The sequence below is a fragment of the Polaribacter ponticola genome (assembly GCF_026191475.2).
Classification (GTDB): Bacteria; Bacteroidota; Bacteroidia; order Flavobacteriales; family Flavobacteriaceae; genus Polaribacter; species Polaribacter ponticola.
Map to the genome: position 1 here is coordinate 890,344 of NZ_JAOSLC020000003.1, position 115,343 is coordinate 1,005,686.

The following is a 115,343-nucleotide window of genomic DNA, read 5'->3' on the forward strand; positions in this document are numbered from 1 at the left end:
TAAAAGTGTAAATATTATTTGTAGAGATTATCAATATCCAGATGGAGATCGAGTAACAATTTTCATAAACAATATACCTGTTGTACATAATATTACTTTAAGAAGTAGTTTTCAAAAATTTAATATTCCGTTAGAAATTGGTCTAAATACAATTTCAATAAAAGCATTAAATCAAGGGACATCTGGCCCAAATACTGCTGCCTTTAAAGTGTATAGTGCCAATGGTAAGTTAATTTCTTCTAACGAATGGAATCTTGCAACTGGCGCCAAAGCCACCTTAGTCATAGCAAAAGACAAATAAAGTTCTCTTCGAAATCGTTTTCGCTAAATTTAAAAAATCAAGTTTTTTTATTCTTTAAAAAACAGTTATTTTTGTAGTTATAGATTATTATAAGCTAAGCTTAAACGTTTAAACAAACAACAACATATAAGAATGAAAGAAATCACTAAACAAACCTATTTAGATTGGTACAAAGACATGCTCTTCTGGCGTAAATTTGAAGACAAATTAGCATCAGTTTATATTCAACAAAAAGTAAGAGGTTTCTTACACTTGTATAATGGACAAGAAGCTATTTTAGCAGGAGCTTTACATGCAATGGACTTATCTAAAGACAAGATGATTACTGCATATAGAAATCATGTTCAGCCAATTGGTATGGGAGAAGATCCTAAAAAAGTAATGGCAGAATTGTATGGTAAAGTAACTGGTACTTCTAAAGGTATGGGTGGTTCTATGCATATATTTTCTAAAGAATTCGGTTTTTATGGTGGTCATGGTATTGTTGGTGGCCAAATACCTTTAGGTGCTGGTATTGCTTTTGGAGATAAGTATAAAGGAAGTGATGCTGTTACTTTAACGTGTTTTGGTGATGGTGCTGCAAGGCAAGGTTCTTTACACGAAGCTTTTAATATGGCTATGTTATGGAAACTTCCTGTAATTTTTATTGTTGAAAACAATGGTTATGCAATGGGAACTTCTGTAGATAGAACTGCTAATCATACAGATATTTGGAAACTTGGATTAGGATATGAAATGCCTTGTGGACCAGTAGATGCAATGAACCCAATTAAAGTAGCCGAAGCTGTAGATGAAGCTATACAAAGAGCAAGGCGTGGTGATGGCCCTACTTTCTTAGAAATGAAAACATACAGATATAGAGGTCACTCAATGTCTGATGCTCAGCACTACAGAACAAAAGACGAAGTAGAAGAATATAAGAAAATTGACCCAATAACTCAAATTTTAGACATTATTAAAGAGAAAAAGTATGCTACGGATGAAGAAATAGCTGCTATAGACAAAGATGTTAAAGATAGAGTAAAAGAATGTGAACAATTTGCAGAAGACTCTCCATACCCAGAGACACAGCAATTATATGACATGGTGTATGAACAAGAAGATTATCCTTTTATAAGTTAAGATATATGGCTACAATTATAAATATGCCGCGTTTAAGCGATACCATGGAAGAAGGTGTTGTGGCAAAATGGTTAAAGAATGTTGGTGATAAAATTGAAGAAGGCGATATTTTAGCTGAAATTGAAACTGATAAAGCTACTATGGAGTTCGAATCTTTTCATGAAGGAACTTTATTACATATTGGTATTCAAGAAGGCGAAACATCTCCTGTAGATGTTTTACTAGCTATTATTGGTGAAGAAGGTGAAGATATTTCTACAATTTTAAATTCAAGTGCTGCTTCTGAAAAAACAGAAACTATTAAAGAAGAAGAAAAAGAAGTAGAAGTTACTACTACAGCCAATGCTGTTGCTATTCCAGAAGGAGTTCAAGTAATTATGATGCCTCGTTTGAGTGATACTATGACTGATGGAACTGTGGCTACATGGTTAAAGAAAGTTGGAGATAAAGTTGAAGAGGGTGATATGCTTGCAGAAATTGAAACTGACAAAGCTACAATGGAGTTTGAGTGTTTCTATGAAGGAACATTATTACACATTGGGGTGCAAGAAGGAGAAACAGCTCCAGTAGATAGTTTATTAACTATTATTGGACCTGCAGGAACAGATGTTTCTGCAATTGTTGCTAACGGCGGTTCTGCATCATCTGCTGAAAAAGAAACTACTTCTATTAAGAAAGAAGAGGAAAAAGAAGAAAAAGCTGTAGAAACTAAGACTACAACTAATTCAACTAATACTTCTGGAGGTAGAATATTTGCTTCGCCATTAGCTAAAAAAATTGCTTCTGATAAAGGGTTTAATTTAGCTGATATTAAAGGTTCTGGAGAAAACGGAAGAATCATTAAAAAAGATGTTGAAAACTTTACACCAATAGTAAAGATTGAAGCTTCGGCACCTAACGCAACTAATAATAACATTGCTGTTGGTATAGAAAATTCGGAAGAAGTAAAGAATTCTCAAATGCGTAAAGCAATTGCAAAATCTTTAGGTAATTCTAAATTTACATCACCAGACTTTAGTTTAAATATTGAAGTTGACATGGATAATGCAATGACTTCTAGAAAAACTATAAATGCAATTCCAGATGTTAAAGTATCTTTTAACGATATGGTTGTTAAAGCTTGTGCAATGGCATTAAAAAAGCATCCACAAGTAAATACTTCTTGGACAGATACAAATACTATATACCATAGTCATATTCATGTTGGTGTTGCAGTAGCTGTAGATGATGGTTTATTAGTACCAGTAATTAAGCATACAGATCAATTAAGTTTAACACAAATTGGTGCTGGCGTTAGAGATTTAGCAGGTAAAGCAAGAAACAAAAAAATAGCTCCAGCAGAAATGCAAGGTAGTACTTTTACAGTTTCTAACTTAGGTATGTTTGGAATCGAAAATTTTACATCTATTATTAATCAACCAAACTCAGCAATTTTATCTGTTGGAGCAATTGTTGAAAAACCTGTTGTTAAAAACGGCCAAATTGTTGTTGGTAATACAATGAAATTAACTTTAACTTGCGATCACAGAACTGTTGATGGTGCGGTTGGAGCACAATTTTTACAAACATTAAAAACGTTTATTGAAAATCCTGTTACAATGTTAGCATAGATTTTTAAAACTATTTATATGAAAGCTCGCAATTTGCGAGCTTTTTTTATACATTTATTTAAGATGAAAAATTTAGAAGAAAAATTAAAAAACCCCGTTTGGCACTCTTTAAAAGAAACTCATAACAAACATCTTTTAGAATTTGATGGCGTTCAATTTTATCATCCAGATATTTGCATTTTTGGTTCTTTTTATGATGAAACAAAAACAGCAAAAGCTTTAAATGAATATGCTAAACTAACTGATAAGTTCTTTTTAGTTTCAGAAAATCAGACACCAATTATAGATACAAATTATGTAGTACTAAATAAAAAAATTGATGGTTGTCAAATGGTTTTAGAAAATTTTATAGAAATAGAAATTACTGAAAATATCGTTCATTTAACTAAAGAACATATAAATGAAGTCTTCGATTTAATATGGTTAGTTATGCCTAGTTTTTATAAAAGAAGAGGTTTTGAAATGGGTGAATATTATGGTATTTTTAAAGACAACAAACTAGTTTCTATTACAGGTCAAAGAATGCAAACTAACGATTTTATAGAAGTGAGTGGAGTTGTTACACATCCAGATTATACAAAGCGAGGTTACGCAAAACAATTAATTACGCATACAACCAAAGAAATTATAAAAGCTAAAAAACTACCTATTTTACATACAAATAAAGGAAACGCTGCCGTACCTCTTTATGAAAAATTAGGTTACAAGTTAACAAGAGATATGAATTGGTGGCTTTTTAATAGAAAGTAAAAGTTAAACATAAAAAAGCTCGCAATTTGCGAGCTTTTTTATGTTTAACTTTTTAAATATTACATTTTTGTAGTTACAAGTTTCATTGTGGTTGTTACACCTTGTGCTTCTATTTTTGTAATAACATCAGATTTTAAGGCAACTCCAGAAACTCTATCTAAAGTCATCGTTCCTTTAATATCAGCAGCACCTGTTGCGGCCATACTTAGTACAACATTTTTTTCTGAAATTGATTTTACAGTAAAAACTGTAGTTATTGTTACTCCAGCAGTAGCTTCTTTTACCTCAAAAGTATCTCCTACTTTAACAGCTCCTTCCGGAAAAACAACATTGCTTTTTCCTAAGTTTTCAGAACCTTGAAAAGCAACACTTGTCGATGACTCAAGAACTTTTCCTAAATTATTTGTTTTTGAAGAAATTACAGCCTTTAACATCGGGCTCATTTGCGATTTCATCATCATTCCCATTTCATCTAAATCCTCATCACTCTTACTTGAGTCATAACTAATAGCATTCATACCTTGCATGATATCTAAAACGACCTTTGTAATTTTTCTTTCACTATTATAAATCCCTTCGTTTACATCAACAATGTTTAGAGTAGAACTTATTTTCATATCCATAACCATTTGTGGTGAACTCACATTTTGAGACATTTCCATTTTATAAATATCTCCTTTATTATAATTTACTCTAAGTTTCACTGATTCTTGAGCTAGACCAATAGTTCCTATTGATAAAAATAAAATTGCTACTAATTTTTTCATTTGTTTGATTTTTGTTTAATTGAATTAATCTTTCGCGAATATAATATTTTTAGATATAAGAAACCCTCTAAAAAAGAGGGTCCTAAAATTTATTATATATCTCAAATTTTAAAAATCAAATCGATAATTCATTTTAAATGAAAATCCCCAATTTTGTCTTTTTATATGATCATTAAAATTATCCGTTAAAACTAAATAAATATATGAAAGTGGTCTATACTCCCATTGCAACCTAGTGTTTACATTAAAATTATCCCTTTGTGTGTTATGTTGTACATACGTAGTCCAATTTAATCGATTATTAAAAAAAACTTGACCTGTAAAACGTGTTAAATGAAACGTTTCTTTACCTAACTGATTTAAATCTATTTTATTAACATCATACGTAAGCTCTAAATTAGCAAAAGGTAACATTTGATAGTTTAAATATGCACCAGCAGTAGTTCTTTTTCCTCCATAATAAGTTCCTTTTTGAATATTGATTCTATACCTTAATTTTTGGTTATTAGCAGAATTATATCCTACTTTTAAAATACCAAAATTATACTTATCAGGAGTTAAAGCATTTCCATTACCTAAAGGATCAAAACCATATTTTAAATCGACTATATCATAATTTACAACATAATAAACAGCAGATAAATCTTTGAAAAATACCGCAGAGTTTAAAGAATGTTGAGACTGTGTTAGTTTCCCGTTTTCATCAAAATAATTATTTAAGCCATAATTAAAAAAGCGTACAGAGTTTATACTTTTAGATTTCTCATAAAACTTCTCATATTCTACTCCAGAAGAGGTTTGTAAATAACCTTCTCTAATAGTTACATTATTTATAGCATCATAATTATATAACCTAGGTGTAAAACCAACATCTGTTATATAATTTTTACCTAATTTTCTTACTGATGTATTAAAATTTAAACCTCTTTTATTAAAGTAAACACTTGCGTTGTAAAATGAATTATCTCCAGAAATTGCATCATTAAAACTTTTACCGTAATTAAGTAAACCTGTCCATTTATTATTGTTAGACTTGTAATTTACATTAACTCCTGCTACACGGTTAAAATCATTTTTAAAATCGAATTTATCCGTTTCCTGTCTGTTAATTATAAAACCTGTAGTTGCAAAATTATTAGTTAATTGATGTTCTGCAACCAAAACTCCAAAATTTTGAGCTACTACTCCACTCTCTTTACCTGTTTGAACATTTAAAACTCCTATTCTAGTTTTTGGCGATACATTGCCTGATAGTTTTAATCCAAATTTAATTGCTGAACTTGCTCCAATTCTTCTAGAGTAAAACGGATTAACTCCAAACACACCAAGGTTAGAAAACAAATCTGCATTTTCTAAAAAGAAGTTTCTTTGTTCAGGAAAATTTAAAGCAAAACGGGTTAAATTAGTTACTTGTTGATCTACATCAATTTGCGAAAAATCAGGATTTATAGTAGCATCTAATTTTAAGGAAGAAGTAACATTGTATTGAACATCTAAACTTGGTTTAAAAGAATTTAAATCAGTATTATTAGCAACATCTTTTTGAAAATTGGTTGTTACAGATGGTGTTACTGTAAACCTAGAATTAGATTTTTTAGGTAAATTTTCAATAGAGAATTTCTCTGTAAAACGTAAATCTAAATTCGCATAATTTCGTTTTACATTTTTAAAAATAGTCCAAGAATTATTTTTAATATCTCTAACATAAAATTGCACACCAAACACACCATTACTCGCATCAAAATTTAATGCTTTTAAAGGTATTGCTATTTCATATTGCTTTTTAGTTCCGTTTAAAATTGCCTTAGATTGCCAAATTGTGTTCCAACTAAAACTTAAATTATAATCACTATTACTTCTACCAACCAATCCGTCTGTTTGGTTTCCTAAAGAATTTACTGCAAAGAAATAACCATTCTGTTCTTGATTTTGGGTATCTAAAATTATAACAAAAGAATCGCTAAACGCAATTGAAACATCTCTTTTTAAAGTGCTAACTTGGGTTCTTTCTGTTGAATCGTTATAAATTGCTCTAACATATAAATATTCTTTATTATGGAATATTTTTACTGATGTTTGGTTTTCTGCCAAACCAATATCTGTAGGCAAATAATTGTAAAAGCCAGTATATTCCGGCAATTGTTGCCAAACCTGTTCGTTAAATTTACCATCTACTTTTATTTTAGTATCTATATATTTTATGGTTGATTTTTGTGCATAACCAACAATAAACATGAAAAGCATAATAAATATAGCAAAATACTTCTTGTTTCTATTTTCCATCATCTACACGAGTTGCAGTTTTACTAATTATCTTCCAACCATTTTCAAATTTCTTTAATAGAAATAAATCTATATAAATCCATTTTCTATCCGGACCAGCAATTTCAACTTTTGCAGTTGCAATATCTTTTACAACTTCTGTTGCCAAAATTGTTGCAACTCTACCATTAAATTTACCAATTTTAGCATTCTTGAAAAAACCAACGTATTCTTCTGGTGAATACAATTTAAAACCATCTCTACCTGTAAGATATAAGGTTGCATTTTTAGTAAATGTGCTTAATAACATCTCTGGTTTATTATATGAACTTCCATCCATATAATTTTGTAATGTTTTTTCAATTAATAATGTATCTGATTGAGCATTCGAAATTTGAACGCCTAAAAAAAGGCAAAAAAGAAAATATAATTCCTCATAATTATTTGTTTTAAAGATTTTGTCAAATCTCTAAAATCAATAAAAAAAAGTAGTGAATTATTATAATTGAGGTGTCCAGAATTATAAATCAGGACAAATAAACCTATTGATACTGCTTCTTAAATGCAGATGGCGTTTGCCCTACATTTTTCTTAAAAGTAGCGTAAAAACTTGATTTAGAAGAAAATCCAGCTTCAAATCCTATTGCTTCTAATGTAAATTGGTTGTTTTCTTTTAATAATTGTTTTGCTTCATCAACTCTATACTCATTTATAAAAAAAGCAAAACTTTTACCTAAATTATCGTTTAACAATTGTGATAATTGGTGTGTAGAAATCTGTAACTCTTTGGCAATGTCTATTAGTTTAACATTTGTGTTTTTATGAAACTGCTTTTCTAACATTACAGAATTTAAAGATACAACTAAAGCATTTGCCTCTTTCGTTTTTATTTTTTTAGATGCATATTTTTCTGGAATATCTTTAAAAACATTTTCTCTATTACTTCTAAATAACAGGAAAATTAACAGTCCATAAAACACAACTGAAAAAGTTATTGTACCAATTAAGTACAAATAAAAATAACCTATTATATAAGCAGAAAAAATTAAAACATTACCTACAAACACCCAGATTAACCAAGATTCTGAGGTAGTTAATTTTTCATTTTTGTTAAATAATTTTCTAAAAATACTCTTTAGAATAAAGGCAGAAAGTACTAAATAAATTCCCCAAACTGAATAAATGAAATGAATAAAATATTGATGCCAAAAATCTACATTTGTTCTATAGGGTTTTAATAAACCTATTAAAACTATAAATACAGAAAGAATACTAAAATGAATCTTCCAACTTTTAGCAATAGTCTTCTTATTCTCTACTGAAGATTTTAAATAATAGAACAAAGAAATTCCTATTAAAAAGCATGCTGATAATCCTATTTGAGAAAGCAACAAATCTCTACTTTCCCTTTCAGTAAAAATAATATAGACAGACTTTCCTATTCTTAAACTTAACATTAACAATAAAGCACCAAAAAATAAATTTTGTACTCTCTTTTCTTTACTAAAAAAAGAAAATAAAAACTTGCTAAAAAACCATTAAATACTCCAATGGAACAAAGAAAAAATAATATAGGATTACTGAATGCCATTAAATTAAAAAGTTATCGTTTTCAAAGAAACAAAAAAACATTTACAAATAAGAGTCTATAAATATTGATGTGAATAAAAACTTATATTTTAGAAAGAATAAGAAATGTATTTGTATCACTAAAAACCATTAATGCATCTAATAACTGTTGTAATTTTAATTGATTTTGAACCACAACTTTTAAGTGAATATTTTGACTACCAGTTATTCTATGAGCTTCCTTAACTTCTCTAAAGTTATTTATTTTTTTTAATATATGCTTCAATTGTCCTGGAAAAACTTTTAACAAAATGAAAGCTTCCAAATCATTTCCAAGTTTTTTGTTATCTAAATCTAATGTGTATTTTTTAATCACTTCAAATTCTTCTAACTTTTGAATTCTTTCTCTAACTGCTGATGGAGAAAGATTTATTTGCCTTCCTAAATCTGCAAAAGACATTCTAGAATTATCTTTTAAAATATCTAACAATTGCCTATCTATATCATCTACCATTGTATAAACTTAAATTTAAAACAAAAAACTTCTTTTCAATTGCAAATATAACCATTAACAACCAAATCAATTTTACGATTATTAAATTAGATTTTATCTTTGTACAAAACATGAAACGTATGAGTATTCTACTAATTTTCGAAAACAAAGATGTAAAACCCTGGTTAAAAGAACTAAAGATGAAAATACCTAATACTTTAATAGAAGTATATCCAAAGGTTAAAAAAAATGAATCTGTAGATTTTATAATCTGTTGGAGACCTAAAAAAGATGTTTTTGAAAATTTTTTAAATGTTAAAATTGTACAATCTGTAGGAGCATCAATAGACCACATTACAAACTCTCAAAAAATTAACAAGGAAACAATAGTTACCCGAATTATTGATAAAACACTATCCAATGATATGTGGGAGTTTTTAATTACAATAGTAATGGCAGAATTAAAAAACACAAACACTTATTTGACTCAACAAACTGACAAAGTATGGCAACAACACTCCTATAAAACTATTAATAAAACTACTATTTCCATTTTAGGTTTAGGAAAAATTGGAAGCTTAGTTGCAGAGAAATTTTCTCAAATTGGGTTTAATGTTAAAGGTTGGAGTAATTCAAAAAAAGACATACTAAATGTTGATAGTTATTATGAAGAAAATGAGTTCGATACCTTTTTAGCAGATTCAGATTTTTTAATCAATCTTTTGCCTTTAACAAAGAATACAGCTAACATATTAAATAAAAATGTTTTTGAAAAATTACCTAATAATGCATTTCTTATAAATGCAGGAAGAGGAGAGCATTTAGTAGAAAAAGATTTACTTAATGCCTTAGAAAAAGGTGATATTTCTGGAGCTTTGTTAGATGTTTTTAGAAAGGAGCCCTTACCTAAAAATCATCCGTTTTGGAATCATTCAAAAATTAAAATAACACCACATGTAGCTAGCTTAACTGATGTTGAGCAAGCATCAAACCAAATTTCAGAAAATTACAAACGATTTATAAATAGAGAAACACTTTTAAATACAGTTTCATTAAAAAAAGGTTATTAACTATGAATAATAAATTTCACCTTGCATTTAAAGTAAAAGACTTAGAAAGTACAATAATTTTTTACAACCTCATACTTGGCTGTAAATTAGGTAGACAAACTGAGCATTGGGTAGATTTTAATTTTTTTGGACATCAACTTTCTGTTCATGTATCTGATAAAATACCAAAATTAGATTACTGTGGAAATGTAGAAAACCTTAAAGTTCCAATTCCACATTTTGGTTGTCTAGTAGAAAATAAAGTCTTTAGTACGATACAGGAAAGCTTAGAAAAGCATAAAGTAGATTTTATTATCAAACCTCAAAAAAGATATAAAAACAAAATTGGAGAACAAAAAACAATGTTTTTTCTAGATTATAGTAATAACCCTTTAGAATTTAAATGTTTTAAAAACGAATTAGATATTTTCAAAGACTAATCGTGAGTAAAACAAAAAAACGCTTGGAATAACCAAGCGTTTAATAATTTAAATTAGAATAACTATTTTAGAAATCTTGGTTTACATCCCAAGCTTCTATAATCTCTTTTAAAGTTTTAATAAACATTCCGCCTAAAGCGCCGTTTACAACTCTATGATCGTATGAATGAGATACAAACATTTTTTGTCTGATTCCAATAAAATCTCCATCTGGAGTTTCAATTACAGCAGGTACTTTTCTAATAGCACCTAAAGCTAAAATTGCAACTTGTGGTTGATTGATAATTGGTGTTCCCATTACAGAACCAAAACTACCAACATTTGTTACAGTATAAGTTCCTCCTTGAATTTCATCTGGCTTTAATTGATTATTTCTTGCTCTTCCTGCTAAATCATTTACAGCTTTTGTCATTCCGACCAAGTTTAATTGATCTGCATTTTTAATAACAGGAACAATTAAATTTCCGTCTGGTAAAGCTGCAGCCATACCAAGGTTTATATTTTTCTTTTTGATAATTGTATCACCATTTAAAGCAATATTTATCAAAGGATATTTTTTAATTGTTGATGCAACTGCGTGCATTAAAATTGGTGTAAAAGTCAACTTCTCTCCTTCTCTTTTTAAGAAAGCATCTTTAACTTTATTTCTCCATTTTACAATATTAGTAACATCAATTTCTATGAATGACTGAACATGTGCAGAAGTTTGAACAGAATCAACCATATGTTTGGCGATTAGTTTCCCCATTCTACTCATCTCAATAACCTCGTCTTCACCATTTACAGAAACTGGCGCCGCTTTAGCAACAGGTTTATCTGACTTTGTTGGTGTTTCTGGTTGAGAAGCTACAATTTTAGGCTGAGGATTTTTTCCTCTATTTGCTATGTAAGTTAAAATATCATCTTTAGTTACTCTATTATCTTTTCCTGAACCAGAAATTGCACCTAATTCAATCATAGAAACGCCCTCTTTCTCAGCAATATTTCTTACTAAAGGTGAATAAAATTTACCTGAATCCGAAGTCTTAGATATTGGTGCAGAAACAACTTCTACAACTTTTTCTATCTTTTTTTCAACTTCTGCTACTTCTTTTGGCGCCTCAACTTTAACCTCTGTACTTGCAACAACATCTCCACCTTCAGTTTCAATAACTGCTATCGTATCTCCAACAGCTACTACATCGTCTTGGTTAAATAAAATTTCAACAAGAGTTCCTTCTACTTCAGAAGGTACTTCAGAATCTACTTTATCAGTAGCAATTTCTACAACAGCTTCATCTAATTCAATGGTATCACCTACTTCTTTTAACCAAGAAGTAATAGTTGCTTCAGCAACACTTTCTCCCATTTTTGGTAACTTTAATTCAAATCTTGCCATAATAAGTCTGTTTTAACGAGAGCAAAAGTACAAAATACTACCGATTTTTTCATATTTATATTAATGAAAATTTTTGTTAATATTTATGATATTCGTAAAAAAGAAAGCCAAAAATCAATTTTAAAATAAAAAATACTGTTTTATGGCTTTATAATTATGTTTTCAGCAAATTTAGGCCCAGTTTTTAGGTTTTGCTAAAACTTTTAGAAGTTTGTTTTCTTCGGAATTTTCTTCTGGATGATGATTGTAAATCCACTGAACCGTTGGTGGTAAAGACATTAAAATACTTTCTATTCTTCCGTTGGTTTTTAAACCGAAAAGTGTTCCACGGTCATGTACTAAATTAAACTCTACATAACGTCCTCTTCGTACTTCTTGCCAATCTTTATGCTGTTTTGTAAATGAAATTTCTTTTCGTTTTTCTACAATTGGCACATAACTTTCTAAGAAACTATCACCAACTTCTGTAACAAAATTATACCTGTCTTGCATTGTAAATTCTTCGGTTTCTTTTAAATAATCGAAGAATAAACCTCCAATTCCACGAGCTTCATTTCTATGTTTATTCCAAAAGTAATTATCGCAAGTTTCTTTAAACTTCGGATAAAATTCTGAATTATGCTTGTCGCAAGCCGATTTACAAACTGTATGAAAAAGCGTAGCATCTTCATCAAACAAATAATAAGGTGTTAAATCTTGACCACCACCAAACCATTGTGTTACAATATTTCCTTCGGAATCATACATTTCAAAATAACGCCAATTTGCATGTACAGTAGGTACAAAAGGATTTGTTGGATGCAAAACTAAACTTAAACCACATGCAAAGAAATTACCTTCTGTTACACCAAACTGTTTTCTTAAAGCTTCTGGTAATTCGCCAAAAACCTTAGAGATATTTACACCTCCTTTTTCAAAAACATTTCCGTTTTCTATAACTCGAGTTCTTCCTCCACCACCTTCATTTCTTGTCCAAAGGTCTTCTTTAAATTTTGCGCCAGCATCAACTTCTTCAATTTTAGAAGTAATAGTGTCTTGCAAATTTTCTATATAATTATAAAACTTATTTTTCATAAACGAGTTCTTGTTTCTTATGTAGTAAAGCCAATGTTTTAGTAGAAGCTGCTGTTACAGATAATGGTAAAACGATAATTATACCAATTACCGGAATTAACAAACACAACATAAAAACAACACCATTTCCTATTGCAAAACCTTTATGATTACCTACAAAATCTACACTTTTCTTATAATCTAAATGACGTTCTAAAGTGTAATCCATATTACCAAAACCTGCGTAATAAGACTGAACCATAAAGAGTAAAAATGTTGAAAATATATTTACTACTGGTATAAATTTAAGTACTAAAATAGGTAATGTTATTAAAAGTTCTTTTGATAAATTTCTAACATTTATTCTAACACCTCTAACTAATTGTTCTGTATTTGTAGTTTTTCTATGCAAATGTTTTACATTTCCATAAAAATGTGCTTCAATTTTTTCTGACACAAAACTCATAAAAGGCGCAGATAAAGCCATTATAATGTGTTTATAAAGAATTAAACCAATGATTACAACAACTAATCCACCAACAAAGTTACTAATAGCTATAAAAGCTTCTTTTCCAAATTCCCAAATCCATAATTTAGAAATAACCCCTCCAATATTATCAGATAAAACATACGCCTCTACACCAATTAAAACAGCTGTTACAATACTTATTAAAATAGGAACTACAAAATACTTCCAAAGTTTTAACTTTGAAATTAATGCAAAAGCACCAGCGTATTCTTTTATTCCTAGAACGATATTTTTTATCATATATAAAATGCTAAACCATTGTTTTATTGCAATAAGATTCTTTTTCAAAATCTCTTACATTCATAGAAACAATTGGCACTTGCGGAAATAAAGTATTTAATGTAGTTACAATTGCAAATGAAAGTTCTGCTTTCTGATCTGCAGTTCTTCCTTCCATTATATTACCAAATACATGTATAAAATCTGCTTTACCTCCTTGCACTAAAGAGTGTTTAAAGGGATTTAAACGTACTTTAATATCATTTCTTTCAAATAATCCTGTAGAAAAAGCTGTTTCTAAAACAGCTTCAAGAGTTTTTCTAGGATCTTGAAGCTCTAATATGTTTTCTGAGCAATCTAAAATAAAGTGAGGCATTTTTTAACTTGCTTTATATTCTTTTACCGCATCTACAAATGCCTTGGCATTTTCTAATGGAATGTTAGGTAAAATACCATGACCAAGGTTTACAATATATCTATCTTTACCAAACTCATTAATCATTTGGTGTACCATTTTCTTAATTTCTGCAGGTGGAGACAACAATCTAGAAGGATCAAAATTACCTTGTAAAGTAATTTTTCCGCCAGATAAATAACGTGCATTTCTTGCAGAACAAGTCCAATCTACTCCTAAAGCAGATGCTCCTGATTTCGACATATCATTTAATGCAAACCAACAACCTTTTCCAAAAGCAATTACTGGTGTAATATCTTTTAAAGCATCGATAATTTGCTGAATATATTGCCAAGAAAATTCTTGATAATCTACAGGAGATAACATTCCTCCCCAAGAATCAAAAACTTGTACAGCATTTACACCAGCTTCAACTTTAGCTTTTAAATATGCTATCGTTGTATCGGTAATTTTTTGTAGTAAACTATGCGCAACCACAGGGTTTGTAAAACATAATTCTTTTGCTTTATCAAAGTTTTTAGAACCTTGACCTTGCACACAATAACATAAAATTGTCCAAGGAGAACCAGCAAAACCAATTAATGGCACTTCATCATTCAGTTTTTCTTTAGTCGCTTTAATTGCATCCATAACATACCCTAAAGTATCTTGAATATCTGGAACAATTACTGAGTCTAAATCTTTTTGATTTCTAATAGGATTTGGTAAATATGGTCCAAAATCTGGCTTCATTTCCACATGAATATTCATTGCTTGCGGAATTACTAATATATCAGAAAATAAAATTGCTGCATCCATTCCATATCTACGAATTGGTTGCACTGTAATTTCCGATGCTAACTCAGGCGTTTGACAACGAGTAAAAAAATCGTATTTCTTTTTTATTTCCTGAAATTCTGGTAAATACCTTCCTGCTTGACGCATCATCCAAACTGGTGGTCTATCAACAGTTTCTCCTTTTAATGCTCTTAAAAATAAATCGTTTTTAATCATATTCTTTCTACGTCATTGCGAGTTTACGAAGCAATCTGTTTATTGAATAAGAGATTACTTCGTCATTCTTCCTCGTAATGACGATTTGTTTATTTACATTTTTGATACAGCTAACATTCCTGCATCAATTGCTTTACTTATTTTTTCTAAATCTTTTTTTGATAAAGCTGATGACAAAAACCATGCTTCAAATTGAGATGGTGGTAAAAACACACCGTTGTTAATCATTTCCCAAAAGAAAACTGCAAACTTTTTAGTATCAGACAATTGAGCTTCTACAAAATCTGTAACTTCACTATTTACAAAGAATGGATTTATCATTGAACCAAATCTATTCACTGTTAAAGATACATTGTATTTTTTAGCTGTTTCTAATAAAACCGTTTCTAAAGAACTCGCTATTTTCTCAAACTCTTTATATGGATTTTGTTTTTTCAACTCCGTTAAAGTTGCAATTCCGCCCGCCATAGCAATAGGGTTTCCACTTAACGTTCCTGCTTGATACATTCCTCCTAAAGGCGCAACTTCTTGCATAATTTCTTCTCTGGCTCCGTAAGCTCCAACGGGGAAACCACCACCAATTACTTTACCTAAACAAGTAATATCTGCTTCTACACCTAATAACTCTTGCGCTCCTCCAAATTTAGAACGGAATCCTGTCATAACCTCATCAGCAATTAATAAGGCTCCTTTTGTTTCTAAATAAGCTTTTAATTCTACCAAGAAATTATTTTCTGGTATTACAACTCCCATATTACCAGCAATTGGCTCAATAATAACACCTGCAATATTATCGTCGTTTTCAAAATGCTTTTTAACACTTTCTAAATCATTAAAATTAGCAATTAATGTGTTTTTTACTGCTCCATCTGGCACACCTTTAGAACCCGGTAAACTTAAAGTTGCTAATCCAGAACCTGCTGCAACCAATAACGCATCTTGATGCCCGTGATAACAACCTGCAAATTTTATAATTTTATCTTTTCCTGTAAAAGCTCTTGCTAAACGGATTCCGCTTAAAACTGCTTCTGTTCCAGAATTTACAAAACGTACTTTATCCATTCCAGGAAAAGCATCACAAACAATTTTTGCTAATTTTATTTCATTTTCTGTAGATGCTCCAAAAGAATAACCTTTTTTTAATGCCTTTTCAACTGCTTTTTGGACTTTTTTATGCCTATGACCTATAATCATAGGTCCGTAAGAAAGTACTAAATCTACATATTTATTACCATCAACATCGGTAATTTTAGTTCCTTTTGCTTTTTTTATAAACAACGGATTTCCTCCTACTGAAGAAAATGCTCTTACCGGAGAATTTACGGCTCCAACAAGGTTTTTTAATCCTTTTTTATATAGTTTTTCTGATTTTTTAAACTCCATACTATTCTTTCTGCTTTTCCATTTTTAACACAAGCGGAAGTCTTTCGTCTGCACTTAAATTAAAAAAGGTACCGTTTTTATTTTTTGAAACTTTTATTCTCATTATTGAGTACTTGTTCTTCTCATTGCCTACTAAAACTGTACTGTCGTTTACAATCCAACTCGCTTTTTTAACAGATTTTAAAATATAAGAAAATATGGCATTTGAAGAATCTGATTTTAAAACCATTGTACTATCTTTTTTTAACTGAAAAGTAGCTTTTCTATAACCATCAACCACACTTTTAAAATTAACTTTATTAGGTGATTTTTCTATTTTTACGACCTTCCAACTACCAATAATTGAATCTCTATCAATATTTTGAGCAACAATAATTGTTGATGACAAAAAGATAAGTAAAACGATAAATTTCTTCATAAAATGTAGTTTTCAATTTTCTCTTAGGATTAAACAACTATAATGTTTTTTCATTTAATTTATTTATTAAATCCTTTCCAAAATCTCGTGTATTTTTTTCAGAACTATTAGGATAATTTAAATCAACCATTAACCTATTTTCTGTATTAATTTCACGTAAAGTTGGAAGAACAGGGTCATACGAAACATTATCATTTTCATCATAAATTAAGATTGTTCTATCCAAGTGTTTTTTTATATGTAAAAGATTCCCATTTAATTTAACAGAAGATTCAGATATCACTTCAAGCAAAGAAGCTTTATCAACTCGCTCCATATTAGTTTGTTTAGTTTTACTAATCCTTTCCATTTTAAATACTTTTTAGTTTAACTTTTCAATAAAACTTTAGCAGCTTCTTTTGCAAAATAGGTAATAATTATGTCTGCTCCTGCTCTTTTCATAGATAACAAACTTTCCATCATTACTCTTTCTCCGTCAATCCAACCTTTTTCTGCAGCAGCTTTTACCATTGCATATTCTCCACTTACATTATAACAGGCAATTGGTCTATCAAAATTATTTTTTAAATCTCTAATAATATCTAAGTATGATAATGCAGGTTTTACCATTAAAACATCAGCTCCTTCTTGATCATCAAAAGTAGCCTCTCGCATACCTTCATCTCTATTTGATGGATCCATTTGATACGTTCTTCTATCTCCAAAAGTTGGCGCAGAATCTGCTGCATCTCTAAACGGACCATAAAATGCTGAAGCGTATTTTACTGAATATGTCATAATTGGTAAATTTACAAAACCAGAATTATCCAAAGATTGACGAACCATATCTATCGTTCCGTCCATCATACCAGATGGCGCAACCATATCTACACCCGCTTTAGCATGAGATATAACTTGTTTTGCAAGATTTACTAAAGTTGCATCATTATCTACATCATTATCATGTATAATTCCGCAATGACCATGAGAAGTATATTCGCAAAAACAAACATCTGTAATTACATATAAACTCGGGTAATTTTTCTTGATAAAACGAATTGCTTGTTGCATAATTCCGTTATCATTCCAAGTTTCTGTTCCTTCTTCATCTTTATTAGAAGGAATACCGAATAATAAAACTGCAGGTATATTTAATTCAACAACTTCTTCTAATTCTTTAGAAATTCTATCTAAAGAAAAACGTTTAATTCCTGGCATCGAAACAATTTCTGTTTCAATATTTTCTCCTTCTTCTATAAAAAGTGGATACACAAAATCGTCTACAGATAGTTTAGTTTCTTTAACTAATCTTCTAATTCCTTCTGATTTTCTTAATCTACGAGTTCTAAACATCAATTTTTACTATGTCAGGTCGAGCGCAGTCGAGACCTAATTTATAAAAACCTCTCGACTGCGCTCGAGGAGACCTTCTTTATTATTTTGAATAATACAAGTTCACCAATTCTAAAACACTATCTACACTTGGCATATTTGCTACTTCTACTTTATCAAAATGTTTTCTTGCCTCTACAGCTGTTGTTTCTCCAATACAAAAAGCAACTTTGTCTGGGTTGTTTTCTTCTAAATAACTTACAATACCAGAAGGACTGTAAAATATAAGTCCAGAAACTTCATCTCCAACTTCTGTTGGACTTAACATTGTTTTATAAGCTTCTACTTCGTTTACAACTATATCATTAGATTGCAAATAAGCAGGTAAAATATCTAATCTTACATTACTACAAAAATAAGTTACTTCCTTATTATCTAATTCTTTAATTAAATATTCAGATAGTTTTTTAGCATTTTTAGAAACATGAGCAACTTTACCTATTCTATTTTCAATTAGCTTTTTTGTTCTTCTACCAACGCAATAAATATTTTTAAAACTCATTTCATCTCTTGTGAAAGAATTTAAAAGTGCTTCTACTCCATTCTGACTAGTAATAATTACGTTTTCAATTTCATTTTTTACTGCCTTTGGCGGAATTCTATTAAAACGAATTTTAATAAAATCGCTATCTTTTACACCAATCGTTTCAGAAAGTGTTTCTTTCTGAAGTTCAGAAAGTTTTTTAGTAGAATAAATGTGTTGTAAAGGTGCTTCAGCTTCATCATTATCTTCTGCTATTAACTCTTTACCACCTCTGTTAATTACATAATCTGCACAATCTTTAGCTAGATACTTATGACTACCTAGCTTAACAGCTTTATTAACTGTAATTTTCTTTGAGCCATCTTTTTTAAGTAAAACACCTTTAAAGTTAACCTCTTCCGTTTTTGAGTTGATATACACTACGGCTCCAATTGGCGCTGTACAACCACCTTCTAAAAGATTTAAAAACTCACGTTCTATAGTAGTACAAATTTCTGTTTCTCTATGGTTTAATTGCTCACAAGCATCTAAACAATACTCATTATCTTCCAAACAAGTAACCATAATTGCACCTTGTGCTGGTGCAGGTATCATCCAAGAAAGACTAATAATTTCTTCAGGCTTTATATCTAAACGATACAAACCTGCAGCAGCAAAAATTGCTCCGTTCCAATCGTTATTTTCAAGTTTTTCTAAACGTGTATTTACATTACCCCTTAAGCCAACAACTTTATGTGTTGGGTAACGATCTAGCCATTGTGCTTTTCTACGCAAGCTACCTGTTGCAATTACTGCATTTGGTTGTCCAAAAAACTCTTCACTTTCCTTAAAAATTAAAACATCAGAATAATCATCACGTTTTAAAACTGCAGCTTGTATTATGTTTTTAGGTAAAACTGTTGGCACATCTTTTAAAGAATGAACAGCAATATCAATTTCTTTATTTAACATGGCAATATCTAGATTCTTTGTAAAGATTCCAGTTACTCCCATTTCATATAAAGGCTTGTCTAAAACAATATCTCCAATAGATTTAATAGGCACAATTTCTGCTTGATACCCTAATTCCTCTAATTCTTTACGTACTTTGTTCGCTTGAAAAAGAGCCAATTGACTATCGCGAGTTCCAATTCTTATAATTTTTTGCATGTACTTTTTAGTTAGTTTTGAAACACTTTATTGATAACTTGTAGACTTTGAGATACAGATGTATCTTCATCTTTTAAGTGCTTAACAAACTGTGTTGTAATTTTTTGAATGATGCGTGAAGTTAAGATTTCTGCTTGATTTTCATCAAAATTATTTATTTTCTTTTTCTGAAAATTAATCTCATCATTTTTTATATTCTCTAAAGATTCTTTTAAAGCCGCAATTGTTGGTGTAAATTTTCTATGATTTAACCAGCTATTAAACTCTGCTTTATGAATTTCTATAATATTTTCTGCTAAAGGAATTTCTTGTTGACGAACCGCTAAAGTTTCATCGGTAATTTTAGAAAGTTCATCTACATTTACCAAAGAAACACCTTTAAAATCGGTTACATTTTTAGCAACATTTTCTGGCATCGATAAATCTAAAATCAGTAATTCTTTATTATTAGCAATATGTTCTTTTAAAATTGTTGGTTTGTCTGCACCAGTAGAAACAATTAACACATCTGCTTTCTCTATTTCTTCAGACAAATTTTCTATTACAGACTTTCTAATAGAACTATGTTCTTTCACAAACTCCGCTGCCTTTTCTTCTGTTCTATTTATCAAACAAATTTGATTGTTCTGCGTATATTCTGCTAAGTTTTTACAGGTATGTTTCCCCATTTTACCCAACCCAAAAACTAAAATATTTTTAGAGTTGTAATCTGGTAAGTTTTTTATGATGTATTGCACAGCTGCGTAAGAAACAGAAGTTGTACCAGAACTTAATTTCGTTTCGTTTTTAACACGTTTACTAGCTTGTAAAACATTGTTTAATAAACGCTCTAAATACGCATTCGTTGTATTTAGTGATTTTGCTAACTTAAAAGACTGTTTTAATTGACCTACGATTTCGTAATCTCCTAAAATCTGACTTTCTAAACCTGTACCAATTCTAAATAATTGATAAATTGCTTCTTGATTTTTGTAAACGTTAGAAACTTTTGCAAATTCATGAATTGAACCTTCAGAAAATTCGCATAAAAGTTCTATTAACTGACAAGGTCGTTCTGCAAAACCAGAAATTTCTGTTCTATTACAAGTTGATAAAATAAAAATTCCTTTAAAATCTTTCTCTTTAGCAAGTTCTAGCAATGCTATTTGATTTTCTTTAGACAAAGAAAACTTCCCACGCGTTTTTGCGTCGGCTTTTTTATAACTTACTCCAATGTTGTAAAAGTGCTCTTGTTTGTTGGCCTGCATGTATTTGTAAAAGATGGTCAAAAGTAAAAACTTCAATTAGAAAAAAGTATCGCTAAAAGTACTTTTAATAACGATATCAGTTTTTTGACGAATTTTAGCATCAATAAATTACAAAAACCCTTATTTTTGCAATGGTGTTAAGGTTTTGCAATTATTTTATATAGAATCATTCTAAATAAAAACACGTCAAAAAACAAGAATATTTATGTTTAAAAATGTCGGAGAAAGTACTTTTGAAGAAATAAACTTAGAAAAAGGCTTTTATGTACTTCATTTTCAGAACGAAAGCAAAGAGGTTCAAAGTTTTGAAAGAGAAATAAGTAGTACATTTATTCAAATGCACTTTTGTTTGCGGGGTAATTCTAAATTTCTATTCAACAATAGTTCTTATTCTTTTGATGTATTAGACAATAGATCTATTTTATTATATAACCCACAACGAACCTTACCTATCAATTTAGAAATTCAGCCAAAAACAACGTTAATCTCTCTATTGATTTCTATTGAAAAATTCCATTCTTTATTTTCTAAAGAATCAGGATACATTCCTTTTTTAAGTGATGAAAACAGCAATCGAAAATTTTATGACGATACTGAGACAAAACCAACAGTTTCTATCGTTTTACAACAAATAATCAACTCTAACATTAACAGTTCTATTAGAGAATTATATGTGAAAGGAAAAGTTTATGAGTTATTAAGCTTGCATTTTCAGCAAGAAGAAAATACAAATGGCGAATACTGCCCTTTTTTAGTTGATGAACAGAACGTTATCAAAATTAGAAAAGCGAAAGAAATTATTATTGCTAGAATGTCTGAGCCACCAAGCCTACAGGAATTAGCGAACGAAATTGGCTTAAATCTTAAAAAATTAAAAGAAGGTTTTAAGCAAATTTATGGCGACTCTGTTTTTAGTTTTTTATTTGATTATAAAATGGAACACGCAAGAAGATTACTAGAAAGCAACCAATATAATGTTAACGAAGTTGGTTTAAAAGTTGGTTATAGTACTGCAAGTCATTTTATTGCTGCTTTTAAAAAGAAATTTGGCACAACACCAAAAAAATACGTAATGAGTTTAAATAAATAAACAATTAGCAATTAGCAATTAGCAATTAGCAATTAGCAATTAGCAATTAGCAATTAGCAAAAATGAAAACTTTGAAAATTTGAAACTAAAACATTTTGAAACAATTAACACATTACGACATCGAAAATAATCAAAAACAATTTCCAATAACCATTGTTTGTGATGCTATTAGAACTCCAGAAAATATTGGAATGTGCTTTAGAATATCCGAAAGTTTTGGTGTAGAAAAAATCTATTTCCATGAGAGCTCACCTTCTTTAGATAATAGAAAAGTAACAAAAACAGCTAGAAACACAATTAAACATATTCAACATAATTATTATACTGATTTCATATCTGTAGTTAGCAAATTAAAGGAAGAAGGAAACACAATTATAGGGATAGAAATTACTGATAAAAGTATAAATATTCAGGATATCAATTTTAAGAATCATGATAAAATCGTACTACTTTTAGGAAGCGAAAGAAACGGAATTGAAAATGTTGATTTAATAGATTATTCTATTGCAATACCAATGTTTGGCAAAAACTCTAGCATGAATGTTATACATAGTTTAGCAATTACTTTGTATGAAGTTACGAATCAGTTAGTAGTTAGTAGTTAGTAGTTAGTAGTTAGTAGTTAGTAAAACAAAAAAAATAAGATTCTGGATTAATTTCAGGATGATAAAAATAATTAAATAACAAAAGTTTTAATTTTTACTTTTAAAAACTTTGAAACTTTGAAACTTTTTTAAATGAAAGGAATATTAATAAACAATTTAGGATCACCAGACACAACAGAAACAAAAGACGTTAAAAAATACTTAGATGAGTTTTTAATGGACGAACGTGTAATTGACATTCCGTACTGGAAACGTTATTTACTTATTAAAGGTATTATTCTTAGAACAAGACCTAAAAAATCTGGTGCTGCATACAAGAAAATTTGGTGGAAAGAAGGTTCTCCATTAGTGGTCATTTCTGAAAGGTTTACAAAAAAACTGATTAAAAAAGTAGATACCCCTGTTGCATTAGCAATGCGTTATGGATCTATGACCATGGAAAACGGAATTAAAGAACTTGCAGACAAAGGTGTTACAGAAATATTTTTAGCACCAATGTATCCACACTACGCAATGTCTTCTTACGAAACTGTAGTAACCAAAGCAGAAGAAATTATTGCAGCTAATTATCCAAATATAAAACTAGATGTTTTACCTGCTTTTTACAACAAACCTGGTTACATAAAAGCGATGAGTAGCAATATTGCAAATCACTTAAAAGGATTCGATTACGATCATATTTTATTTTCTTATCATGGTATTCCAGAACGTCATATTTTAAAATCAGACGTTACAAAAAGTCATTGTAAAATAGATGGTTCTTGTTGTGAACGTAATTCTGTTGCGCATCATACATGCTATAGACATCAATGTTTTGAAACTACAAAAGAGATAGTAAAAACACTTGGTTTAAAAGAAGGTTCTTATAGCAACTCTTTTCAATCTCGTTTATTAAAAGATCCTTGGTTAAAACCGTATACAGATTTCGAGTTAGAGAAATTCCCTTCAGAAGGAAAGAAAAAATTAGCCGTTATTACTCCTGCGTTTGTTGCCGATTGCTTAGAAACTTTAGAAGAAATTGCAATGGAAGGAAAAGAAGAATTTTTAAAATTTGGAGGAACAGACTACAAACATATCCCGTGCATGAACGACAATGATGACTGGGTTGATGTAGTAGTTTCTTGGATTAACGACTGGAAAAATAAATAAACGTTTTGCAAACTGTCAGTTCGAGGGAATTTATGAAGAATGAATAAATTTGTATCGAGAACCTTATCAAAAAAAATCTCGATACAATTTCGAAAAAAAATCGAAATCACTCGAAATGACAAATTGTTTTAAAAAACTGAACTTTGAAACTAAATTAAAATAAGATGGATTTCCTATACGTAAAAGCATTGCATATTATATTTGTAGTAACCTGGTTTGCTGGTTTATTTTACATTGTTCGTTTGTTTATTTATCATGCAGAAGCAGAAAAAAAGAAGAACCAGCTAAAGAAATTTTACAAACTCAGTATAAATTAATGAGTAAAAGGTTATGGTACATTATCACTTGGCCTTCTGCTATTTTAGCTAGTTTTTTTGCTTTTTGGATGCTATATAAAAATCCTATTTATCTAGAAATGCCTTGGATGCATGTAAAACTAGCATTCGTTTTTGCATTGTATTTTTATCATTATTCTTGCCAAAGAATTTATAGTCAATTGCAGAAAAACATCATTAAATACTCTGCTTTAAAACTGAGAATGTTTAATGAAATTGCAACAATCATTTTATTTGCAGTTGTATTTTTAGTAACCTTAAAAAGTGCAATTAATTGGATTTGGGGTGTTGTAGGCATTATTCTTTTTGGAATAATTATGATGTTATGTATTAAACTCTACAAAAGAATTAGAGAGAAAAAATCTTGGGATAAAGCAGAGAAGGAAGTTTTGAAAAAGGAATAAAAATAACATAGAGTAACTGTTTGCATTCGCAGTTACTTACTATTGACTGAATACTGCAAACTAACTTTTAACTTCTAATACTCTGCTCAAACGGAATTCTATTAACAATAGACCTTCCTAAAGTAACTTCATCTGCGTATTCTAATTCATCGCCAACAGCTATTCCACGTGCAATTGTAGACGTTGTTATTTCAAATTTTTCTATCTGTTTAAAAATATAGAAATTTGTAGTATCACCTTCCATAGTAGAACTTAATGCAAAAATGAGTTCTTTAACTTCTCCGCTTTCCACTTTATGAACTAAAGAATCAATTTCTAAATTTTGAGGTCCAATACCTTCAATGGGAGATATTTTACCACCTAAAACATGGTACAAACCATTAAATTGCGATGTACTTTCAATAGCCATTACATCTCTAATATCTTCTACAACACAAACAATTTCTGCATTCCTTTTTGGGCTATTACAAATATCACATAAAACAGTATCAGAAATATTAAAACACTTTTCACAGTTTTTTACATCATTTCTTAAATGCAACAATGCTTCAGACAAATACTTTGTATTTTCTTTAGGTTGTTTTAAAAGATGTAAAACTAATCTTAAAGCTGTTCGCTTCCCTATTCCTGGTAAACGAGAAACTTCATTCACAGCATTTTCTAATATTTTCGATGAAAAATCCATAGTTGGCAAAATTATGAATTATCAATTATCAATAACGAATTAATCAATTAAAATTTTAAAAAAGTATATCTTCGTTATTACCAAATCGTAATTTGTACATATTTCATGCAACCACTTCATATAATTCTATTAATAGTAGCTTATTTTTCTGTATTAATCTTAATTTCTTACATCACAGGAAAATCTGCAAATAACAAAACCTTTTTTAAAGCTGATAATTCATCGCCATGGTATTTAGTTGCTTTTGGTATGGTTGGCGCTTCGCTTTCTGGTGTTACTTTTATTTCTGTTCCTGGCTGGGTAGAATCGCAAAGTATGAGTTACATGCAAATGGTTTTAGGCTACATTGTTGGTTATGCTGTTATTGGCATGGTTTTACTTCCACTCTATTACAAGTTAAATTTAACATCAATTTACAGTTATTTACAAGATCGTTTTGGAGATTACTCATACAAAACTGGTGCAAGTTTCTTTTTACTCTCTAGAACTATTGGTGCTGCTTTTAGGTTATTTCTTGTTGCAAATGTTTTACAATTGCTATTATTTGATGAATACGGAATTCCGTTTTGGGTAACCGTTACCATTACCATTCTACTTATTTGGCTGTATACATTTAAAGGCGGAATAAAAACAATCGTTTGGACAGATACTTTGCAAACACTTTTTATGTTAACTGCAGTTGGTGTTTGTATTTATACAATTTCTGACGAGTTACAAATTAGCAACCTATTTTCTTACGTTGCAGATAGCGAACTGTCTAAAACTTTCTTTTTTGATGATGTAAAAACCGGTGATTATTTCTGGAAACGATTTTTAGCTGGCGCTTTTGTAGCTATTGTAATGACTGGCTTAGACCAAGATATGATGCAAAAAAACCTTACTTGTAGAAACTTAAAAGACGCACAGAAAAACATGTTTTGGTTTACAATAGTTTTAGTAATTGTAAATTTCTTCTTTTTAGCATTAGGAGTACTTTTAACAGACTACGCTCAAAAAAACGGTATAGATGCTCACAAAGATCAATTGTTTCCTATAATAGCCACAAAAGGCACTTTAGACCTTGCAACAGCTATTTTCTTTTTACTTGGTTTAATTGCTGCCGCATATTCTAGTGCAGATTCTGCACTTACTTCTTTAACTACTTCATTTAGTATCGATATTTTAGAGATTGACAAAAAACAAAACGAAGTAGATCAAGAAAAAACTAGAAAGAAAATTCATATTTTATTTTCATTTATATTAATAGCTACTATTTTGGTTTTTAAATACTTTATTGCAGATGAGAGTGTGATTGCAAAAATATTTACTTTTGCGAACTATACATATGGTCCTCTTTTAGGTTTATACGCTTTTGGTTTATTTACTAAATTAAAAGTAAAAGACAGAGCAGTTCCGCTTATTTGTATAACCTCTCCAGTAATAACTTTCCTAATAAACTCAATTTGTATTGCATACTTTAATTTCGAATTTGGTTTTGCTTTACTTATATTAAATGGACTACTTACTTTCTTTGGTTTATTTCTTTTTAAGCGCAAAAAATAAGAAACTCTAAACGGTCAAATTTGCACTTTATTGCATAACATTTTAAAAATCAACCTAAAACATTAAAATAAATTAGGAAATTCATTTTTTTTATAATTTTATAGTATCATTTTAACCCCCATATTATGAGTACTACAAAAAAATTGCATTGTAGTAGGTATAATCCTACTTTTTATCAAATCTGCTTACAGTTTAACTCCTTCAATTACAGACAACGATTTTAATCTTTTTAAAGATATTACTTCGATTGTAAGTGATAAAATTAAAACCAGCTCTGAAGAGAATAATTCTTTTTGGAAGAATCATGAATCAAACTGGAAAAAAACAGAAAACTTTAACTCTAGTAACTACTGGAATCAAAAAGAATCTACTTTTATAGTAGTAAACTCTACAGGAAACACTGTTACTATAAGTAATAAAAAAATCAGCTCTAAAAAAGACGATTCTTATCAAACTTCAAATGGTAAAAATTATCCTAAAAGCTATGAATCTGGAGAAATTAGATACAAGGGTTTCCGCTTTACAAATTTAAACATACCTTCTAACGCAGTAATTACAGATGTAAAACTAAATTTAACAGGATACAAATATGGTAATACAACTGTTAATGTAAAAGCAGAAAAATTAAAAGCACCAACTCAATATAGTAGCTCAAATAATTATCTATCTTCTACTACTAGAACATCTAACTCTGTTAATTGGAATATCCCAAGCTTATATAACGGAATACAACTAACATCTCCAAACTTAAAAGATATTGTACAAGAGGTTGTCGATGCTAAAGGTGGAATAACAAATTTATCTTTAATCATTTCTTCTAGTACAAAATGGGAAGGTTGGAATTACGATGATGGGAGTTCTACCTACTATCCAAAAATAAACATTACTTATTCTACTGCAAGTATAGAACTTGAAGACGATTATAAAGAAACAGAAGTAAACATACCTGTTATTGTTGATGTTTTTAATAATGACAACAACTTACCTACTAACGGAACTGTAAAAATAAGCGTAGAACCAACTAACGGAACTGTTGTTATAGTTGATACAAACCTTACTCCAAACAATCCTGGTGATGATGTTGTTACCTACGTGCCTAATTTAAACTATGTTGGTTCTGACTCCTTTAAATATAAAGTATGTAACAGCAGTACAAACGAGTGCGAAACTGCATCAGTTAACATTGTTACCAACTCAACTATAGACAATTGTGATGCACTTGCTTCTGGAAACTTAGATACAGATGGAGATGGTGTTTCTGATATTTGTGACTTAGACGATGATAATGATGGTATCTTAGACACAGACGAATGCCCTGTTGTTACTCCTTTCTTATTTAAACTAAATGACAACAACAAAACATTTAAAAGTAGTGGTAGATCTGGAGATATTGGAGATACAATGCTTTATAAAAACGTGGGTACAAGTTTTGGTGTTATCATCGATTTAAAAATTACTGTTACAGCAAATTCGGATCCACAAAACATGACCATAGATATTAGTGGTTTTAAATACGGATCAGATTTATACCCAATTTTATTAGGCGGTACAAATACTAAGGAAATCCCTTCAGCAACTGTTAAATTCGAATTTTTTAAATCAAATACAGATCAATTAGTAAATGTAGCTCCTTCATTTTTATTTAAAGATATAGATCATTTAAGTGATGGTACTGGTGAGTCTTTAGAAATAGACAACAACCTCGTTAGTAGCTATTCTTTATCTAAAAACCCATCAACGGATTTATATATTGTAGACAATATTTCTACAAATTATACAGGTGCTTCTGGTAATTTCTTAAGAGTAAATTCTAAAAAAGAAGAAAGCAGCCTTAATAGCGAAAATTTATGGCTTGGACTTCAACTATTAGAAGTTAACTCATTTAACATAAACATATTAAAAAGAACAGGAAATACAGGTTATGTTTTTGAATCTGACACTTTTTCTAACAGCACAACTACATATCAGTTAGACGCAGATTGCTCTATAGATACAGATAATGATGGTATCCCAGATTATTTAGACACAGATTCAGATAATGATGGTTGCCCAGATGCAACAGAAGCAGAAAAAAACATGCAAACAACTGCAACTCTTAGCGGTGGTAGTAAAGGTGGTAGTTCTGCTAACTTAGGAACTGTTTCTAACAAAAACGGAATTCCGATACCATTTGGAACAGCTAATGGATCTGAAATTGAAGGTCAAAAAATAACTTCTGCTACAAAAACATTCGAAAAAATAATTATCAATACAACAGAATTTACCTTAACAAAAAACAAAGAAGAAAATGCAACTTTAACCATAGACGCATCAGCCGTAAAAACAAATACCTTTACAGATGGTGTTGCTAATTATGAAGACCCTAACGGAACTGACACTTCTAACCTCTTAACTTATAAATGGTACAAAAACTCAGATCCAAGTAAAACATTATCAACAGACGCCACATATTTAGCTAAAAAAGTAAACCTTTCTAACAAAGGAGATTATACAGTAGTTATAACGGGAGCAAATTCTTCTTGTTCTGAAGAAGTTACATTTACTTTAAACGTAAACGACACACCTACAGCCTCTAACGACAATCTAACTGTTAATGAAGATTCTACAAATAACTCTTTAAATATTTTAACCAATGATTCTTTTGGTGGTGATGGAGCAAATTCTGGAACAATTTCTATAACTTCAATTACAACTTCTGAAAACGGAACAGTTTCAGTAGATAATAACGCAACACCTTCTAATCCTTTAGACGATAAAATTACATATACTCCACTTGCAGATTTTAGTGGTTCAGATTCTTTTACTTATACAATTACAGACGCAGATGGAGATACTTCTACAGCAACAGTAACTGTTAATGTAACCTCTATAAACGACGTTCCTACTTCTGTTGCAGACACAGTAACCATAAATGAAGATTCAACCAACAACTCAATTAATGTTCTAGACAATGATTCTTTTGGTGGAGACGGAGCTAACTCTGGCGCTATTTCTATCGCTTCTACTACTTCTAACCAAGGAGGAACTGTATCTGTAGACAATAACGCTACACCTACAAATCCGTTAGACGATAAAATTATTTATACTCCTTTAACCAACTTTAATGGCGCAGATACTTTTTCTTATAACATTACAGATGCTGATGGAGATATTTCTTCTGCTGAAGTTACAATTACAGTAACTTCTATTAACGATTTACCAACAGCAACTGCAGACACAATTACTGTTAATGAAGACAGTGCTACAAATTACATTAATGTTTTAAATAATGATGACTTTGGTGGTGACGGAGCTAATTCTGGTGCTATTTCATTAGTTGCTGCAACATCTAATAATGGTGGTACTTTAACTATAAATAACAATAACACGCCTAACAACCCTAATGATGATGGAGTTTTATACACACCTGTAGCAAATTTTAATGGAACAGATACTTTTAGTTATTCTATTACTGATGCTAACGGAGATGTTTCTACAGCACAAGTTACAGTTACAGTTACTTCTGTAAACGACAAACCTAATGCAACTGAAGATGTTGTTTCTGTTGATGAAGATTCTACAAATAACTCTTTTAATGTATTAGCTAATGATTCTTTTGGTGGCGATGGAGCTAATAATAGTGCTATAACTATTAATTCTGCAACCTCTAATCAAGGAGGAACTGTAGCTGTAGACAACAACGAAACACCAAACGATCCTACTGATGACAAAATTACTTATTCTCCTTTAGCAAACTTTAACGGAACAGATGTTATTAAATACACAATAACAGATGCAAACGGAGATACATCAACAGTAAAAATTAAAATTACTGTTAATTCAATTAATGATACACCTTCTGCAATAGCAGACACCATTACTGTTAATGAAGATTCTACAAATAACACTATTAGCGTTTTAAGTAACGATTCTTTTGGTGGCGATGGCGCAAACACTGGAACAATAACTTTATCTGATGAAGTTTCTACAAACGGAGGAACAATTTCAGTAAATAATAACGGAACTTCGAGTGATCCTACGGATGATTCAATAACTTATACGCCAGCTAAAGATTTTAATGGAGCCGACACATTTAATTATACCATTACAGATAAAAATGGAGATATTTCTACAGCACAAGTAACAGTTACGGTAACTTCTGTAAACGACACTCCTGCATCTGTTGCAGATACTAAATCTGTTGATGAAGATTCCACAAACAACTCTTTTGATGTATTAGCTAATGATTCTTTTGGTGGCGACGGAGCTAATTCTGGAGCTATTACTATTGCTTCTTCAACATCTGCAGAAAACGGAACAGTTACTGTTGATAACAACTCAACTCCTTCAAATCCGTTAGACGACAAAATTACATATACTCCATTTGCTAATTTTAACGGTTCTGATTCTTTTACATACACAATTACAGATGCAGATGGCGATACTTCTACCGCAACTGTTACAGTTAATGTAAGTTCTACAAACGACACACCTAGCTCAGCAGCAGATACAGCAACTGTAAATGAAGACTCAACTAATAACTCAATTGATGTTTTAAATAATGATAATTTTGGTGGTGACGGAGCTAATTCTGGTGCTATTTCAATTACTTCTACAACAACAAGTAAAGGTGGAACTATTGAGGTAGATAAAAATGCTACTCCAACAAATCCATTAGATGATAAAATTATTTATACCCCTTTAGCAAATTTTAACGGTACAGATACTTTTAGCTATTCTATTACAGATGCTAACGGAGATATTTCTACCTCTGAAGTAACAGTAACAGTAACTTCTATTAACGATTTACCTACTGCAACCGCAGACACAATTACGGTTAATGAAGATACTACTTCAAATTACATTAATGTTTTAATTAATGATGATTTTAGTGGTGATGGAACTAACACCGGAGCAATATCATTGGTTACCACTACTTCTAATAATGCCGGTACTTTAACTATAAATAACAACAATACTCCTAACAACCCAAGTGATGATGGTGTTTTATATACACCAGCAGCTAACTTTAATGGAACTGATACTTTTAGTTACTCTATTACAGATGCAAACGGAGATATTTCTACAGCACAGGTTACAGTTACAGTTACACCTGTAAACGATTTACCAAGCGCAACAAAAGATACCTATACTGTTAATGAAGATTCTTCAAACAATAATTTCAGCATTTTAGATAATGATGATTTTGGTGGAGACGGACCTAATAACGGGTCAATTTCTGTTACTTCTACAACTTCTACTCAAGGCGGTACGGTTTTAATAAATGACAACGATACTTCTCAAGATCCAACGGATGATACCATAATTTATACTCCTATAGCTAATTTTAACGGAACTGATGTTATTGAATACTCAATAACAGATGCAAATGGAGATATTTCTACAGCAGAAATAACAATTACAGTAAACTCTGTAAACGATATGCCAAATGCAGTTTTAGATACAATTACTGTTAACGAAGACACTACAAATAACACAGTTTATGTTTTAAGTAACGATTCTTTTGGTGGCGACGGAGCCAACACCGGTACAATTACTTTATCTAATGAAACTTCTACTAAAAAAGGAATCATCACCATAAATAATAACGGAACTCCGAACGACCCAACAGATGACTCTATAACTTATATTCCTGCAAAAGATTTTAATGGTACAGATACTTTTAGCTATACAATTACAGATAAAAACGGAGATACATCTTCTGCAGAAGTTACAGTTACCGTAAACTCAGTAGACGATTTACCACTAGCATCAAATGACACTACTTCAGTTAACGAAGACTCAGCAAACAATACAATAAATGTAATTAATAATGATTCTTTTGGTGGTGATGGACCAAACACTGGAACAATAGCTATTATCTCTACAACTTCTGCAGAAAACGGAACAGTTGCTGTTGATGATAATGCGACTCCAACAAACCCATTAGATGATAAAATTACTTATACTCCATTTGAAAACTTTTTTGGAGTAGATACATTTACATACACAATTACAGATGCAGATGGAGATTCTTCTAATGCAACAGTTACTGTTAATGTAAACTCTGTAAATGACACGCCAACTTCTGTTGCTGATACCGCAACGGTAGACGAAGACACAACAAACAATACTATTAACGTAACTAGCAATGATAATTTTGGAGGTGATGGACCTAATTCTGGTACTATCTCAATTATTTTCGATACTACAAGTAAAGGCGGAACAATAGCAGTAGACAACAACGAGACACCTACTAATCCACAAGATGACAAGATTATTTATATACCTTTAGCTAATTTTAATGGTACAGATACTTTTAGTTATACTATTACAGATGCAAATGGAGATATTTCTTCTTCTCAAGTAACAGTAACCGTAACTTCTATTAACGATGTACCAACAGCTACTGCTGATACAGTTACAGTTGACGAAGACAGTACTACAAATTATATTAATGTTTTAGAAAATGATAATTTTGGTGGTGATGGAGCTAATTCTGGTACAATCTCATTAGTTACTACAGTTTCTAACAACAACGGTTCCTTAACTATAAACAATAACAATACTCCAAACAATCCTAGTGATGACGGTATTTTATATACACCAGCAACTAATTTTAATGGTTCTGATACTTTCAGTTACTCTATAACAGATGCTAATGGAGATGTTTCTACTGCAGAAGTTACTGTTACAGTTACATCTATAAACGATTTACCAAAAACCACTTATGATACTGTTACTATAAACGAAGATTCTACAAGTAATTCTTTTGATGTTTTAGTTAATGATTCTTTTGGTGGTGATGGACCAAATAATGGAAGTATAGTAATTGCCTCTAGCACAACAAATCAAGGAGGATCTGTTACAATTGATAATAATGGAACTGAAAATAACCCAACAGACGACAAAATAATTTACACACCAATAGCCGGAAGCACAGGTTCTGATTCTTTTGAATACACAATTACTGATGCAAACGGAGATACTTCATCAGCAACTGTAAATATTACAATAAATGCTTCTGGAGTAAAATACAATCCAACTGCAGCTGCAGATTGTTTTAATATTTTTGTACAAAATAACCTAACAGTTGCAAACGGAGATACTGCTGGAAGTATAGCAGCTGGTGGAAACTTAACTTATAACGAAAACTACTCAATCACTTCAGAAGATTGTGGTTGTTTTTCTGTGAACGATGTTAATATTGGTATGTTAATTGGTGGTAAAGTATCTTACCCAGAAACTGGAATCTTTACAATTACTAATGAAAATCAGTATATAAAAATTGGAGAAGAAAATAACACAACTGCTTGGTATCAAAACCCAGACAATACGTATTCTCCAATAAGAATTACACCACAAGATAACTACGAAGCTAACGCATACATTCAATTAGCAAGTAATTCTACATCTTTAGATGTTTCTAACAGTAAAAATCCTGTTTTTGAAAACAATATTATAGATTTTGATATGGCATTTCAACAATTACAAACGAATGCAATTAGCATGTCTAAAGAAACAAACAATGCTTCTGTTTTAAACACAGATTACGAAGCTATTTCTAACAATAACCTTCCTTCCGAAATTGTTATTGGTTTAAATAACGGAATTAACTACCTAAACATTACTGCAGAAGACTTAAATAACGTTACAAGTGTAGAATTTTATGATCAACCAAATTCTTCTAGAGTATTAATTATTAATGTAAATACTACAGAATCTTTTGATTGGAATGTTTGGGAGCAAAAAAACCTTGATGAAGAAAGTAATGCATACATCCTTTACAACTTCTATAATTCATCAACCTTAAATATTTTAAATAGCAATACTATTCAAGGTACAATTCTTGCACCATTTGCAGATATTAACAAAACAGTAAACAAAGCTAATATAGCAGGTCAAATAATTGGTAAATCATTAAATATTGACGGTGGAGAAGTTAATTGTGATGTTTTTGACGCACAAGTTTATAGTCCAAAAGACGCTAACACATCTCCAATTGCAGAATTTACATCAGATAAAGAAAATGATTGTTTAGTAGATAATAAATTTACATTTACTAATAATTCTAACACAGGCACAAATTCACAACCAACAGAACCAATATCTTATTCTTGGGATTTTGGAGATGGCTCTAGCAGCATATTTATGAATCCTTCAAAAACATATTCAAAGGCTGGTGTTTACGATGTAAAGTTAACTGCAACCAACAAGTACGGATCTACAGATAAGACAATTCAAATTGAAATAACTACTACAGCAGATATCGATGTTACAGAAAGTAATAGCACCGTAGATGAAGATGCAGGATCAGTTACAAAAGAATTCACTTTAAACAACGACACAGATTACACTAGTTATTCTTGGTCATTATCTAATGTTGGCGAAAACTTACATCTAAATGAAAAAGTAGTTTCATTTGAATTTACTGAAGAAGGTGAATATGATTTAACAGTAACAGTAATTAATAACAACTGTAGCAACACAAAAATAATTCCAATTACAATTACATCAGATGAAGTTAGCACAGGAAACGATGGTGGCTTAGAAAGTGAAAGTTTAGGAGACGCTATTTCAATTAGATATTTTAAAAGAAAAGTTAAAAGTGTACCTACTATTTTTAAGAAAACTAGAGACATTATATATAACAAGAAAAATCTTCAGAAAAATTAGTTAGAAAATCTAGCGATTTAGAAATGTTAGACATGTTCCCAGATCAATTAATTGTTGGTGATATTGCCCATGTAACTTCACCTACAGATATATTAGATTTTACAGTTGCAGATGAAGTTTTAAGTGTAGATTTTTCTATTGATGATAAAACAATAGGAGTTGTTTTAGGTGTAAAAACATTAGATCAAATTTACAACCACACCAAAGCAACTTGTGATCGTTTAAGAGGTGCAGAAATTTTAAATGTAAAAACTGTAGAAATTGATGGATACAACTTCTTAAAACAAGCCATTAAACAAAGAAGTGGTGTAATTGAACACGCAATTTCTTTTGCAGTTGGTAAAAACACAAGTGATGAGTTTTACTCTCTACAAACCAATTGGTATGTTTTCGATTATTCTGCTTCTAATGCCGTTTATAATTTTCAAGTTTGGGCTTCAGAACCAGAGAATACAGAAAAAATGGTAAAAGATATTCTTGCAAATCTAAACAACTACAAACCTTTAGATCAAACAGAAAAACAAAAATTACCAAAAACTTTTGCTACAAAAGTTTCTAGAGTTTCAGACAATTTAGTTGTTAATTTAAAAAGTGTTGAAAAAGCTCAGAATTTAGAAATTTCAATTGATGAAAAATTAAATGAAACTACTACAGAACTTAATTCTAGATACACACCAGTAAATACAGAACTAGAGCAAACACTTACATTAGATATTAATGATGGTTATGAGTATGATGGTGATGTTAAGTTTGATGGTGAAATTCAAGATGCATTTTACCATGCTGATGGAAATTGGGGATTAGATTATGATAAAAAGTATACCACAGTTAGTGAATATGAGGTAACTAATAATTTTGAGAGAGATTATAATGAAGGCGAATTACCAATTAACAGAAATATTCAAGTAAAAGCATATAGTGAATATGATTATTTATCGGTATACAAATCTTTACTTCCAGGTACAATTCCTGCAGACTACACTAATTATAAATATTTATCTTTTAAAGCAAAAGGAAATGGTATTACGCAATTAGTTTTAGTTAAATCATCTGTAGAAAACTGGGGAGAACAATATAGAACAACGGTTACATTAACAGAAGAAGAACAAACATTCTTTATTCCTTTTGATTCTTTTACATCAACTACTAATACAAATAACATTAATGCAGATGATTTAACTACTATTTCATTTACGTATATAGCAGTTGATGCTGGAACTAATGATTTAGATATGAAGATTAGCGATGTTAAATTCACTAAAGAAAATACAGCTCTTAATGTAGATGAATTTATTAAACCAATGAAAAATGAATTCTTAGCTTACCCTAACCCAACAGAAGGGAAAGTAAAATGCATTATTCAAAGTGACATATCTACTAGCGCTACAGCCACACTTTACGATATAACTGGTAAAACCATTTACAACGGGCCTATTAGTTTAACGGAAGGTAAAAATGAAATAGCCTTCAATTTTAAAGCAAAGGCAGGAATAATGTTTTTGAAAATAATGAGTTCTAAAGTTAATTATGGTACAACAAAAATTGTATTCAAGTAATAAATTATTATTCATCAATAAAAAGAAGCAAAAAAGATATTTTTGCTTCTTTTTTTATGCTTGTAAATTAAATATGTGACTTATTAAAATAATATGTGTCTTATATATAGTAGTAAAAATTATCTTTGAATTCTTTTTATAAAAAACATAAAAACGTTTAAATAATAATTATTACATTTGCTGCCCCCTTTAAAATTACAAAATACAGGCAATTTCTTGCCTTTAGAAATCCCCTCAATTATATAAAAAAAGTATTCATAGGTTCATTTAATAAATGATCCTAAAACAAAATGAATGAAGTAATTAAGAGAAAAAGTGAATTTATATATCTTAACTTTTAATGCATTCGTCGAGTTTAAAAAGTTGTTAGTCGAAGTTTAAATAATAAAACGAAGGAAAAAAATTAATTTTACCGAATATATCAAAACAATCTCCAAGAATGATAAATTTTACTAAAAACAATAAATATAACAATATAAGAACATTGTTATTTGCTTTACTTACCTTAATTGTAAGCATAGATTCTTTTTCACAGAATGATAAATTCAAAAATAAAGCAGAAATTATAGCAGCTAAGAATTCTATAATTGTTTCTAAATCTGAAACTAAAATAGAATTTGATTACAATTCAACATTTAATCAATTTTCTACATCGAGTAGATCTACTGTGTGTGAACCAGCTACTTCATCTATTATTATAGATGAATATACTAGTTTTGGTATTGCTAGAGCTACAGTAAACAATGGAGGAATACCAACTTTTTGTTTAGATCTAAATGCTAGTTCTCCAAGAATTGGAGACATTTATAATACTACTTTAAACCCGAGCACAGATTTAGGGTATAGTAATTCTAACTTAAATTCAGCTACTATAAGGTTAAAAATTCAAAAAACACTTTCTATTTTAACACATCCAATTTATGGTCCTGCTAGTTTACCTAGTGCTCTTAATGCAAATGTTTATGATAATAGTAATATTTATGAAATAGTTCAAGATGTAATTTGGAAATGGTCAAATAATGAAAATTTATTTGGTTATAAGTGGATTGCTGCAAACGGAAATGAATATGATGAACATGACCTAAAAAATTGGGTAAATGGTACTCTACCTAATGGAACACAATTAGATGCTGCAAATGTACATTGGTTAGTACCAAATAATACAAATAGGCAACCTGAGGTTACAATAAATACAAATACTGTTTTAGATTGTTGTCCTACACCACCAACTGTTACTACAAGTACAGTAGCTGCAACATCTGGTAATAATGGTCAAATAAAAATAAATTCAACTTCAGGTGCTCAATACTATGGTATTAGCTCGCTTAACGCTGGTAGTTATAATGGTCCTACAACAATAGCAACAGCTACAAAAATACCAAATTCTCTACCAACTACTATTCTTTCTAATGCTCCTGCAGGTGGAGGCACATACATTGTTAGAGTATTTACTTATATAGATGGTTGTTATACAGATTATACAATTACTACACCTGGAGGTATTGATCCTTGTGATGCAACTGCTTCTGGCAACTTAGATACAGATGGAGATAATGTTTCTGATATTTGTGATTTAGATGATGATAATGATGGTATTTTAGATACAGACGAATGTAATGACCCTAGTTTAAACGGAACACTTTCATTTGATGATGCAGGAGTTACTGGAACTGGATTCAATACAGATTACTTAAATATTGATGGCACAACAATGGATATCAATATTTCTTATACAAATACAAGTTATATTACTTCTCAATATGAAAGCTCTACTAGACCTAATAATGGTGATACAGGATTTTTTGCTATAGCAGGTAATAGTATAAATTCTGGAAATTCTAATATTAAAATTAACATTGAATATAATGAAGCTGTAGATGCAGGAAATATGATGATCTATCATATTAATGATTTAAACGGTGGTGGAGATAAAGTTACTATCAAAGGTTTTTTAGATGATGGTACAATAATTACTAATCCTATTCTTAATCAAGAAGGTGGTACACCTGGAAGTGTTTTCACTATTAATAATAATGTAGTTACAGCTAATAGTTCAAATTCTTTAGTTGAAGGACCTGCTGCTAATTTATTTGTAGAATTTAATAGTACAAATATTCCTTCTGGAAAAAAACTTAAAAAAATACAAATTGTTTGGAAAGATAGAGCTAATAACTCTGGAGGTCATGGTCTAGGAATTGGAGAAATTTATTTTTCAAAAATAGGTGATTGTGATACTGATAAAGATGGTATTCCAAATGATAAAGATACAGATTCAGATAATGATGGTTGTCCAGATGCTACAGAAGCTGCAAACAATTTAGATACAACTGCTATTTTAGCAGGTGGTTCTGTTGGAGGTAGTTCTGCAAATTTAGGAACTACTGTAAATGCAAAAGGAATTCCAACTTCAGCTGTAACTTCTGCAACTACTGGTCAAGACACAAATTCTAAAGTAGTAACTGCTGAGCAAATCACAATCAATACTGCTCCAAGTAATCAGTCTCTAACTGCTGGTAACAATGCTAGTTTTTCTATAAATGCAACAGCAAAAACTACAACGACTTTTAATGCTGGTACACCAGATTATAATTCAGGAACGAATTCTACAAATTCTTTAACTTATCAATGGTTTAAAAATTCAGCTCCTAATACTATTTTATCTACCTCAAGTACATTAAACATTAACAATGTAACTCAAGCAAATGCAGGAGATTACACAGTTGTTGTTAAAGGGTCACAAACAATGTGTCCTGAATTAAGATATTTTACATTAACTACATGTATTGTTGCTGATAATACTACAACTACTGCTTCAATCTCTGAAGATAGTACTAAAACATTATCTGGTTCGCCTGCTGGTGGTACTTGGTCAATCGTTTCTGGTGGAGGTTCTATTAATGGAAATATCTACACACCTGCTAATATTACCGACAACACAACAGTACAAATAAAATATACTATTGCATCCAATGGTAGTTGTTCTGAAACTAATGATATTGCTACTTTTACTGTAGAAGCTTTTCCTAAGGTAACTGTTTCGAAAATAGATGTTACTTGTAATGGTTTAGATGATGGAAGTATTACTTTTACTTTTCTTGACAATTCTGCAAGAACTCACATAATGTTTAGTTTAGATGGAGGTTCGACATACGAAACTAGTGTTGCTGACAATTCTGGAAGTGTAACTTATTCTAATTTAAGTCCAGGAATTTATAATGTTTGGACAAAATGGGGTGATGGTGATTTTCCACAAGATTTAGGAAATATAACAATTACAGAACCTACTGCAATTACTCCTATCGTAACAGATGTTACAATTTGTTCGGATGAAACATATGAGTGGGCTGCTAATAATGTTACTTATAACGGAACTGCTGGAACTCAAACTGTGTTTATATCTGGTGCTAATTGTGCTGCTGATCAAACACTAAACATTACTGTAACTCCAGAACCAACTCCGGTTGTAACTAATGTGACTATTTGTGCTGATGAAACGTATGAATGGACTGTAAATAATGTTACTTATAATGGTTCAGCTGGAACGCAAACTGTATTTATCGAAGGTGTTAATTGTGCTGCTGATCAAACTCTAAACATTACTGTAACTCCAGAACCAACTCCGGTTGTAACGGATGTGACTATTTGTTCAGATGAAACATATGAATGGACTGTAAACAATGTTACTTATAACGGAACTGCAGGAACGCAAACTGTATTTATCGAAGGTGCTAATTGTGCTGCTGATCAAACACTAAACATTACTGTTACTCCAGAACCAACTCCAATTGTGACTGATGTTACAATATGTGCTGATGAAACGTATGAATGGACTGTAAATAATGTTACTTATAACGGAACTGCAGGAACTCAAACTGTATTTATCGAAGGTGCTAATTGTGCTGCTGATCAAACACTAAACATTACTGTTACTCCAGAACCAACTCCGGTTGTAACGGATGTGACTATTTGTTCAGATGAAACATATGAATGGACTGTAAACAATGTTACTTATAACGGAACTGCAGGAACTCAAACTGTATTTATCGAAGGTGCTAATTGTGCTGCTGATCAAACACTAAACATTACTGTTACTCCAGAACCAACTCCAATTGTGACTGATGTTACAATATGTGCTGATGAAACGTATGAGTGGGCTTTCAATAGTGTTACTTATAATGGTTCAGCTGGAACGCAAACTGTATTTATCGAAGGTGTTAATTGTGCTGCTGATCAAACTCTAAACATTACTGTTACTCCAGAACCAACTCCGGTTGTAACGGATGTGACTATTTGTGCTGATGAAACATATGAATGGACTGTAAACAATGTTACTTATAACGGAACTGCAGGAACTCAAACTGTATTTATCGAAGGTGCTAATTGTGCTGCTGATCAAACACTAAACATTACTGTAACTTCAGAACCAACTCCGGTTGTAACGGATGTGACTATTTGTTCAGATGAAACATATGAATGGACTGTAAACAATGTTACTTATAACGGAACTGCAGGAACTCAAACTGTATTTATCGAAGGTGCTAATTGTGCTGCTGATCAAACACTAAACATTACTGTAACTTCAGAACCAACTCCGGTTGTAACGGATGTGACTATTTGTTCAGATGAAACATATGAATGGACTGTAAACAATGTTACTTATAACGGAACTGCAGGAACTCAAACTGTATTTATCGAAGGTGCTAATTGTGCTGCTGATCAAACACTAAACATTACTGTTACTCCAGAACCAACTCCAATTGTGACTGATGTTACAATATGTGCTGATGAAACGTATGAATGGGCTTTCAATAGTGTTACTTATAATGGTTCAGCTGGAACGCAAACTGTATTTATCGAAGGTGCTAATTGTGCTGCTGATCAAACTCTAAACATTACTGTTACTCCAGAACCAACTCCGGTTGTAACGGATGTGACTATTTGTGCTGATGAAACGTATGAATGGACTGTAAATAATGTTACTTATAATGGTAGCGCTGGCTCTCAAACTGTATTTATCGAAGGTGCTAATTGTGCTGCTGATCAAACACTAAACATTACTGTTACTCCAGAACCAACTCCAATTGTGACTGATGTTACAATATGTGCTGATGAAACATATGAGTGGGCTTTCAATAGTGTAACTTATAATGGTTCTGCTGGAACACAAACTGTATTTGTTGAAGGAGCAAATTGTGCTGCTGATCAAACTCTTAATATTACTGTTACTCCAGAACCAACTCCAGTTGTGACTGATGTGACTATTTGTGCTGATGAAACATATGAGTGGGCTTTCAATAGTGTAACTTATAATGGTTCTGCTGGAACTCAAACTGTATTTGTTGAAGGAGCAAATTGTGCTGCTGATCAAACACTAAACATTACTGTAACTCCAGAACCAACTCCAGTTGTGACTAATGTGACTATTTGTGCTGATGAAACGTATGAGTGGGCTTTCAATAGTGTAACTTATAATGGTTCAGCAGGAACACAAACTGTATTTGTGGAAGGTGCTAATTGTGCTGCTGATCAAACATTAAATATTACTGTTACTAGTGAACCAACTCCAGTTGTGACTGATGTGACTATTTGTGCTGATGAAACGTATGAGTGGGCTTTCAATAGTGTAACTTATAATGGTTCAGCAGGAACACAAACTGTATTTGTGGAAGGTGCTAATTGTGCTGCTGATCAAACATTAAATATTACTGTTACTAGTGAACCAACTCCAGTTGTGACTGATGTGACTATTTGTGCTGATGAAACATATGAGTGGGCTTTCAATAGTGTAACTTATAATGGTTCAGCTGGAACTCAAACTGTATTTGTGGAAGGTGCTAATTGTGCTGCTGATCAAACATTAAATATTACTGTTACTCCAGAACCAACTCCAGTTGTAACTGATGTGACTATTTGTGCTGATGAAACATATGAATGGAGTGTAAACAGTGTAACCTATAATGGTGCTGCAGGTGATCAATCTATAACTATAGAAGGAGCTAATTGTGCTGCTGATCAAACTTTAAATATTACTGTTACTCCAGAACCAACTCCAGTTGTGACTAATGTGACTATTTTCTCTAATGAAACTTATGAATGGGCTTTCAATAGTGTAACTTATAATGGTGCTGCTGGAACACAAACTGTATTTGTAGAAGGAGTTAATTGTACTGCTGATCAAACACTAAATATTACTGTTACTCCAGTTCCTGTATTTGGTTCAATAGGAGACACAGTTTGGTATGACACAGATGGTGATGGAATTTTAGATTCAGGAGAAAATGGATTAGAAGGAGCAACTGTAACTTTAGACCCAGGAACACCTGGTAATCCAAGTGATGATATTACAACTACAACTGATGCTAATGGAAATTATTTATTTGATAATTTATCTGCAGGAGATTACAAAGTTACTGTAGATATTAGTACTGTAACTGGTGGAATACCAGCTGGTAAAACTGTAGCTGATTTAGTTCAAACTTTCGATAATGATGGTTTAGGATCTCCTAGTAAAAGTTATGTTCAACTAGCTCAAGGTGAAGATAACTTAGATCAAGACTTTGCTTTTGTTGCTCCTTCTGGTAATACTACTGGTGGTAATGGTGGTGGTGTTGAGAGTGAATCTCTTGGGGATGCTATTTCTAAAATTTATGTAAAACGTAAAAAAGAAAATGTACCAACTATTTTTGTGAAATCTCAAAAGAACATTTATAACAAAACAAAGTTAAAAAACGCTCAACCATATCAAGGTAAAGGTCAAACATTATTAGACATGTTCCCTACTGAATTAGTAGCTGGAAATGTTGCTAACGTTACCTCTCCTACTGATATTCTTGATTATACTGTTGCTGATGAAGTATTAGCTGTAGATTTCTCTATCAATGGTAAAACCAAAGGAGTCGTTTTAGGTATTAAAACTTCTGATAAAGTTTATAATCATACTAAAGCTTCTTGTGATCGTTTAAGAGGTGCTGAAATTCTAAACATTCAAAGAATTGAAATTGAAGGATACAACTTCTTAATGCAAGGTATTAAACAAAGAAGTGGTGAAGTTGAGTATGCTGTTTCATTTGCTGCTTCTAAAAATAATAATGACAATTATTATAACATTCAAACTAATTGGTATGTTAATCATTATACTCAATTTAATGATATGTATAACTTCCAAGTTTGGTCTACTAGACCAGATGATACTAAGAAGTTGGTTGCAGATGTTTTAAATAATTTAAAAACTTTTATTTCTGTAAAACAAATTGAAAAACAAAAATTCCCAGAAACGTATGCTTCTAAAATTTACAGAGAAAAAGGTGAGTTAGTTGTAGAATTAAGAAGTACAAAAGAAGGTAATACCGCTGAGGTTTCTATGGTTGAACTATATTCTGAAACTGCTAATAACATTAAACACAGAAACAATACATTAACTACTGAAATTCAACAAGCTTTAAGATTAGATATTGCCGATGGATATGAATATGATAGTCTTATTAAAGTAGATGGAGATGTTGAAGATGCTTTTTATCATGCTGATGGTAACTGGGGATTAGACTATGACTCTCAATACACTGAAATTAAAAATTACTTTGTATGGAATGACTTTGATAGAGAATACCAAGATGATGAGTACACTATTAATAGAAATGTAGAAATTAAAGCAACTAGTGATTATGATTACTTAACAATATACAAATCTTTATTACCAGGTACTATATCTGCTGATTATTCTGAATATAAATATGTAGCTTTTACTGCTAAAGGTTCTGGTTTAATGGAATTAGGGTTAATTAAATCTTCTGTAGAAAACTGGAAAGAGCAATACAGAGTTATGGTAGACTTATCGGAAGAAGAACAAACTTATTATGTTCCATTTGATATTTTTGCTTCAACTGGATCTTTAAATAAAATTGTAGCGGATGATTTAACAACATTAACTTTTACTTTCTTACCTGTACAAGCAAATACTAAAAACTTAGATTTAACTATTTCTAATGTAAAATTTGCTAAATCTGCACCAGAAGATAAAACAGTTGGTGTAATTGAAGAGTTTGAAAACAACTTTATGGCATATCCAAATCCTTCTAAAGGGGATGTAAATGTGTTATTGTTTAGTAAAGTAGATACAAAAGCAACCGTTTCTCTATATGATGTAACAGGTAAAGAAATTTACACAGCTCCTAAGAACTTAACTGCAGGTAAAAATGAAATTAAATTTAACGTAAAAGTGAAGCCTGGTATTATGTTCTTAAAAGTAAATAGTAAAGAAATTAATTATGGTACTTCTAAAGTTATATTTAGATAAATCAAAATAAAATTGACAATATTAAAAGAGGAACTTTAAAAAAGTTCCTCTTTTTTGTTGTCAATAAATTTAAAAATAAATCAATACAAATCAACACTTTAAAATAAAATAAATATAAAATTATCTTAGTAAAGTTAGGTTTAATAATTTTTTTTATAAATTTATAGTGTCATTTTAACCCCCATATTATGAACTTCAATAAAAAAACAGTTAAAACTGTACAGTCACTTAGCAAATTTAGTATTCAAAATGGTTTTATTTTAAACCATAAACTTCATTTAGATTTTATTAAAAACCTAGTAAATAGCAGGTAAAACTTCAACTTATTATTTACAATAAAAAATTAAATATTATTTGTTGTTACTATAAACAATAAAGCACAAGTTTAAAATAATATTCTAATATCATAAGGAATAAATATTTATTTTTTTAACATTTAACAATCTTTAAAAATTGATTCAATCCCCATATTATGAATTTCAGTATAAAGAGTATAAACAAATATACATTGATAGTCTTAATATTATCAATAACACAATTTAGCTTATCAAACAATTTAAAAGATCTTGATAAAAAAAAGGTGTCTAATAATGAAAATGCGATTCCATCTAAATCTTTTTATGAAAAGCATGAATCTAATTGGAATAATAAAGAAAATTTTAATTCTAAAACTAGAAGAGCTCCTTTTTTAAGAAAACAACAATTAACTAAAATAGAACTTTCTTCTTTTAATAAAAGTAGTAAGAAGTTCATAAATAGTAAATCATCTAGTAATGGAACATTTGTAATCAATAAAACTCTAACTTCTGGTTCTGATGATTCTTTTCAATTAAGAGATAATTCAAATCACCCAAATTCTTATGAAGTTCCTAGTGACAATGTTAGATGGAAAGGGTTTCGTTTTAAGAATTTAAATATACCTTCTAACGCAGTAATTTCTAGTGCAGTATTAGAAATTCATGCGTATAAAACAAGAAACTATAATTTTGCTGGAAACATAGCTAGAGTAAAAGGTGAATATTTAAAATCTCCTTCTACCTTTGGTGGGAGTAATAATTATTTATCTAATTTATCTAAAACTAGTGAATTTAAAGATTGGACAATACCTAATATTTCAAGTAACGGACAAGCAATCTACTCGCCAAACTTAAAAGAAATAGTTCAAGAAGTTGTAGATAGTAAAAATGGAGTAACTCATTTATCACTTATTTTATCTACTTCAGAATCTTGGATTACATGGAACTACGAAGATGGAGACTCTAATTGTTATGCTACCGTAAGGGTTGAGTATACTTTACAGAATGTTGCAATTGATACAAATAACGATACTGCTGTTACTAATTCTGGATCTTCTGTTATCGTAGATATTTCAAATAATGATGCAAACATTCCAACGAATGGAAATTTAACGATTACCAACAATCCTAACAATGGAACCGCTACAATTGATACAAATGGAACTCCAAATGACATTACTGATGATACAATTATCTATACAGCAAATGCTAATTTTACTGGTACAGATTCTTTAAACTATAGAGTTTGTGATAGTAACAATAATAATTGTGATACCTCATCTATTACTATTAATGTTTCTGCTGTACCTTCTAACCCTTGTAGTGCAGCTTCAGGAAATTTAGACACAGATGGTGATGGTGTTTCTGATATATGTGATTTAGATGATGATAATGATGGAATATTAGATACTGATGAATGTACTGGTACTGGAACAAGTAAATTAGATTGGAGTACATTAGGTATTGCAGATCAAGCACCAATTCATGATGGTACTGTTTATACAATAGACGGTTTACCAATAACTATAAATTATTCAACAGAAATAAATGGAGGTACTTTTGTACCCGCAAATCAATATTTTTCTTCTTACGAAGCAGGACAACGAGGTGCTTTCTTTGGTTATGCCGAATTAGGTTTTAACAATTCTGCTGATGATTATAGAGACAGACTTATTTTTACTATGAGTTTTGGTAAAGCAACTTCTGGTATAAATTTTACAATAACAGATATAGACCAAGCAGTAGATGATAGTTGGGACGATGCTGTAGAAATTTTTTATACCACCGCTTCTGGTACTTATAATATAAAAACACAACCAACTTATTATACTTTAAATTCGGCTGTAGCTTTAGACAATGAATCTAATATTGATGGATTTGAAGGGACAGGAAATGCAGAGATAGAAGAAACTAAAGGAAATCTTATTCTTGATTTTAAAAATGAAGCAATTACCTCAATAAGAATAGAGTATTTTTCTACAAATGATGCAATTTCAAACCCTGAAGATCAATATATAGGTATTACCGATATTTTATTTAATAAATGTGGTGATACAGATAATGACGGAATACCTGATTATTTAGACACAGACTCAGACAATGATGGTTGTCCTGATGCTACTGAAGGAGCAAATAATTTAACTACTAAACTTGATTTAAACAACGGAAGTAATGGTGGAAGTTCTTCTAATTTAGGTACAACATCTAACAGTAACGGAATCCCTACAAATGCTGTTGTTAACGCAACAACTGGTCAAGCAAATACTTCTGCAACTACAATTGCTGAAGAAATAACTATCAATACTGCACCAATTAATCAAAATATAACTGCAAATAATACTGTTAACTTCTCTGTAAGTGCATCAGCAATAAAAACAACAATATTTAACAACTCTGGAACACCTAATTATGGTTCTGGTACAAATTCTACGAATACTTTAACTTATAAATGGTTTAAAGACACGGACCCTAATACAACTTTAGCCACAACAAGTACACTTGCAATACATAACGTTTCTGCATCAAATGCAGGAGATTATACAGTACAAATAAAAGGAGCCAACAATAGCTGTAGCTCAATAGCAACTGCAACATTAACTGTAGATGCAACAGACCCTTGTGATGCAGTAGCATCTGGAAATATCGATACAGATAATGATGGGATTTCTGATATGTGTGATTTAGATGATGATAATGATGGTATTTTAGATACCGAAGAAGGAGAAGGTTCTTGTGATCAATCAAATGTTGCGAATTCTTCTTCAGGAACTGGTAATTATCAAGATCAATTGTATTTTTTCAACTGGTCTGGGTCAGATTTTACAGATGGAGTTCATAATAATGATACGCAAACTTTTACTTTACCTGGTAATTTAATAATTACAGCAACTATTTCTAATGCAATGAATGCCAGTTCATATGTACCAACAGATATGAACACTTATTCTGGCGCAACACTTTATAAACTTTATAATACAACAGGTACTAAAGAAGCACTTTATGGAGCAAATGGTGAAGACGCTTCGTTTACAGTAAATTTTACAGCAACAAAAAATGGAAATCCGTATCCTTTAGATTTTTTAACCCTAGATCCAGAATCTACAGATAGTGGAGAACATGTTGAGTTTAGTACAAACGGTGAAAGTTGGAAAGTTTTAGAAACTGTTGGTAATGGAGGTTCTTGGACAGGTGTTGGTTCTAAAACTGTTAAAACTACTAATACCAATAAATCTCAAGGAAATACAATCTATTATTCTTACAATGCAACAAAAATTGATGTTGATTTAAATGCTGGAGGAAGACAAGCTGTTGCTTTTGGTATTTGGTTAAAATGTGATACAGATAATGATGGTATTCTAAATCATAGAGATACAGATTCTGATAATGATGGTTGCCCAGATACTACAGAAGCTTCTGCAAACTTAACTCCAAGCGGAACATTAAACGGAGGAAGTGTTAATGGTAGTTCTGCCAATCTTGGTACAGTTTCTAACAACAACGGAATACCTTTACCTTTAGGAACAGTTAACGGAAACGAAACTACAGGTCAAGCTTCAACAACTGCAGTTAATACTGCAGAAAAAATTACATTAATTACATCTCCAACAAATCAATCTATAAACGAAAACGGAAGTGTAACATTTTCTGTTCAAGTAAACGCTGAAACTACTACAACCTATAATGCGGGTTCTCCTGATTATAATTCAGGAACAGACACTACAAATTCTCTTAACTATAAATGGTTTAAAACCTCTGCTCCAAACACAATAATATCTACAAATAGATTTTTAACATTAAATAACCTTTCTGCTTCTGATGCAGGTGATTATTCTGTTCAGGTAATTGGAGTTAATAATACTTGTTTTATAACTGAAACCGCTACTCTTACTATTGAAAACAACAATATCTGTGATGCTGTTTCTTCTGGAAACATAGATACAGATAAAGATGGTGTTTCTGATGTTTGCGATTTAGATGATGATAATGATGGTGTTTTAGATAGTGATGAAAATTGTACTGGGTTTATTTCTCAAAATACAAACGGTGTTTGGAAAGGAAAAACCAATTCAAATGTAACTTATACGTATACAAATACAAACACACAATCTACACAAAGCTCTTTCGATGATAATCAAATAGAGTATTCTATCAATAAAAATGGTGGAGAACAAAGAGTTGAAAAACGTGGAAACACAAATTTTACTATAAGCTTTTCTCCTGCTGTACCAGCAAATGAAATAGCCTTCGCAATAATAGATGTTGATGTAAAAGAAAGCGAGCCAGTAAATAGTAACTTCACTCCTACTTATGCTACTTATAATCTTAAAATTAATGGAGGTAATAATCCTAATGGAGTTTTTCTAAGCGCAACTAATAAACTAAATAATTTACCTCAACTAAATTACAATACTAATTCTGGTTTAGTTACCATGAATGGTGATAAAGAAAATCAATATCTTATCCTGAAAGGAAAATCTAATAATTTAATTTCTTCAATAACAATAACCTCAACAAATATTTCAAATAATAGTGAAATTTCTGGTGATTTAATAGCATATTCAATTCTAGCAAAAGAAGAATGTGATACTGATAAAGATGGAATTTCTGACAGTTTAGACACAGATTCAGATAATGATGGTTGTGCAGATGCTAAAGAAGCTGCGAGTAACTTATATACAACTGCAACTTTATCTGGTGGTAGTAATGGAGGTAGTTCTGCTAATTTAGGTACTAATGTAAATGCAAATGGTATTCCTACAGTTGCTGCTACAAATGCAACAACAGGTCAAGCAATTACTACGGCAGTAACAACAGCAGAATTGATTACCATAGATACTGCACCTATTAATATTACTGCTAATGAAAATACAACTGCAAGCTTAACAATTACTGCTTCGGCTGTAAAAACATCAACTTTTAATTCTGGTTCTCCTGTTTATTCAAATCCAAATGGAGTTAGCACAACAGGGTCATTAACATATAAGTGGTTTAAAGATTCTGCTCCAAATACAATTTTATCTACAGCAAGTACTTTAAACATCAATAATTTAACAGCTGCAAAAACAGGAGATTATACTATTCAAATTTTTGGTTCTAATAACAAATGTTATCTAGAAGAAACTGCTACTATAAGTATCAACTACCTACCAACGGCAGAAGATGACACTATTACAGGTATTACTGAAGGCAGTATAAACAATCAAATAAATGTTTTAGCAAACAATGGTAACAATGCAGATTCATTTGGAACAGATGGACCTAACATAGGTTCAATTACCTTACCTTCGGCAACAACTACCGAAGGAGGAACAGTAATTATTGATGATAAAGGAAACAATGATCCTACAGATGACATTATTTTATATACTCCTGTAGATAATAATTTTTATGGTACAGATACTTTTGATTATACAATTACAGATAGTAATGGAGATACCTCAACTGCAACAGTTACCATATCTGTAAGCTCTGTAAATGATGCTCCTACTGCTGTAAATGATAATTATACAACCTTAGAAGATACACCTAAAGTATTAAAGCCGCTTACAAAAGGAACAAATGATAGTGATCCTGAAAATGATACTTTAACAATTACATCAATCAATAACGAACTTATTACTCTTGGTACTGCGAAAACAATAACGGTTCCAAATGGTTCGGTTACTTATAGTCAAACTGGTATTATTACTTTTATTCCAAATGCAAATTTTACAGGAACTGTTCAATTTCCTTATACAATTAGTGATGGAAATGGAGGAACTGATTCTGCTACAGAAATAATTGTTATTTCTCCAATTAAAGATGCTCCGATAGCAACTGATGATTCTTATACAACTAATGAAGATGTTGCTATAATTATTACACCGCTTACTCAAGGTTCTCCTGATAGTGATCCTGATAACGATACAATTACCATTATATCTATAAATAGTGTTAGCATTACTGGAGCTATACAATCTATTCCTGTAACAAATGGAACTGTTAATATAGATACTAATGGAGTAATTACTTTTACTCCAAACCTTAATTATAATGGAACTATAAGTTTCCCATATACGATTAGTGACGGAAATGGAGGAAATGACTCTGCAACTGAAACAATTGTTATTAATCCTATAAATGACGCTCCTTTAGCAACTGATGATTCATATACAACAGACGAGGATACTGCACTTACAATAACACCATTAACAACAGGAACTGCAGATAGCGATCCTGAAAATGATACGTTAACAATTACATCTATAAACAACGTAAATGTTACAGGCGGTATTCAGTCAATTACTGTGGATAATGGTACTGTTAACATAGATCTTTTTGCAGTAATAACTTTTACTCCTAATTCTGGTTATAACGGAACTGTAAGTTTTCCTTACACAATTAGCGATGGAAATGGTAAAAACGATTCAGCTACAGAAACAATTATTATCAATCCTATAAATGATGCTCCTACGGCAACTGATGATTCTTATACAACTGATGAGGATATAAGTATTACAATAACTCCTTTAACAACAGGAACTGCTGATAGTGATCCAGAAAATGATACTTTAACAGTTGCATCTATTAATGGTACATCAATTTTAATAGGAACTGATAAAACAATAGCTGTTACAAACGGATCTGTAACTTATAATGGAACTACTAATGTGATTACATTTACTCCGGAAACTAATTTTACAGGAACAGTGACTTTTCCTTATACAATTAGCGATGGAAATGGTGGTACTGATAATGCTATAGAAACCATTGTTATTAATCCGATAAATGATGCTCCAATAGCTACTGATGACTCATATACAACAGATGAAGATGTTAGCATTACTCTAAACCCTTTAACAACAGGAACTGCAGATAGCGATCCTGAAAATGATACTTTAACAATTACATCTATTAATAATGTAAATATAACTGGTAATTTTCAATCTATAACAGTTGATAACGGAACCGTTATTATCGACCTTTTTGCTGTAATTATTTTTACTCCAAGTACAGGTTATAACGGAACTGTAACTTTTCCTTATACAATTAGTGATGGAAATGGAGGTACTGATAATGCTATAGAAACTATTATTATCAACCCTGTTAATGACGTTCCTATTGCAACAGATGACACATATACTACAGATGAAGATGTAGCAATTATTCTAAACCCATTAAGTGCAGGAATTGCAGATAGCGACCCAGAAAATGATACTTTAACAATCACTTCTATCAATGGCGTAAACCTTTCAGGAGGTATACAAACAATTACTGTAACAAACGGAATCGTAGAAATTGATGCAGTTGGTGTAATTACGTTAACTCCTAATCCTAATTTTAATGGTACAATTACATTCCCTTACACAATTAGCGATGGAAATGGTGGCACAGATTCTGCTACAGAAACCATTATTGTAAACCCAATAAATGATGCTCCAATTGCAACGAATGATGATTTTTATATAGACGAAGATACATCACTTGTTATAAACCCATTAACTGATGGAATTGCAGATAGCGACCCTGATAATGACACACTAACAATTACTGCAATTAATGGCGTAAATATTACAGGAGGAGTTCAATCGATTCCTGTAGATAATGGAACTATTAATATTGATAATAATGGAATAATTACTTTTACTCCTAACACAGATTTTAATGGCACAATTACATTTCCATATGTGATAAGCGATAGTAATGGAGGTTCAGATAATGCCACCGAAACTATTGTTATAAATCCTGTAAATGATGTACCAGATGCTGTAGATATTACAGTGGTAGATCCTATGGATGAAAACAGTATTAATAATGTAATTGATGTTTTAATAAATGATACTTTTGGAGGAGACGGACCTAACAATGGCGCTATTACTCTTGTAAGTGGTAATACTGCTAATGGCGGAACAGTTACAGTAAATAATAACGGTACTCCAAACAACCCAACAGATGATACAATTTTGTATACTCCTGTTGCAGAATTTAATGGTCAAGATTCTTTTCAATATACAATTACAGATTCTAATGGAGACACAGATACCGCAACAGTTTCATTAACAATAAAACCAGACGGAACTCCTTACAATCCTACATCTGCTGCAGAATGTTTTAATGTTTTTGTAGAAAACAACATCACAGTTTCTAGCGGAAGTACATTTGGTAGTGTTGCTGCAGGTGGTGATTTAACTTTAAATGGAGATTATAGTATTGCCTCAGAAGAATGTGGTTGTTACACTGTAAATGGCAACGGAATAGGTCTTTTAGTTGGCGGTAAAGTTAATTATCCGGTTAATAATTCGGTACTTACAATTGCTAACCCAAATCAATATTTAAAAATAGGAGAAAGTAATGGTTCTAGTGCTTGGTATCAAGACCCAAATAACAATTATAATCCTATAAGAATTACATCAAATTCAGATTATAACGCGTCTTCTCATATTCAATTACAAGGAGCAGCAAATGCATTAAATGTTTCGGCAAATAACAATCCTGTTTTTGAAAACAATTTAATAGATTTTGCTAGCGCATTTCAACAACTAAAAACAAATTCAACAAGTCTGTCACAAGGAGCTCACAATGCCCAACTAACAGATTCTAATGGAAATACAATATCTAATACAAATTTACCTTCTAATGTAAGAATCGATTTACAAAACGGTATAAATTACCTTAATGTGTCTGGTACAGATTTAAATAACGTAAATACATTTACATTTAATCAACAACCAAATGCAAGTAATGTATTAATAATAAATATTGATGTTTCTGGTTTATTTAATTGGAATGTTTGGGAACAAGTGTCTGCCGGATTAACAGAAAGTCCTTATATATTATACAACTTTTTTAATGCTACAGAATTACATATTAATGGTAATGAGACAATAGCTGGTACAATTTTAGCGCCTTTTGCAGACATTACTAAAACTGTAAATACAGCAAATATTTTAGGCCAAATAATTGGTAAATCTCTTACACAAGATGGAGGTGATTTAGAATGTGCTCCTTTTGTTCCAAATGTAATTAGTCCGCCAACAACTGGTGTACCTCCAACAGCAGAATTTACTGTAAATGATGTTGAGCAATGTTTAGCTGGTAATGAGTTTGTATTTTATAATACTTCTAATACCGGAAATACACTACAACCAGCGAATCCTATTTCTTATTATTGGGATTTTAGCGATGGTACTTCTAGTTCATTAATGAATCCTTCTAAAACATTTGCAGGAGCAGGAACGTACGATGTAATTTTAACAGCAACTAATTCTTTTGGATCTAACACACAATTAACTCAAGTAACAGTTTCAAATACTATTAATCACCCAATAGTTACTAAAGCAACTTTAGCATCACCACCAGGAACTGTAACAAGAGAATTTACATTAGATAATGACACATATTTTGATAGTTACTCTTGGGCATTAGATGGTGTTGGTGCCAATTTATTCCCAAATCAAAAAGTTGTAACTTTTGATTTTACTACAGATGGTTCATATAATCTTACTATTACTGGTTTTAAAGATAGCTGTACACAAACATTAACATTACCAATTGTAATTTCATCTGGTGAAGTTTCTGGAGGAAACGGTGGTGGAGTTGAGAGCGAAAGTTTAGGTGATGCTATTTCTAAGATTTATGTAAAACGTAAAAAGAATAGTGTACCCACTAAATTTGTAAAATCTAATAAAAACATTTACAATAAAGCTAAATTACTAAAAGCACAAACTTACCAAGGGAAAACGCAAACAATGTTAGAAATGTTTCCTACTGAGTTAATTACAGGTAATGTAGCCAATGTAACTTCTCCTACAGATATTTTAGATTATACAGTAGCAGACGAGGTTCTTTCTGTAGATTTTTCTGTAAACGGACAAACAAAAGGTGTTGTTTTAGGTATTAAAACTACCGATAAAATTTACAACCATACAAAAGCTTCTTGCGATAGGTTAAGAGGTGCAGAAATATTAAATATTCAAACAGTAGAATTAGATGGCTATAATTTCTTAATGCAAGGAATTAAGCAAAGAAATGGTGTTACAGAATATGCAATCTCGTTTGTGGCCGCTAAAAATACAACAGACACAAATTATACCATTCAAACAAACTGGTATGTTAATGAGTATATTAAATTTAATGATGTTTACAATTTCCAAGTTTGGTCTTCTAATCATGAAGATACTCAGAAGTTAGTTAAAGACATTTTAGAAAACTTAAATGCTTACGCTCCTGTTATACAAGAAGAAAAGCAAAGAGTTCCAAGAACTTTCGCAGCAAAACTTACCAGAGAAAAATCAGATTTAATCATTAAATTAAAAAGTAATGAAATAGGATTGAATACAGAAATATCGATGGATGAAGTGTATACTGAAACTACTACAACTCTAAAACATAGATATAACTCTTTAAATACAACTCTAGAACAAACTTTAATTGTAGATATTAAAGATGGATATGAATATGATGGATTAATAAAAGTTGACGGAGCAATACAAGACGCTTTTTATCATGCAGATGGTAATTGGGGCTTAGATTATGACAAGCAATACACACAAGTTAATGAGTATGTTGTTTCTAACAACTTCGATAGAGAATATTTAGATGATGAACATGAAATTCATAGAGATGTAAAAATTAAAGCAGTTAGTGAACTAGATTACTTGGGTATTTATAAATCTTTATTACCTGGTAACTTATCTGCAGATTACTCAGAATACAAATATTTAACTTTTACTGCTAAAGGATCTGGTTTAATTGAATTAGGGTTGATAAAATCTTCTGTTCAAGAATGGAAAGAACAATATAGAGTAATGGTAAACTTATCAGAAGAAGAACAAACTTATTACATTCCTTTTGATGCGTTTACATCTACAGGTACAACAGATAAAATTATTGCAGATGATTTAACAACCATTACTTTTACATTTTTACCTGTTGAAGCAAATACAAAAGAATTAGACTTAACAATTTCTGATGTTAAATTTGCTAAAACTAATTCAGAAGCAGAAAACCCTGATGTAATTGAAGAGTTTGAAAACAACTTTATGTCATATCCAAACCCTACTAATGGTAAAGTAAATGTGTTATTATTTAGTAAAGTAGATACCGAAGCTACTATTTCTTTATACGATGTTACAGGTAAACAGATCTACTCTGCTCCTGCTCAACTTACTGTTGGTAAAAACGAACTAGATTTTAGTGTAAAAATAAAACCAGGAATTATGTTCTTAAAAGTAAATAGTAAAGAAATTAATTATGGTACATCTAAAATTATTTTCAGATAAATCATATTAAAAATTATTAATCTAAAAAAGAGGAGCCAATTTGGTTCCTCTTTTTTTATGCAAAATGAATACAATTAATTTATAAGCATTTGAAATAAATAAAAATCATAAACAGAACTAAGCTTACGCTATATAATAACATCCAAAGAAAACTATAATATAAACACTAGAATAGGTATTTCTACTTATCATTTCATTCTAAAAATATAGATTTTTTTGAAAGTTACTTTTTACCTATTAAATTGAAATAAGACCTTTTAAAGGAGTTAAAATTGGGGTTTTGTATTAGAAAGTAGTTATCACTTTTCTAATATAATTGATGCAGCAGGTATTAGAAATTCTATTGGAATTAGATATGTTTTTAATTAATTATTTATCTATAGTATGATTTGTTTCTAAACTAAAAAAAACTAGCTTCGCTATCATATTCTTGTTAAATGACTTCTGTCTAACTTTATTTTTAATTTCACGAGTATTCAATTAACAGAATTACACAATTAAAAAATAATATGAAACTAAAAACTATTAAATCATTAATTATATTACTTACAATTATTAGTTTAACATAGTACTGAATAGTTGTAAACAAATAGTAGAAAAACCTGTAGATTTAACAATAAAAAAACTATAGTTGGTGAAAGTACAAATCCTAATAAAAAATAATTTTTACAAATGTCTCAAGATTTAAGTAATCATAGAAAATCTTACGAAAAACAAGAACTTTTAGAAAGTAATTGTCCAGAGAATCCAATTGAATTATTTAGAACTTGGTTTCTAAATGCAGATAATTCAGATTTAGTTCATGAAAGTAATGCAATGACTATTTCATCTATTGGTTTAGATGGTTTTCCTAAAAGTAGAGTTGTATTGTTAAAAAAATATACTTGGGAAGGTTTTATTTTTTATACAAATTATAACTCAGAAAAAGGAAAAGCAATTTCTAAAAACGGTAATATCTGTTTATCCTTCTTTTGGGCAGGTTTAGAACAACAAATTATAATTAAAGGAGTTGCAGAAAAACTATCAGAAAATTTATCTGATGGCTATTTCAGTTCTAGACCAGACGGAAGTAAACTAGGTGCTTGGGCATCAAATCAAAGTAATGTAGTTTCTTCCAGAGAAGAGTTGGATAAAAATTTATCATCCTTTGAAAAAAAGTTTAAAGAAAAAGAGATTCCTAGACCTAAACATTGGGGTGGTTATATTGTAAAACCAGTATCTATAGAGTTTTGGCAAGGGAGACCAAACAGAATGCACGATAGAATACGATATTCTTTAGAAAAAGATTTTTCTTGGAATTTAGAGCGTTTAGCTCCTTAAATTTTTATATTTACATAATTAACTATTAAAAATTTAATGAAAACATTATATATAGTTCGTCACGCAAAATCTTCATGGGATTATAACGGAATTGAAGATATTGATAGACCTCTAAAAAAACGCGGAATTAAAGATTCTCATTTAATGTCTAAATTTTTGTCTAAAGAAATAGCTAAGCCAGATGTTTTTATTTCTAGTAGTGCAAATAGAGCTTTACACACATCAGTTATTTTTTGCGAAAACTTTGAGTACCCATTATCTAACTTAAAAATTAGAAGGCAATTATATAGTTTTAGTGATGGTTACTTAGTAAAAACTGTAAAAGCGTTAGATGACGGGTTTAGTAGCGCAATTATTTTTAGTCATGATCATGGTATTAATACTTTTGTAAATAAATTTGGAAATACTCCAATAGCACATGTTCCAACCTGTGGCATAATAGGTATTCAATTTGAAGAAAAACATTGGAAAAATATTAAAAAAGGTAAAACAATTATGACCGAATCACCAAAAAATCATAAATAAATTTGTTAGAAATAAAAAAATATGGAGCAATAGATATTGGTTCTAATGCAATTAGACTACTAATTTCTAATGTTATTGTTGAAAAAGATAAAGAACCTAGGTTTAAAAAATCATCTTTAGTTCGTGTTCCTATTCGTTTAGGAGCAGATGCTTTTGTTAATGGAGTCATTAGCGAAGAAAATACAAAGAGAATGGTAGAAGCTATTGAAGCTTTTAAACTACTTATGAATATACATAAAGTAGTTCGTTATAAAGCTTGTGCTACTTCTGCGATGAGAGAAGCAGAAAATGGAAACGAAATAGTTGATAAAATTTTTAAAGAAACAGGAGTTAAAATTGATGTAATTGGTGGTAAAGAAGAAGCGGCAATTATTTCATCTACAGATTTAAACGAACTAATTAAAGGAGATAATTCTTATCTATATGTAGATGTAGGTGGCGGTAGTACAGAGTTTACAGTTTTTTCTGGTGGAAAAATTATAAATTCTAAATCTTTTAAAATGGGAACGGTACGTTTATTAAACAATAAAAAATCTGTAAATAAAGAAATTTTTGCAAGTGTAGAAAAATGGATTAAGAAAAACACTAAAGATTTAAAACGTGTTTCATTAATTGGTTCTGGTGGAAATATTAATAAATTATTTAAAATGTCTGGTAGAACAGAAGGTAAACCTATTTCATTTATTTATTTAAATGCTCAATATCAATTTTTAAAACAGATGAGCTATCAAGAAAGAATTTCTGAATTGAGCTTAAATCCTGATAGAGCAGATGTTATAATACCAGCAACAAAAATATACCTTTCGGCAATGAAATGGAGTGGCTCTAGAAAAATATATGTACCTAAAATTGGACTTTCTGATGGAATTATAAAAAGTTTGTTTTATAACAAATTATAATTTCTGATTATAATTCTTTAATTTCTAAATGTTTTTAGTACATTTGGCGCTATATTTATGTATAAAATTAAGGTAATTATTAATGTTTACTAGTATGAAAAATATTTTACTTATTGTAGTTTTTTTGATGTTTACAACTGCAACTTTTGGTCAAGATCTCCCAGAAAATCCTGAACCAGGAAAATGTTATGTAAGATGTAAAACTCCAGATGTTTGGAAAAATGAAACTATAAATGTTGCTGTTGCACCCGAATATAAAAAGATTATTACTTTTCCTGCACAATATAAAACTATACAAGAAAAAGTTTTAGTTAAAGAAGCTGGACAAGAAATTTTAATTGTACCTGCAGTTTGGGGAACACAAGAGGTTACTTATTACGAAAAAGAAGATGGCACAAAATTAGAAGCTCAAAAAGCTGTGTTTAATCAAGGTTTTGAAACTGTAGAAACAAAAGCTGCTTCTGCAAGTTGGCAAATGAGTGAAAAAGCTCCTGATTGTGATTCTGATGATCCAGAAGATTGTAGATATTGGTGTTATAAGCCATTACCTGCAGAGTTTAAAACAATGCCAGTAGAAAAATTAATTTCAGATGCTAATGTTGTAAGTCTTACTATTCCTGGTATAACAAGAACTTATCAAAGAAAAGTGATGGTTAAAAAACCAGAAACAACTATTGTGCAAACTCAACCTGAATATAAAACAATTAAAAAAACTGTTCTTGTTAAAGATGCATATACAGAAGAAACTACTGTACCTGCAGTATTTAGATCTGTTACTAAACAAATTTTAGTAAAAAAAGGAGGTTTAACTTCTTGGAAACCGGTAAACTGCCAACTAGTTAACAATACACCTTTACCAATTAATTGGGATTTTTCTAGCGCAACTCTAAACGATGGAGCTAAAAAAATTATTGATGTAAGATTATTACCAATTTTAAACTCTGGTGTTGCTGTATTTATTGAATCTCACACAGATATGAGAGGAACTAGAAGAGATAATCAAGACTTATCTGATAGAAGAGCTAGAGCTGTTACAGATTATTTAATCTCTAAAGGAATTAATGCTAGTCAATTATACGCAAAAGGATTTGGAGAGTCTAGACTATTAAACAAATGTTCTGATGGCGTAGTTTGTTCAGAATCTGAACACTCAATAAACAGAAGAACAACATTTAGAGTTGTAAATCAGAAATAAAAAATACTTCTCATATAAATTAAAAAAAACAAAGCTAAGCGCTTTGTTTTTTTTACGTTTTATTTTGTGACGTTTTAATTTTTGTAGTGTCCCATAAATAACAAACAAAAATTAATCTAATATTAAATCAAAATTTAACATGAAAAAAATTTTACTAAGCGGAGCTTTTTTACTTTTAGGAGCTAGTACTTTTTCGCAAGCACTAACATTACCATCAAATCCAGAACCAGGAAAATGTTATGTTATGTGTAAAACACCAGAAGTTTGGAAAAACGAAGAAGTAACAATAGAAATTGCACCTGCTTATAAAACTATTAAAACTCATCCTGCAGAATATAAAACTATTACAGAAACTGTATTAATTAAAGAAGCTGTAAAAAAACTAGAAATTATACCAGCAGTTTGGGAAACAAAATCATTTTCTTATGTAGCTAAAGAAGATGCAAATAAATTAACTGCTATTAGAGCCACTTTTGCCAATGACTCTAAAACAATAGAAACAAAAGCTTCTTCTGCTGTTTGGCAAATGAGTGATAGAAAACCAGATTGTCAATCTGACGACCCTAATGACTGTAGATATTGGTGTTTTAAACCAGTAGCAGCAAAATTTGTTACTGTACCATTAACAGTACTATCAACAGATGCAACAACTAAGTCTACTACTGTTGCAGGTTATAATAAATCTTATACAAGAAGAGTTGTTGTACAGCCAGAAACGACTAGAAGTATTGAAATTCCTGCTGTTTACGGAACTATCAAAAAAATAGTATTAGTTAAAGATGCATGGCAAGAAGCTGTAACTGTAGCCGCTAAATACAAAACTGTAAGAAAAGAAGTTTTAGTAAATAAAGGTGGTTTAACTAGTTGGAAAGAAGTAGAATGTGAATTGGTAGACAATACACCTTTACCAATTAATTGGAACTTAAATAGTGCTACTTTAACTCCTGGAGCAAAAAGAATTATAGAACTCTAGATTACTTCCAATTCTACAAAGAGGTCTAGCAGTTGCCTTAGAATCTCATACAGATATGAGAGGTACAAAATCTTCTAATCAAGATTTATCAGAGAGAAGAGCTCAAGCTGTTACTAGATATTTAATATCTAAAGGGATTAATGCTAGTCAAATTTCTGCAAATGGATATGGTGAATCTAGATTATTAAATAGATGTGCAGATGGTGTTACTTGTTCAGAAGCTGAACATGCCCAAAATAGAAGAACTACTTTTAGAGTAATCAATCAAAACTAACATAGAAGTTTGTCATAAAAAAACCGAAGCAATTTGCTTCGGTTTTTTTTATGATTTCTAAATCTTTCCTTTTTTAATATTTACTTATTTGAGATTGGAGAAATGGATAATAATACTCAGTCATAATATATCCTTTCTTCTCTGCTATTTTTTTCCTCTGTGATTAACTATCATTAATGTAGGAAAAGCTTTTACTTTAAATTTTTTTGAATTATCTTATTCTCCTTCATCTTTTCTGGAGAAATAATATCTACTCGTCTTGGAATATCTACTTCTAAAAGTACAAGCTCTTTGTCTGCTAAATTTTTAAATTTTTCTGTATGAAAAAGATCTTTATCTAAAATTTTACAAGGTCCGCACCAATCTGAACCTGTAAAATAAATTAAAATTGGTTTTCTTTCTTTTTTAGATTTTTTTAAAGCCTTTTTATAATTTGGCATCCAATTTAGTTTAATTTCTAAACTCTCAGAAAATTCTGTATTTACAGAAACCATTTCTTGTGAAAAAGAAATTTGACATACTAATAAACAAAAAATAAAACTGTAAACTATTTTTCTCATATTAAAACATTGTTTTGTCAAAAGTATCAAAAATAATACCAATAGTAAAAATAATAACTGTGACTTAATAAACTTTATTGTGTCATAAAATTGTTAGGTAATCAGACAATGAGTGCTTCTAGCAAAAATCAAAAAAAGAAAACCGATGTACTCACACATCGGTTTTTATTTTAAATGAGAATTAATAATATTATCAAATTCATTTTTATCACTTAAAAAATTAGTCTCTATTTGTATATAGGATAGGTCTTTTATAAAATTTTCAAGCCTTGTATAATCTTTTTCTGTAGTTAAAATTAACTTTTTATCCGATTTCATTATCTTAAATTTATCATCTATTTCATTAATTTCTTTTTGAGAGAAATTATGATGGTCAGAAAATTTTAAGTGCTTAAATTTAATTCTTTTACTTTTTAAGAAATCTGTTAACGGTTGAGGATTTGCAATACCTGTAATTAGCAAAACCTCAAAATCTACAACTTCTTCTATAAGAATTTGTTTACTACCAGATATTTTGGAAGCATAAGAAATTGTTGAAAAGAAAATTTTCTTATTATATTTTTTCAACTTTCTTTCTATTATCTTTTTATCAGAGTCTTTTAAATTACAAGGGCATTTAGTAACTATAATAACATCTGCCCTATTTGCTCCTGCTCTACTTTCTCTTAAATTACCTGTTGGCAATAAAAAATCATCGGTAAAAATATCGTTATACTTTGTTAACAGAATATAAAAACTACCTTTTACTTTACGGTGCTGAAATGCATCGTCTAACAAAATTACTTCTGGAGAGTTATTTTGTATTAATTTATCTATGCCTTCTACTCTATTTTCATTAACAGCTACATTAATATTATTAAATTTTTTAAAGTATTGTAAAGGTTCATCTCCAACATCATCTGCTGTATGTATATTATCTACAAGTACAAAACCTTTGGTTTTTCTTTTATAACCTCTACTTAATACAGAAGTTTTAAATTGATCTTTTAATAATCTAACTAGATACTCTATTTGTGGTGTTTTACCAGTACCTCCAACACTTAAGTTCCCTACCACGATAATTGGTATTTTAAATGTGGTTTCTTTAAAAATACCAACACTAAAGAAGAAATTACGAATTGAAGTAATCAAATCGTATAAAACAGCAAACGGAAACAGTAAAAATCTAACTAACTTCATCAACGTAAAAATACATTAAAAATGTTAACTTTGGTTTTCAATACAATCTTAAAATGATCATAAAAGACATCACAAATTATATCGAAGAATTAGCTCCATTAAACTATGCTGAAGATTTTGATAATGTAGGTTTATTAGTGGGAAATTATAAAACAAAAGTATCTGGAGTATTAGTTACTTTAGACACTTTAGAAGAAACTGTAGATGAAGCCATTGCTAAAAATTGTAACTTAATCATCAGTTTTCATCCCATCATTTTTGGCGGATTAAAAAAATTAATGGAAATTCTTATGTAGAAAGAGTGGTTTTAAAAGCTATAAAAAATGATATAGCAATATATGCTACTCATACAGCTTTAGACAATTCTAAAAACGGAGTATCTGCTAAAATCTGTGAGGTTTTAGGTTTAGAAAATTCAAAAATTTTAATCCCTAAAAAGGGAATAATAAAAAAGTTAACAACTTATGTACCATACGCTAGTTCTAAATCCCTTAGAACAGCTCTTTTTGTAGCTGGAGCAGGAAATATAGGTAATTATGATAATTGTTCTTTTAACACTTTTGGGAATGGTACTTTTAAAGGTAATAAAGATTCAAACCCAGTTATTGGTAAAAAAGGAATATTTCATACTGAAGAGGAAACTAAAATTTCTGTAGTTTTTGAGAGTAAAAATGAAGCTGCCATTTTAAAAGCACTCCAAAATAATCATCCCTATGAAGAAATAGCTTATGAAATTGTAACTACAGAAAATATCCATCAGAATATTGGAATGGGAATGATTGGCGAATTCCCCGAAGAAATGAATGAAAAAGATTTTTTGCTCTATTTAAAGGATACAATGAAAACAAACTGTGTGAGACATTCTGCATTAATTAATAAAAAAATTAAAAAAGTTGCCGTTTTAGGTGGTTCTGGAAGTTTTGCTATCTCAAATGCAAAAAAAGCTGGAGCTGATGCTTATGTAAGTTCAGATTTTAAATATCATGAGTTTTTTAAGGCTGAAAACAGTATACTTTTAGCAGATATTGGCCATTATGAAAGCGAACAGTTTACAAAAAACCTTTTAGTAGATTATCTTACAAAAAAAATTAGTAATTTTGCAGTCATTTTATCAGAAAAAAGTACGAATCCTATTTATTATATATAACCATGGCAAAGAAGAAAGAAGTTTCGGTTGAAGAAAAGTTAAGAGCTTTATACGATTTACAATTAATAGACTCTAGAATTGACGAAATTAGAAATGTTAGAGGAGAATTACCTTTAGAGGTTGAAGATTTAGAAGACGAAGTTGCCGGTTTAAATACTAGAATTTCTAATTTAAACGAAGATGCTACTAATTTAGAAACTGACATCAATAACAAAAAATTAGCCATAGAGGAATCTAAAGGGTTAATGAAAAAATATGATGAGCAGCAACAGAAAGTTAGAAACAATAGAGAATTCGATTCTTTATCTAAAGAAATAGAATTTCAAGATTTAGAAATTCAATTAGCTGAAAAAAGGATAAACGAGTATAAAGCTAAAATTGCTCAGAAAAACGAAGTAATTGATGCAACTAAAGAAAAATTAGCAAAACAAGAAAAACATTTAAGTCATAAAAAGGCTGAGTTAGATGCTATCTTAAAAGAAACTGAAAAAGATGAAAAACTTTTAAGTGAAAAATCTGAAGAGTTTGGTCAGTCTATTGACGCACATTTATTAACGGCTTATAAAAGAATTAGAAATAAAGTTAAAAATGGTTTAGCAGTTGTTGCCATTGAGCGTGGAGCTTCTGGAGGATCTTATTTTACTATTCCACCACAAGTACAGTTAGAAATTGCAAATAGAAAAAAATAACGATCGACGAACATAGTGGTCGTATTTTAGTTGATGCTGCTTTAGCTGAAGAAGAAAAAATAAAAATTGATAAAATATTTTCTTAATATCAAGAAAGAAAATTATTCATAAAAAAACTCGAAGCAATTGCTTCGAGTTTTTTTATGAGTTAAATTAAACAAACTAATAATCTAACTTTTTAATATAACTTAATTTTTGTTTCCAAATAACTAAATCATTTTTAAATTCATTTACTCTATTTTTTACATTTATTACTAAAGGGTTATCGTCTTTAGCATTAGAAAAGAAACCTAAATTGTTTTCTAATTGTTGAATTTCTTTAACAACTTCATCAATTTTCTTTCTAACAAACATTTGTTCAGAATCTAATTTTCTTACATCATTATCAGCAAAATAGCTATCAACTACATTCGTAAATTTCAGCATCGATATCTCGTTTTTATCTAGCGATAAACTATCGAACATTCTATCTATTTGTTTGTAAAACTTACCCTCTAAATGACGAACATTTCTTGGTAAACTACCCAATCTTTTCCATTTATTTACAGCTTCTAAAATAGACTCTTTTGTAGAATCTTTCTCTTCTTTTACAGTATCTAAAAATTCTTTTTTAGCTTCTACTATTGCTTGTTGTTCTTTACTTACTGCATTTTTCTGTTGATGAAATCTATCAAAATAATGATTACAAGCTGCTTTAAAACGTTTCCAAATATCATCTGAAAACTTTCTAGGGACATGACCTATTTTTTTCCAATCTGATTGAACCTTTTTTAAAGCATTTGTAGCCGACTCCCAGTCTTCACTATCTTTTAGTGATTCTGCTAATTCAATTAAAGCAATTTTCTTTTTTAAATTTTCTTGCTGCTCACCTTTTTCTTCTTTATAAAAAACGTTTTTTGCAGAGTTAAATTTTTTGGTTGCGCTTTTAAATTTTTGCCAAACCTCTTCACTCTTAGAATATGGCAACTTACCAATGGTAAAATACTGCTGTCTTAAAGCTTCAATATCTTTAATACTTTTTTGCCAATCTCCATGAGATTCATTTTTAGAAGTATCATACACATCTATAGCAGCAATAACTTCTAATTTTTTATTGATAATTTCCTGGTATTTAGAACGCATTGCTCTAAAATAGTTATGCCTATTATCATGAATTTTCTTAGTTGCAGCACTAAATTTTTTCCAAACTTCTTCTCTTACGTCTTTTGCTACAGGGCCAATATCTTCTTTCCAAATTTTATGTAAATCTTGCAACTCTTTTGCTGCATAATTTACATCTTCTTCATTTGCTAAAGATTCTGCTTTTTCTATAACTTTAAGCTTTTTCTCTAAATTATGTTTAAAATCTAAATCTCTAAAATCGTTACTTAAATGTAGTAAATCGTAAAAACGTTCAACATGATGATGATACGTTTTCCAAGTATCATTATAATGATTTTTAGGAACAGGACCTATTGCACGCCAAGTATCTTGTATTTCTTTAAAACTTTTATACATTGTAGTAGCATCTGCTTCTTCAATAATGTTTTTTAAACTTTCTATAACTTGTATGCGTTTCTCTAAATTTTCTTTTAACTGTTTCTCTAAACTATTATAATAAGCATCTCTCTGCTTTTTATAATCTGATAATAATTTATTGTACTCAGATTTAATAGGACTTGAAAATTGAAAATCGATAGAATTACCTCCTTCTGCAAGAAAAGCTTCTTTTTTACTCGCTAATAAATCGCCAAACTTCTCGTTAAAAGCATTTTTAACTCCGTCTACTTGCGATTTTATTTTTTGAACAGGGTTTTCCGCTAAAATTTTGGTTAAACTAATAACTAATTCTTCTAAAGATTGAACAGAATAATCTACAACAGGTATATCTTCTTCTTTTGATTCTTCTATTTCAGCTTGTTCTGCAACAGATTTTTCTATTTCATTTACTGCTTCAATTGTATCATCTACCTCAGTAACTTCTTTTTCTGCTACAATTTCTTCTTCTACAGAAGTTACTTCTTTAGCTACTTCTTCTGCTTTTACTTCGTTTTTTTCAACGTTTTCTTCATTACTATCTAACATATCTACAATGTTTAAGGTCGTTAATATTACTTATATTATGGTTATAAAGATACAGACAACTATTATAATCTACAAGTTAACTTTACAAGTAAGATTATATGATAAATTAATCATTCCAAATTCTCCAAGATTCTTCTGCCTGTAACTCTAACATTTCATAACCGTTTTTAATAATTGCTCCTTTTTCTTTTCCTTTAGACAAAAAAGTAGTAATCTCTGGATTATAAATTAAATCATACAAAAGGTGTTTCTCTGTAATATATTGATAAGGAATATCTGGGCATTGATTTATATTTGGTGAAGTCCCTAGAGGTGTACTGTTTATAATAATAGTATACTTTTCTACAATTTCTTCTGTTAAGCTATCGTAAGAAATTTGTTTTTTACCCATTGGGTTTCTAGAAACAAATTTATATTTAATTTTATTTTTTTTAAGGCATATGCAATTGCTTTTGATGCACCTCCTGTTCCTAAAATTAAAGCTTTTTTATGATGATTTTTAAGAAATGGTTTTATTGAATTTTCAAATCCAACAACATCTGAATTATAGCCTTTCAAATTTCCTCTTTTAGTAAATTTTATTGTATTAACAGCACCAATTTCTTTTGCAGTTTCATCTAACTTATCTAGAAATTGTATTACTTGTTGCTTATAGGGTATGGTTACATTTATACCTGCTAAATGCTCTCTTTCTTTTATTATTTTTGAAAATTCTTGAATATCTTGAATGTCAAAATTTACATATTTGTTTTTATTTAGTTTTAATTTCGTAAACTTTTCAGAAAAATATCCTCTAGAAAATGAATAAGATATATCTTTCCCTAATAAACCAAAAACTTTATTTTTTCTTCTTCTATCATAATAATCTATGGCTAATATTAAGCCTATTCCTAAAAAAACAAAAAACACAGCGAACAATGTTTCTACATTTGTAATTTCTGGGATAAAACGTTCATAATTTTCTACAATTTTCCCTCCTTCTTGATCTAATAAAAACACATTATTTTCATCAGTAGCAAAAATGGTTCTTTTCCATGGCCAAACGATACCTAAAGAACCGGTAATAAATCCAATAATAATTGCGTTTACAATTTTGTTCCACCTTTTTAAGACAAAACCTAAAACATGTGATATAGAAACCAAACCAAAAGCAGAACCTCCAGTAAAAACAGCTATAATTTTTAAGTATTTAATTTTTATAGGATCTGATAGTACTTCAAAATTCCCAATTATAATATTACCAAAAACACTTAATAAAACGTTAACAGAATCTACAAGTAGTAACACATAATTACCTAAAAGTATTAAAATAAAAGAACCAGAAAGCCCAGGTAATGTCATACCAGACACACCAATAATACCACATAAAAACACAAACCAAAGATTATCATTTTCTACAGCAGGAGTTAAAAAACTAATACCTAAACCTATAGAAACTCCAATAGCTAATGAAACAAAATTTCTTTTATTCCAACTTCCAAAATCTTTAGCCATGTAATACACTGAACCTACAATCATTCCAAAAAACCAGCTCCAAACATAAAGTTCGTAGTATTTTAAAAAATAATCTAATACTAACGAAACACTGAAGTAACTAAACATACTACCTCCCATAATAAGCATTACAAACTGGGCATTGGTAAATTTAAAAAACTCTCTAAACTCACCTTTTATAAGTAGTTTAAATGCTCTGTAATTTATTTTTCTAAAAGAATAAATTAACTCTTCATAAAATCCTAAAACATAAGAAACGGTACCTCCAGAAACTCCTGGAACTTTATTTGCGGCCCCCATTGCTAAGCCTTTAATAAAAAGCAAAAGTTTATCTAAAAATGATCTTTCTTTTTGCATTTATTGCTTTTTAACTGCTAATCTTTCCATCAATAAAATTAATGCAAACCCAACAAGTGCTAAAACAATTGCAAAAGTTAATTCAGAATTTCCTTCAAAAGAAAAAGGAGAAACACTTTGCTGGTTAAATGGAACTTTTATGCCGTGAGAATTTAAACGCCAAGTTAAAGTTTCTTTCCAAGGCCAAATTTTATTTAGAGAACCAATGATAAAGCCTGTTAATGCTGCTAGTGTGAAATTTTTATAATTGGCAAATAACCACTTTAAAACTTTAGAGAAAGTTAATAAACCAACAATAGCTCCTGCCATAAATACAAGTATTGTTTTAATATCTTTATTATCTAAAGCTTCTAATACAGGTTTATACGCACCTAATAAAACCAAAATAAAAGAACCAGAAATTCCTGGTAAAATCATTGCACAAATTGCAACGGCTCCAGCAATTAAAATATATAAAGACGAAGCTCCTTCTGAAACTAATGGATTTAAAGTAGTAATATAATAAGCTAAAAAGGCACCAAAAATTAATACAATAATAGAACCTACACTCCATTTTGTAATTTGTTTAGCTATATATATAATACTAGCTAAAACAAGCCCAAAAAAGAAAGACCACAATAAAATTGGTTCATTTTCTAATAAATATTTAATGGCTTTAGCTAATGATAAGATACTAATAAAAATCCCTACAAAAAGTGATAATAAAAAATTACCGTTTAACTGTTTCCAAGCTTTTTTTAACCCTTCATTCTTTAAGGTTTTAAATAAACCAAGGTTAACATTACTGATAGAGCTTAAAAGCTCTTCGTAAATACCAGATATAAAAGCAATTGTTCCTCCAGAAACACCAGGTACAACATCTGCAGCGCCCATTGCCATTCCTTTTAAACCTATAACTATGTAATCTTTAATCTTTCTTTCCATTAATATTTTCGCTTTTTTTTAAAACGAAGATAACAGTTTTTGAATTGGTATGTTTCTAAAGTCAAAAAAAATATCTTTAACTATTTATTATTAGTAATTAAGTCTAGAAAGTCATTTATAGATTTTAATCAATAGTTTTCTATTTTTGTTCTTAAAAGAATATACTATAAAATCATTGAACCCTAATTAAGATGTCTCAAAAAAAGAACTAAAAGAAATTGCAAAACTATTCTTTAAATTAGGAAGCATTGCTTTTGGTGGCCCTGCAGCTCATATTGCCATGATGGAAGATGAAGTTGTTAAAAAAAGAAAATGGATGACACAAGAGCATTTTCTTGACCTTATTGGAGCAACTAATTTAATTCCGGGTCCGAATTCTACAGAAATGACTATGCATTGCGGTCATGAACGCGCAGGTTGGAAAGGTCTTATTATAGCTGGAATTTGTTTTATTTTTCCTGCAGTTATTTTAACAACTCTTTTAGGCTGGCTTTACCAAGAATATGGTAAACTGCCAGAAGTTGAGCCTTTTATTTATGGAATAAAACCTGCAGTAATCTCAATAATAGTAATGGCTGCTTTTCGGTTAGGCAAAAAAGCGTTAAAAAATATAAAACTTGCAATTTTAGGTTTTATAACTTTAGTAGCTTGCTTACTTGGTTTAAATGAAATAATTGCACTTTTTGGATGTGGTATTCTGGGATTATTACTTTATTATTTTAAAAAAAACAAGAATAATATAAATAGTTTCCTTCCTTTAATATTCTTACAAGTTTTTGAACCATCTAAAATTGGAACCTTAAAGATATTTATAGTATTCTTAAAAATAGGCGCAATACTTTATGGTAGTGGCTATGTTTTATTCGCCTTTTTAGATACTGAGTTAGTTGCAAATGGATGGTTAACAAAACAAGTTTTAATTGATGCAATTGCTGTAGGACAAATAACTCCTGGACCTGTTTTATCTACTGCTACATTTATTGGCTGGCAAATGAATGGGGTTTCAGGTGCAATTGTAGCAACCCTTGGAATTTTTCTCCCTTCATTTCTACTTGTGCTCTTATTAAATCCTTTTATTCCAAGAATGAGAAAATCTAAGGTAATAGGAGTAATTTTAGACGCCGTAAATGTTGCGTCTGTAGCATTAATAGCTGCAGTTTGTATAGGTATGATAAAAGACACATTAATAGACTGGAGATCAATTTTAATTGGTATTACCAGTTTAATTATTGTGTTTGCTTTCAAAAAAACAAATAGTGCTTTTATCGTTTTAGGAGGAGCTCTTTTTGGCTATTTACTCACTTTTATATAAATGTTTAACCACAATTAATTTCCAAAAAGGAAAGGGTAATTTTAATTAAAAAATCTTTATTTCTTTTTTAGAATGGGTATTTTTATAAGAGAAATAATTAAAAAAATAAGAGAAATAATCTCTAAAAAAACTCTACTCCAATGCCAATAACTCCAAACAATTAATTCTTTTTTTAATTCAACATCATTAAATGAAGCCAGATAAAACAACTCATTCGTTTCTTTAAAATACATATAAAAAGAAGAAACAAAAAGAATAGCAAATACAGAAGAAATTAGTGAATATTTAAAAGCTATAGATTTAATAATTTTAAGGTAAAAAGAAAATATTATTGGTATTAAAGCTGCAATAATTGTTAAAAATGTATAAAAACTACCTATAGAAGGTCCAAATTTACTGTAATAAGCATAAAAATCACTTGCGGATAAAGATTGCCAATACGGAACCAACAAAACTCCTTCTGTTATTTGGCTTCCTATAAAAATAGCGAAAACAGCAATTGACAAAGTCAGTAAAAACTGTTTTAAAAAAATCATCTATTCGTTCGCTTTTTTATAATCTACTAATATTTTTTGCACTTTTTGGCTATCCAAAACTGTTGGATAGATTTCTTTTAAGACTACATGGTAATTGTAATCTATTTTCATACCAGAAATTAAATGATTAAAACCGTATTTTTCTTTGTTTAAAATAAAAAACAAACCTGCCAATCTATACTCAATCTCAGCTAAGTTTTTATATGTTTTTTGGGCTTTATACAATATTTTAACTGCATCATTAAATTCCCCTAAAAAAGATAAAACATCTGTTAATCCAATATAAATTTCAAGAGAATCATCATTTAAAGCTAAACAATTTTCGAAACCCGAAACTGCTTCTTCAAAAAAATTAAGTTTTAATTTAATTTCGGAGTACCTTCTCCAATAAGCAGAATTATCTTCATCTATTTTTAAAGCTTTAGAAATATAGTAAGAAGCTTTTTCGTAATTCTCTTCGTTAAAAAATAAATTGGTTAATAAAATCCAACCTCTATCTAATAACGGATCTTCATGTACTGCTTTTTTATAATAAGAAACTGCTGCCTCATATTTCTCTATTCTTTCATAACATTCACCAATTCTTACATAAGCAAAAGCCGTAGGATCATCTAATTCTAGTGTAATTAAATAATTATCTATTGCTTCTTGATATCTTTCTAATGCTTCTAATGTTTTTGCTTTTTCTAAATAACCTCCAATAAAAGATTCATCAATTAAAACTGCATAATCAAAAGAGACTAAAGCTTCTTCATACATTTCTAGAATAAAATGCTGTCTTCCTAATTGATGCCAAGCAACTTCACAGTAAGGATTCCTATCTATATAATTGTTTAAATAAATTATTGCAGCTTCGTGTTTTTTTTCCATATCAAAGCAATACACAATATTATAGAGTGAAGAATAATCTTCGAAATCTACTTCTACACATTTTGCAAAATTTAAACGAGCATTTTCAAAATTGTCTAGATACAAAAATTCCATCCCCATAAAAGACCAAATATCTACTTTATCGTCTGTAAAAGTTAATGCTTTTTGTAAATGAATTATAGCTTCTTTATGGTTTCCTGTTTTAGAACTTATAGTAGCTTTTTGAATAAAAACCTCATCATTATTAGGTTCTAAACGCTCTACTCTTTTTAAAAGTGAAGATGCTTTATCTAATTCATTTTCAAAAATATAAAGTTCTACTCTAAGTAGTTTTAAATCTACCGATTGAGAATGTTGTTCTAAACCGAGTTTAACTGCTTTTTTTGCTAAAGAATGCTTCCCTGCATCTATATAATGAATAATAATTTCCTCAAACTCAACCAAATCGAAAAAATAGATACTATTGGTTTTAAGCATGGATTCAAACTTCGTTAAAGGCATAACATAGGTATTTGAGTTCTTATTATAAATGTACTACAAGTCTTTAAAGCCATTATAAAAATTGAGTTTTGTTTTCAACAATTTAATTAACAACTTCTTTTTTACTTTTTAAATCAGATCAAAACCGTATAAAAACAAGCTCCATAATAGCTTTTTATGATGTTATTTCTGGTCTTAAATTTTGCTTATACGTTTATTTATCCTAATTTTGATTTTAAATAACTATCAACTAAATTTGATAGGTTTCTTATGAGCAGAAAAACCTTACTTAACTCAAAAGATATTGAAATAATACTGCACAGATTAGCATGTCAGCTAATAGAAAACCACAATGATTTTTCTAATACCGTTTTAATTGGTTTACAACCAAGAGGAACTTTTTTAGCAAACAGATTGGCTGCTTTGTTAAAAAACGAATACAGCATAAAAGATTTAAAAACGGGCTTATTAGATATTACTTTTTATAGAGACGATTTTAGAAGAAGAAATGCTCCTTTAGCAGCAACAACCACAGAAATCGATTTTTTAATTGAAGGAAAAAAAGTAGTAATTATTGATGATGTTTTATTTTCTGGTAGAAGTATTAGAGCTGCATTAACAGCAATTCAATCTTATGGAAGACCAGAAAATATTGAGTTATTAGTTTTAATAGACAGAAGGTTTAGTAGACATTTACCAATACAACCCAATTATAGAGGCAGACAAGTAGATGCTATTAATGAAGAACGAGTTTTGGTTACTTGGAGAGAAACACATAAAAAAGACGCAGTTTATATAGAACAGAAGTAATATGGATCAATTAAGTGTAGAACATCTATTAGGCATAAAATATTTGAATGCAAATGATATAGATCTTATTTTTAAAACTGCAGATCATTTTAAAGAAGTAATTAATAGACCTATAAAAAAAGTACCTTCTCTTAGAGATATTACTATTGCTAATTTATTTTTTGAGAACAGCACTAGAACAAAATTATCTTTTGAACTTGCAGAAAAAAGACTTTCTGCAGATGTAATTAATTTTTCGGCAGGTCAATCTTCTGTAAAAAAAGGAGAAACTTTAATAGATACTGTAAACAATATTTTATCTATGAAAGTAGATATTGTTGTAATGAGACATGGTAGTGTTGGTGCAGGTGTTTTCTTATCTAACCATGTAGATGCTAAAATTATTAATGCTGGAGATGGAACTCACGAACATCCTACACAAGCGCTGTTAGATTCTTATTCTATAAGAGAAAAATTAGGATCAGTAAAAGGAAAGAAAATAGTTATTATAGGAGATATTTTACATTCTAGAGTTGCATTATCTAATATATACGCATTGCAATTACAAGGGGCTCAAGTTAAGGTTTGTGGACCAACAACTTTAATTCCTAAATACATTACAAGTTTAGGTGTAGAAGTTGAAACCAATCTAAAAAAAGCATTGGAATGGTGTGATGTTGCTAATGTTTTACGTGTTCAACATGAAAGAATGGATATAAAATACTTCCCTTCTACTAGAGAATACACACAGTTATTTGGAATTAATCAAGAAATTTTAAACAATCTTGGCAAGAAAATTGTAATAATGCATCCAGGACCAATAAATAGAGGTGTAGAAATTACAAGTGATGTTGCAGACTCAGATCAATCTATTATATTAAGTCAAGTAGAAAATGGAGTAGCAGTAAGAATGGCTGTTATCTATTTATTAGCACAACAAATTAAAAGGTAGATACATGCGTGTTGAGCAAAAAGAAAATTACACACTAATTGTTTCGGATGAAGATTCGTTTTTAAAATTTTACAATAATTATATAAAATCGAAAAAAACATTCGAAAAAGAGCACTTAATACTTCAAATTTCTGATGAAATAAATATTTCTAATGAAGATTTTTTATTATTTTTGAGTAATGCCGAACAAAAAAAGGAAAATGGCACATCATTTGTTATTATAAATAGTAACATTAATATTGATGATTTTCCTGATAATTTCAACATTGTTCCTACTTTAATTGAAGCAGTAGACATTTTAGAAATGGAAGCTATAGAGAGAGAATTAGGATTTTAATCCCTCAAAATAAATGATGAAAAAACTACTTTTATTGCTATTCTTTACAATTTCTACAATTGTTTTTTCGCAAGAAAAATCTATAGAAAATTTATCTGCAGCACCAAATCCTTTTACTAATTCAACTAAAATTTCATTTAACGCTATTAATAGTTCTACTATTATCTTAAATGTAAAAAATGTGTTAGGTAAAACTGTTTTTAAAAAAACTTATAAAACAAAGTTGGGAAAAAACGCTATCCCTTTTTATAAAAACGACTTATCTACGGGTATTTATATTTATAGTATTCAAGATAAAAATAAAATTACCTCAAAACGTTTTGTAATTAAATGAGTATACACCTAACTATTCTAGGTTGTCATTCTGCTACGCCTCGTGTAAACGCATTTCCTACTTCACAGTATTTAGAAATAAACAACCGTCATTTTTTAATTGATTGTGGAGAAGGTACTCAACGACAAATGCGTAAATACAAAGTTGGTTTTTCTAAAATTAATCATATTTTTATTTCTCATTTACATGGAGATCATTTTTATGGTTTAGTTGGCCTACTAGCAACTTATGGGATTTTAAGTAGAGAAAAAGAACTTCATATTTATGGCCCTAAAGGGATAAAAGAAGTAACCCTTTTACAATTAAAAATTTCTCAATCTCATGCTAAATATCCTATGATTTTTCATGAGTTACAATCAAAAGAAAGTGAGCTTATTTTTGAAGACGATAAAGTTTCTGTTAAAACAATCCCATTAAATCACAGAGTTTACACAAATGGTTATTTGTTTACAGAAAAAGAAAAAGCAAGAAAATTGCATATGGATAATATTAGCAACTACGAAGAAATTAGTAAAGCTGATTACCTAAACATAAAAGCTGGTAAAAACATTACGTTATCTACTGGAGAAGTTATACCAAATGAAGAACTTACCTTACCTCCAAAAAAAGCTTTAAGCTATGCATTTTGTAGCGATACCAAATACAAACCAAATATAGTTCCAATTATAAAAAACACCGATTTATTATATCATGAAGCTACTTTTTTAGCAGATAGAGAAGATTTAGCTATAAAAACGAAACATGCAACTTCTAAACAAGCCGCACAAATTGCTAAGGATGCAAATGTTAAGCAATTAATAATTGGTCATTATTCTGGTAGATATAAAGATATTACTTTGTTTCAAAAAGAAGCAAAAGAAATTTTTAAAAACACTTACTTAGCAGAACCTGGAAAAAACTTTAAAGTAGATGAATAGTAAAAAAATAAATTCTATTTACAATGAAATTTTTGAAACATATCCAAAAGTTGAAATTGAAGAACACATTAAAAAATTAATAGAATTAGATTACTATTATCCTTACAACTCTACTTTTTATTGCATTACAAACACAGTTCATAAAAACTTTGAATATATAAGTAAAAACTTTACGAGTTGCACTGGCTTATCTAGAGATAAATTAATGAACGGTGGTATGGATTATTATTGGTCTTTATTTCATCCTGATGATATTAATCTTTGGCTTAAAAGTTTAACAGATTTAATGACGTTTACTATGACCGAATTAAATGATGCACAGCGTAAGAGAATGAGTTATACTTGGAATTACAGAATTAAAGTAGCTAATAATTCTTATGTAAACATTATTCAAAATACAACTCCTTTACAGTTCGATGAAACAAACAAACCTATTATTGGTATGGCACATTATACTGTTTTAGATGGTAATATAAAAATGGATATTTGCGCTAGTGCAAAATACTTAAATGAAAAAAATGAATATGAAACATTATTTTATAAAAATGTTTCTAGTTCAAAATTATTAGACTTTATTACTAATAGAGAAAGAGATATTATACGTTTAATTATTACAAAAAATACTAGCGAATCAATTGCAGAAAAATTAAATATTAGTATTCACACAGTTAACACACATAGAAGAAATATTTTAAAAAAATAAATATAAATTCAACTTTCGAGTTAATCAGTTACTTTAAAAATAATCCAAAATTAATATAATTACTCATAATGAGTATTGACATGGAAAGAAAGTTACAGTAAATTTGTAATAGAATTGGATTGGTTTTATTAAAATATTTTGAAAAGGAAAATTTGCTAACTACTATTTAACCAATCCAATTTTCTTTTTTTAATACTGATTTGTAGACAACAACACTAAAGTACAAGCAATTTCTGCTTCTATATTGCTCTCTTGCAATAATTGCACAAACTCAATATTTTCTGTTCCTGGATTAAAAATTACTCTTCTTGGTTTTAAACCAATTATATAATTATAATAATTTTCTTGTCTTTTAGAGTTTAAATATAATGTAACAGTATCTATGTTTTCATAATCTAGTTTTTCATCATCCACAACTACATTACCAACCTTACCTTTTCTCAACCCTAAAGCTCTTACTGGTAGGTTTTTATCTATTAACCTTTTAATAGCAATATTAGAATACCTATTCGGGTTTGTTGATGCTCCAATAACTAAAGTTACATTTTTCATAGTGTTAATATTACGTTAAAGACTGTTAATTCTAGTAACAAAGATAAACATTTGGACGTCTATAAGACATCAATAAAAAATAAAATCAACCAAAATATGAAGAAATTAATACTACTTATTATGTTAGTAATTACCGGAAACTCCTTTGCTCAACTAGCAAAAAATGAGCTTCCAAAACCAGGGTCTGTAACTGGAAAAGTAATTGACAATAAAACAAATGAAACTTTACCTTATGTAAATATAGTTGTTAGAGATATGGCTAAAAAAATTATTACTGGAGGTATTACAGATGATAACGGTATGTTTACTGTTAAAGATTTACCTAAAGGAAATAGCTTAGTTGAAGTACAATTTATGGGTTATAAAATTTATTCTAAAAAAATTAATATCTCAAATAAATCTAAAAAAATAAACCTAGGAACTATAAGACTTATTGAAGATGCGGCTACTTTAGATGAAATTGTTGTGAGAGCAGAAACCTCTACAGTAGTACAAAAAGTAGATAGAAAAGTTATTAATGTTGGTAAAGATTTAACCGCTACCGGTACAACAGCTTCAGAGCTTTTAAACAATGTACAATCTGTAAGTGTCGATAGCCAAACAGGCGGTATAAGTTTACGTGGAAACGAAAACGTAAGAATTTTAGTTGATGGTAAACCAACAAATATTTCTGCTGCTCAATTGTTAAAGCAAATTCCATCTACTTCTATAAAAAGTATCGAATTAATTACAAATCCCTCAGCAAAATACAATCCAGAAGGAATGAGCGGAATTATAAATATAATTTTAAATAAGAATGCAAATATGGGCTTTAATGGGTCTATAGATTCTGGTGTAACTGCAGGGCATTATGTACGTTATAATGCATCTACAAACATGAACTATAAAACAGGAAAAGTAAACTTTTTGGAAACTATGGTTACAATGGTGGTGATAATTATAACTATGGATTTGTAAACAGACCTAATGCTAATAGATTGCAAGATTTTGTTTTTAAAAACAAAAATAATTCTCACTTAGCAAAATTAGGAGCCGATATTTATTTAGATGATAAAAACACTTTATCTTTTTATACTACACAAAACTGGTTTACTGGTGGCGGAGATGGAAGAACTATCATTTCGGAAAATGGAACTGTATTAGCAATATCTCCATCAATTCAAAATCAAGAAAATAAAACTGGAGCTTATAATATAAATTATAAAAAAGAATTTGAAAAAGAAGGACATAATATTGAGTTTGAAGCCACGTATTCTGACACAAAGTCTCCTGAAGATGCAGAAAACTTAAATACATTAAGCAATACTGCTGATGCAGATTATAAAGCATTAAATTACTCAAACGATATTACAAGAAAAAGTAACAATACATTATTAAACTTAGATTATACGAATCCGGTTTCTAAAGAAGGAAAATTAGAATTAGGTTTAGAATATAGAGCAGATAATACTACAAACATAAACGCCACAGATCAAGAAATTGAAACTTTTGATGTAAACGGAAATAGTCAAGGTTTTTCTTTATTAGGTAATTCTGACTTTGAATATGATAGAAAAATATTTTCTGCCTATGCTAATTATGGCCATAAATTCGGGAAATTAACAATGCAATTAGGTGCTAGATTAGAGCAATTTGAAGTTGATGGGACTTTTAATCAAGACGGGCAAGTAACACAAAGTGTAAACGATGAAATTTTTAGCATTTATCCTTCTGCATTTTTCACTTACGCACCTTCAGATAAAAACCAATTTCAATTAAGTTATAGTAGAAGAGTTGATAGACCAGGAATTGGACAAGTTAATCCAATTAGAGAATGGAGTACTCCGCTAATTACTTCTATTGGTAATGCAGCTTTAATGCCACAATTTACAAACTCATTTGAGGTTAATTATACTCGTCAAATAAAAAATGGATCATTTACAGTTGGTTCTTTTTATAGAGCTATAAATGATAACATTTCTCGTGTAACTTATAAAGATCCTGCAGATCCTACAAATGTAAGACAGATTTTATCTTTTACTAATTTTGAAGATACAAGCGCTTATGGTTTAGAATTCTCTTTAAATTATAAAGTGGCAAATTGGTGGAGAATTAATTCTAGTATGGATTTCTATTCTCAAAAACAATTTGGAACAGTAGATTTAACCACAGCAAATGCACAAAGAGTAGAAGTTACAAACGAGGTATTTAACGGTAGAATCAGTAATAGTTTTAAAGTTTCTAAGAGATTAAATTTACAATTATTTGCAATGTATAGAGGACCTCAAGAAGACATACAATGGAAAACAAAAAATATGTGGATGGTTAATACGGGTGCAAGTTTAAAAGTTTTAAACGGTAAAGGAAGTATTAATTTTAGAGTAAATGATATTTTTCAAGGCATGAAATTTGCCTTTAATTCATCTAGCCCATTTGTACAAAACGGACAATTTAATTGGGAAAGCAGAACAGCTTATTTAGGTTTCAACTATAGGTTTGGTAATGGAAAAAACAGAGCAAAACAACGTAGACAAAGAGACGATAACACAAAACAAAGTGGTGGTGGTTTTTAATAATCATGCTCTAAAATAAATTCCCCAAAAAGTAAAAAGGTTTTGCAACAATGTTGCAAAACCTTTTTTATGCTTAAAAAACTAAATTAGAAACTGATATATTACCAACGTATAATAACAGAACCCCAAGTAAAACCACTACCAAAAGCAGCTAAAACTACTAAATCATTATCCTTTATCTTTCCTTTTTCCCAAGCTTCCGTTAAAGCAATAATTACAGAAGCGGCAGTTGTGTTACCATACTTCATTATATTATTATATACTTTATCGTCTGATAATTGAAATTTCTTTTGGATAAACTGTGCGATACGTAAATTTGCTTGATGCGGAATTAACATATCTATATCTTCTTTTTGTAAGTTGTTCGCTTCTAAACCTTCTATAATAGCTTCAGAGAAACGACCTATTGCGTGTTTAAACACAAATTGTCCATTCATATACGGATAATAAGAAACATCTTCAGGATCATTTTTTTCTAAAATTTCTGGCACCCATCTTTGAGTTGAAGGACCTTCTAAAACCAATTCTTTAGCATGTTTTCCTTCAGAATGCAGATGAGAAGATAAAATTCCTCTTCCTTTTTCTTCACTTCTAGATAAAACAGCAGCTCCTGCTCCATCTCCAAAAATCACAGTAACTCCTCTACCTCTTGTAGATCTTTCTAAACCTCCAGAATGGTTTTCTGCACCAATAACTAAAATGTTTTTATACATTCCTGTTTTTATAAATTGATCAGCAACAGACATAGCGTAAATAAACCCAGAACACTGGTTACGTACATCTAAAGCACCAATTGTTGGCATATCTAACATTTCTTGAACTTGAACTCCTCCTCCAGGAAAATACATATCTGGACTTAAAGTAGCAAAAACTATAAAATCGATATCGTCCTTTGTTAAACCAGCTCTTTCTATTGCAATTCTAGAAGCCTTTGCTCCCATTACTGCAGTAGTATCTTCTGTTTTTGGATCTATCCATCTTCTTTCTTTTATACCTGTTCTCTCTTGTATCCATTCATCAGATGTATCCATAAACTCCTTTAAATCATTGTTAGTTACAACGTTTTCTGGAACATAATACCCTAAACCAGTAATTTTTGAATTATACATAATATTTTGTGTGATTTTTTATTCTATCAATAAATTGAGCTATCAAACATACTAATTTATTTATACCTTTACAATAACAAATAACCCAAAATTTTAAAAATCAATAAAATAATGAATAGAAAAGACTTTTTATCTCTTTCTTCTAAGGCTGCAGTTTTCTTAGGTTTATCTGCAACAGCGATCTCTTGTAAAGAAGAAACCATAGAAAAAACAAATAATTTACTAAATAAAACAGCTAAAGGAACAGCTTTTGGCTTAAAATCTCCAAAAATTGATAACGTAAGAGTTGGTATTATTGGAGCCGGAAATAGAGGGCAAACTTTAATACAAATGTTCGACTGGCTGGTAAAAAACAACAATGCTACTATTGTTGCTATTTCTGATTTAAAAAAAGAAAAGACAGATAAACTTAATGCTCATTTACAAAAAACTCATGGTAAAACTGCAGAAGCTTATTATGGTAACCCAGATGAATGGAAAAAAGTTGCAGATAGAGACGATATTGATTTACTAATTATTGCAACTCCTTGGGAAATGCATACACCAATGGCTTTGTATGGTATGGAAAAAGGAAAACATGTGGCATCTGAAGTACCTATTGGTACTACTTTAGAAGATTGTTGGAAATTAGTAGAAACTGCAGAAAGAACTCAAAAACATTGTATGATGATGGAAAACTGTTGTTTTAACAATGAAGAATTGTGGGTTTTAAATATGGTAAATCAAGGTGTTTTTGGAGACTTAACACATGCAGAAGGTGCTTACATTCATGATTTGCGTATCCATTTGTTGGATGAAAAATATTATGAAGATCAATGGAGAATAAAACATCATTTAAACAAAGACGGAAACTTCTATACAACACACGGTTTAGGACCAATTAGTCAGTATATGGATATTGGTCGTGGAGATACTTTTGATCATGTAGTTTCTATGAGTTCTAGAGAAAAGAGCTTAAGTGATGCTGCAAAAAGTGCCGGAATTGATAAATTCTCTAACGTAAAATGTGGTGATATGAATACCACAATGATTAAAACCAAATTAGGCAAAACAATAATGCTACAATTTGATGTTCATACAGGTAGGCCTTATGATCGTTTAAATACTGTTGTAGGTACAAAAGCTGTACATGAAGGTTATCCTTCGAAATTATATATTAATGATGATGAATTGGCTTGGTGGGGACATAATTGGTTAGAAAAAGAGAAATATAAAGAATACAGAGAAAAATACAATCATCCGCTTTGGAGTAAATTAAAATCGCAAATTTCTGACAATTCTGTTGGCCATGGAGGAATGGATTTTGTAATGATTTATAGACTTATAAAATGTTTAAATCAAGGTTTGCCTTTAGATATAAATGTGTACGATAGTGTTCTTTGGAGTGCAATTACTCCATTATCAGAAATGTCTGTTGCACAAAATAGTTCATCTATTAAAGTTCCTGATTTTACAGGAGGAACATGGAAAAACAAGAACAAAACTGAAATGTTGAGAAATATTTAAAATGAGAAAAATGTCAGTTCAAGTGATTTTGAAAAACAAAAAATTATATCGAGAACTTTTTTTAATACTTAACAAGTATAAAATCTAAACAAAAAGTCACGAATTAAAGAAATTCGTGGCTTTTCTTTTATTCTTTACTCGGTATTTTACTCATCGCATATTCAGAAATTGCAGTAATCGATAAAGACGGATTTACTCCTGGGTTTGCAGAAATCATAGAACCGTCACAAACCATCATATTTTTATATCCGTAGACCTTACATTCTTTATCTATAACACCAATAGAATTATCTTCTCCCATAACTGCGCCACCTAAAATATGTGCTGTTGTTGGGCTTCCTAATAATACATCTGTAAAGTTTGCATACGGAATGGCTTTTATCATCTTACCAAATTTTTTACCTAAAGTTAATGCTTCTGGTATAAAAGCATTTGGCTTCCTCCCTTCTTCTGTTACCGTTTTCATTCTAGTAAACGATCCTTTTTTTATACGTAAAGTGCTGTCTAAAGTTTGCATAAACAACAATACTGTAGTTCTTTTCGCATAGTTTTTAGCAAAAAGCGTTTTTAAAAATAACAAGGGTTGTTTTAATATAATTCCGAACATTCCTAAAAGTCTAAATAGTACAAATTTGTTATGAATGGTTGGTATGGTTAATGTTCTAAAAAAACTTGAACCCTCTCCATAACGAACAGGTTCTAAATGACTGTTTTCATCAGTATGTAAAACAGAACCAATTGCAATTCCTTTAGAATAATCTTTATGATTCTTTTCGGTAGAAGTCATCACCAATAAAGATTCGTTATTTGTACGAATATTACACCCAACTTTGTCGGATAAATTTGGTAAACTCTTCTCTTTCAATTCTAATAATAACGGAACAGTTCCCATAACTCCGCCAGAAAAAATTACACCTTTTGCAGTTACTTTTCCTTTTAACTTCTTCCCAAGTTTTGACTTATATTTAATTGTATAACCGTCTGAACCATCTTTATCTCCTATTGGTGATACATTTACAACTTCTTTTTCTGCAATTATTTTTGCTCCTAATTGTTGTGCTAAATACAAATAATTTTTATCTAATGTATTTTTAGAATTATACCTACAACCTGTCATACAAGCACCACAATGCACACAACCAGTTCTATCTGGGCCTTTTCCATTAAAATATGGGTCTTTTACCGTCTTACCAGCTTCTCCAAAATATACAGCAACTTTAGAAGGCTCAAAATGATCTTCTTTACCTATTTCTTTTGCTAGTTGTTTTATTGCTAAATCTGATGCATCTAATTTGGGTGTTGTTTCTGCACCTAACATTCTATAAGCAGTATTATAAAAAGGACCTAAAGTAGTTTTCCAATCATTTAAGGTTGCCCAACTACCCGATTTAAAAAACTGCTCTTTTGGTATTGGTAAAGTATTCGCATATGTTAAAGAACCGCCACCTACACCAACGCCAGAAAGTACAGTAACATGGTTTAAAAAAGTCATCTTAAAAAAACCTTGTAAACCTACTTGAGGCATCCATAACCATTTTTTTAAATTCCAATTTGTTTTAGGAAAATCTTTAGCTTTAAACCATTTTCCTTTCTCTATAACCAGTACTTTATATCCTTTTTCTGATAAACGCAGCGCACTCACAGAACCGCCAAAACCACTTCCAATTATTACATAATCGTACTCTAAATTCGTCATAAAAGAAATTTCCAAATTGATAGATTCTAAATGTAGTAAAAAAACAGAAAACAGAAAGCAATTCTGTCATCTTGTCATAAATCTTTGTTTGGTATTTTTTTTGACTAATATTTATCACAAATAATAAATTTAATAAAACATACATAAAATGGCAAAAGGAAACATTAATGTATCGGTAGAAAACATTTTTCCACTGATTAAAAAATTCTTGTATTCAGATCACGAAATTTTTTTACGTGAATTAATTTCTAACGGAACAGATGCAACAACTAAGTTAAAACACTTAATTTCTATTGGTGAAGCAAAAACAGAGTTAGGAGATGCTAAAATTGAAATTAGTATTGATGAAGCTGCTAAGACAGTAACAATTAAAGATCAAGGTTTAGGAATGACAATGGATGAAGTTGAAAAATACATCAACCAAATTGCATTTTCTGGTGCTGAAGAATTTTTAGAAAAATATAAAGATGATAAAAACGAAACAGGTGTAATTGGGCATTTTGGTTTAGGTTTTTACTCTGCTTTTATGGTTGCTCATAAGGTAGATATCTTTACAAAATCTTTTAAAGATGCACCTGCTGCTCATTGGAATTGTGATGGTTCTCCTGAATATACACTAGTAGAACACGACAAAACTGACAGAGGTACAGAAATTGTTTTACACATTGCAGAAGATTCTTTAGAATTTTTAAAAGAAGAAAAAATTGGTGGTTTATTAAACAAGTACAACCGTTTTAACCAAGTACCAATTAAATTTGGAACTAAAGAAATTAACGATCCTGAGTTTACACCTGCAACTACAAAAGATGCTGAAGGTAAAGAAACTACAGAACCACATAAGCAAATTACTGTTGATAATATCATCAACAATACAAACCCAGCATGGACAAAAGCTCCTGCAGATTTAAATGATGAAGATTATACTAATTTCTACAGAGAATTGTATCCAATGCAATTTGAAGAGTCTTTATTTCATATTCACTTAAATGTTGATTATCCTTTTAACTTAACAGGAATTTTATTTTTCCCTAAGTTAACGCAGAACATGGATATGCAAAAGGATAAAATCCAATTGTATCAAAACCAAGTGTATGTAACGGATAATGTTGAAGGGATTGTACCAGACTTTTTACAGATGTTAAAAGGTGTTATCGATTCTCCAGACATTCCTTTAAATGTTTCTCGTTCTGGATTACAAGCAGACGGAGCTGTAAAGAAAATATCTGGTTACATTACTAAAAAAGTAGCAGATAAATTAGCTTCTTTATTCAAAAAAGACAGAGCAGATTTTGAAACTAAATGGAACGATATTAAAGTAATTATTGAATATGGAATGTTGTCTGAAGATAAATTCTTTGACAAAGCAAAGAAATTTGCATTATACCCAACTGTTGCAGATACTTATTTTACGTTTGATGAGTTCGTTGAAAAAACTAAAGACGCACAAACGGATAAAGATGGTAACCATGTTGTTTTATACACTTCTAACAAAGAAGCGCAACACAGTTATATACAAGATGCAACTGCAAAAGGTTACGAAGTTTTAGTATTAGATTCTCCTATTATTTCTCATTTAATGCAGAAATTAGAAGGGGGTGATGCTAAAGTGAAGTTTACAAGAGTAGATTCTGACTTTATTGATAACTTAATTAAGAAAGACGATAACGTAATTTCTAAATTAACAGATGCAGAAAAAGAAACTTTAAAGCCAATTATTGAAGCTGCTGTACCTAAAGAAACGTATACAGTTCAATTAGAAGCGATGGATTCTGCTGCTTCTCCTTTTTTAATTACAGTACCAGAGTTTATGCGTAGAATGAAAGAAATGCAAGCTTCTGGTGGTGGTGGAATGATGGGAATGGGTAATTTTCCAGACATGTATAACTTAGTTGTTAATACAAACAGTCCGTTAGTTTCTGATATTTTAAATAATAAAGATGAAGCTGCACAGAAAGGTTTAATTTCTCAGGCTTTTGATTTAGCTAAATTATCTCAAAACCTTTTACATGGTGAAGAGTTAACAAACTTTATTAAACGTTCTTACGAGCTAATTAAATAAGCAACATAGTTGCATTAAGTATTTAAGCCTCCTTGTGAAAACTTGGAGGCTTTATTATAAAACACTTTTTTAATATAAATAGATTTCTAATGCAATTAAAACATCTTTTTGTTTTTTTACTGATGTTCCTTCTTTCGGTTGCAGAATCTACTATTTATTGTCAAGAAAACACTTCTGATTATTATCAATCTTCTAAGTTAATTCTGCAGAAAAAAAGAAATTTTAAAAACACTAAATTTAGTGCTTATAAGTTTCATATAAAATCTTATCAAGATTTTATAGCGTTTTTCTTTAAAGTTATTCCCTTAAAATTTGTACTTAAAAAACAAATTCTACTTACTTTAAAAGTACAAAAGCAATTACATCAACATATTGCTTTATTAAACCTCCAACATACTTTCTTAATTAATAGAATTACTACAAGCAATTCTATTACCAATCTATACATAGCTTAGAAGCTTATATCAATTCTAAGCAAAAGCTGAAAAGCTACAAATGATAAAACAAATGTCTCATCAATTATCATTCTTATTATGTATAAACAGAAAAAAACATCACGTTTAGAAAAATCTAGACGACCAATATACTGGCTTAAAAGAAAAATTTTATTAATTACTACTGCATTAATGCTAGGTATGTCTAACTCCATAAACAACGAAGATAAATCCGTTTTTGAAAAAAACAACGAATTGAACAGCAAGATAAAAAATGATTAATCTGTTTTAAAAAGAGCTATTTAATATATTGTTAAACAGCTCTTTTTAAAATTTGAATTTCTATAAAAAAATCAACTAACTTCGTTTAATTCCTGATAAAATGAATTAAAACTCACATTATTATCATATTAAACGAACCTTCCATTTTTTTATAAACAGATCTTCTTAAAGTATTTAAAACTTAATTTATTTTAGTTAATTCGTATAATAAATTAATCAAGTTTTCGCTTTCACTAAATAAAATGTAACTTTAACCTTTAAAAACGAACTAGTTACTCATTTTCGTTTTTAACTTTTTTAATAAACCCATAAGTTTGAGGGAATTTAAAATATAACAATATGAAAACAAATAACACTTTCGCTGCAAACAAATCCGTATTTAGTGTACTAACTTTATTTTTTGCACTTTTCTTATTTACAAACTCTTTTCAGGCTCAAAGTATTACCGTTAAAGGAGTTGTAAAAGGTAAAACCACTTATGAAACCGAATTATTAGATGGTGCTAATATTTATTTAAAAGGTACAAAAGTTGCAACAGCATCTAACAAAAAAGGAGCATTTACTTTTCCTGAAGAATTAAAAATTGGAGACGTTTTAGTATTTTCTTATTTAGGTTATGTAAAAAAGAGAGTTAAAATAAAAAAGAATTCTACTTTTATAAATGTTGTTTTAGAAGAAGATGATAACCAAATGTTAGGTGCTTTAAATAGTAGTAAACGTTTTAAATCTAAACGTAAAAAACAATAACTAACAGATGCAAAAAGGCCTTTTTATACTTATACTTTTTGTAAACACTTGTTTCGCGCAACAATCTGACTTTAAAGATATAGATTTTACTAGAGCAGATTTAATTGCTAAATCTTACAAGAGTAAAAAAATTAGACCTTAATAAAATAACTTTTTCTCTTACTGAAAATTTAAAAACAGATGCAGAAAAATTAAGGGTTATTTATATGTGGATTTGCCACAACATAGCCAACGACTATAGATTATATGCTCTTAACGATAGAAAAAGAAAACGATTTAAAAATGATTCCATTCGTTTAAACGAATGGAATTCTCGTTTTAAAAAAGTACTTTTTAAAAAACTATTAAAGCGAAAAAAAACTATTTGTACTGGTTATGCTTATTTGTTAAAAGAAATGTGCAACATTGCAGATATAGAGGCTAAAATTGTAAATGGTTATGCTAGAACTACAGAGATTGATTTTGAAAAGTTAGTCTATCCAAACCACACTTGGAATGTTGTAAAACTTAATGATAAATGGTATTTGTGCGACCCAACTTGGTCTACAGGAACTTCTTATCCTGATGAAAATAAGTTTGTTTTTGACTATAATGATGGTTATTTCTTAACAGAACCTAACATTTTTATTAAAAATCATCTACCTGTATATCATTATAACAGTCTTTTACAGAAAAAAGTTCCTTCATTTAAAGAGTTTTCTGAAATGCCACTTTTATACGGAGAAGCTTATTTGGTTTTAAAAGAACATATTACTCCTAACAAAATGCATCATGAAATTAAGCAAAACGAAACGTTTCTTTTTAAATATCAACTAAAGAAAAAAATAGATTTAAATAAAGTGAAATTTATTTTTAGCAGTGCAAATGAAAAAACAATAAAACCAAAAATTACCTTACAAAAAGATTTTTTAACTTTACAACACACCTTTAAAAAAAGAGGCTTTTACGATGTACATCTTTATATAGAAAATAAAATTATAGCTACGTATACTTTTAAAATATATAAATAGGTCTTTATTTCTATAAAAAAAATGATTTCAAAAATTACATTCAGAAAAAAAATAAAAAAAACGAACTAAGGGTGTAATAATTATAAATTTCTAACACTAATTAAAAAAAGACAATTATTGAGCAGCGATTTTTACACAACTTCAATTGTACCCTATTCAGGTATAATTATTAAAATCTGTAGAGCATATACTGATTCTCAGGAAGATTTTGATGATTATTATCAGGAAGTCTGTTTGCAAATTTGGAAAAGTAAAGACCAATTTAGAGGAGATTCTAAATGGTCTACATGGATATATCGTTTGTCTTTAAATATATGCTTAACTCTTGTTAGAAAAAAGAAAAAACACGTCAGTTTTTTAACAACGATGCTGTAGAATTACAAGATGAAAGCGAAGATGCTTCAGCTTTTTCTAATGAAGATTTAAGTTTATTATACGCTGCAATTAAAAGATTATCAGAAATTGACAGAGCTGTAATTTTACTCTATTTAGAAGAAAAACCAAATAAAGAAATAGCAGAAATAATAGGAACTACACCAAATAATATTGGTGTACGAATTAACAGAATTAAAGAAAGGTTAAAAAAATTATTAGATGGAAAAATCAATTGAATCAATTTGGAAAGAAGGTTTTTTGGAGAAAAATGCTAATGTAGCTCCTAAAATCAATAATCTTTACAATAAAAAATCTATACATATTATAGACAAATTCAAGAGAATGTTTAAAATAAACTTAAACGCTTTAGTACTATTTTCTTTTTTAGTTCTTGGAGGTTCTTTTCTTGTAAAAATACCAATAATGGGTATTATGATGTTTATTCTTTTGAATGTATTGGTTTTTGTAAACAAAAAATTATTAAAAGGCTTAGAAAAAATAAATAAGAACGTAAGTAGTTATCAATACTTAAAATCTTTTGATGAATGGATGCAAGATCAAATTGCAATAAACATGAAAATGGCCAGATATATTTATCCTTACGTTTTTATTGCAATGGTTACCGGTTTTTGGTTTTCTGAACCTTTTAGAGAAACTATAGATAGAGTTTTTGGCAATTATCAACCAGATATGATGTTTGGTCTTCCAATATATTGGATAGTTTCCATGCTTGTTATCATAGTATTATTAGCCAAATTTGGAGGTAGAATTTATCTTTTAGATTTAAATATTGTGTATGGTCGAATCTTAAAAAAATTGGAAGAATTACTTTCTGATATGGAAGATTTAAGAAAAGAATAGTTTAAGGTGTAATATTTTTTGATTTCTAACACTAACTATATAAAGAACTAAATTATGAACATACAAAACACCAAAGATTTTTTAAAAATGAATTAAAAAAAGCAACTAACAAAAGAGAAATAAAAGTATACAAATCGTTTATTTCAATTCTTTCTAGTCTAGAAAATAAAGATTTTACTGAAAATCAATTATCAATAATTGAAAAAGGAATTAAAAGTTTAGATTTAAAATCGAATCCTACTCACAAGAGAAAATTTTACAGTAAAAAACTATCTATTTTTAAACAATTTTTAAAAAATGAATTCTCATTAATATCAGAAGGTTATTATACTGCTATTGGTATGAGTTTAGGTATGTCTTTTGGCGTAGCAATAGGCACAAGTTTTGGTGTAACAGGTAACTCTTTAGGTTTGGTAATTGGTATGGCTATTGGTTTAGCAATTGGGCGCCATAAAGACCAAGAAGCAGAAGCGCAAAATAAAGTTTTAAAAAACAGTCCTTTAAATTAAAATTTTAATACAATAAAGCTAAATAATAATTCAGCTTAAAATTATTAAAAACCAAACCTTTCAGTTAATACTGAAAGGTTTTTTCATTTTCTAAACTAATAAAGCAGAAGATTACACAATTATTGGTAATTTGCAACCACATTCAATTTCTAAAATTAACAAATGCAATTAAAAGATAAAACAGTTTTAATAACAGGTGGCGCATCTGGTATTGGTAAAATAATGGTTCGTTTAGCTTTAGAAAGAAATGCAAAAGTTGTTATTTGGGATATTGATAAAACAGGCATCGATAAAACCATCAAAGAATTTTCTACACTAGGTTCAATTACAGGTTTTGTTGTTGATGTTTCTAATGGTAATGAAATACAAGAAGTTGCTAAAAAAGTAAAAAAAGAAATTGGCTTTATTGATGTTTTAATTAATAATGCAGGAATTATTGTTGGTAAATACTTTCATGAACACACAACTTCTGAAATTAACAAAACAATGGATATTAATGCAAATGCACCGATGTTAATTACTTCCGAGTTTTTAAACGATATGTTACAACAAAATTCTGGTCATATCTGTAATATTGCTTCTTCTGGCGGATTAATATCTAACCCTAAAATGTCTGTTTATGTAGCAAGTAAGTGGTCTTTAATTGGTTGGTCTGATAGTTTGCGAATTGAAATGAAGCAACTAAAGAAAAATATTAATATAACTACAATAATGCCTTATTATATTAATACTGGAATGTTTGATGGTGTAAAATCTAAAATTCCAATTTTAGAACCAGAAGCAGCATCACTAACAATTATAAAAGCAATAGAAAAAAACAAAAAAATGATAACGATACCAGGATATATGTATCGTTTTGTAAAAATAGGACAAGCCACAATGTCTATTAACTTTTTTGATTGGTTTGCAGGTTCAGCTTTAGGCATTTACAAAACCATGGAGGTATTTACGGGTAGAAAAAAGTAAAAAAATCACTTTATAAAAAACGCTAAATTCCACAAAAACCATACTTACATTTAAACTACCTTTGCAATAAAAATATTAAATGCAGTTTTCTGAATTTCCTTTCAATAAATCGATCTTAAAAGCAGTTTCCGAAGAACGATTTCATACTCCAACTTTAGTACAAAAAAACAATTCCTTTAGTTTTAGCAAACAAAAACGTAATTGTTTCTGCGCAAACAGGTACAGGAAAAACTGCTGCATTTGCACTGCCTATTATTCAGTTGTTATTTGATAAAACAGGTTTAAAAGAAGAGGAAGGTAAAGAGATAAAGTCATTAATTATTACGCCTACTCGTGAGTTAGCAATACAAATTGCAGAAAACTTTAAAACCTATAGCAAATACACAAATTTAACAAGTACTGCCATTTTTGGTGGTGTTTCTCTTGAACCGCAAAAAGATATTTTAGCCGATGGTGTAGATATTTTAATTGCAACACCAGGTAGGTTAATAGACCTCTATTTACAAGGATTCATCGACTTAAGTCTTATTAAAATATTTGTATTAGATGAAGCAGATTTAATGCTAGATATGGGTTTTATAAACGACGTAAAAAAAATAGAACGTTTATGTCCTAAGAAAAAACAAACCTTACTTTTTTCTGCAACCATACCAGAAAAAATAGATGAGTTAGCAAAAACGATGCTTCAAAAATCTGTTAAGGTAGAAATAAATCCAGAAGAGACTACGGCAAAAAACATTGGGCAGTTATTATATTACCTTCCAAAAAAGAATAAAACCGATTTGTGTTTACAATTATTAAGAACCACAATTAATGGAAAAATAATAATTTTTAGACGCACAAAATTGGGTGTAGATAAGCTAGAACAAACACTACTTAAAAATGATTATAACGTAGTAAGTATTCATGGTGATAAATCGCAAGCAATTAGAAACAAAGCAATAGAAGATTTTAAAGACAAAAAAGCAACTATTTTAATTGCTACAGATGTTGCAGCACGTGGTATTGACATTACAAATGTAGATGCTATTATTAATTTTGACATACCAAATGTACCAGAAACGTATGTGCATAGAATTGGTAGAACTGGTAGAGCAGGTAAATCTGGAATTGCATTTTCTTTTTGCTCACCAGATGAAAATGCATACATTAAAACTATAGAAGCTTTAATTGAGAAAAAGATTAAGATTATAGACGATCATCCGTATATAATTAACAAACCAAAGCATAAAAAATTACAACCTAATACGGTTAGTAAAAACAAAAAAGGTAGAAAGTCTGAAAATTCTAAGAAGAATAAAAAACGCTGGTATTAAATAACATCCCTCTTTATTTTAAATAAAAACTTATAAATTAAAAAACGTAAATTTAAAATCTAAATTTTAAGAGATTCACTTATGAAATGGAAAGGTAGAAGCAAAAGTTCTAATGTAGATGATAGAAGAGGCATGTCTTCTGGTCGTTCTAACAGCGGTGGTGGTTTAGGCAGTTTAAGTCCAATGATAATTGGTTTATTACTAAAATTAATTACTACTAAAAAAGGGTTAATTATAGCAGCAATTGTTTTTGGTGTTATGTACTTTACTGGCAACAATCCTTTAAACTTTTTAACAGGTAATACAAATCAAGTTACCAATACTACAAATTATAAGGGTTCTGCAAAAGAAAACGAATTAGCAGATTTTAGCTCTGTTATTTTAAAAAACACAGAAGAAATCTGGAATGGTCTTTTATCAAATTACAGAGAACCAACTTTAGTTTTATTTACAAATTCTGTTTCTTCCGCTTGTGGTTCTGCTTCTAGTTCTACAGGTCCTTTTTATTGTCCTGCAGACGAAAAACTATATATCGATTTAAGCTTTTTTCAAGAAATGGAAACTCGATTAAATGCTCCTGGAGATTTTGCACAAGCATATGTTATTGCGCATGAAGTTGGACATCATATTCAAAATATTACTGGCATAAGTGATAAAGTACAGAGAATGCGAGGTAAAGTAAGCCAAACCGAATACAATAAATACTCTGTAAAATTAGAATTACAAGCAGACTTTTTAGCGGGTGTTTGGGCACATCATTCTCAGAAAATGAATCAAATAATGGACAAAGGAGATTTACAAGAAGCATTAAACGCTGCTTTTGCTATTGGTGATGATCGTTTACAAAAACAATCTAGCGGTAGAGTTGTACCAGATTCTTTTACACATGGTACTTCTGCACAAAGAATGCGTTGGTTTACAAAAGGTTTTGAAACCGGTGATGTGAACCAAGGTGATACATTTACTGCTTCATCACTTTAATGATAATATTTAAATTACATGCATACCATTAGAAAAGCTACCATTACAGATGCTAAAAAGTTAGCAGAAATTGCAAAAGCTTCATTTTTAGTGGCACATGGTCATTCTGCTCCTAAAAAAGATATAGACAACTACGTCGCTAAAAACTTTAAAGAATTAAATTTTCAACAAGAATTAGAAAACCCAAAAAATTTATATTTTTTAATATATTCTGATGATAAAATTGCAGGATATTCTAAACTTATTTTAAATTCTGCCAATGAAAACGTAGCTGATAAAAACATAGCTCAAATGAGTAGATTGTATTTATTAGAAGAATTTTATGGATTAAGTCTTGGCAAAGAGTTATTCAATTTTAATGTTGCTTTTTCTAAGCAAAATAATCAAAAAGGAATTTGGTTAGCAGTTTGGATTGAAAACCAAAGAGCTATTAAATTTTACACAAAAATGGGTATCAAAAAAGTAGGAAGTTTTGATTATGAAATCTCTGAAGCAAATTCCAATCCTAATCATATTTTATTTTTAGAATTTTAGTTTTAATCAATAAATACTTACAGACACTTATTTTTTTCACTTACCTTTTACATTCTTAAATTGCTATAAAGTAACCTTTTTTGTTTAATAGAAAAAGTAAAATTCGTTGGGCATAGAAAATTCTGTATCTTACAATCCGTTAATTATAATTTTACAATGGAAAACTTATTAAACTTTTTTGAAACGATGCCTTCGTGGCAGAAATTATTGTGGATTTTCATTTGCATTTCAGCAAATTGGATTGTAGAATTAATTATTCCATTAGTAAAATTTGAGTACAAAAAATGGAAACACGCTGGTGTTAACCTCGTTTTTCTTGCAATGGATTTAAGCATTAATCTATTATTCGGAATTTTAACTCTAGGTATTTTTACTTGGTTATCTACCAATCAAATTGGATTATTAAATATGATTGATTTACCTATTTGGGTAGAATTACTAATTGCAGTTATGGCTTTAGATTTTACGGCTCAATATTTTGTGCATTATCTTTTACACAAAGTACCATTTATGTGGCGTTTTCACATGATACATCACTCAGACACAACAGTAGACGCAACAAGTGCTACAAGACATCATCCAGGAGATTATTTAATGAGAGAAGTTTTTGCTTTAGTCGTTATTTTAATATTCGGAATACCACTAGCCTATTATCTATTTTATAGAATGGTAACTGTGTTTTTTGCATATTTTACACATGCTAATTTTTACATACCAAAAACCTTAGATAAGATTTTAAGTTTGGTTTTTGTAACACCAAATATGCACAAGTTTCATCATCATTTCGAAATGCCTTGGACAGATACTAATTTTGGGAATATTTTTTCTTTTTGGGATCGAATTTTCGGGACTTTAACCTATGAAGATCCTAAAAAAGTGCAATTTGGATTAGATTTATTAGATAGTACTAAAGATCAAGATATTATGTATCAACTAAAAGTTCCTTTTAATAAAGATATTAAACTTACAACTGATAAATGAATCGATTAATTCTTCTTTTTTTAGGTATTTCAACAACCTTATTTTGTCAAAAAAATACAGAAATACATGTTTTTGATATTTTATTAGATGATGAAAATTATCTATTAAAAAACGGAAAAAACATTTCTAATAATGAAGGATATGATAGTCAACCCTTTTTTTATGACTTAGAAAAAATTCTTTACGCTTCTAATAGAAATGGAAATACAGAGATTGTTTTAACAAATATAAATTCGGAGTCAAAAACGGCTAACATAAGATCAAATACACCAAATGGAGGCGAATATTCTCCTCAGAGAATACCTAATTCTAGTCAATTTTCTGCAGTTCGTTTAGATAATGATGGTTTACAACGTTTTTATAAATACGATAGAAAATCTAAAAAAAGCACAGAACTTATTCCTGATTTAAAAGTAGCTTATCCTGCTTGGTTTGATAAAAACACTGTAATTGCTGTTTCAATTGTAAACGACTCTCTAGAACTCTTTGTTTGTGATTTAAAAAAGAAAACAAACCTTTCTGTTTCTAAAAATGTTGGTCGTTCTGTTCATAGAATTCCTAATTCTAATTTAGTAAGTTTTATCAGTAAAGAAAATAAAAAATATTGGTTAGTTAAATCTCTAAATCCTATTACTAAAGAGATTAAAACAATAACCTCTGTTGGTTTATCTGAAGATGTTACTTGGTTACCAAATGGAATTTTACTTATATCTAAAGGAAATTCTATTTATAAATTTAATCCGAAAAAAGACAAATACCCAAGCTTATTTTATAGTTTTATTGATGAAAACATTACTAATATTTCTAGAATTGCTGTTAATAAAAACGGAACAAAACTAGCCTTAGTTGCAGAAGTTTCTCCTGAGTATTTAGCACAAGAACAATTAGATGGATATAATAATAGAGATATTGATGCTTTTTTAAAGCCTTATGCAAAAAATGTAAAAGTATATCGTTTTCCTAACAAACTAGATTATGAAGGTTTGGATACTATGCGAAATAGATATGAAAGTTATTTTAAAAACACAACCGATTTAAATTGCAAATTAATTAAACGAATTGTACACAAAGACCAAGTTATAGATCATGAATTAGTAACTGCAAACGGAAGAACTTTTAAAGCAGTTGCAATTTATAAAATGAAAAACGGTAAAATTGCATCTGTTACTTTTTTATAAACTACTCAAAACGTTTGTTCAAATGGTTTTTTAAGAAAAACACTTGTGCAATAAGCATTAATCCGAATAAAAAAATTGCGTATAATACAGTATTTGAAACTGCAAAACTTTCTAAAACATTAGGTATTTGTATTTTTTCTATAAATGAAAAATCTAATTCTGGCATTGTAAATAAAGGCTTCTCTTGAGATTTAAAAGGGATTAAAACTACAGCTAAAACAATACTTAAAATTACAAACCAAGCTTTTTTAGATATTAATGCTTTTGAATTTAATACACTTTTAGAATTTTCTAAAACAATTGCGCTCATTAAAGAAGTAGTAAAATCTTTAGAAGGGCTTTCTTCTTTAATTTCTTGTATATACTTTTTAGCAAAAGTATCTAGCTCTATATTTTTTTATTTTCTTCCATAATGATTAATTAATTCTGGTTCTACATTTTCTTCTACGATAGCTAATAATCTTTTTCTTGCTCTATATAATTTTACTTTTAAATTAGCTTCAGATAAATTGGTTACCTCAATAATTTCCTTTAAACTTAATTCATCAAAGTAAAACATCCAAAGTATAGAGCGTTCTTCTTCTGGCATTTTTAATAAACAATCGTTCATTACTTTTGCCCTTTCCTTTCTTTCTATTCCTTGTAAAATATTATCAACAGATTTTATCTGATTATATGTTATCTCATTAATTTCTAATGAATTATTATGATTTTTATTTTTTTAATAGCATCTAAACACGCATGATACGCTATTCTGTACAACCAAGTACTAAACTTAGAATCTCCTTTAAACTTATGTAAGTTCTTAAAAGCTTTTACAAATGTATCTTGACTAATTTCTTCTGCTTCCTCTCTATTTTTAGTCATTTTAAAAGCCAAACTAAACACCATATTTTTATAGGTATCAACAAGATAAGCAAACGCATTTGTATCTCCATTGATGACTTTATTAATATATAGTTGGTCTTTAGTTGTAGTCATTTTACCTTTGACTGATAAACATTATCATAGGTTACAATATTTATTGATTTTTTTAAAATAATATTTTTTTAGATCATTTACTAAATTATTCCTTTTGTGTATTTTGATGAAACTCTGTCAATTCGAGTGAATTTTAAGACTGAAATGAGTAAAATTTGTATCGAGAACAGGAATTTTAGCTTATAAATTAGTTCTCGTTACAATTTTTCGTTCCTTAAAATCACCCGAACTGACATTCTTTTATGTTTTAAACTCAAAAAACACAACTGGTTAAGTTACATTAAATAACAGGAATTAAGTTCTTAGAAAAAAAACTAATTTATTGTAACCTTTATTTAAATGCAATCGTCAAAGCTACAAACACAATAAAATTAATCATTTAAAACAATAAATTATGGAAGTAGCAGTTTTAGCAGTAATATTTGGAAGCATTTTTGGAGTATTTTATTTATATTTTTCTACAAGAAATAAAGAACGTTTAGCATTAATAGAGAAAGGTGCAGATGCAAGTATCTTTATGTCTAGTAAAAAAAGAAATGCTGCTCCTTTTTGGAAAATTTTAATTTTAAACTTAGGATTATTAGCAGTAGGTATCGGTTTTGGAATTTTGTTAGGGTCGCTACTAAGTTATAACTTTGGTTATAGTGGAAACTACCAAGACAGACCAACAAACTATATTAGTTCAGAAACTTTGTATGCAGCATCAATCTTTTTATGTGCAGGAGCATCTCTATTAATCGGTTTTAATATTACAAAAAAATTAGATCAAGAATAAATAAAAAATCTATCTCAATTTTAAACCATTTCATTTTTATATGAAGTGGTTTTTTTTAAAAAAGTCTGTATCTTTAGAAAAATATTTGTTTTAATGAGTAACGATTATAAAGATAGTAAGTTTAAAGAACTACTAAATAAATTACAACAAGAAAGTTGGCAACTAGAATTATTAATTTCTGGTTTTGCTATTTTTGGATTAATTTCTGCACTACCTCATTTAACAACTGCACTAAATATTGCAAAAAACGAAGCTCAACCCTATGCTTTAGCCATATTGTACATTGCTTTCATATCTTGTTCTATTTTAATTTTCAATTTATTAATTCACGTAATCTTAAGAGGTTTATGGATCGGAGCCTTGGGTTTGCGTTATGTTTCTGGAGATATTGAATTCGAAAAATTAAATTACACTAATAAGTTTACAAATCATTTAAAAAAGAAAATTGTTTCTTTTGATAGATATATTGCTCGTTTAGAAAATTACTGTAGCGTAATGTTCGCAGTATCTTTCTTATTAATTTTCTATGTAATTTCAATTTTTCTGTTAATTTTATCAATTGTAATTGTAGCTAAACTTATCGTAGATAATGATAATATACAAATAGACTTCAGACAAATAATAGGAATACCAATATTGGTATTTTTATCAATTGGGGCAATACTTGTTTTTATAGATTTTTTTACCCAAGGTTATTTAAAAAAGAAAAAATGGCTTTCAAAAATATACTTTCCGTTTTATTGGGTTTTTAGCTATATAACGCTTACTTTTTTATACAGACCACTTGTTTACAACTTTTTAGATAATAAATTTACAAGAAGAATTAGTTTTTTCTTGGTACCATCTTACATTGCAATTTTATTTTTAATCTCATTTAAAAACAGTAAAACTAATTATTTAGAATCTGCAAAATTTGTATCAGAAGCTTATATAAATGATAAAAATTATGAAGATTTATTAATTAAGGATGATGACTTTGCAAAAATAGCAACCATACAATCTAAAGTAATAACAGAACCTTATCTTAAGGTTTTTAAAGTATTTAATGAAAACTTAGAAAATCAGATTTATAATTTTCATCCTTTATTAAAACCAAAAAAAGATCGTAGAGGTTTATCAACAGATATTATAATGTTTGATTCTACTAGCTCTTTAAGAGAACGAGATAGTTTATTAAATAAGTATTTAGAAATCTTTAATAAAACGCATAAAGTATATTTAGATTCTGTAAAATTTGAGTCTGCTTTTTTAATTTCTGAAAACAAAAAAAATCAAAAAGGTTTTGAAGCTTATATTGGTATTAAAAACATTTCTGAAGGGAAGCATATTTTAAAAATGAAACGCTTAGTAAAGAAGAAAAAAGATACTATTCTTGTTACAGATATAAATATTCCTTTTTGGTATTATAAAAACAATTAATGTAGTGAATACAAAACCAGAACTTTATTTTAAAAATGATGTTGAATGGCGTAATTGGCTGTCTAAAAACTATAATTCTTCAATAGGAATTTATTTAATTTTTTACAAAGTAGAAAATGATGAAGAATCTATGAGATGGGAAGAAGCTGTAAAAGTTGCTTTGTGCTATGGTTGGATAGATTCTACCGTAAAAAGTTTAGGAAATGGTAAGAGAAGGCAATATTTCTGCAGAAGAAATCCTAAAAGTATTTGGAGTGCGCTCAATAAAAAATACATTAAAGAATTAACTAAGAATAATTTAATGCACAAAAGCGGATTAGAGATCATTGAAATAGGCAAAAAAAATGGTTCTTGGTTTGCGTTGGATGCTGTTGAGAAAGGCATAATTCCAGAAGAATTACAAACGGAATTTGATAAAAATAAAATAGCTTTTACAAACTACCAAAATTTTGCTCCTAGTTACAGAAAAAGTTATTTATACTGGTTACAACAAGCAAAAAGAGATACCACAAGAAAAAACCGAATTAAAGAAATAATTCGGTTGTGTGAAGAGAATATTAAATCTCGTGATAATTGGTAAACAACTATAATCCATTCATAAAGCTCCCATAAGGATCTCTAAATTGAGTGCCTTCTGTAAAACGATGTTTACTTAGTTTTTTAAACTCTACCAATGCCCACAAAATAAATTCTTTTATAAAATATGCGTCACTTTTTTTAATATTTGGTTGATATTTTGCTATAAATACTTCTAAAGGTTTTATTTTATCAAGTTCCAATTTGTATCTTGTTTCAGAAAATTCGTCTAAAAGTTCAAAATCTTCATCAAAATTAAAAAACCAAGAAACAATAGCATCATAAGGAGATTCGTCTTCTTGCTTTTCTAATTTTTTAATCACAGGAAAATAAGTAGGAAATAATGTTTTTATTGCTCTTCTAATTAAAGTTTCTGCAACAACTTGTGCTCCTTCTTGTTCGCCTTCGTAAACCAATTCTACTTTACCTGTAATTGCTGGTATAATTCCGTCAAAATCATTTAAACGAATCATAGTTTCAGAATCACCAGATAAAATGACTCTTCTTTCTGCAGTACTTAATAAATTCTCGTAAGCAGAAATACTTAAACGTGCACTCACGCCACTTTTAGCATCAATGTATTCGCTTTCTCTTGCTTCAAAAACAATTTGTTCTAACAAGTCTTTTGCCAATTCTGGCACTTGTATAAAATCTTGTTTTATGTTTTTCGCTTCTTGCTGTGTAATAGTTTTAGCAGTTTCAATATCCTCTGGATAATGTGTTAAAATCTGTGAACCAATTCTATCTTTTAAAGGTGTAACAATACTACCTCTATTGGTATAATCTTCAGGATTTGCTGTAAATACAAACTGCATATCTAAAGGCAAACGCAATTTAAAACCACGTATTTGAATATCGCCTTCTTGTAAAATATTAAACAAAGCCACTTGAATTCTAGCTTGTAAATCTGGCAATTCATTAATTACAAAAATACATCTGTTTGCTCTTGGAATCATTCCATAATGGATAACTCTATCATCTGCATAACTCAACTTTAAATTGGCCGCTTTAATAGGATCTACATCACCAATAATATCTGCAACAGTAACATCTGGAGTTGCCAATTTTTCTGCAAAACGCTCACTTCTATGCAACCAAAAAATCGGAGTTTCATCTCCTTTTTCTTTGATCAATTCTATTGCAAATCTTGAAATCGGATTTAAAGGATCATCGTTAACCTCAGAACCTTTTACAACAGGTATGTATTCATCTAACAAATCGACCATCAACCTTGCCAAACGTGTTTTTGCTTGACCTCTTAATCCTAATAAATTAATATTATGTCTACTTAAAATTGCTCTTTCTAATTCAGGAATTACTGTGTTTTCATAACCATGAACACCTTTAAAAACAGTTTCTTTATTCATCATTTTACTGATGAGATTTTCTCTCAGTTCGTCTTTTATAGACTTTGATTCATAACCTGCTTCTTTTAATTCTCCTATAGTTGTAATTTGTTGTAAATTCATTTTTATCTTATCTCTCTTCTCTTGATTCTTAATTATCCTCTAATCCTTTTTTTCTATTTGTTTCATAATCTTCAAAAATCATTTCACCTAAACCTTTTAAGCCAGTATAAAATGCTTTTCCTTGATTTGCTTGTGTAAATGCTTTTACAAATTGCATTAAGTAAGGATCTTGTGCAATCATAAAAGTAGTAATTGGTATGTGCAACTTTCTGGCTTGTTGAGCCATTGCATAACACTTATTTACAATGTGTGTATCCAAACCATTACTATTTTTATAATATTGTCCATCAGGCAAACGCAAGCAACTTGGTTTACCATCTGTAATCATAAAAATCTGTTTGTTGGTATTTTTCTTTCTACGTAATAAATCCATAGCCAATTGCAAACCAGCAACAGTATTTGTGTGATATGGCCCAACTTGTAAATAAGGTAAATCTTTAATTTTGATGGTCCAAGCATCATTTCCAAAAACTAAAATATCTAAAGTGTCTTTTGGGTAACGTGTTGTAATTAATTCAGCCAAAGCCATTGCAACTTTTTTGGCAGGTGTAATTCTATCTTCACCATACAGAATCATTGAGTGACTAATATCAATCATTAACACAGTACTCATCTGACTTTTATGCATGGTTTCTTCCACCACCAAATCATTTTCAGAAAGCGTAAAATCGCCAATTCCATTATTAATTTGTGCGTTTCTAATGCTTTCAGTCATGGAAACTCTATCTAAATTATCTCCAAATTGATACGCTCTAAAATCTCCTGTATGTTCATCTCCAATTCCTGGCGATTTACTTTTATGATTTCCAGAACCACTTCTTTTAATTTTACCAAAAATATGATTTAACGCTTGTTGGCGAATAGCTCGTTCAGTTTTTGGAGTAATTTTAGTGCCTCCTGTTCCATCACCTTTTATCTCTTCTTTTATGTACCCTTTTTTCTTTAAATCTTCAACAAAATCATCAATGGTATAATTCTCATCAGTTAAATTATACTCTTTATCTAAAGAGCGTAGCCAATCTATGGCTTCATCAAAATCGCCAGAAGTATGCGTAATTAATTCTTTGAATATTTCAAATAACTTATCAAAAGGAGATTGATATTCTTCCTCATAAGTTTTAAAAATAAATCCTTTTCTCTTATTGTTATTTATCATTACCATAAAAATAAGCTTTTAAGCAACGTATTTTAAGACATTAACATTAGTTTATTATATGCTAATATCAATTTGTTTTATAAATACATTAAAAGATTAAACAAAAAAAATTATATATTTACAATATGGCTAAAATTCTAATTACAGGTGGCACAGGTTTGGTTGGTAAAAGATTAACAAAAATGTTAGTTAAGAATAATCATGAAGTGCTTGTTTTAAGTAGAAGTCCAAAGAAGGAAAATGAATTTAGATGGAATCTTTCTGAAAATTTTATAGATAAGAAAGCTTTAGAAAACGTTGATTATATTATTCATTTAGCTGGTGCAGGTATTGCTGATAAACGTTGGACAGACGAAAGAAAAAAATAATTATTGATAGTAGAGTTAAAACTGCCAACCTACTTTTTAACAAAATAATTGAATATAAAATTAATTTAAAAGGATTTATTTCTGCATCTGGAATTGGATATTACGGAGCAATAACCAACAATAAAACTTATAAAGAAACAGACAAACCAGGAACTGATTTTATTGCTAATGTTTGTAAACAATGGGAAAAAGCAGCAGAACAATTTTCTAATAAAAACATTCCGGTAACTATATTAAGAACAGGGATTGTATTATCTAAAGAAGGAGGCGCATTAGAAAAAATGAAAACGCCAATACTATCTCCTTTAGGTTCTGGAAAACAACATATACCTTGGATTCATATTGATGATTTATGTCTGATGTATTTAAATGCAGTAGAAGGTAATTTAACAGGTGTCTTTAACGCGGTTACTCCAGAAAACCATACGAGTAAAACATTTTCTAAAACACTAGCAAAAAACCTAAAAAGACCTTATTTAGCAATTGGGGTTCCTAGTTTTCTTTTAAAATTGATGTTTGGTAATTTGTCTGTAATATTACTAAAAGGAAGTAAAATTTCTGCAAAAAAAATCGAAAAGAGAGGTTTCTCTTTTCGATTTAGAACGCTTAAAAAAGCATTAAATAATTTATAATTATTTTAAAATGTAGTTGTAATATTTAATGCTACTTCACTCCAAGTTTTAGAAACTCCATCTGCTCCTTTATGTAAATCTAAACAAGCAGTATTTAAAGATGCTAAGGCTGCAGAAGCATTCCAATTGTTTACATCCATAATAGCTTTCATATTAAAAGACTTGTCTGCAATTGTATATGTAAATGGTACGTTTTTCTCAACACCATTCATTTTAATAGTTGCTACTCCATTTGTATCATCTATAATCACTAATTTACCAGAAAGTAATTTTGTGTTATCCATAATACCAAAAAAGAACTTTTTAATTTTAAAATCTCTGCTTGTGTCTTTTGTAAAAATACTACTTACAGGTATAGAAAATTCAGTATTATTTATTGCTTCTTTAATGCTGTTTCCTTCTCCACCTGAAAGAACATCTACTTTTTTAAACTGACCACCAACTCCTACTTTTGCAGAAGTTTTATAAGCAGTAAAGTTAATTTCATTTTTTGCGTTAGAAACAGAAAATGCAGCTTTAGATTTTTTAGTTTCAGCTTTGGTTTCTGTTTTTTTTACTTCTGATTTACATGCTGAAAAATTAAACGCAGTTGCGATCACTAAAAATGATATTACAAATATTTTTTTCATGATTATTATCTTTTAATTAAATTGTTTTGGCTAATTCTATGTATTCCTTTTTGGCTTGTTCTGCAGACATACCATTTAATTGCATCCAAGCATTAAACTTAAAAGCACTTCTTACATCAGAACCACTATTAAACGAGAATTTATTACCAAAGTTAGCTTGCTTATAATAAGCATAAAACTTTAGCATAACATCTGGAGCAACTGCTTTTTTTAATTTAGATATTCTATCAAAAGCTGCTTTATACTCTTTGTCTAATTGCGTACTATTTTCCTGCGATAACTTGGACACCACCTTTTACTTTATCTCCTAATTTTACATTTACTTTAGTCCCTAAAGGCAAATAAACATCAACTCTAGATCCAAATTTTATAAATCCAGCATCTGTTCCTTGTACAACTTTATCTCCTTCTTTAGCGTAGTTTACTATTCTTTTCGCTAAAGCTCCTGCAATTTGTCTATATAAAATCTCACCAATGGTTTTATTTTCTATAACAACTGTAGTTCTTTCATTTTCTGTAGATGCTTTAGGATGCCAAGCAACTAAATATTTTCCTGGATGATATTTACTATACTTAACAATACCACTCATTGCGTATCTTGTAACATGCACATTTATTGGCGACATAAAGATTGAAACTTGTAATCTTTTATCTTTAAAATATTCTGGTTCTTCAACTTCTTCTATAACCACTACTTTACCATCTACAGGAGCAATAATTACATTGTCATCTAAATTTGTAACTCTTTTAGGATTTCTAAAAAATTGCAATACAATAATAACGAATCCTAAAATAATAACTTGAATAGCTTTAACTAACCAATTGATATCAATAAAATTTTCTGCTAATAAAATTCCTGCTATAGCTATTATAAACGTAATTACAATAATTTTATAACCTTCCTTATGAAATTTGATCATGTTTTATATAATAAAGTTAATATACAAATATACGAATGGGGCAGCAAACAACAAACTATCTAATCTATCTAAAATACCACCATGCCCTGGCATTATATTTCCACTATCTTTAATTTTAGCTTGCCTCTTGAATTTAGATTCTACTAAATCTCCAATAGTGCCAATTACTGAAACTATTATACTAATAACTAACCAATTTAACATAGAAAAGTCTAAATTAAATTTACTTATAAATATAGCAGCTACTAGGGAGAAAACCAATCCACCTATAAAACCTTCAATCGTTTTTTTAGGTGAAACAGAAGGAAACAATTTATTCTTTCCAAAGTTTTTACCAACTAAAAAAGCAAAAGAGTCGTTTACCCATATTATAGATAAAATACTAATCATTAATTCTGGATGAAAACTGTTTTCGTAAAAAGGTAATAATACTAAAAAACACATAGAAAATATAACGTATCTTATCGTTACAGCTAGTTTAGTACTTGTTGTAGAAAATTTAATTTCTATTTTAGTAAATAGTTGATAAATTAAAAAAATAGAAGAGATAATAGTTACTGCTAAAATTCCAACAGTTGCTAAACTATCAGGTTTACTTAATACTAAAAATATAACTGCTGCAAAAAAAACATAAGAAATATAGTTTTTTAATTTTATCATTCTAATAAATTCCCAAACAGACAAAAAACCAAACACAGTAATTAATACTAAATAAGATTCTTTAGAAAATAATATTGCCGAAATAAATATTAAAACGAAAATAATTCCAGAAAAACTCCTTCTTAAAAGGTTGCGCATATTATAAATCTTCTAATAGCAGCAAATATAAGTTTTTTGAGTTACTGTTGCCATAGTTTAAAAAATTATCATCACTTTTATTAATCATGTAATTCTTTATGGCAGATATATTCGTAGGTAAACTTTTAGTGCAATTTGTTTTGATTCCTGTTAACCCTTGCCCAGTATCTTTAACCAACTGACTAGTAGTAGCATAAACTATAAAATTTTCTGGATAATCTCTTAATTTAGTACTCCCTAATTGATTAGAAGAAAACAAAACGTCTCCATTATCTGCTATTAAATGTTCGCAAGAAGCAAAAACTGGAGTATCAATATTAAAATTACTTACAATCTTTATGTTTTTTTTAAATAAAGGGGCAAGTCGTTTATCCAAAAGGAAAATTTCTTTCCAATTGTTTTCAGAAATCACTCTTTCAAGGTTATCAATTACTTCCTCTTTTTTTACAGAATACAGAAACTTACCACCTTTTTCTACAAAATTGTGTACGAATAAATCATCAAGAGATAATTTTACATCTTGTTTCTGTATTTCTTCATCCTCCTTTACGGGGATATTAAAAAGTTTTTTAAAAAAATTCATTCTAAAAAATTATTCTTCTGATATTTTATCTACTTCAGAAGTCTTTACTTCTTCTGTTTTAACCTCTTCGATTTCAGTATCAAATGGTCTTTTACCAAAAATCTCTTGTAAATCATCCTTAAAAATAACTTCTTTTTCTAATAGCAATTCTGCTAACACTGTTAGCTTTTCTTTATTTTTTTCTAAAAGTTCGATAGCTCTTACATATTGAGCTTCAATCATCTTAGAAATTTCTTTATCAATTTTCTTCGCAGTATCTTCACTATAAGGTTTTACAAAACCATCATTACCAGAAGAATCATAATATGTAATATTACCAACTTCATCATTTAAACCATAAACGGTTACCATGGCTCTGGCTTGTTTTGTAACCTTTTCTAAATCACTTAAAGCACCTGTAGAAATTTTATTAAAAATAATTTTCTCTGCTGCTCTACCTCCTAAAGTAGCACACATTTCGTCTAACATTTGTTCTGTCTGAACAATCATTCTTTCTGCCGGTAAATACCACGCAGCTCCTAATGATTGACCTCTTGGTACAATAGTTACTTTAACTAATGGTGCTGCATGTTCTAACATCCAACTTATTGTTGCATGCCCTGCTTCATGAAAAGCGATTACTTTCTTTTCTTTTGGTGTAATAACTTTATTTTTCTTTTCTAAACCACCAACAATTCTATCTACAGCATCTAAAAAATCTTGATGATGTATTGCTTTTTTACCTGTTCTTGCTGCAATTAAAGCCGCTTCATTACACATATTTGCAATATCTGCTCCAGAAAAACCTGGTGTTTGTTGTGCCAAAAAATCAATTTTAACATCATCTGCAAGTTTTAAAGGTTTAATATGAACTTCAAAAATTTCTTTTCTTTCATTTATATTAGGTAAATCTACATAGATTTGACGGTCGAAACGACCCGCACGCATTAATGCGCTATCTAATACATCTGCTCTATTTGTAGCTGCTAGCACTATTACATTAGTATCTGTTCCAAAACCATCCATTTCAGTCAATAATTGATTTAACGTATTTTCACGTTCATCATTACCGCCAGTCATACTATTTTTTCCACGAGCTCTACCAATTGCATCTATCTCATCAATAAAAATAATAGATGGAGATTTTTGTTGTGCTTGTTTAAATAAATCTCTAACTCGAGAAGCTCCTACTCCAACAAACATTTCTACAAAATCTGAACCAGATAAAGAAAAGAAAGGCACATCTGCTTCACCTGCTACAGCTTTGGCTAATAATGTTTTTCCTGTTCCTGGAGGACCAACTAACAAGGCTCCTTTTGGAATTTTACCTCCTAAAGAAGTATATTTTTCAGGATTTTTTAAGAAATCTACAATTTCTTGTACTTCTTCTTTTGCTCCTTCTAACCCTGCTACATTTTCGAATGTAGTTTTTACTTTAGTGTCTTTATCAAATAATTTAGCTTTCGATTTACCAATACTAAATATTTGGCCTCCACCACCAGATCCTGCACCACCACCAGACATTCTTTTCATAAAAAACAACCAAACTCCAATTAAAATAATAAATGGCAAAAAACCAAGAAAAGCATCAAAAACACTTGTTTGCTCCTTATTATCTATATCTACAATTAAGTTTTTTTCTTTTTTTACTAAGGTTATACTTTCTTCAAAAGTTCTTAAGTCTCCAAAATTGTATTCGTATACAGGAGAACCCGGTCTGTAAAAAGTAGAAGTTGTTTGTTTTTTATGAGCCTCTTTTTTTAAAGCATCATTGGTTAGAAATATTTGTGCAATATCTCTATTTACAACTACAATTTCTTTAATATCATTATCTCTTAATATTTCTTCAAATTTATTTTTAGAAATACTTTTTGAGGCTAAATCACCACTATTAAAAAATTGAATTGCAATTATTGCAATAAAAATTGCCCCATAAATCCAATAAGAATTAAACTTAAATTTAGGCATTTTTGATTTGTTATCTTTATTTGAATCACTCATATATTAAAAAATGAATAAGATTAATTAGGATTAATTTTGGTAATTTTTGCATCTCCCCAAAGGCTTTCGATATCGTAATAATCTCTAACCTGTTTTTGAAAGATATGAACTGCTACATTAACATAGTCCATTAAAACCCACTCAGAGTTTGTTTGTCCTTCTATATGCCAAGGTTTATCTTTAAGTTCTTTACTCACCATTTTTTGAACAGAACCAGAAATAGCATTCACTTGTGTATTAGAATTACCAGAACAGATTATAAAATAATCGCAAACAGTATTCTCAATTTCTCTTAAATCAAGTAATTGAATATCCTCTCCTTTTACCTCATCAATACCCTTTATAATTACAGCGATTAGATCGTCTGTGCTTACTTGCTTTTTTGTCATTAGTTTTTTTCTAATTTATCGCAAAGTTATTCTTTTTTTGCGAGTTTTTTGCTTAATATTGAACTACTTTACACTTTATTTAACACTTGAAAATAATCAAACTTAATGCCATTGATTCTACCAATTCTTTTTTAAAAGAAATGGCAGCCAATTCTACTCTCGAAAATTTTACTGTAATTGTAACTCAAGAACAGACAAATGGTCGTGGTCAACAAGAAAGCACCTGGGTTTCCGAACCCCATAAAAACCTAACTACCAGCATATTTACTAATAATTTAAATTTAGAAACCTATTATCAAAAATACTTAAACTTTGCTGTTTGTTTATCTATATTTGAAGTACTTAATACTAAAAAAATTTCTAATTTAAGAATAAAGTGGCCTAACGACATTATGGCAGAAAACAAAAAAATCTGCGGTCTATTAATAGAGAACACAATTAAAGGTAGTAAAATTAATAATTCTATTATAGGAATTGGGTTAAATGTGAATCAAGAAGTGTTTCCTAGTTATTTGAAAAATGTAGCTTCTTTAAAAAATCTTACTAATATCAATTTTGATTTAGAACTATTATTAATTGAAATTGTTGAAAAATTAAAAGAAAAAATTACGATTCTATTATCAAAAGAGTATGGTGTTTTAGAAACAGAATATTTAAATGTTTTGTATAAAAAAAACATCCCAACTATGTTTAAAGATAGTAACGATGTTTTGTTTATGGGTAAAATTATTGGAATATCTGATCTCGGTTATCTAGAAATAGAGTTAGAAGATGAAAGTATCCAACAATTTGGTATTAAAGAAGTTTCTCTAGCTTAAACCTTCTAAATTATCAGTTAACGTTTCTATAAAACTATTTAGTGGTTTTTTTACCATCATAGCCATCATCATATTAAATTTACCGTTAAAATCTAACTGTACTTCAGAAGAAGTAGCATCTATTCCATCAATATTTGCAACTAACTCGAAATCTAATTTACTACTAGCTGCCCCTAAAGTAATACTAGAATATTCTATTTGTTCTTTTAAAACCAATCTAATTTCTGGCATCCCTTTTAATCCGAAGATAAAAGAATCTCCATCTACTTCAAATTTCTGAATAGATTCGGGCATTAACTGTTCAAAGTTTTTTAAATCGGTTAAAAACTCAAAAGTTTCTTTTTGAGACTTGTTTACAGTTACTTTATTTCCATTAATATTCATATTCTTTCTAGTTTTATTTTATTGATTCCACTCACTTGGGTTTGCTCTCCACTCTTGCAAAGTAGCCAATTCTTTTTGTGTAATATAATTACTTTCTAAAGCTTGCTCTAGTAAATTATCGTAATTACTAAGCGTGGTTAAACTTACGTTTTTTTCTTTAAAGTTTTCTGTAGCAATATCAAATCCGTAAGAAAAGATGGCAACCATCCCTTTAACAACAGCTCCAGCTTCTTTTAATGCAGCAACTGCATTTAAACTACTGTTACCTGTGCTAATTAAATCTTCAATTACCACTACGTTTTGTCCGCTTTCTAAATGCCCCTCAATTTGGTTTTTTCTTCCGTGTTTTTTAGGTTCTGGTCTTACATATACAAATGGCACGCCTAATTCTTGGGCAACTAATATACCAATTGCAATTGCGCCAGTAGCAACACCAGCAATAACATCTGGCTTGCCATACTCTAATTCAGCAATTTTTGCAATTTCTTCTTTTAAAAAGACACGCACAGGAGGATATGAAAGTGTTACCCTATTATCACAATAAATAGGAGATTTCCATCCAGAAGCCCAATTAAAAGGTTCTGATGGGCTTAACTTTATTGCTTTAATTTGCAACAAAAGTTCAGCAGTTTTTTTTGCAGTATCTTTGTTTAAAATCATATCGCAAATGTATAAAGTTTTTGTAAATGATGCCCTTATAATTTTAACATCTTCGTTAAAAAAAGAAAATAATTTTCCAACGTACAATTTTAAGGATATTGTAGTCGATAAAATTATACAACAACTACAGAATAAAGAAGCTCTTGGTCTTACTTTATACTCTTCTAATTTAGAGAAAGACTGGAAAAAATTTACCAGTTTTATGACGGTAATTCCTGCTGCTGGCGGATTAGTGCTTAACAGTAAAAAAGAAATACTCTTTATTTACAGAAATAATGTTTGGGATTTACCTAAAGGCTGGATCGAAAAAAACGAAGCTATAGAAACTGCTGCTATTAGAGAAGTAGAAGAAGAATGTGGTATTTTCGATTTAACAATTACTAAAAAACTACTTACCACTTATCATATTTATTTTCACAAAGGCATAAAACTAAAAAAAACACATTGGTTTTTAATGACTTCTAATTATGATAAAGAATTAATACCACAATTAGAAGAAGGCATAACCAAAGTTTGTTTTAAAAATGTCTTTAAAACTGATGAAGCTTTAAAAAACACCTACGCAAATATAAAATTAGTGTATGATACTTATAAAGAAGGCTAGTTTTTTAAAAAAACGGAGTATCTTTGCCGACTTTTAAAAGCGATAAAACATTATGACTGAATTTATTAGAAAAATAATACCAAATGCTAAAGATGATGTCTTAGCAGGAATCACAGTTTCTTTAGCTATGATACCAGAAGTTGTAGCTTTTGCTTTTGTTGCTCAAATAGATCCTTTAGTTGCACTTTCTGGGGCATTTATTATCGGATTAATTACTGCTATTTTTGGCGGAAGACCAGGTTTAATTTCTGGCGCTGCAGGTGCTGTTGCTGTAATTTTTGTTTCTATGATTGCAGAAGGCCATACAAAAGGAATGTTGTTTGATGCACCTGTAGATAATATGGGCTATTTCTATTTACTTGCCTGTGTAATTTTAATGGGTGTTATACAAATACTTGCTGGTGTTTTTAAATTAGGTCGTTTTGTACGTTTAATTCCGCATTCTGTAATGATGGGATTTGTAAACGGATTAGCAATCGTAATTTTTTGGGCGCAAGTAAAAATGTTTTCTCATAAAACATTATCGGTTTCAAAAGAAGGTGTAAAAGAGTATGTGAGCACTTTTATGAGCGGAACAGAATTATATATTATGCTAGGTTTAGTTGGTTTAACAATGGCCATTATATGGGTATTGCCAAAAATCACTAAAAAGATACCGGCATCTTTAACAGCTATTTTAATTACTACATTAATTGTTGTTTTTTCTGGAATGGAAGTTTCAACCGTAGGTTCTTATATTATTGAAGGTGGAGGAACTGGTTTAAAAGGAGAATTTCCAACACCTAATTTAGAGCTTTGGCAAAATTTACCTTTTAATTTAGACACGCTAACATTTATTTTACCTTTTGCTTTTTTAGCGGCTTCTGTTGGTTTAATTGAGTCTTTAATGACCATGAATTTAGTAGATGAATTAACAGAAACTAGAGGAAACGGAAACAGAGAATGTGTTGCACAAGGAGCTGGTAATATTGTAAGTGGTTTGTTTGGTGGAACTGGTGGTTGTGGTATGATTGGGCAAACTGTTATAAATATTAATGCTGGCGGACGTGGACGTTTATCTGGTATTATGATGGCAATAACCTTACTTACTTTTATTCTTTTTACTGATAAATTAATAGAACAAGTGCCTATTGCTGCATTAGTTGGTGTTATGTTTATGATGGTTATAGAAACTTTTGCTTGGTCTAGTTTTAGAATTTTAAAGAAAATACCTAAGTCAGATGCTTTTGTACTAATTATAGTTTCTACCGTAACTGTAATTTTTGATTTAGCAATTGCAGTTTTTGTAGGTGTTATTGTTTCTGCATTGGTTTTTGCTTGGGAAAGCGCTAAGAAAATTAGAGCTAGAAAACGTATTAAAGAAGACGGAACGAAAGTTTATGAAATTTGGGGACCTCTTTTCTTTGGTAGTATTTCTGCTTTTAATGAAAAGTTTGATGTTAAAAACGACCCAGAAAATGTAGAGATAGATTTTGTAGAAGCTCGTGTTTCCGATCATTCTGCTATAGAAGCTATTTTTGCTTTAGTAGAAAAATACCAAGCTGCAAATAAAAAAATTACACTAAAACATTTAAGCGAAGATTGTAAATTATTACTTTATAAATCTAGCCCGATATTTACAGATATTATTATAGAAGATATCGATGATCCTCGTTATCATTTAGCGGCTAATCCAGAAAAGTTCCCTAAAGCTTTGAAAGAATATAAGTTTTAGAGGAAAGTGTAGTTTTATCAGTAATGCAAACCTTTTACTGCTATTTCTGCTGAATATAAAGAAACAAAATCTTTATCATTTAAAAATTCATTATACAATGCTGCAATTAGATATTTTCTAATTGCAGCATTATTGTTTTCTCCTTTTTCATTTCCTAAGTGAACACCTCTTTTATATATGGCAAATAATTTATGCTTCTGTTTTATTTCAAAACCATTAATATCATAATAAACATCTGTTTCAGCTTCATGCCAATCAGTCCAATAAAACCATTCATTTGTAGTATTGAATGTCAACAATTCTTCCTCCCATTTTAACCCTAAACTTTCTACATACAGCTTAGCTTGATTCTCTGTTTCACAATAATACTCTCCATTATTAAAACAATATCCCTCATTCATTCCTTTTCCATTGAAATCATTTACTCTAGCATATTTTTTCATATTTAATAATTTATGTAAATATATAAAATTGATACTTATTGTATGTTGATAAAAGAATACAATAAGTATAGTTTAGATAAATGGTAAATAAATTTATTCTTAAAGAATTTGGAGTAAGAATTCGAGAGCTAAGACTAGAAAATAATTTAAGTCAAGAAAAACTTTCTTTTAAAACAGGCTTTCATAGAACTTATATTGGAATGATAGAAAGAGGTGAAAGAAATATTTCCCTAACTAATATTGCAGTATTTTCTAAGGTTTTTGAAATGGATTTATCGGATTTATTAAACTTCAAAAATCAGAATAAGAATCTAAGTTATCATAATTACAAATTAAAGACTGATAAATTAGATGAGTAGAGCTTATTATAAAAATTCAATTTCAAAATTTGTTCTAGAAGATTCAAATTCAATTTTAGGGCAATTAAGCTTAAATCACACTAATCGTTCATTAGAAGATTTACAAAAAAATGCATGGGTAAAACAGATTGAAATTCTTAAGAATGAATTAAAACAAGTAAACGGGGCAATCTATTTTGAATTTCAAATCCCCAGAATGGGAAAAAGAGTAGATAATATTATTATAGTTGATGATTGTGTTTTTGTTATTGAATTTAAAGTTGGAGATGATAAATATGGTAAACATGCAGAACTACAAGTAATAGACTACTGTTTAGATTTAAAAAATTTCCATG

General features: G+C 29.6%; 95 protein-coding genes and 6 pseudogenes (2 of these 101 only partly in view). 58 read left to right on the plus strand and 43 right to left on the minus strand.

Going from position 1 to position 115,343, the window contains the following annotated elements; all coding sequences use genetic code 11:
• From N5A56_RS09025 to N5A56_RS09040, 4 genes are all read left to right on the plus strand, one after another.
• Positions 1–301, plus strand: partial view of a hypothetical protein gene (locus N5A56_RS09025; protein ID WP_274270355.1) — the 3' end only. 371 nt of this gene lie to the left of the window's left edge; the window shows 301 of its 672 coding nt (coding positions 372–672); its start codon lies off the left edge, out of view; it ends in the stop codon at positions 299–301.
• 132 nt (positions 302–433) lie between these two features.
• Positions 434–1,423 carry a pyruvate dehydrogenase (acetyl-transferring) E1 component subunit alpha gene (gene pdhA / locus N5A56_RS09030; RefSeq protein WP_265725158.1) on the plus strand — a complete coding sequence of 330 codons (990 nt, stop codon included), beginning with the start codon at positions 434–436 and terminating at the stop codon, positions 1,421–1,423.
• A gap of 5 nt (positions 1,424–1,428) precedes the next feature.
• Positions 1,429–3,033 (plus strand): pyruvate dehydrogenase complex dihydrolipoamide acetyltransferase, encoded by a 1,605-nt coding sequence (locus N5A56_RS09035; RefSeq protein WP_274270356.1) that lies wholly within the window; start codon positions 1,429–1,431, stop codon positions 3,031–3,033.
• A 63-nt stretch (positions 3,034–3,096) separates the two neighbouring features.
• On the plus strand, positions 3,097–3,783 hold the full coding sequence (locus tag N5A56_RS09040; protein WP_265725159.1) for a GNAT family N-acetyltransferase: 687 nt from the start codon (positions 3,097–3,099) through the stop codon (positions 3,781–3,783).
• Between the two features lie 59 nt (positions 3,784–3,842).
• Here N5A56_RS09040 and N5A56_RS09045 read toward each other — a convergent pair whose 3' ends face one another.
• From N5A56_RS09045 to N5A56_RS09065, 5 genes are all read right to left on the minus strand, one after another.
• On the minus strand, positions 3,843–4,550 hold the full coding sequence (locus tag N5A56_RS09045) for a hypothetical protein (RefSeq protein ID WP_265725160.1): 708 nt from the start codon (positions 4,548–4,550) through the stop codon (positions 3,843–3,845).
• A 108-nt stretch (positions 4,551–4,658) separates the two neighbouring features.
• Complete coding sequence (locus N5A56_RS09050) at positions 4,659–6,836, minus strand: DUF5916 domain-containing protein (RefSeq protein ID WP_274270357.1); 2,178 nt, start codon at positions 6,834–6,836, stop codon at positions 4,659–4,661.
• Positions 6,823–7,269, minus strand: coding sequence for a nuclear transport factor 2 family protein (locus N5A56_RS09055; RefSeq protein WP_337994840.1), 447 nt, complete (start codon positions 7,267–7,269; stop codon positions 6,823–6,825). Before N5A56_RS09055 ends, N5A56_RS09050 begins: the two co-directional genes overlap by 14 nt.
• Positions 7,270–7,354: 85 nt before the next feature.
• Positions 7,355–8,269, minus strand: coding sequence for a helix-turn-helix domain-containing protein (locus N5A56_RS09060; RefSeq protein WP_274270358.1), 915 nt, complete (start codon positions 8,267–8,269; stop codon positions 7,355–7,357).
• 215 nt (positions 8,270–8,484) lie between these two features.
• Entirely contained in the window at positions 8,485–8,895 is a 411-nt protein-coding gene (locus N5A56_RS09065) for an Lrp/AsnC family transcriptional regulator (protein WP_265725166.1), read from the minus strand.
• Between the two features lie 119 nt (positions 8,896–9,014).
• Here N5A56_RS09065 and N5A56_RS09070 point away from each other — a divergent pair, with 119 nt between their 5' ends.
• Together N5A56_RS09070 and N5A56_RS09075 are read left to right on the plus strand one after the other, a co-directional pair.
• Entirely contained in the window at positions 9,015–9,944 is a 930-nt protein-coding gene (locus tag N5A56_RS09070) for a 2-hydroxyacid dehydrogenase (RefSeq protein WP_265725167.1), read from the plus strand.
• Between the two features lie 2 nt (positions 9,945–9,946).
• Positions 9,947–10,363 carry a VOC family protein gene (locus tag N5A56_RS09075; protein WP_265725168.1) on the plus strand — a complete coding sequence of 139 codons (417 nt, stop codon included), beginning with the start codon at positions 9,947–9,949 and terminating at the stop codon, positions 10,361–10,363.
• Between the two features lie 67 nt (positions 10,364–10,430).
• Here the strand turns inward: N5A56_RS09075 and N5A56_RS09080 are convergent, their stop codons facing one another.
• From N5A56_RS09080 to hemA, 11 genes are all read right to left on the minus strand, one after another.
• Positions 10,431–11,741, minus strand: a complete 1,311-nt coding sequence (locus N5A56_RS09080; protein ID WP_265725169.1) for a dihydrolipoamide acetyltransferase family protein — start codon at positions 11,739–11,741, stop codon at positions 10,431–10,433.
• 171 nt (positions 11,742–11,912) lie between these two features.
• Complete coding sequence (gene hemF, locus N5A56_RS09085) at positions 11,913–12,815, minus strand: oxygen-dependent coproporphyrinogen oxidase (protein WP_265725170.1); 903 nt, start codon at positions 12,813–12,815, stop codon at positions 11,913–11,915.
• The gene (locus tag N5A56_RS09090; RefSeq protein WP_265725171.1) at positions 12,805–13,563 is read right to left on the minus strand and encodes an EI24 domain-containing protein; all 759 of its coding nucleotides are present in this window, start codon (positions 13,561–13,563) and stop codon (positions 12,805–12,807) included. The genes hemF and N5A56_RS09090 overlap by 11 nt, the downstream gene beginning before the upstream one ends.
• A gap of 10 nt (positions 13,564–13,573) precedes the next feature.
• A complete protein-coding gene (locus tag N5A56_RS09095; protein WP_265725172.1) occupies positions 13,574–13,918 on the minus strand; it encodes a 5-carboxymethyl-2-hydroxymuconate Delta-isomerase in 345 nt (114 codons plus the stop codon).
• A gap of 3 nt (positions 13,919–13,921) precedes the next feature.
• Entirely contained in the window at positions 13,922–14,950 is a 1,029-nt protein-coding gene (gene hemE / locus N5A56_RS09100; protein WP_265725173.1) for a uroporphyrinogen decarboxylase, read from the minus strand.
• Between the two features lie 93 nt (positions 14,951–15,043).
• Complete coding sequence (hemL, locus tag N5A56_RS09105) at positions 15,044–16,333, minus strand: glutamate-1-semialdehyde 2,1-aminomutase (RefSeq protein ID WP_265725174.1); 1,290 nt, start codon at positions 16,331–16,333, stop codon at positions 15,044–15,046.
• Position 16,334: 1 nt separating this feature from the next.
• A complete protein-coding gene (locus tag N5A56_RS09110; RefSeq protein WP_265725175.1) occupies positions 16,335–16,751 on the minus strand; it encodes a hypothetical protein in 417 nt (138 codons plus the stop codon).
• A gap of 37 nt (positions 16,752–16,788) precedes the next feature.
• Complete coding sequence (locus N5A56_RS09115; RefSeq protein WP_265725176.1) at positions 16,789–17,100, minus strand: hypothetical protein; 312 nt, start codon at positions 17,098–17,100, stop codon at positions 16,789–16,791.
• 17 nt (positions 17,101–17,117) lie between these two features.
• Positions 17,118–18,083, minus strand: coding sequence for a porphobilinogen synthase (hemB, locus tag N5A56_RS09120; RefSeq protein WP_265726120.1), 966 nt, complete (start codon positions 18,081–18,083; stop codon positions 17,118–17,120).
• An 82-nt stretch (positions 18,084–18,165) separates the two neighbouring features.
• Entirely contained in the window at positions 18,166–19,755 is a 1,590-nt protein-coding gene (hemC, locus tag N5A56_RS09125; RefSeq protein WP_265725177.1) for a hydroxymethylbilane synthase, read from the minus strand.
• A gap of 11 nt (positions 19,756–19,766) precedes the next feature.
• Positions 19,767–21,002 (minus strand): glutamyl-tRNA reductase, encoded by a 1,236-nt coding sequence (gene hemA, locus N5A56_RS09130; RefSeq protein WP_265725178.1) that lies wholly within the window; start codon positions 21,000–21,002, stop codon positions 19,767–19,769.
• Between the two features lie 205 nt (positions 21,003–21,207).
• Here hemA and N5A56_RS09135 point away from each other — a divergent pair, with 205 nt between their 5' ends.
• From N5A56_RS09135 to N5A56_RS09150, 4 genes are all read left to right on the plus strand, one after another.
• Positions 21,208–22,092 (plus strand): helix-turn-helix transcriptional regulator, encoded by an 885-nt coding sequence (locus tag N5A56_RS09135; protein ID WP_265725179.1) that lies wholly within the window; start codon positions 21,208–21,210, stop codon positions 22,090–22,092.
• 95 nt (positions 22,093–22,187) lie between these two features.
• A complete protein-coding gene (locus tag N5A56_RS09140; protein WP_265725180.1) occupies positions 22,188–22,697 on the plus strand; it encodes a TrmH family RNA methyltransferase in 510 nt (169 codons plus the stop codon).
• A 132-nt stretch (positions 22,698–22,829) separates the two neighbouring features.
• A complete protein-coding gene (gene hemH, locus N5A56_RS09145) occupies positions 22,830–23,846 on the plus strand; it encodes a ferrochelatase (RefSeq protein ID WP_265725181.1) in 1,017 nt (338 codons plus the stop codon).
• A 226-nt stretch (positions 23,847–24,072) separates the two neighbouring features.
• Positions 24,073–24,585, plus strand: a complete 513-nt coding sequence (locus N5A56_RS09150; RefSeq protein ID WP_274270575.1) for a CopD family protein — start codon at positions 24,073–24,075, stop codon at positions 24,583–24,585.
• 67 nt (positions 24,586–24,652) lie between these two features.
• On the opposite strand, the gene recR is transcribed toward N5A56_RS09150, so the two are convergent.
• Positions 24,653–25,270, minus strand: coding sequence for a recombination mediator RecR (gene recR, locus N5A56_RS09155; protein ID WP_265725183.1), 618 nt, complete (start codon positions 25,268–25,270; stop codon positions 24,653–24,655).
• A 105-nt stretch (positions 25,271–25,375) separates the two neighbouring features.
• On the opposite strand from recR, the gene N5A56_RS09160 reads away from it, so the two are divergent.
• The 11 genes from N5A56_RS09160 (at position 25,376) to N5A56_RS17425 (ending at position 62,059) form a co-directional block, all read left to right on the plus strand.
• Positions 25,376–26,812: a sodium:solute symporter gene (locus tag N5A56_RS09160; protein WP_265725184.1), complete on the plus strand. Its 1,437-nt coding sequence runs from the start codon at positions 25,376–25,378 to the stop codon at positions 26,810–26,812.
• Positions 26,813–27,763: 951 nt separating this feature from the next.
• The gene (locus N5A56_RS09170; RefSeq protein WP_420793204.1) at positions 27,764–35,467 is read left to right on the plus strand and encodes an Ig-like domain-containing protein; all 7,704 of its coding nucleotides are present in this window, start codon (positions 27,764–27,766) and stop codon (positions 35,465–35,467) included.
• A gap of 32 nt (positions 35,468–35,499) precedes the next feature.
• On the plus strand, positions 35,500–37,023 hold the full coding sequence (locus N5A56_RS09175) for a T9SS type A sorting domain-containing protein (RefSeq protein WP_274270361.1): 1,524 nt from the start codon (positions 35,500–35,502) through the stop codon (positions 37,021–37,023).
• Positions 37,024–37,462: 439 nt separating this feature from the next.
• On the plus strand, positions 37,463–45,316 hold the full coding sequence (locus N5A56_RS09180; RefSeq protein ID WP_265725187.1) for an SdrD B-like domain-containing protein: 7,854 nt from the start codon (positions 37,463–37,465) through the stop codon (positions 45,314–45,316).
• Positions 45,317–45,896: 580 nt separating this feature from the next.
• The gene (locus N5A56_RS09185; protein ID WP_265725188.1) at positions 45,897–56,873 is read left to right on the plus strand and encodes an Ig-like domain-containing protein; all 10,977 of its coding nucleotides are present in this window, start codon (positions 45,897–45,899) and stop codon (positions 56,871–56,873) included.
• A 672-nt stretch (positions 56,874–57,545) separates the two neighbouring features.
• Positions 57,546–58,193 (plus strand): pyridoxamine 5'-phosphate oxidase, encoded by a 648-nt coding sequence (gene pdxH, locus N5A56_RS09190; protein WP_265725189.1) that lies wholly within the window; start codon positions 57,546–57,548, stop codon positions 58,191–58,193.
• 36 nt (positions 58,194–58,229) lie between these two features.
• Positions 58,230–58,718 carry a SixA phosphatase family protein gene (locus N5A56_RS09195; protein ID WP_265725190.1) on the plus strand — a complete coding sequence of 163 codons (489 nt, stop codon included), beginning with the start codon at positions 58,230–58,232 and terminating at the stop codon, positions 58,716–58,718.
• Between the two features lie 2 nt (positions 58,719–58,720).
• A complete protein-coding gene (locus tag N5A56_RS09200) occupies positions 58,721–59,617 on the plus strand; it encodes a Ppx/GppA phosphatase family protein (RefSeq protein ID WP_265725191.1) in 897 nt (298 codons plus the stop codon).
• A gap of 94 nt (positions 59,618–59,711) precedes the next feature.
• A complete protein-coding gene (locus N5A56_RS09205) occupies positions 59,712–60,812 on the plus strand; it encodes an OmpA family protein (protein ID WP_265725192.1) in 1,101 nt (366 codons plus the stop codon).
• A gap of 139 nt (positions 60,813–60,951) precedes the next feature.
• A complete protein-coding gene (locus tag N5A56_RS09210) occupies positions 60,952–61,785 on the plus strand; it encodes an OmpA family protein (RefSeq protein ID WP_337994782.1) in 834 nt (277 codons plus the stop codon).
• A 55-nt stretch (positions 61,786–61,840) separates the two neighbouring features.
• Complete coding sequence (locus N5A56_RS17425) at positions 61,841–62,059, plus strand: OmpA family protein (protein ID WP_337994783.1); 219 nt, start codon at positions 61,841–61,843, stop codon at positions 62,057–62,059.
• 191 nt (positions 62,060–62,250) lie between these two features.
• On the opposite strand, the gene N5A56_RS09215 is transcribed toward N5A56_RS17425, so the two are convergent.
• Positions 62,251–62,619 (minus strand): thioredoxin family protein, encoded by a 369-nt coding sequence (locus N5A56_RS09215; RefSeq protein WP_265725194.1) that lies wholly within the window; start codon positions 62,617–62,619, stop codon positions 62,251–62,253.
• Between the two features lie 165 nt (positions 62,620–62,784).
• Positions 62,785–63,798 carry a tetraacyldisaccharide 4'-kinase gene (lpxK, locus tag N5A56_RS09220; RefSeq protein ID WP_265725195.1) on the minus strand — a complete coding sequence of 338 codons (1,014 nt, stop codon included), beginning with the start codon at positions 63,796–63,798 and terminating at the stop codon, positions 62,785–62,787.
• Between the two features lie 53 nt (positions 63,799–63,851).
• Between lpxK and N5A56_RS09225 the strand changes: the two are divergent.
• Together N5A56_RS09225 and N5A56_RS09230 are read left to right on the plus strand one after the other, a co-directional pair.
• Positions 63,852–64,945 (plus strand): annotated as a pseudogene (locus N5A56_RS09225) (Nif3-like dinuclear metal center hexameric protein).
• Positions 64,946–64,947: 2 nt separating this feature from the next.
• Positions 64,948–65,720, plus strand: a pseudogene (locus N5A56_RS09230) (zinc ribbon domain-containing protein).
• Between the two features lie 76 nt (positions 65,721–65,796).
• Here N5A56_RS09230 and N5A56_RS09235 read toward each other — a convergent pair.
• From N5A56_RS09235 to N5A56_RS09250, 4 genes and pseudogenes are all read right to left on the minus strand, one after another.
• Positions 65,797–67,698: a DUF349 domain-containing protein gene (locus N5A56_RS09235; protein WP_265725197.1), complete on the minus strand. Its 1,902-nt coding sequence runs from the start codon at positions 67,696–67,698 to the stop codon at positions 65,797–65,799.
• 106 nt (positions 67,699–67,804) lie between these two features.
• A pseudogene (locus tag N5A56_RS09240) lies at positions 67,805–68,568 on the minus strand (shikimate dehydrogenase family protein).
• Positions 68,542–69,549 (minus strand): annotated as a pseudogene (locus N5A56_RS09245) (DUF368 domain-containing protein); the annotation flags it as partial. The pseudogenes N5A56_RS09245 and N5A56_RS09240, both read right to left, overlap by 27 nt.
• A complete protein-coding gene (locus N5A56_RS09250) occupies positions 69,550–70,473 on the minus strand; it encodes a polyprenyl-phosphate transporter (RefSeq protein ID WP_265725198.1) in 924 nt (307 codons plus the stop codon).
• 217 nt (positions 70,474–70,690) lie between these two features.
• Between N5A56_RS09250 and chrA the strand changes: the two genes are divergently transcribed.
• Positions 70,691–71,785 (plus strand): chromate efflux transporter, encoded by a 1,095-nt coding sequence (chrA, locus tag N5A56_RS09255; protein WP_265726123.1) that lies wholly within the window; start codon positions 70,691–70,693, stop codon positions 71,783–71,785.
• Between the two features lie 56 nt (positions 71,786–71,841).
• Here the strand turns inward: chrA and N5A56_RS09260 are convergent, their stop codons facing one another.
• On the minus strand, positions 71,842–72,321 hold the full coding sequence (locus tag N5A56_RS09260; RefSeq protein ID WP_265725199.1) for a hypothetical protein: 480 nt from the start codon (positions 72,319–72,321) through the stop codon (positions 71,842–71,844).
• Entirely contained in the window at positions 72,322–73,692 is a 1,371-nt protein-coding gene (locus N5A56_RS09265; protein WP_265725200.1) for a tetratricopeptide repeat protein, read from the minus strand. It lies immediately after the preceding gene.
• A gap of 249 nt (positions 73,693–73,941) precedes the next feature.
• On the opposite strand from N5A56_RS09265, the gene pyrR reads away from it, so the two are divergent.
• The 6 genes from pyrR to N5A56_RS09295 are packed head-to-tail and all read left to right on the plus strand — an operon-like array spanning position 73,942 to position 77,703.
• Positions 73,942–74,481 (plus strand): bifunctional pyr operon transcriptional regulator/uracil phosphoribosyltransferase PyrR, encoded by a 540-nt coding sequence (pyrR, locus tag N5A56_RS09270; protein WP_265725201.1) that lies wholly within the window; start codon positions 73,942–73,944, stop codon positions 74,479–74,481.
• Between the two features lies 1 nt (position 74,482).
• The gene (locus tag N5A56_RS09275; protein ID WP_265725202.1) at positions 74,483–75,412 is read left to right on the plus strand and encodes an aspartate carbamoyltransferase catalytic subunit; all 930 of its coding nucleotides are present in this window, start codon (positions 74,483–74,485) and stop codon (positions 75,410–75,412) included.
• A gap of 4 nt (positions 75,413–75,416) precedes the next feature.
• Positions 75,417–75,749 (plus strand): hypothetical protein, encoded by a 333-nt coding sequence (locus N5A56_RS09280; RefSeq protein ID WP_274270362.1) that lies wholly within the window; start codon positions 75,417–75,419, stop codon positions 75,747–75,749.
• A gap of 13 nt (positions 75,750–75,762) precedes the next feature.
• A complete protein-coding gene (locus N5A56_RS09285) occupies positions 75,763–76,083 on the plus strand; it encodes a T9SS type A sorting domain-containing protein (protein WP_265725204.1) in 321 nt (106 codons plus the stop codon).
• Positions 76,080–77,000, plus strand: coding sequence for a ribonuclease Z (locus N5A56_RS09290; protein ID WP_265725205.1), 921 nt, complete (start codon positions 76,080–76,082; stop codon positions 76,998–77,000). The genes N5A56_RS09285 and N5A56_RS09290 overlap by 4 nt, the downstream gene beginning before the upstream one ends.
• Positions 76,993–77,703 carry a response regulator transcription factor gene (locus N5A56_RS09295; protein WP_274270363.1) on the plus strand — a complete coding sequence of 237 codons (711 nt, stop codon included), beginning with the start codon at positions 76,993–76,995 and terminating at the stop codon, positions 77,701–77,703. Before N5A56_RS09290 ends, N5A56_RS09295 begins: the two co-directional genes overlap by 8 nt.
• A 189-nt stretch (positions 77,704–77,892) precedes the next feature.
• Here the strand turns inward: N5A56_RS09295 and N5A56_RS09300 are convergent, their stop codons facing one another.
• On the minus strand, positions 77,893–78,255 hold the full coding sequence (locus N5A56_RS09300) for a CoA-binding protein (protein WP_265725207.1): 363 nt from the start codon (positions 78,253–78,255) through the stop codon (positions 77,893–77,895).
• Between the two features lie 96 nt (positions 78,256–78,351).
• On the opposite strand from N5A56_RS09300, the gene N5A56_RS09305 reads away from it, so the two are divergent.
• Together N5A56_RS09305 and N5A56_RS09310 are read left to right on the plus strand one after the other, a co-directional pair.
• Entirely contained in the window at positions 78,352–79,212 is an 861-nt protein-coding gene (locus N5A56_RS09305; protein WP_274270364.1) for a TonB-dependent receptor, read from the plus strand.
• A 20-nt stretch (positions 79,213–79,232) separates the two neighbouring features.
• Positions 79,233–80,807 carry an outer membrane beta-barrel family protein gene (locus N5A56_RS09310; RefSeq protein WP_274270365.1) on the plus strand — a complete coding sequence of 525 codons (1,575 nt, stop codon included), beginning with the start codon at positions 79,233–79,235 and terminating at the stop codon, positions 80,805–80,807.
• Positions 80,808–80,908: 101 nt separating this feature from the next.
• On the opposite strand, the gene N5A56_RS09315 is transcribed toward N5A56_RS09310, so the two are convergent.
• Positions 80,909–81,916: a 3-oxoacyl-ACP synthase III family protein gene (locus N5A56_RS09315; protein WP_265725209.1), complete on the minus strand. Its 1,008-nt coding sequence runs from the start codon at positions 81,914–81,916 to the stop codon at positions 80,909–80,911.
• Positions 81,917–82,027: 111 nt separating this feature from the next.
• Between N5A56_RS09315 and N5A56_RS09320 the strand changes: the two genes are divergently transcribed.
• The gene (locus N5A56_RS09320; protein WP_265725210.1) at positions 82,028–83,422 is read left to right on the plus strand and encodes a Gfo/Idh/MocA family protein; all 1,395 of its coding nucleotides are present in this window, start codon (positions 82,028–82,030) and stop codon (positions 83,420–83,422) included.
• A 127-nt stretch (positions 83,423–83,549) separates the two neighbouring features.
• Here N5A56_RS09320 and N5A56_RS09325 read toward each other — a convergent pair whose 3' ends face one another.
• Entirely contained in the window at positions 83,550–85,118 is a 1,569-nt protein-coding gene (locus tag N5A56_RS09325; protein WP_265725211.1) for a GMC oxidoreductase, read from the minus strand.
• Positions 85,119–85,266: 148 nt separating this feature from the next.
• Between N5A56_RS09325 and htpG the strand changes: the two genes are divergently transcribed.
• The 15 genes and pseudogenes from htpG to N5A56_RS09400 all read left to right on the plus strand — a co-directional run bounded on the left by htpG (position 85,267) and on the right by N5A56_RS09400 (position 97,351).
• A complete protein-coding gene (gene htpG, locus N5A56_RS09330; RefSeq protein ID WP_265725212.1) occupies positions 85,267–87,177 on the plus strand; it encodes a molecular chaperone HtpG in 1,911 nt (636 codons plus the stop codon).
• Between the two features lie 89 nt (positions 87,178–87,266).
• On the plus strand, positions 87,267–87,632 hold the full coding sequence (locus N5A56_RS09335) for a hypothetical protein (RefSeq protein ID WP_265725213.1): 366 nt from the start codon (positions 87,267–87,269) through the stop codon (positions 87,630–87,632).
• Between the two features lie 78 nt (positions 87,633–87,710).
• Positions 87,711–87,893, plus strand: a complete 183-nt coding sequence (locus N5A56_RS09340) for a hypothetical protein (protein ID WP_274270366.1) — start codon at positions 87,711–87,713, stop codon at positions 87,891–87,893.
• Positions 87,894–88,232: 339 nt separating this feature from the next.
• Positions 88,233–88,640 carry a carboxypeptidase-like regulatory domain-containing protein gene (locus N5A56_RS09345; protein ID WP_274270367.1) on the plus strand — a complete coding sequence of 136 codons (408 nt, stop codon included), beginning with the start codon at positions 88,233–88,235 and terminating at the stop codon, positions 88,638–88,640.
• 104 nt (positions 88,641–88,744) lie between these two features.
• Positions 88,745–89,650 (plus strand): transglutaminase domain-containing protein, encoded by a 906-nt coding sequence (locus N5A56_RS09350; RefSeq protein WP_265725216.1) that lies wholly within the window; start codon positions 88,745–88,747, stop codon positions 89,648–89,650.
• A 117-nt stretch (positions 89,651–89,767) separates the two neighbouring features.
• Positions 89,768–90,025 (plus strand): RNA polymerase sigma factor, encoded by a 258-nt coding sequence (locus N5A56_RS09355; protein ID WP_274270368.1) that lies wholly within the window; start codon positions 89,768–89,770, stop codon positions 90,023–90,025.
• A 59-nt stretch (positions 90,026–90,084) separates the two neighbouring features.
• Positions 90,085–90,261, plus strand: a pseudogene (locus N5A56_RS09360) (RNA polymerase sigma factor); the annotation flags it as partial.
• The gene (locus N5A56_RS09365) at positions 90,245–90,886 is read left to right on the plus strand and encodes a hypothetical protein (RefSeq protein WP_265725219.1); all 642 of its coding nucleotides are present in this window, start codon (positions 90,245–90,247) and stop codon (positions 90,884–90,886) included. The pseudogene N5A56_RS09360 and the gene N5A56_RS09365, both read left to right, overlap by 17 nt.
• 341 nt (positions 90,887–91,227) lie before the next feature.
• Complete coding sequence (locus N5A56_RS09370; RefSeq protein ID WP_265725220.1) at positions 91,228–91,395, plus strand: hypothetical protein; 168 nt, start codon at positions 91,228–91,230, stop codon at positions 91,393–91,395.
• Positions 91,396–91,557: 162 nt separating this feature from the next.
• On the plus strand, positions 91,558–92,361 hold the full coding sequence (locus N5A56_RS09375; RefSeq protein WP_265725221.1) for an SDR family oxidoreductase: 804 nt from the start codon (positions 91,558–91,560) through the stop codon (positions 92,359–92,361).
• 79 nt (positions 92,362–92,440) lie between these two features.
• Positions 92,441–93,677: pseudogene (locus N5A56_RS09380) on the plus strand (DEAD/DEAH box helicase).
• 81 nt (positions 93,678–93,758) lie between these two features.
• A complete protein-coding gene (gene ypfJ / locus N5A56_RS09385) occupies positions 93,759–94,658 on the plus strand; it encodes a KPN_02809 family neutral zinc metallopeptidase (protein ID WP_265725223.1) in 900 nt (299 codons plus the stop codon).
• 18 nt (positions 94,659–94,676) lie between these two features.
• A complete protein-coding gene (locus N5A56_RS09390) occupies positions 94,677–95,192 on the plus strand; it encodes a GNAT family N-acetyltransferase (protein WP_265725224.1) in 516 nt (171 codons plus the stop codon).
• Positions 95,193–95,348: 156 nt separating this feature from the next.
• A complete protein-coding gene (locus N5A56_RS09395) occupies positions 95,349–96,173 on the plus strand; it encodes a sterol desaturase family protein (protein ID WP_265725225.1) in 825 nt (274 codons plus the stop codon).
• Positions 96,170–97,351: a nuclear transport factor 2 family protein gene (locus N5A56_RS09400; protein ID WP_265725226.1), complete on the plus strand. Its 1,182-nt coding sequence runs from the start codon at positions 96,170–96,172 to the stop codon at positions 97,349–97,351. The genes N5A56_RS09395 and N5A56_RS09400 overlap by 4 nt, the downstream gene beginning before the upstream one ends.
• Before the next feature lies 1 nt (position 97,352).
• Here the strand turns inward: N5A56_RS09400 and N5A56_RS09405 are convergent, their stop codons facing one another.
• From N5A56_RS09405 to N5A56_RS09415, 3 genes are all read right to left on the minus strand, one after another.
• Complete coding sequence (locus N5A56_RS09405; RefSeq protein ID WP_265725227.1) at positions 97,353–97,661, minus strand: hypothetical protein; 309 nt, start codon at positions 97,659–97,661, stop codon at positions 97,353–97,355.
• 87 nt (positions 97,662–97,748) lie between these two features.
• Positions 97,749–98,042 (minus strand): RNA polymerase sigma factor, encoded by a 294-nt coding sequence (locus N5A56_RS09410; protein ID WP_337994841.1) that lies wholly within the window; start codon positions 98,040–98,042, stop codon positions 97,749–97,751.
• A 2-nt stretch (positions 98,043–98,044) separates the two neighbouring features.
• Positions 98,045–98,332 carry an RNA polymerase sigma factor gene (locus N5A56_RS09415; RefSeq protein ID WP_274270369.1) on the minus strand — a complete coding sequence of 96 codons (288 nt, stop codon included), beginning with the start codon at positions 98,330–98,332 and terminating at the stop codon, positions 98,045–98,047.
• A 394-nt stretch (positions 98,333–98,726) separates the two neighbouring features.
• Here N5A56_RS09415 and N5A56_RS09420 point away from each other — a divergent pair, with 394 nt between their 5' ends.
• From N5A56_RS09420 to N5A56_RS09430, 3 genes are all read left to right on the plus strand, one after another.
• On the plus strand, positions 98,727–99,107 hold the full coding sequence (locus N5A56_RS09420; protein ID WP_265725229.1) for a DUF6249 domain-containing protein: 381 nt from the start codon (positions 98,727–98,729) through the stop codon (positions 99,105–99,107).
• Between the two features lie 93 nt (positions 99,108–99,200).
• Positions 99,201–100,526, plus strand: a complete 1,326-nt coding sequence (locus tag N5A56_RS09425; protein WP_265725230.1) for a hypothetical protein — start codon at positions 99,201–99,203, stop codon at positions 100,524–100,526.
• Between the two features lie 4 nt (positions 100,527–100,530).
• A complete protein-coding gene (locus N5A56_RS09430) occupies positions 100,531–101,106 on the plus strand; it encodes a YdeI/OmpD-associated family protein (RefSeq protein ID WP_265725231.1) in 576 nt (191 codons plus the stop codon).
• 4 nt (positions 101,107–101,110) lie between these two features.
• Here N5A56_RS09430 and N5A56_RS09435 read toward each other — a convergent pair whose 3' ends face one another.
• Entirely contained in the window at positions 101,111–102,571 is a 1,461-nt protein-coding gene (locus N5A56_RS09435; RefSeq protein ID WP_265725232.1) for a magnesium chelatase ATPase subunit I, read from the minus strand.
• Positions 102,572–102,599: 28 nt separating this feature from the next.
• Positions 102,600–103,727 (minus strand): vWA domain-containing protein, encoded by a 1,128-nt coding sequence (locus N5A56_RS09440; RefSeq protein WP_265726124.1) that lies wholly within the window; start codon positions 103,725–103,727, stop codon positions 102,600–102,602.
• Positions 103,728–103,852: 125 nt separating this feature from the next.
• Between N5A56_RS09440 and N5A56_RS09445 the strand changes: the two genes are divergently transcribed.
• Both N5A56_RS09445 and N5A56_RS09450 read left to right on the plus strand, forming a co-directional pair.
• Complete coding sequence (locus N5A56_RS09445; protein WP_265725233.1) at positions 103,853–104,095, plus strand: NAD-dependent epimerase/dehydratase family protein; 243 nt, start codon at positions 103,853–103,855, stop codon at positions 104,093–104,095.
• Positions 104,071–104,727, plus strand: coding sequence for a TIGR01777 family oxidoreductase (locus N5A56_RS09450; protein ID WP_265725234.1), 657 nt, complete (start codon positions 104,071–104,073; stop codon positions 104,725–104,727). Before N5A56_RS09445 ends, N5A56_RS09450 begins: the two co-directional genes overlap by 25 nt.
• A gap of 5 nt (positions 104,728–104,732) precedes the next feature.
• Here N5A56_RS09450 and N5A56_RS09455 read toward each other — a convergent pair whose 3' ends face one another.
• The 7 genes from N5A56_RS09455 to rsfS are packed head-to-tail and all read right to left on the minus strand — an operon-like array spanning position 104,733 to position 110,026.
• Positions 104,733–105,356, minus strand: a complete 624-nt coding sequence (locus tag N5A56_RS09455) for a YceI family protein (RefSeq protein WP_265725235.1) — start codon at positions 105,354–105,356, stop codon at positions 104,733–104,735.
• A 16-nt stretch (positions 105,357–105,372) separates the two neighbouring features.
• The gene (locus N5A56_RS09460; protein WP_265725236.1) at positions 105,373–105,645 is read right to left on the minus strand and encodes an acyl-CoA-binding protein; all 273 of its coding nucleotides are present in this window, start codon (positions 105,643–105,645) and stop codon (positions 105,373–105,375) included.
• A complete protein-coding gene (locus N5A56_RS09465; RefSeq protein ID WP_265725237.1) occupies positions 105,620–106,276 on the minus strand; it encodes a phosphatidylserine decarboxylase family protein in 657 nt (218 codons plus the stop codon). Before N5A56_RS09465 ends, N5A56_RS09460 begins: the two co-directional genes overlap by 26 nt.
• A 3-nt stretch (positions 106,277–106,279) precedes the next feature.
• Positions 106,280–107,074, minus strand: a complete 795-nt coding sequence (locus N5A56_RS09470) for a phosphatidate cytidylyltransferase (protein ID WP_265725238.1) — start codon at positions 107,072–107,074, stop codon at positions 106,280–106,282.
• Position 107,075: 1 nt separating this feature from the next.
• Positions 107,076–107,657 (minus strand): hypothetical protein, encoded by a 582-nt coding sequence (locus N5A56_RS09475; protein WP_274270370.1) that lies wholly within the window; start codon positions 107,655–107,657, stop codon positions 107,076–107,078.
• A 9-nt stretch (positions 107,658–107,666) separates the two neighbouring features.
• Complete coding sequence (gene ftsH / locus N5A56_RS09480) at positions 107,667–109,637, minus strand: ATP-dependent zinc metalloprotease FtsH (protein WP_265725240.1); 1,971 nt, start codon at positions 109,635–109,637, stop codon at positions 107,667–107,669.
• 20 nt (positions 109,638–109,657) lie between these two features.
• Entirely contained in the window at positions 109,658–110,026 is a 369-nt protein-coding gene (rsfS, locus tag N5A56_RS09485) for a ribosome silencing factor (RefSeq protein ID WP_265725241.1), read from the minus strand.
• 86 nt (positions 110,027–110,112) lie between these two features.
• On the opposite strand from rsfS, the gene N5A56_RS09490 reads away from it, so the two are divergent.
• The gene (locus tag N5A56_RS09490) at positions 110,113–110,844 is read left to right on the plus strand and encodes a biotin--[acetyl-CoA-carboxylase] ligase (protein ID WP_265725242.1); all 732 of its coding nucleotides are present in this window, start codon (positions 110,113–110,115) and stop codon (positions 110,842–110,844) included.
• Here N5A56_RS09490 and N5A56_RS09495 read toward each other — a convergent pair.
• Both N5A56_RS09495 and pyrE read right to left on the minus strand, forming a co-directional pair.
• Positions 110,836–111,228, minus strand: a complete 393-nt coding sequence (locus tag N5A56_RS09495; RefSeq protein WP_265725243.1) for an SRPBCC family protein — start codon at positions 111,226–111,228, stop codon at positions 110,836–110,838. The genes N5A56_RS09490 and N5A56_RS09495 overlap by 9 nt on opposite strands.
• A gap of 18 nt (positions 111,229–111,246) precedes the next feature.
• Positions 111,247–111,888, minus strand: a complete 642-nt coding sequence (pyrE, locus tag N5A56_RS09500) for an orotate phosphoribosyltransferase (protein ID WP_265725244.1) — start codon at positions 111,886–111,888, stop codon at positions 111,247–111,249.
• A 7-nt stretch (positions 111,889–111,895) separates the two neighbouring features.
• Here pyrE and N5A56_RS09505 point away from each other — a divergent pair, with 7 nt between their 5' ends.
• Together N5A56_RS09505 and N5A56_RS09510 are read left to right on the plus strand one after the other, a co-directional pair.
• Complete coding sequence (locus tag N5A56_RS09505; RefSeq protein WP_265725245.1) at positions 111,896–112,492, plus strand: NUDIX hydrolase; 597 nt, start codon at positions 111,896–111,898, stop codon at positions 112,490–112,492.
• Positions 112,493–112,544: 52 nt separating this feature from the next.
• A complete protein-coding gene (locus N5A56_RS09510) occupies positions 112,545–114,206 on the plus strand; it encodes a SulP family inorganic anion transporter (RefSeq protein ID WP_265725246.1) in 1,662 nt (553 codons plus the stop codon).
• 17 nt (positions 114,207–114,223) lie between these two features.
• Here the strand turns inward: N5A56_RS09510 and N5A56_RS09515 are convergent, their stop codons facing one another.
• Complete coding sequence (locus tag N5A56_RS09515; protein ID WP_265725247.1) at positions 114,224–114,649, minus strand: hypothetical protein; 426 nt, start codon at positions 114,647–114,649, stop codon at positions 114,224–114,226.
• Positions 114,650–114,729: 80 nt separating this feature from the next.
• Here N5A56_RS09515 and N5A56_RS09520 point away from each other — a divergent pair, with 80 nt between their 5' ends.
• Together N5A56_RS09520 and N5A56_RS09525 are read left to right on the plus strand one after the other, a co-directional pair.
• Positions 114,730–115,008 carry a helix-turn-helix domain-containing protein gene (locus N5A56_RS09520; RefSeq protein ID WP_265725248.1) on the plus strand — a complete coding sequence of 93 codons (279 nt, stop codon included), beginning with the start codon at positions 114,730–114,732 and terminating at the stop codon, positions 115,006–115,008.
• Positions 115,001–115,343 carry the 5' portion of a hypothetical protein gene (locus tag N5A56_RS09525; protein WP_274270371.1) on the plus strand. The gene runs 254 nt beyond the window's last position, so the window shows 343 of its 597 coding nt (coding positions 1–343); it begins with the start codon at positions 115,001–115,003; the stop codon falls past the right edge of the window. The genes N5A56_RS09520 and N5A56_RS09525 overlap by 8 nt, the downstream gene beginning before the upstream one ends.

What these genes read in the sequence shown, in the direction of transcription:
- pdhA (WP_265725158.1), top strand. Translation starts at nt 434, where the DNA reads ATGAAAGAAATCACTAAACAAACCTATTTAGATTGGTACAAAGACATG.
- N5A56_RS09035 (WP_274270356.1), top strand. Translation starts at nt 1,429, where the DNA reads ATGGCTACAATTATAAATATGCCGCGTTTAAGCGATACCATGGAAGAA.
- N5A56_RS09040 (WP_265725159.1), top strand. Translation starts at nt 3,097, where the DNA reads ATGAAAAATTTAGAAGAAAAATTAAAAAACCCCGTTTGGCACTCTTTA.
- N5A56_RS09045 (WP_265725160.1), bottom strand. Translation starts at nt 4,550, where the DNA reads ATGAAAAAATTAGTAGCAATTTTATTTTTATCAATAGGAACTATTGGT.
- N5A56_RS09050 (WP_274270357.1), bottom strand. Translation starts at nt 6,836, where the DNA reads ATGATGGAAAATAGAAACAAGAAGTATTTTGCTATATTTATTATGCTT.
- N5A56_RS09060 (WP_274270358.1), bottom strand. Translation starts at nt 8,269, where the DNA reads ATGTTAAGTTTAAGAATAGGAAAGTCTGTCTATATTATTTTTACTGAA.
- N5A56_RS09065 (WP_265725166.1), bottom strand. Translation starts at nt 8,895, where the DNA reads ATGGTAGATGATATAGATAGGCAATTGTTAGATATTTTAAAAGATAAT.
- N5A56_RS09070 (WP_265725167.1), top strand. Translation starts at nt 9,015, where the DNA reads ATGAGTATTCTACTAATTTTCGAAAACAAAGATGTAAAACCCTGGTTA.
- N5A56_RS09075 (WP_265725168.1), top strand. Translation starts at nt 9,947, where the DNA reads ATGAATAATAAATTTCACCTTGCATTTAAAGTAAAAGACTTAGAAAGT.
- N5A56_RS09080 (WP_265725169.1), bottom strand. Translation starts at nt 11,741, where the DNA reads ATGGCAAGATTTGAATTAAAGTTACCAAAAATGGGAGAAAGTGTTGCT.
- hemF (WP_265725170.1), bottom strand. Translation starts at nt 12,815, where the DNA reads ATGAAAAATAAGTTTTATAATTATATAGAAAATTTGCAAGACACTATT.
- N5A56_RS09090 (WP_265725171.1), bottom strand. Translation starts at nt 13,563, where the DNA reads ATGATAAAAAATATCGTTCTAGGAATAAAAGAATACGCTGGTGCTTTT.
- N5A56_RS09095 (WP_265725172.1), bottom strand. Translation starts at nt 13,918, where the DNA reads ATGCCTCACTTTATTTTAGATTGCTCAGAAAACATATTAGAGCTTCAA.
- hemE (WP_265725173.1), bottom strand. Translation starts at nt 14,950, where the DNA reads ATGATTAAAAACGATTTATTTTTAAGAGCATTAAAAGGAGAAACTGTT.
- hemL (WP_265725174.1), bottom strand. Translation starts at nt 16,333, where the DNA reads ATGGAGTTTAAAAAATCAGAAAAACTATATAAAAAAGGATTAAAAAAC.
- N5A56_RS09110 (WP_265725175.1), bottom strand. Translation starts at nt 16,751, where the DNA reads ATGAAGAAATTTATCGTTTTACTTATCTTTTTGTCATCAACAATTATT.
- N5A56_RS09115 (WP_265725176.1), bottom strand. Translation starts at nt 17,100, where the DNA reads ATGGAAAGGATTAGTAAAACTAAACAAACTAATATGGAGCGAGTTGAT.
- hemB (WP_265726120.1), bottom strand. Translation starts at nt 18,083, where the DNA reads ATGTTTAGAACTCGTAGATTAAGAAAATCAGAAGGAATTAGAAGATTA.
- hemC (WP_265725177.1), bottom strand. Translation starts at nt 19,755, where the DNA reads ATGCAAAAAATTATAAGAATTGGAACTCGCGATAGTCAATTGGCTCTT.
- hemA (WP_265725178.1), bottom strand. Translation starts at nt 21,002, where the DNA reads ATGCAGGCCAACAAACAAGAGCACTTTTACAACATTGGAGTAAGTTAT.
- N5A56_RS09135 (WP_265725179.1), top strand. Translation starts at nt 21,208, where the DNA reads ATGTTTAAAAATGTCGGAGAAAGTACTTTTGAAGAAATAAACTTAGAA.
- hemH (WP_265725181.1), top strand. Translation starts at nt 22,830, where the DNA reads ATGAAAGGAATATTAATAAACAATTTAGGATCACCAGACACAACAGAA.
- recR (WP_265725183.1), bottom strand. Translation starts at nt 25,270, where the DNA reads ATGGATTTTTCATCGAAAATATTAGAAAATGCTGTGAATGAAGTTTCT.
- N5A56_RS09160 (WP_265725184.1), top strand. Translation starts at nt 25,376, where the DNA reads ATGCAACCACTTCATATAATTCTATTAATAGTAGCTTATTTTTCTGTA.
- N5A56_RS09175 (WP_274270361.1), top strand. Translation starts at nt 35,500, where the DNA reads ATGTTCCCAGATCAATTAATTGTTGGTGATATTGCCCATGTAACTTCA.
- N5A56_RS09180 (WP_265725187.1), top strand. Translation starts at nt 37,463, where the DNA reads ATGATAAATTTTACTAAAAACAATAAATATAACAATATAAGAACATTG.
- pdxH (WP_265725189.1), top strand. Translation starts at nt 57,546, where the DNA reads ATGTCTCAAGATTTAAGTAATCATAGAAAATCTTACGAAAAACAAGAA.
- N5A56_RS09195 (WP_265725190.1), top strand. Translation starts at nt 58,230, where the DNA reads ATGAAAACATTATATATAGTTCGTCACGCAAAATCTTCATGGGATTAT.
- N5A56_RS09205 (WP_265725192.1), top strand. Translation starts at nt 59,712, where the DNA reads ATGAAAAATATTTTACTTATTGTAGTTTTTTTGATGTTTACAACTGCA.
- N5A56_RS09210 (WP_337994782.1), top strand. Translation starts at nt 60,952, where the DNA reads ATGAAAAAAATTTTACTAAGCGGAGCTTTTTTACTTTTAGGAGCTAGT.
- N5A56_RS17425 (WP_337994783.1), top strand. Translation starts at nt 61,841, where the DNA reads ATGAGAGGTACAAAATCTTCTAATCAAGATTTATCAGAGAGAAGAGCT.
- N5A56_RS09215 (WP_265725194.1), bottom strand. Translation starts at nt 62,619, where the DNA reads ATGAGAAAAATAGTTTACAGTTTTATTTTTTGTTTATTAGTATGTCAA.
- lpxK (WP_265725195.1), bottom strand. Translation starts at nt 63,798, where the DNA reads ATGAAGTTAGTTAGATTTTTACTGTTTCCGTTTGCTGTTTTATACGAT.
- N5A56_RS09235 (WP_265725197.1), bottom strand. Translation starts at nt 67,698, where the DNA reads ATGTTAGATAGTAATGAAGAAAACGTTGAAAAAAACGAAGTAAAAGCA.
- N5A56_RS09250 (WP_265725198.1), bottom strand. Translation starts at nt 70,473, where the DNA reads ATGGAAAGAAAGATTAAAGATTACATAGTTATAGGTTTAAAAGGAATG.
- N5A56_RS09260 (WP_265725199.1), bottom strand. Translation starts at nt 72,321, where the DNA reads ATGATTTTTTTAAAACAGTTTTTACTGACTTTGTCAATTGCTGTTTTC.
- N5A56_RS09265 (WP_265725200.1), bottom strand. Translation starts at nt 73,692, where the DNA reads ATGCCTTTAACGAAGTTTGAATCCATGCTTAAAACCAATAGTATCTAT.
- pyrR (WP_265725201.1), top strand. Translation starts at nt 73,942, where the DNA reads ATGAGCAGAAAAACCTTACTTAACTCAAAAGATATTGAAATAATACTG.
- N5A56_RS09275 (WP_265725202.1), top strand. Translation starts at nt 74,483, where the DNA reads ATGGATCAATTAAGTGTAGAACATCTATTAGGCATAAAATATTTGAAT.
- N5A56_RS09280 (WP_274270362.1), top strand. Translation starts at nt 75,417, where the DNA reads ATGCGTGTTGAGCAAAAAGAAAATTACACACTAATTGTTTCGGATGAA.
- N5A56_RS09285 (WP_265725204.1), top strand. Translation starts at nt 75,763, where the DNA reads ATGATGAAAAAACTACTTTTATTGCTATTCTTTACAATTTCTACAATT.
- N5A56_RS09290 (WP_265725205.1), top strand. Translation starts at nt 76,080, where the DNA reads ATGAGTATACACCTAACTATTCTAGGTTGTCATTCTGCTACGCCTCGT.
- N5A56_RS09295 (WP_274270363.1), top strand. Translation starts at nt 76,993, where the DNA reads ATGAATAGTAAAAAAATAAATTCTATTTACAATGAAATTTTTGAAACA.
- N5A56_RS09300 (WP_265725207.1), bottom strand. Translation starts at nt 78,255, where the DNA reads ATGAAAAATGTAACTTTAGTTATTGGAGCATCAACAAACCCGAATAGG.
- N5A56_RS09305 (WP_274270364.1), top strand. Translation starts at nt 78,352, where the DNA reads ATGAAGAAATTAATACTACTTATTATGTTAGTAATTACCGGAAACTCC.
- N5A56_RS09315 (WP_265725209.1), bottom strand. Translation starts at nt 81,916, where the DNA reads ATGTATAATTCAAAAATTACTGGTTTAGGGTATTATGTTCCAGAAAAC.
- N5A56_RS09320 (WP_265725210.1), top strand. Translation starts at nt 82,028, where the DNA reads ATGAATAGAAAAGACTTTTTATCTCTTTCTTCTAAGGCTGCAGTTTTC.
- N5A56_RS09325 (WP_265725211.1), bottom strand. Translation starts at nt 85,118, where the DNA reads ATGACGAATTTAGAGTACGATTATGTAATAATTGGAAGTGGTTTTGGC.
- htpG (WP_265725212.1), top strand. Translation starts at nt 85,267, where the DNA reads ATGGCAAAAGGAAACATTAATGTATCGGTAGAAAACATTTTTCCACTG.
- N5A56_RS09335 (WP_265725213.1), top strand. Translation starts at nt 87,267, where the DNA reads ATGCAATTAAAACATCTTTTTGTTTTTTTACTGATGTTCCTTCTTTCG.
- N5A56_RS09340 (WP_274270366.1), top strand. Translation starts at nt 87,711, where the DNA reads ATGTATAAACAGAAAAAAACATCACGTTTAGAAAAATCTAGACGACCA.
- N5A56_RS09345 (WP_274270367.1), top strand. Translation starts at nt 88,233, where the DNA reads ATGAAAACAAATAACACTTTCGCTGCAAACAAATCCGTATTTAGTGTA.
- N5A56_RS09365 (WP_265725219.1), top strand. Translation starts at nt 90,245, where the DNA reads ATGGAAAAATCAATTGAATCAATTTGGAAAGAAGGTTTTTTGGAGAAA.
- N5A56_RS09370 (WP_265725220.1), top strand. Translation starts at nt 91,228, where the DNA reads ATGAGTTTAGGTATGTCTTTTGGCGTAGCAATAGGCACAAGTTTTGGT.
- N5A56_RS09375 (WP_265725221.1), top strand. Translation starts at nt 91,558, where the DNA reads ATGCAATTAAAAGATAAAACAGTTTTAATAACAGGTGGCGCATCTGGT.
- ypfJ (WP_265725223.1), top strand. Translation starts at nt 93,759, where the DNA reads ATGAAATGGAAAGGTAGAAGCAAAAGTTCTAATGTAGATGATAGAAGA.
- N5A56_RS09390 (WP_265725224.1), top strand. Translation starts at nt 94,677, where the DNA reads ATGCATACCATTAGAAAAGCTACCATTACAGATGCTAAAAAGTTAGCA.
- N5A56_RS09395 (WP_265725225.1), top strand. Translation starts at nt 95,349, where the DNA reads ATGGAAAACTTATTAAACTTTTTTGAAACGATGCCTTCGTGGCAGAAA.
- N5A56_RS09400 (WP_265725226.1), top strand. Translation starts at nt 96,170, where the DNA reads ATGAATCGATTAATTCTTCTTTTTTTAGGTATTTCAACAACCTTATTT.
- N5A56_RS09405 (WP_265725227.1), bottom strand. Translation starts at nt 97,661, where the DNA reads ATGAGCGCAATTGTTTTAGAAAATTCTAAAAGTGTATTAAATTCAAAA.
- N5A56_RS09415 (WP_274270369.1), bottom strand. Translation starts at nt 98,332, where the DNA reads ATGACTACAACTAAAGACCAACTATATATTAATAAAGTCATCAATGGA.
- N5A56_RS09420 (WP_265725229.1), top strand. Translation starts at nt 98,727, where the DNA reads ATGGAAGTAGCAGTTTTAGCAGTAATATTTGGAAGCATTTTTGGAGTA.
- N5A56_RS09425 (WP_265725230.1), top strand. Translation starts at nt 99,201, where the DNA reads ATGAGTAACGATTATAAAGATAGTAAGTTTAAAGAACTACTAAATAAA.
- N5A56_RS09435 (WP_265725232.1), bottom strand. Translation starts at nt 102,571, where the DNA reads ATGAATTTACAACAAATTACAACTATAGGAGAATTAAAAGAAGCAGGT.
- N5A56_RS09440 (WP_265726124.1), bottom strand. Translation starts at nt 103,727, where the DNA reads ATGATAAATAACAATAAGAGAAAAGGATTTATTTTTAAAACTTATGAG.
- N5A56_RS09445 (WP_265725233.1), top strand. Translation starts at nt 103,853, where the DNA reads ATGGCTAAAATTCTAATTACAGGTGGCACAGGTTTGGTTGGTAAAAGA.
- N5A56_RS09455 (WP_265725235.1), bottom strand. Translation starts at nt 105,356, where the DNA reads ATGAAAAAAATATTTGTAATATCATTTTTAGTGATCGCAACTGCGTTT.
- N5A56_RS09465 (WP_265725237.1), bottom strand. Translation starts at nt 106,276, where the DNA reads ATGATCAAATTTCATAAGGAAGGTTATAAAATTATTGTAATTACGTTT.
- N5A56_RS09470 (WP_265725238.1), bottom strand. Translation starts at nt 107,074, where the DNA reads ATGCGCAACCTTTTAAGAAGGAGTTTTTCTGGAATTATTTTCGTTTTA.
- N5A56_RS09475 (WP_274270370.1), bottom strand. Translation starts at nt 107,657, where the DNA reads ATGAATTTTTTTAAAAAACTTTTTAATATCCCCGTAAAGGAGGATGAA.
- ftsH (WP_265725240.1), bottom strand. Translation starts at nt 109,637, where the DNA reads ATGAGTGATTCAAATAAAGATAACAAATCAAAAATGCCTAAATTTAAG.
- rsfS (WP_265725241.1), bottom strand. Translation starts at nt 110,026, where the DNA reads ATGACAAAAAAGCAAGTAAGCACAGACGATCTAATCGCTGTAATTATA.
- N5A56_RS09495 (WP_265725243.1), bottom strand. Translation starts at nt 111,228, where the DNA reads ATGAATATTAATGGAAATAAAGTAACTGTAAACAAGTCTCAAAAAGAA.
- pyrE (WP_265725244.1), bottom strand. Translation starts at nt 111,888, where the DNA reads ATGATTTTAAACAAAGATACTGCAAAAAAAACTGCTGAACTTTTGTTG.
- N5A56_RS09505 (WP_265725245.1), top strand. Translation starts at nt 111,896, where the DNA reads ATGTATAAAGTTTTTGTAAATGATGCCCTTATAATTTTAACATCTTCG.
- N5A56_RS09510 (WP_265725246.1), top strand. Translation starts at nt 112,545, where the DNA reads ATGACTGAATTTATTAGAAAAATAATACCAAATGCTAAAGATGATGTC.
- N5A56_RS09515 (WP_265725247.1), bottom strand. Translation starts at nt 114,649, where the DNA reads ATGAAAAAATATGCTAGAGTAAATGATTTCAATGGAAAAGGAATGAAT.
- N5A56_RS09520 (WP_265725248.1), top strand. Translation starts at nt 114,730, where the DNA reads ATGGTAAATAAATTTATTCTTAAAGAATTTGGAGTAAGAATTCGAGAG.